The 84813-nt window shown below is 71.9% G+C and carries 80 protein-coding genes, 4 tRNA genes and 1 pseudogene; 44 read left to right on the forward strand and 41 right to left on the reverse strand.

From position 1 onward, the window contains the following. From N798_RS18335 to N798_RS06355, 4 genes are all read left to right on the forward strand, one after another. Positions 1-710: hypothetical protein (locus N798_RS18335; protein ID WP_035947192.1), on the forward strand; the 710-nt coding region annotated here is incomplete at its 5' end. A gap of 2 nt (positions 711-712) precedes the next feature. Then, positions 713-1123 carry a roadblock/LC7 domain-containing protein gene (locus N798_RS06345; protein ID WP_035947194.1) on the forward strand — a complete coding sequence of 137 codons (411 nt, stop codon included), beginning with the start codon at positions 713-715 and terminating at the stop codon, positions 1121-1123. A gap of 20 nt (positions 1124-1143) precedes the next feature. Beyond that, positions 1144-1524 carry a DUF742 domain-containing protein gene (locus N798_RS06350; RefSeq protein ID WP_052116983.1) on the forward strand — a complete coding sequence of 127 codons (381 nt, stop codon included), beginning with the start codon at positions 1144-1146 and terminating at the stop codon, positions 1522-1524. Further along, positions 1505-2104, forward strand: coding sequence for a GTP-binding protein (locus N798_RS06355; protein WP_035947195.1), 600 nt, complete (start codon positions 1505-1507; stop codon positions 2102-2104). Before N798_RS06350 ends, N798_RS06355 begins: the two co-directional genes overlap by 20 nt. A gap of 57 nt (positions 2105-2161) precedes the next feature. Here the strand turns inward: N798_RS06355 and N798_RS06360 are convergent, their stop codons facing one another. The 3 genes from N798_RS06360 to N798_RS06370 all read right to left on the reverse strand — a co-directional run bounded on the left by N798_RS06360 (position 2162) and on the right by N798_RS06370 (position 4510). Beyond that, a complete protein-coding gene (locus N798_RS06360; protein ID WP_052116984.1) occupies positions 2162-3268 on the reverse strand; it encodes a PP2C family protein-serine/threonine phosphatase in 1107 nt (368 codons plus the stop codon). Between the two features lie 113 nt (positions 3269-3381). Next, entirely contained in the window at positions 3382-3849 is a 468-nt protein-coding gene (locus N798_RS06365) for a ribose-5-phosphate isomerase (protein ID WP_035947196.1), read from the reverse strand. 46 nt (positions 3850-3895) lie between these two features. Beyond that, a complete protein-coding gene (locus tag N798_RS06370; RefSeq protein WP_035947280.1) occupies positions 3896-4510 on the reverse strand; it encodes a mycothiol-dependent nitroreductase Rv2466c family protein in 615 nt (204 codons plus the stop codon). A gap of 112 nt (positions 4511-4622) precedes the next feature. On the opposite strand from N798_RS06370, the gene pepN reads away from it, so the two are divergent. From pepN to N798_RS06405, 7 genes are all read left to right on the forward strand, one after another. Then, on the forward strand, positions 4623-7178 hold the full coding sequence (pepN, locus tag N798_RS06375) for an aminopeptidase N (RefSeq protein WP_035947197.1): 2556 nt from the start codon (positions 4623-4625) through the stop codon (positions 7176-7178). Next, a complete protein-coding gene (locus N798_RS06380) occupies positions 7175-8122 on the forward strand; it encodes a mechanosensitive ion channel family protein (protein ID WP_035947198.1) in 948 nt (315 codons plus the stop codon). The genes pepN and N798_RS06380 overlap by 4 nt, the downstream gene beginning before the upstream one ends. Then, complete coding sequence (locus N798_RS06385; RefSeq protein ID WP_035947200.1) at positions 8119-8526, forward strand: globin; 408 nt, start codon at positions 8119-8121, stop codon at positions 8524-8526. The genes N798_RS06380 and N798_RS06385 overlap by 4 nt, the downstream gene beginning before the upstream one ends. A 19-nt stretch (positions 8527-8545) precedes the next feature. Further along, positions 8546-9043: a pyridoxamine 5'-phosphate oxidase family protein gene (locus N798_RS06390; protein ID WP_035947201.1), complete on the forward strand. Its 498-nt coding sequence runs from the start codon at positions 8546-8548 to the stop codon at positions 9041-9043. A gap of 176 nt (positions 9044-9219) precedes the next feature. Beyond that, the gene (locus N798_RS06395) at positions 9220-11004 is read left to right on the forward strand and encodes a glycoside hydrolase family 13 protein (RefSeq protein ID WP_035947203.1); all 1785 of its coding nucleotides are present in this window, start codon (positions 9220-9222) and stop codon (positions 11002-11004) included. 3 nt (positions 11005-11007) lie between these two features. Then, a complete protein-coding gene (locus N798_RS06400; protein WP_035947204.1) occupies positions 11008-11823 on the forward strand; it encodes a glycerophosphodiester phosphodiesterase family protein in 816 nt (271 codons plus the stop codon). Positions 11824-11853: 30 nt separating this feature from the next. Next, the gene (locus N798_RS06405) at positions 11854-13278 is read left to right on the forward strand and encodes an MFS transporter (RefSeq protein WP_156971642.1); all 1425 of its coding nucleotides are present in this window, start codon (positions 11854-11856) and stop codon (positions 13276-13278) included. A gap of 135 nt (positions 13279-13413) precedes the next feature. On the opposite strand, the gene N798_RS06410 is transcribed toward N798_RS06405, so the two are convergent. Continuing rightward, positions 13414-14160, reverse strand: a complete 747-nt coding sequence (locus N798_RS06410; RefSeq protein WP_035947281.1) for a hypothetical protein — start codon at positions 14158-14160, stop codon at positions 13414-13416. Then, positions 14157-14627, reverse strand: coding sequence for an acyl-CoA thioesterase (locus tag N798_RS06415; protein ID WP_035947207.1), 471 nt, complete (start codon positions 14625-14627; stop codon positions 14157-14159). The genes N798_RS06410 and N798_RS06415 overlap by 4 nt, the downstream gene beginning before the upstream one ends. A 57-nt stretch (positions 14628-14684) precedes the next feature. Between N798_RS06415 and N798_RS06420 the strand changes: the two genes are divergently transcribed. Both N798_RS06420 and N798_RS06425 read left to right on the forward strand, forming a co-directional pair. Then, positions 14685-16076, forward strand: a complete 1392-nt coding sequence (locus N798_RS06420; protein WP_035947208.1) for a serine hydrolase domain-containing protein — start codon at positions 14685-14687, stop codon at positions 16074-16076. A 35-nt stretch (positions 16077-16111) separates the two neighbouring features. Then, the gene (locus N798_RS06425) at positions 16112-18259 is read left to right on the forward strand and encodes a RecQ family ATP-dependent DNA helicase (protein ID WP_052117000.1); all 2148 of its coding nucleotides are present in this window, start codon (positions 16112-16114) and stop codon (positions 18257-18259) included. Here N798_RS06425 and yczE read toward each other — a convergent pair. Continuing rightward, on the reverse strand, positions 18170-18964 hold the full coding sequence (gene yczE, locus N798_RS06430) for a membrane protein YczE (RefSeq protein WP_229708310.1): 795 nt from the start codon (positions 18962-18964) through the stop codon (positions 18170-18172). The two genes, N798_RS06425 and yczE, sit on opposite strands and share 90 nt — an antisense overlap. A 62-nt stretch (positions 18965-19026) precedes the next feature. On the opposite strand from yczE, the gene yczR reads away from it, so the two are divergent. Together yczR and N798_RS06440 are read left to right on the forward strand one after the other, a co-directional pair. Next, positions 19027-20484, forward strand: coding sequence for a MocR-like transcription factor YczR (gene yczR, locus N798_RS06435; protein WP_035947209.1), 1458 nt, complete (start codon positions 19027-19029; stop codon positions 20482-20484). Between the two features lie 43 nt (positions 20485-20527). Continuing rightward, positions 20528-21490, forward strand: a complete 963-nt coding sequence (locus N798_RS06440) for an acyl-CoA thioesterase (RefSeq protein WP_035947210.1) — start codon at positions 20528-20530, stop codon at positions 21488-21490. A gap of 78 nt (positions 21491-21568) precedes the next feature. Here the strand turns inward: N798_RS06440 and treZ are convergent, their stop codons facing one another. From treZ to glgX, 3 genes are read right to left on the reverse strand one after another with little or no spacing between them, the layout of a single operon-like run. Next, the gene (gene treZ, locus N798_RS06445; RefSeq protein ID WP_052116986.1) at positions 21569-23317 is read right to left on the reverse strand and encodes a malto-oligosyltrehalose trehalohydrolase; all 1749 of its coding nucleotides are present in this window, start codon (positions 23315-23317) and stop codon (positions 21569-21571) included. Next, positions 23314-25773 (reverse strand): malto-oligosyltrehalose synthase, encoded by a 2460-nt coding sequence (treY, locus tag N798_RS06450; protein ID WP_052116987.1) that lies wholly within the window; start codon positions 25771-25773, stop codon positions 23314-23316. Before treY ends, treZ begins: the two co-directional genes overlap by 4 nt. Positions 25774-25778: 5 nt before the next feature. Continuing rightward, positions 25779-27929, reverse strand: coding sequence for a glycogen debranching protein GlgX (gene glgX / locus N798_RS06455; protein WP_035947293.1), 2151 nt, complete (start codon positions 27927-27929; stop codon positions 25779-25781). 158 nt (positions 27930-28087) lie between these two features. On the opposite strand from glgX, the gene fabG reads away from it, so the two are divergent. The 5 genes from fabG to N798_RS06480 all read left to right on the forward strand — a co-directional run bounded on the left by fabG (position 28088) and on the right by N798_RS06480 (position 31977). Then, entirely contained in the window at positions 28088-28843 is a 756-nt protein-coding gene (gene fabG / locus N798_RS06460; protein WP_035947212.1) for a 3-oxoacyl-ACP reductase FabG, read from the forward strand. Next, the gene (locus N798_RS06465) at positions 28821-29999 is read left to right on the forward strand and encodes an acyltransferase family protein (protein ID WP_035947213.1); all 1179 of its coding nucleotides are present in this window, start codon (positions 28821-28823) and stop codon (positions 29997-29999) included. Before fabG ends, N798_RS06465 begins: the two co-directional genes overlap by 23 nt. 82 nt (positions 30000-30081) lie before the next feature. Then, positions 30082-30441 carry an ArsR/SmtB family transcription factor gene (locus tag N798_RS06470; protein ID WP_035947214.1) on the forward strand — a complete coding sequence of 120 codons (360 nt, stop codon included), beginning with the start codon at positions 30082-30084 and terminating at the stop codon, positions 30439-30441. Continuing rightward, complete coding sequence (locus tag N798_RS06475) at positions 30438-30947, forward strand: SRPBCC family protein (RefSeq protein WP_052116988.1); 510 nt, start codon at positions 30438-30440, stop codon at positions 30945-30947. Before N798_RS06470 ends, N798_RS06475 begins: the two co-directional genes overlap by 4 nt. 184 nt (positions 30948-31131) lie before the next feature. After that, a complete protein-coding gene (locus N798_RS06480; protein ID WP_052116989.1) occupies positions 31132-31977 on the forward strand; it encodes a hypothetical protein in 846 nt (281 codons plus the stop codon). Positions 31978-32072: 95 nt separating this feature from the next. Here the strand turns inward: N798_RS06480 and N798_RS06485 are convergent, their stop codons facing one another. After that, positions 32073-33224: an acyl-CoA dehydrogenase family protein gene (locus N798_RS06485; RefSeq protein WP_035947215.1), complete on the reverse strand. Its 1152-nt coding sequence runs from the start codon at positions 33222-33224 to the stop codon at positions 32073-32075. Positions 33225-33295: 71 nt separating this feature from the next. On the opposite strand from N798_RS06485, the gene N798_RS06490 reads away from it, so the two are divergent. Genes N798_RS06490 through thpR form a run of 3 tightly spaced genes read left to right on the forward strand, consistent with a single transcriptional unit; the run spans position 33296 to position 35322 of the window. Beyond that, a complete protein-coding gene (locus tag N798_RS06490; protein WP_035947216.1) occupies positions 33296-33937 on the forward strand; it encodes a TetR/AcrR family transcriptional regulator in 642 nt (213 codons plus the stop codon). An 11-nt stretch (positions 33938-33948) separates the two neighbouring features. Then, positions 33949-34689 (forward strand): class I SAM-dependent methyltransferase, encoded by a 741-nt coding sequence (locus N798_RS06495; RefSeq protein ID WP_035947217.1) that lies wholly within the window; start codon positions 33949-33951, stop codon positions 34687-34689. Between the two features lie 48 nt (positions 34690-34737). Next, positions 34738-35322, forward strand: a complete 585-nt coding sequence (gene thpR / locus N798_RS06500; protein WP_035947299.1) for an RNA 2',3'-cyclic phosphodiesterase — start codon at positions 34738-34740, stop codon at positions 35320-35322. A 27-nt stretch (positions 35323-35349) separates the two neighbouring features. On the opposite strand, the gene ettA is transcribed toward thpR, so the two are convergent. The 4 genes from ettA to N798_RS06520 form a co-directional block, all read right to left on the reverse strand. Continuing rightward, positions 35350-37032: an energy-dependent translational throttle protein EttA gene (gene ettA / locus N798_RS06505; protein ID WP_035947218.1), complete on the reverse strand. Its 1683-nt coding sequence runs from the start codon at positions 37030-37032 to the stop codon at positions 35350-35352. Between the two features lie 59 nt (positions 37033-37091). Continuing rightward, positions 37092-37631 (reverse strand): single-stranded DNA-binding protein, encoded by a 540-nt coding sequence (locus N798_RS06510; RefSeq protein ID WP_052116990.1) that lies wholly within the window; start codon positions 37629-37631, stop codon positions 37092-37094. A gap of 159 nt (positions 37632-37790) precedes the next feature. After that, positions 37791-39458 carry a YfjP family GTPase gene (locus tag N798_RS06515; RefSeq protein ID WP_035947219.1) on the reverse strand — a complete coding sequence of 556 codons (1668 nt, stop codon included), beginning with the start codon at positions 39456-39458 and terminating at the stop codon, positions 37791-37793. Beyond that, complete coding sequence (locus tag N798_RS06520; RefSeq protein ID WP_035947221.1) at positions 39455-41170, reverse strand: dynamin family protein; 1716 nt, start codon at positions 41168-41170, stop codon at positions 39455-39457. Before N798_RS06520 ends, N798_RS06515 begins: the two co-directional genes overlap by 4 nt. Before the next feature lie 116 nt (positions 41171-41286). On the opposite strand from N798_RS06520, the gene N798_RS06525 reads away from it, so the two are divergent. Next, a tRNA-Arg gene (locus tag N798_RS06525) sits at positions 41287-41359 on the forward strand. Between the two features lie 2 nt (positions 41360-41361). Here N798_RS06525 and N798_RS06530 read toward each other — a convergent pair. Next, positions 41362-42171, reverse strand: coding sequence for an alpha/beta fold hydrolase (locus N798_RS06530; protein WP_198030718.1), 810 nt, complete (start codon positions 42169-42171; stop codon positions 41362-41364). Between the two features lie 80 nt (positions 42172-42251). Between N798_RS06530 and N798_RS06535 the strand changes: the two genes are divergently transcribed. Beyond that, positions 42252-42929 (forward strand): 4'-phosphopantetheinyl transferase family protein, encoded by a 678-nt coding sequence (locus N798_RS06535; protein WP_052116991.1) that lies wholly within the window; start codon positions 42252-42254, stop codon positions 42927-42929. A gap of 17 nt (positions 42930-42946) precedes the next feature. Here the strand turns inward: N798_RS06535 and N798_RS06540 are convergent, their stop codons facing one another. Continuing rightward, entirely contained in the window at positions 42947-44191 is a 1245-nt protein-coding gene (locus N798_RS06540; protein ID WP_084100192.1) for a M20 metallopeptidase family protein, read from the reverse strand. After that, the gene (locus N798_RS06545; RefSeq protein WP_035947223.1) at positions 44191-45375 is read right to left on the reverse strand and encodes a PrsW family intramembrane metalloprotease; all 1185 of its coding nucleotides are present in this window, start codon (positions 45373-45375) and stop codon (positions 44191-44193) included. The genes N798_RS06540 and N798_RS06545 overlap by 1 nt, the downstream gene beginning before the upstream one ends. Positions 45376-45413: 38 nt before the next feature. Between N798_RS06545 and orn the strand changes: the two genes are divergently transcribed. The 5 genes from orn to N798_RS06570 all read left to right on the forward strand — a co-directional run bounded on the left by orn (position 45414) and on the right by N798_RS06570 (position 47781). Continuing rightward, positions 45414-46100 (forward strand): oligoribonuclease, encoded by a 687-nt coding sequence (gene orn / locus N798_RS06550; RefSeq protein WP_052116992.1) that lies wholly within the window; start codon positions 45414-45416, stop codon positions 46098-46100. A gap of 54 nt (positions 46101-46154) precedes the next feature. Continuing rightward, positions 46155-46230, forward strand: a tRNA-His gene (locus tag N798_RS06555). An 86-nt stretch (positions 46231-46316) separates the two neighbouring features. After that, positions 46317-46907 carry a copper resistance CopC family protein gene (locus N798_RS06560; RefSeq protein ID WP_052116993.1) on the forward strand — a complete coding sequence of 197 codons (591 nt, stop codon included), beginning with the start codon at positions 46317-46319 and terminating at the stop codon, positions 46905-46907. A 72-nt stretch (positions 46908-46979) separates the two neighbouring features. Then, positions 46980-47052 (forward strand) — tRNA-Lys (locus N798_RS06565). A 120-nt stretch (positions 47053-47172) separates the two neighbouring features. Further along, positions 47173-47781, forward strand: coding sequence for a DUF305 domain-containing protein (locus tag N798_RS06570; RefSeq protein ID WP_052116994.1), 609 nt, complete (start codon positions 47173-47175; stop codon positions 47779-47781). Positions 47782-47787: 6 nt separating this feature from the next. Here the strand turns inward: N798_RS06570 and N798_RS06575 are convergent, their stop codons facing one another. The 9 genes from N798_RS06575 to clpS all read right to left on the reverse strand — a co-directional run bounded on the left by N798_RS06575 (position 47788) and on the right by clpS (position 53015). Next, entirely contained in the window at positions 47788-48039 is a 252-nt protein-coding gene (locus tag N798_RS06575; RefSeq protein ID WP_035947224.1) for a DUF3618 domain-containing protein, read from the reverse strand. Between the two features lie 4 nt (positions 48040-48043). Further along, entirely contained in the window at positions 48044-48520 is a 477-nt protein-coding gene (bcp, locus tag N798_RS06580) for a thioredoxin-dependent thiol peroxidase (protein WP_035947225.1), read from the reverse strand. 48 nt (positions 48521-48568) lie between these two features. Continuing rightward, positions 48569-48653 (reverse strand) — tRNA-Leu (locus tag N798_RS06585). A 193-nt stretch (positions 48654-48846) separates the two neighbouring features. Continuing rightward, positions 48847-49482 (reverse strand): RdgB/HAM1 family non-canonical purine NTP pyrophosphatase, encoded by a 636-nt coding sequence (gene rdgB, locus N798_RS06590; protein ID WP_035947227.1) that lies wholly within the window; start codon positions 49480-49482, stop codon positions 48847-48849. Next, positions 49479-50243, reverse strand: a complete 765-nt coding sequence (gene rph, locus N798_RS06595) for a ribonuclease PH (RefSeq protein WP_035947229.1) — start codon at positions 50241-50243, stop codon at positions 49479-49481. The genes rdgB and rph overlap by 4 nt, the downstream gene beginning before the upstream one ends. Before the next feature lie 10 nt (positions 50244-50253). Beyond that, the gene (locus N798_RS06600) at positions 50254-51048 is read right to left on the reverse strand and encodes an MBL fold metallo-hydrolase (RefSeq protein WP_035947230.1); all 795 of its coding nucleotides are present in this window, start codon (positions 51046-51048) and stop codon (positions 50254-50256) included. Beyond that, on the reverse strand, positions 51045-51908 hold the full coding sequence (gene murI / locus N798_RS06605; RefSeq protein ID WP_052116995.1) for a glutamate racemase: 864 nt from the start codon (positions 51906-51908) through the stop codon (positions 51045-51047). The genes N798_RS06600 and murI overlap by 4 nt, the downstream gene beginning before the upstream one ends. Before the next feature lie 9 nt (positions 51909-51917). Next, positions 51918-52607, reverse strand: coding sequence for a DUF2017 family protein (locus N798_RS06610; RefSeq protein WP_035947231.1), 690 nt, complete (start codon positions 52605-52607; stop codon positions 51918-51920). Positions 52608-52724: 117 nt separating this feature from the next. Then, positions 52725-53015 carry an ATP-dependent Clp protease adapter ClpS gene (gene clpS, locus N798_RS06615; protein WP_035947232.1) on the reverse strand — a complete coding sequence of 97 codons (291 nt, stop codon included), beginning with the start codon at positions 53013-53015 and terminating at the stop codon, positions 52725-52727. Positions 53016-53039: 24 nt separating this feature from the next. Between clpS and N798_RS06620 the strand changes: the two genes are divergently transcribed. The 9 genes from N798_RS06620 (at position 53040) to N798_RS06660 (ending at position 66744) form a co-directional block, all read left to right on the forward strand. Beyond that, a complete protein-coding gene (locus N798_RS06620; RefSeq protein ID WP_035947233.1) occupies positions 53040-54383 on the forward strand; it encodes a nicotinate phosphoribosyltransferase in 1344 nt (447 codons plus the stop codon). Positions 54384-54491: 108 nt separating this feature from the next. Then, positions 54492-55886, forward strand: a complete 1395-nt coding sequence (locus N798_RS06625; RefSeq protein WP_035947234.1) for an MFS transporter — start codon at positions 54492-54494, stop codon at positions 55884-55886. A gap of 7 nt (positions 55887-55893) precedes the next feature. After that, a complete protein-coding gene (locus tag N798_RS06630; protein WP_052116996.1) occupies positions 55894-58068 on the forward strand; it encodes a molybdopterin oxidoreductase family protein in 2175 nt (724 codons plus the stop codon). Continuing rightward, complete coding sequence (locus N798_RS06635) at positions 58065-59549, forward strand: FAD-dependent oxidoreductase (RefSeq protein WP_052116997.1); 1485 nt, start codon at positions 58065-58067, stop codon at positions 59547-59549. Before N798_RS06630 ends, N798_RS06635 begins: the two co-directional genes overlap by 4 nt. Positions 59550-59617: 68 nt before the next feature. After that, a complete protein-coding gene (gene nirB, locus N798_RS06640; RefSeq protein ID WP_035947237.1) occupies positions 59618-62188 on the forward strand; it encodes a nitrite reductase large subunit NirB in 2571 nt (856 codons plus the stop codon). Beyond that, positions 62185-62577, forward strand: coding sequence for a nitrite reductase small subunit NirD (gene nirD, locus N798_RS06645; RefSeq protein ID WP_035947241.1), 393 nt, complete (start codon positions 62185-62187; stop codon positions 62575-62577). Before nirB ends, nirD begins: the two co-directional genes overlap by 4 nt. After that, positions 62574-63800: a uroporphyrinogen-III C-methyltransferase gene (cobA, locus tag N798_RS06650; protein WP_035947242.1), complete on the forward strand. Its 1227-nt coding sequence runs from the start codon at positions 62574-62576 to the stop codon at positions 63798-63800. The genes nirD and cobA overlap by 4 nt, the downstream gene beginning before the upstream one ends. Continuing rightward, complete coding sequence (locus N798_RS06655; RefSeq protein WP_035947243.1) at positions 63797-64924, forward strand: uroporphyrinogen-III synthase; 1128 nt, start codon at positions 63797-63799, stop codon at positions 64922-64924. Before cobA ends, N798_RS06655 begins: the two co-directional genes overlap by 4 nt. A 119-nt stretch (positions 64925-65043) precedes the next feature. Next, on the forward strand, positions 65044-66744 hold the full coding sequence (locus tag N798_RS06660; RefSeq protein WP_035947246.1) for a bifunctional metallophosphatase/5'-nucleotidase: 1701 nt from the start codon (positions 65044-65046) through the stop codon (positions 66742-66744). Positions 66745-66854: 110 nt separating this feature from the next. Here N798_RS06660 and N798_RS06665 read toward each other — a convergent pair whose 3' ends face one another. Continuing rightward, positions 66855-68150, reverse strand: coding sequence for a homogentisate 1,2-dioxygenase (locus tag N798_RS06665; RefSeq protein ID WP_052116998.1), 1296 nt, complete (start codon positions 68148-68150; stop codon positions 66855-66857). A gap of 102 nt (positions 68151-68252) precedes the next feature. Between N798_RS06665 and N798_RS06670 the strand changes: the two genes are divergently transcribed. Both N798_RS06670 and fahA read left to right on the forward strand, forming a co-directional pair. Further along, on the forward strand, positions 68253-69119 hold the full coding sequence (locus N798_RS06670) for a hypothetical protein (protein ID WP_035947251.1): 867 nt from the start codon (positions 68253-68255) through the stop codon (positions 69117-69119). After that, complete coding sequence (gene fahA / locus N798_RS06675) at positions 69116-70345, forward strand: fumarylacetoacetase (RefSeq protein ID WP_035947254.1); 1230 nt, start codon at positions 69116-69118, stop codon at positions 70343-70345. The genes N798_RS06670 and fahA overlap by 4 nt, the downstream gene beginning before the upstream one ends. A 24-nt stretch (positions 70346-70369) precedes the next feature. Here the strand turns inward: fahA and N798_RS06680 are convergent, their stop codons facing one another. The 4 genes and pseudogenes from N798_RS06680 to N798_RS06695 form a co-directional block, all read right to left on the reverse strand. Then, on the reverse strand, positions 70370-71236 hold the full coding sequence (locus N798_RS06680) for an RDD family protein (RefSeq protein WP_035947255.1): 867 nt from the start codon (positions 71234-71236) through the stop codon (positions 70370-70372). 12 nt (positions 71237-71248) lie between these two features. Next, entirely contained in the window at positions 71249-71842 is a 594-nt protein-coding gene (locus N798_RS06685; RefSeq protein ID WP_052116999.1) for a hypothetical protein, read from the reverse strand. Positions 71843-71952: 110 nt separating this feature from the next. Further along, positions 71953-72156 (reverse strand): DUF4177 domain-containing protein, encoded by a 204-nt coding sequence (locus N798_RS06690; RefSeq protein WP_035947256.1) that lies wholly within the window; start codon positions 72154-72156, stop codon positions 71953-71955. 63 nt (positions 72157-72219) lie between these two features. Continuing rightward, a pseudogene (locus N798_RS06695) lies at positions 72220-72939 on the reverse strand (ABC transporter permease); the annotation flags it as partial. Between the two features lie 134 nt (positions 72940-73073). On the opposite strand from N798_RS06695, the gene N798_RS06700 reads away from it, so the two are divergent. After that, positions 73074-74120, forward strand: coding sequence for a hypothetical protein (locus N798_RS06700; RefSeq protein ID WP_035947257.1), 1047 nt, complete (start codon positions 73074-73076; stop codon positions 74118-74120). 83 nt (positions 74121-74203) lie between these two features. Here the strand turns inward: N798_RS06700 and hppD are convergent, their stop codons facing one another. After that, positions 74204-75448 (reverse strand): 4-hydroxyphenylpyruvate dioxygenase, encoded by a 1245-nt coding sequence (gene hppD / locus N798_RS06705; RefSeq protein ID WP_035947258.1) that lies wholly within the window; start codon positions 75446-75448, stop codon positions 74204-74206. A 107-nt stretch (positions 75449-75555) separates the two neighbouring features. On the opposite strand from hppD, the gene N798_RS06710 reads away from it, so the two are divergent. After that, positions 75556-76047 carry an Lrp/AsnC family transcriptional regulator gene (locus tag N798_RS06710; RefSeq protein ID WP_035947262.1) on the forward strand — a complete coding sequence of 164 codons (492 nt, stop codon included), beginning with the start codon at positions 75556-75558 and terminating at the stop codon, positions 76045-76047. A gap of 37 nt (positions 76048-76084) precedes the next feature. Here the strand turns inward: N798_RS06710 and N798_RS06715 are convergent, their stop codons facing one another. The 7 genes from N798_RS06715 to N798_RS06745 form a co-directional block, all read right to left on the reverse strand. After that, positions 76085-76384 (reverse strand): hypothetical protein, encoded by a 300-nt coding sequence (locus N798_RS06715; RefSeq protein WP_156971643.1) that lies wholly within the window; start codon positions 76382-76384, stop codon positions 76085-76087. Positions 76385-76422: 38 nt separating this feature from the next. Then, on the reverse strand, positions 76423-76980 hold the full coding sequence (locus tag N798_RS06720) for a hypothetical protein (RefSeq protein ID WP_035947266.1): 558 nt from the start codon (positions 76978-76980) through the stop codon (positions 76423-76425). A gap of 8 nt (positions 76981-76988) precedes the next feature. Next, positions 76989-77717: a WXG100-like domain-containing protein gene (locus tag N798_RS06725; RefSeq protein ID WP_035947267.1), complete on the reverse strand. Its 729-nt coding sequence runs from the start codon at positions 77715-77717 to the stop codon at positions 76989-76991. Continuing rightward, positions 77714-78337 carry a hypothetical protein gene (locus N798_RS06730; protein WP_035947268.1) on the reverse strand — a complete coding sequence of 208 codons (624 nt, stop codon included), beginning with the start codon at positions 78335-78337 and terminating at the stop codon, positions 77714-77716. Before N798_RS06730 ends, N798_RS06725 begins: the two co-directional genes overlap by 4 nt. A 103-nt stretch (positions 78338-78440) precedes the next feature. Beyond that, positions 78441-80201: a DEAD/DEAH box helicase gene (locus N798_RS06735; RefSeq protein WP_035947269.1), complete on the reverse strand. Its 1761-nt coding sequence runs from the start codon at positions 80199-80201 to the stop codon at positions 78441-78443. A gap of 105 nt (positions 80202-80306) precedes the next feature. After that, positions 80307-81269, reverse strand: a complete 963-nt coding sequence (locus N798_RS06740) for a zinc metalloprotease (RefSeq protein WP_035947270.1) — start codon at positions 81267-81269, stop codon at positions 80307-80309. A gap of 129 nt (positions 81270-81398) precedes the next feature. Further along, positions 81399-82367, reverse strand: coding sequence for a zinc metalloprotease (locus N798_RS06745; RefSeq protein ID WP_035947272.1), 969 nt, complete (start codon positions 82365-82367; stop codon positions 81399-81401). 167 nt (positions 82368-82534) lie between these two features. On the opposite strand from N798_RS06745, the gene N798_RS06750 reads away from it, so the two are divergent. Further along, the gene (locus tag N798_RS06750) at positions 82535-83707 is read left to right on the forward strand and encodes a hypothetical protein (protein WP_035947274.1); all 1173 of its coding nucleotides are present in this window, start codon (positions 82535-82537) and stop codon (positions 83705-83707) included. A gap of 47 nt (positions 83708-83754) precedes the next feature. On the opposite strand, the gene N798_RS06755 is transcribed toward N798_RS06750, so the two are convergent. Together N798_RS06755 and N798_RS06760 are read right to left on the reverse strand one after the other, a co-directional pair. Next, a complete protein-coding gene (locus N798_RS06755; RefSeq protein WP_035947275.1) occupies positions 83755-84066 on the reverse strand; it encodes a DUF3039 domain-containing protein in 312 nt (103 codons plus the stop codon). 68 nt (positions 84067-84134) lie between these two features. After that, positions 84135-84692 carry a YqgE/AlgH family protein gene (locus tag N798_RS06760; protein ID WP_035947276.1) on the reverse strand — a complete coding sequence of 186 codons (558 nt, stop codon included), beginning with the start codon at positions 84690-84692 and terminating at the stop codon, positions 84135-84137. Positions 84693-84813 lie beyond the last annotated feature (121 nt).

Genomic DNA, 84813 nt, shown 5'->3' on the forward strand with positions numbered 1-84813 from the left:
CCACCGGCGCCGGCGGACCCGGGGGTTTCGGCGCCACCCCGCCGGTCCCGCCAGCGGTGGCGACTCCCCCGGTCTCGTCGACGCCCCCGCCGCGTCCGGCGTGGGCGACCGGGGCACCCGCGGGTCCTCCAGCGACGCCGAGCGGTGCACCCGCGGTCCCCTCGACACAGCTGACGGTTCCCGCTGCGACGCCTGCGGCCGGCTCCGCAGACGGGTCGCCACCGACGCCTGCCGCATCGTCGACGCCGGCACCATCGACGTCGGCACCCGCGACACCCGCCGCAACCGGCCCGACCTTCCCGACCGCCTCGCGCGACTTCCGCTCGATCCGCGACCTCGAGCCGGCACCGGTCGTCGAGACGCCGATCTTCCGCCAGCTCAGCTCGAGCTGGCTCTCCGAGGACGGGGCCGACGACCTCCCCTGGGCATCGGACGAGATCGACGAGGGCTGGCGGGCGGCCGAGCGCGCCACGTCTGCCGAGACGGCCGGCACGTCGGCGAACGGCCTTCCGGTGCGGCGCCCGGGGTCCACGCTCGTCCCCGGTCAGGCCGGCGTCGGCGAGGGTGCGACGATCGCCCGCGACCCCGAGGCCATCCGACGCCACCTCAACCGCCACCGCGCCGGCGTGCAGCGGGGTCGCCGTGAGTCCACCACCACGGGTGAGCCGCGCTTCGGCGGCGCCACCCTGCTCGATGAGGAGAACCGCTGACCATGACCGACACCACCTCTGGTCGTCGCAACCTCGACTGGGTCGTCTCGCGCTTCGTCGACGACGTCGCCGGTGCCACGCACGCCATCCTCGTCTCGGCCGACGGACTGCTCGTCGCGGGCAGCGCGCGACTGCCGGCCGACCGCGCCGAGCAGATGGCCGCGGTCTCGTCCGGGCTCGCGAGCCTCGCGACGGGCGCCGCCCAGCTCTTCGACGGTGGCATGGTCCTCCAGACCGTCATCGAGATGGAGCAGGGCTACCTCCTCCTCATGAGCGTCGGCAACGGCTCGCACCTCGCCGTCCTCACCTCGGGCAACGCCGACATCGGCCAGGTCGGCTACGAGATGGCACTCCTCGTCCAGCGTGTCGGCCCGATGATCGAGGCCGAGGCCCGGGGCATCCGCACCCACTGAAGGCACCGAGGATCCCGCCGATGACCCCGCACCACGACGACGACGAGCACGTTCACACCGCTCGCATCGTCCGCCCCTACGCCCTCACGGCGGGGCGCACGCGTGCCTCCATCGACCTCCCGGTGGAGGCGATCATCGAGCAGCAGCCACGGGCCACCGAGCGCGAGTGGTCCGAGCACGACCAGGTCGGCCAGATCGTCTCCGCGTGCGCCGGGCGCACCTCCGTCGCGGAGATCTCGGCGGCCGTCCACCTTCCCCTCGGCGTCGTCCGGGTGCTCCTCGGAGACCTCGTCGAGCAGGGCTACCTCAAGGTCGCAGCGACGACCCTCACCGACACCTCGAGCACCGACGTCCGTCAGGACCTCATCGAAAGGACCCTCCGTGGACTTCGGGCCATCTAGCCCTCCGCCCGGCGCGGCGTCGACCAAGATCGTCGTCGCCGGCGGTTTCGGCGTCGGCAAGACCACCCTCGTCGGTGCCGTCTCCGAGATCGTGCCGCTGCGCACCGAGGCGCTCGTCACCAACGAGTCCAGCGGCGTCGACGACCTCGCCGCGACCCCCATGAAGTCGACGACGACGGTCGCGATGGACTTCGGCCGCATCACCCTCGGTGACGACCTCGTCCTCTACCTCTTCGGCACCCCGGGCCAGCGCCGGTTCTGGTTCATGTGGGACGACCTCGTGCGCGGTGCGATCGGCGCCGTCGTCATCGTCGACACCGAGCGCCTGGACGAGGCCTTCGCGGCGATCGACTACTTCGAGGCCAAGGGCCTGCCCTTCATCGTCGCCGTCAACGAGTTCGACGGGGCTCGCCGGTTCCCGGTCGAGGAGGTCCGGGAGGCCCTCGCACTGCCGGCCGACACACCCGTCATGACGATCGACGCACGCGACCGCGGTTCCGCGAAGGCGGCCCTCATCCGGGTGACCGAGTACGCACTCGAGCGCATCACCGGGATGCGCACGTCCGTCCCGCAGTACTGAGCCGACCCGGCGAGGGGCCCACGCGCTCGCGCGCCGGGCGAACCGCCGACCGACAGGTCAGCGACGAGCGATCGAGAACACCGCGCGGTCGTCGGCCTCGCCCGAACGCGCCTGTGAGACAACGGCATCCACGACGGATCCGCGTCGATACATGGCTTCGGACGCGGCGCCGAGCATGCGGTCGGTGCCCTCGGTGAGGTCGTGGCGACGGGACTCGATGATCCCGTCGGAGTAGAGCATGAGCGCATCACCCATCGCCAGGGTCCCGCTGCTCCGCGGGAAGCTCACACCCTGCATGATGCCGAGCACCGGGCCGCGCCCGGACTCGAGCACCTGCCACGTGCCGGTGCCGTTGGAGTAGCGGACGGGCGCCGGGTGGCCGGCGTTGCCGATGGTGTAGTCGCCCGTGTCGAGGTTGATGTCGAGGTGGACCGCCGTCGCGAACCCCTCCTCCCAGCCCTGACGCACGAGGTAGCTGTTGGCGGCGTTGAGGAAGGCGCTCGGGGCGAGTGAGCCGAGCAGGGCGCCCAGCGCGCCCGAGAGGAGCAGGGAGCGGGTGCCCGCCTCTCGGCCCTTGCCGCTCACGTCGACGAGGGCCACCTCGAGGTGGCGTCCGCCGTGGGTGGCCTCGACGACCATGAAGTCGCCGGAGAAACCCTCGCCGTGGGCCGAGAGGACGGCCGACTCGGCGGTCCAGCCCAGCGGGAGAGCGGGGATGCGGGCCGCGCGGGCCAAGCGGTCGCGCAGCTCGACGAGGAGGTCCTCGCCGTGGAACCCGACCGACCCGACGCGCACCCGCGACGCCGAGACGACGAGCATCATGAGCATGAGCAGCGAGTAGGCGGTGAGCATGACGGCCTTGGTCGAAGCCGACAGCGAGAGCCTGGGGACGACGAGGCTGAGCCCGATCGCGACGAAGACGAAGAGCGCAACGAGGTGCCGGTTGGGCAGGTAGAGGCCGGCCACGAGGATGAGCGGCGCGATCGTCACCGGCGGGAACCGGCCCGGGTAGACGAACATGAGGCTCACGAGCGCCGCCGCGACGGCGAACAGGAGAGCGAAGACCACCCAGTCCCGCCGGGGACCCGTGAGGACGTAGGAGTAGAAGCGCCGTGCGACCGTGATCGGTCTCCTGCGCGCGAGGACGGTGACGTCCGTAGCCACCAGTCATTCTCCTGTCGTGGGTCCTGCTTGCCTCACACTAACCGAGCGGCATCCCGCGGCATACCCCCTTTGGGGTAAGAGGTCGGGGGATGCCGCACGTGAGGCGCGTCACGTCACGGCAGGTCGGGCAGCGTGCCGTCCTTCTCGTACGCGGTGACCATGTCGATCCGACGCTGGTGGCGCTCCTCGCCCGAGAAACGCGTCTCGAGGAAGGTCCGCACCATCGAGCGGGCCTCGAGGGCGGTGTTCATCCGGCCACCGATCGAGATGACGCGCGCGTCGTTGTGCTCCCGCGCGAGCTGGGCCAGCTCGTCGTTGTAGCAGAGCGCGGCACGCACGCCGGCCACCTTGTTGGCCGCCATCTGCTCGCCGTTGCCGGACCCGCCCAGGACGATGCCGAGCGACTCGGGGTCCTCGGAGACGGCCTTGGCTGCGCGCAGGACGAAAACCGGGTAGTCGTCGACCGGGTCGAGCTCGAACGGGCCGTGGTCGACCACGTCGTGGCCCTCGGCCTCGAGGAAGGTGATGAGGTCCTTCTGGAGGTCGTATGCCGCGTGGTCGCCGCCGATGTGAACGCGCATGTCGTCGGGTGCTCCTGTGTCGAACGTCGTCGGTCGAGGTGGGTGGTCAGTCGAACTGTGGGCCGGCGGTGCGGCTGCGCTTGATCTCGAAGAAGCCGGGGGTGGCCGCGACGGCCACGCAGCCGTCCCACAGACGACCCGCGTCCTCGCCCTTGGGAGCCGGCGTGACGACCGGCCCGAAGAAGGCGGTGCCCTCGACGGCGACGACCGGCGTGCCCACGTCGTCGCCGACGAGGTCGAGCGCCTTCTGGGTCGAGGCGCGCATCTGCTCGTCGTACTCGTCGGTGTGCGCGAAGCGGGCGAGGTCCGCCGGCAGTCCGACCTCCTCGAGCCCGGCCTTGATGGCCTCGTCGTAGTCCTCGGTGCCCCCGGGGTGGATCGCCGTGCCGATGGCGTCGTAGAGCGGCTTGACGACGTCCTGGCCGTGCAGCTCGCGCGCGGCCGTGACGACGCGCGCCGGGCCCCAGCCGCGGTCCATGAGCGCGCGGTACTCCTCGGGGAGGTCGCGCCCCTCGTTGAGGACGGCGAGGCTGAACGGGTGCCAGGTGACGTCGACGGGGCGGATCTGCTCGACCTCGCCCATCCAGCGCGACGTCATCCATGCCCACGGGCACAGGGGGTCGAACCAGAAGTCGGCGGTGTTGCGCTGCGCGTCGCTCATGGCCTCATCGTGCCACCCACCCGGGCCACCGGTGACGCCGAGGTCGCGTGCGAGGATGACGGGACCGAGAACACCCTCCCTCACGCCCCCTGCAGATCCAGGAGAGTCCCCCGTGCCCGGCAAGAACCTCACCCGCGTCGAGGCCGAGGAGCGCGCAGCGCTCGTGTCGGTCGAGGCGTATGCCGTCGAGCTCGACCTCACGACGTCCGAGACGACCTTCGCGACGACGAGCACCATCACGTTCTCCGCCACCGAGGGGGCCTCGACCTTCGTCGACTTCCTCGGCGCGTCCGTCGAGAAGGTGACGCTCAACGGTGAGGTGGTCGAGACGGCATACGACGGGAACCGGGTGGCGATCGAGGGGCTCGCGGCGAGCAACGAGCTGCGCATCGAGGCGACCGGCCGCTACATGAACACCGGCGAGGGCCTGCACCGCTTCGTCGACCCGGTCGACGGCGAGGTCTACCTCTACAGCCAGTTCGAGGTGCCCGACAGCCGCCGCATGTACCCCGTCTTCGAGCAGCCCGACCTCAAGGCGCGGTTCTCGTTCACGGTGACGGCGCCGAGCCACTGGCAGGTGCTCTCCAACTCCCCCACGCCCGAGCCGCAGGCCACCGACCGCGACGGCGTGGCGACGTGGGTCTTCGCCCCGACCCAGCCGATCTCGAGCTACATCACCGCGCTCGTCGCCGGCCCCTACGACGTCGTGCGCGACACCCTGACGAGCCGCAAGGGCGAGATCCCCCTCGGCATCTTCTGCCGGAAGTCGCTCACGCAGTTCCTCGACGCGGACAACCTCTTCGACCTCACCAAGAAGGGCTTCGCGTTCTTCGAGGAGGAGTTCGACCAGCCCTACCCGTTCGAGAAGTACGACCAGATCTTCACGCCCGAGTACAACATGGGCGCCATGGAGAACGCCGGCTGCGTGACGTTCAACGAGATGTACGTCTTCCGCTCCAAGGTCACCGACGCGATCGTCGAGCGCCGCGCCCTCACCGTGCTCCACGAGCTCGCGCACATGTGGTTCGGCAACCTCGTGACGATGAAGTGGTGGAACGACCTCTGGCTCAACGAGTCCTTCGCCGAGTGGGCCTCGACGACCTGCCAGGCCGAGGCGACCCAGTGGACCGAGGCGTGGACGACCTTCGGCACGCACGAGAAGGACTGGGCCTACCGCCAGGACCAGCTCAGCTCGACCCACCCCATCGTCGCCCCGATCCGCGACCTCCAGGACGTCGAGGTCAACTTCGACGGCATCACCTACGCCAAGGGCGCCTCCGTCCTCAAGCAGCTCGTCGCCTACGTCGGCCGTGAGCCGTTCCGCGACGGCCTGCGCGCCTACTTCGCCAAGCACCAGTGGGGCAACACGACGCTCGACGACCTCCTCGACGAGCTCGAAGCGACGTCCGGTCGCGACCTGCGCACGTGGAGCAAGGCGTGGCTCGAGACCGCTGGTGTCAACACGCTGCGCCCGGTCATCGAGGTCGATGACCGCGGCCGCATCTCGAGCGCCGTCATCGAGCAGACCTTCGCTCCCGGCTTCGAGACGGTCCGCCCGCACCGCCTCGCGATCGGCCTGTATGCCGTCGAGCTGGGTGACACGTCCCCTCGCCTCGTGCGCACCCACCGTCTCGAGGTGGACCTCACCGCTGAGCGCACCGAGGTCCGCGAGCTCGTCGGCCGTTCGCAGCCCGACCTCGTCCTCCTCAACGACGACGACCTCACCTACGCCAAGCTGCGCCTCGACGAGCGCTCCCTCTCCACCGCGATCGAGTACGTCCGCGGCTTCGAGAGCTCGCTGCCGAAGTCGCTCGTCCTCGCCTCCGCGTGGGACATGACGCGCGACGCCGAGATGAGCGCCCGCACCTTCGCCGAGCTCGTCCTCGAGGTGCTGCCCGGCGAGTCGGACTCGACGCTGCTGCGCACCCTCTTCGCTCAGCTCGCCACCGCGGTCAACCTCTACACCGCACCGGAGTACCGCGACGAGACGCGTCGCGCGACCCTGGCGCGCCTCTGGGAGATCGCCCGCTCCGCCGAGCCGGGCAGCGACGCGCAGCTCCAGCTCGTCACGGCGGCGGCCGGCATGACGACGACGGGTGACGACACGGCATACCTGCGGGGTCTGCTCGAGGGCACCGAGGTGCTCGAGGGCCTCGCCCTCGACACCGACATGCGCTGGACCCTCCTCACCGGTCTCGCGGGGGCGAACGCCCTGCGCGACGGCGAGGTCGAGGCCGAGCTGGACCGCGATCCCACGGCCACCGGCCAGGAGCGCGCCGCCCGCGCCCGGGCGTCGGTGCCGACGGTCGAGGCCAAGGAGGCCGCGTGGAAGGCCGCCGTCACCGAGGACGGGCTGTCGAACTCGATCGTCGACGCCTACGGCCTCGGCTTCGGGCGCCTCGGCGACGTGCGGGCACTCGAGCCGTTCGTCGCGCGCTACCACGAGGTGCTCGGCACCGTGCAGGACAAGGGCTCGATGGCCCTCATCGAGTCGATCGTCGCCGGGTTCTACCCGCGTGGCCTCGCGACCGCGGAGCTGCGCGACGCCACCCAGTCGTGGCTCGACGCGAACGAGGACGCGCCGGACGCGCTGCGCCGCCTCGTCGCCGAGAACCGCGACCCGATCACCCGCGCCCTCACCGCCCAGGAGCGTGACGCACAGGGATGACCGATCTCGACCTCAGGACGACCTTGCTGACCGCTGAGCGGGTGCAGGACTGGCTGCTCACCGACGGCCTGCGGATCCTGCTGACGATCGTCCTCGCGCTCGTCGTCCGCTGGCTGCTGCACCGGCTCATCGCCCGCGTCGTGCGGACGATGACCGACCGCACGAGCACGCGCCACGACGACACCGACGCGTCGCGCGCGGGGCGGATCTGGGCCCAGGCCACCGGCCAGGCCCGGGCGCGCCACCAACAGCGCATGGCGACGCTCGGGTCGCTGCTGCGCAGCGTCGTGACCTTCGTCGTCGGCCTCATCGCCACGCTCACGGTCATGGACCTCGTCGGCATCCCGCTCGGCCCGTTGCTCGCCTCGGCGGGTGTCGGCGGTGTCGCGCTCGGCTTCGGCGCCCAGAGCCTCGTCAAGGACTTCCTGTCCGGGATCTTCATGATCCTCGAGGACCAGTACGGCGTCGGCGACGTCGTCGACACCGGCGAGGCCATCGGCACGGTCGAGGAGGTCTCCCTGCGCGTCACCCGGCTGCGCGACGCCGACGGCGTCACCTGGTACGTCCGCAACGGCGAGGTCCTGCGCATCGGCAACCTCAGCCAGCACCGTGCGACGGCGATCGTCGACGTGCCCATCGCCTACGACGAGGACGTCGCGCGGGTCACCGAGGTGCTGCGCGAGGCGGGCGAGCGAATGCTCGCCGACCCGTCGTGGGAGGGCAGGCTCCTCGACGCGCCGACCGTCGCCGGCGTCGAGTCGATCACTGGCCCGACGATGACGATCCGCGTCCTCGCCGAGACCTCGCCGGGCGCCAAGGTCGAGGTGCAGCGCGAGCTGCGGCAGCGGCTCAAGTCGGCGCTCGACGGCGCCGGGGTCAAGGCGCCGCCGGTCGGGCCGTTCGGCTACGGCGGGTTCGGCGGCGCGACGGGAGGCACGAAGTGAGCTTCTACGACGAGGTCGGGGGCGCGGCGACGTTCGAGAAGCTCGTCCACGAGTTCTATATCGGGGTGGCGGCCGACGACGCGCTGCGGGCGCTCTACCCCGAGGAGGACCTCGGCCCGGCCGAGCGCCGCCTCCGCATGTTCCTCGAGCAGTACTTCGGCGGACCCAACGCCTACAGCCAGGAGAGGGGCCACCCGCGGCTGCGCATGCGGCACGCGCCCTTCCCCGTGACGCTCGACATGCGCGACCGGTGGATGCGCCACATGCTCGCGGCGATGGACACCCTCGACCTCGACGAGGCCCACGCCGAGGCCATGCGCGACTACTTCATGCGCGCCGCGCACATGCTCGTCAACACCGACGAGACCGCCGGCCCCGCTCCCGAGGGCCGCACGACGCTCTGAGTCGCGGTAGGACTGGGGTGTGAGCACCCCGGACCTCGTCGACCACGCCCACGCGCTGCTGGATCAGAACCGCTACGTCACGCTCGGCTCGGTCGGGGAGGACGGGCGGCCGTGGACCTCGCCGGTCTACTTCGCCGCCGTGGGGCTGGCCGACCTCTGGTGGGTGTCGAGCGAGTCGTCGCGCCACTCGGTCAACCTCGCGGCACGACCCGACGTCAGCCTCGTCGTCTTCGACTCGACCGTCCCGGCCTACCACGGGCGTGCCCTGTTTGCCGTGGGGCGGGCTTCCGTGGTCGCCGGGGCCGAGCTGGCGCGGGGGCTCGCGGCCTACCCCGGGCCGGAGTCACGAGGCGGCAGCGCGATCACGGTCGAGGACGTGACGGGCGACTCCCCGTGGCGGCTCTGGCACGTCCGGGCCGACGAGGTGTGGGTGCTCTGCCCGCGCGAGCCGCGACAGCCCTGCCCCCTGCACGGACGCACCGACGACCACCGCGAGCGGGTCCACCCCCTCCCCTGACGCTTGCGTCCGCCACTGTGGTTGCTCTGCCGTCACCTCGCCGGACGTTGTCGTATGCCGTCGGGCCCGGATCCGTTGCGTCCGCAGCTGTGGTGGCCCTGCCGTCACCTTGCCGGACGCAAGCGGGTCGAAATGGCGAGGGCCTCGAGTTGGTGGGGCGGACGGCATACGCAACGATGGGTTGTGTGACCCAGACGACACCTGACGCCACGTCCACCGAGCTCCTGCACGCCGCCGACCCCGCCGATGCGCCCTGGTGGCGCGACGCGGTGATCTACCAGATCTACCCGCGATCGTGGGCGGACTCCGACGGCGACGGCATCGGTGACCTGCCCGGCATCACGGCGCGGCTGCCCTACCTGCGCGACCTCGGCGTCGACGCGATCTGGCTGTCGCCGTTCTACGTCTCGCCGATGAACGACGCGGGCTACGACGTCGCCGACTACCGCGACATCGACCCCGTCTTCGGCTCGCTCTCCGACGCCGACCTCCTCATCTCGACCGCGCACGGCCTCGGGCTCAAGGTCCTCGTCGACCTCGTCCCCAACCACTCGTCGAGCGAGCACGAGTGGTTCAAGGCGGCGCTGGCCGCCGGTCCGGGCAGCCCGGAGCGGGCGCGCTACATCTTCCGCGAGGGCAAGGGCCCAGGTGGCGAGGAGCCGCCGAACAACTGGCCGTCCGTCTTCGGCGGCGAGGGGTGGACGCGGGTCACCGAGGCCGACGGGACGCCCGGCGAGTGGTACCTCCATATCTTCGACACGACCCAGCCCGACTACGACTGGAACAACCCCGAGGTCGGTGACGAGTTCGCCTCGATCCTCGAGTTCTGGTGCGACCGCGGCGTCGACGGCTTCAGGGTCGATGTCGCCCACGGCCTCGTCAAGGAGGACGGCCTGCCCGACTGGCACGGCCCGATCCAGTTGCTCGACGCGAGCGACATGAGCGCCGAGGCCGCCCTGCCGCCCTCGCACGAGGAGTCCGCGCGGATCCACGAGACCGGCGCGGGGCCGCGCCCGCCGATGTGGGACCAGGACGGAGTGCACGACATCTACCGCCGCTGGCGCGCGGTCCTCGACGCGCAGCCCGCACCCGACCGCATCCTGTGTGCCGAGGCGTGGGTCAAGCCCGAGAGCCGGCTCGCGAAGTACGTGCGCAGCGACGAGATGCACCAGGCGTTCAACTTCGACTTCCTCGACACGCACTGGGCCGCCGGTCCGCTGCGCGAGTCGATCACGACGTCGTTCCGCGAGAACGACAACGTCGGCGCGCCGACGACGTGGGTGCTCTCGAACCACGACGTCGTCCGGCACGCCTCCCGCCTCGGGCTGGACCAGTCGCTCCCCCGCCCCAACGGCATCTCCGCCGACCGGGCACAGCCCGACGCCGAGCTCGGGCTGCGGCGCGCCCGGGCCGCGACGATGCTCATGCTCGGGCTGCCCGGCAGCTCCTACGTATACCAGGGCGAGGAGCTCGGGCTCCCGGAGTCGACCGACATGCCGCACGAGTTCCGTCAGGACCCGACCTTCCACCGCACCGAGGGCAAGGAGATCGGCCGCGACGGCTGCCGCGTGCCGATCCCGTGGGTGCGCGACGCGCCGAGCCTGGGTTTCGGTCCTTCGGACGCGACCTGGCTGCCGCAGCCGGACTCCTACGGCGCGTATGCCGTGGACCAGCAGGCGGGCGTCGAGGGCTCGACCCTCGAGCTCTACCGGTCGTTGCTGGCGACCCGTCGTGCCGACCGGATGGGCCTGGGGTCGGCGTCGTGGCACCCACTGTCGGGTGGTGACGTGGTGGCGGTCGTCAACGCGTCGGGTGACGGGGCTCGCCAGACCTTGGTGCTCGTCAACCTCGGTGCCGACGCCGTGGCGCTGCCCGAGGGCGCGACGGTGACGCACGCATCGGGCCCCCTTGCCGAGGACGGGATGGTGCCCACCGACGTCGCCGTGTGGGCGAGGCTCTGAGCCATGGCACGTGCGGGCGACTTCGCCTACTTCGAGCACGACGGTCCGATCGCGATGGCGCACCGGGGCGGGGCGGCATACGAGCCGAACGTCGGTCTCGAGAACACCGTCCGGGCGTTCCGTGAGGCCGTCTCGATGGGCTACCGCTACGTGGAGACGGACGTCCACGCCACGGCGGATGGGCGGTTGGTGGCCTTCCACGACACCCACCTCGACCGCGTGACGGATCTCGAGGGCGCGATCGTCGAGCTGCCGTATGCCGCGGTGCGCGAGGCTCGGATCAACGGTACCGACGCGGTGCCGCTGCTCACCGAGCTGCTCGAGGAGTTCCCGACGACGCGGCTCAACATCGACATCAAGGCCGACACGGCGCTCGCGCCGACCGTCGAGACCATCCGGGCGCACGACGCAGTGTCGCGGGTGTGCATCGGCTCGTTCAGCGAGCGTCGTGTGCGTGCGGCCCGTCGGGCGCTTGGTCCCGGTCTGGCGACCGCGGCCGGACAGGTGGGGACCGGGCTGCTGCGCTACGCCCCCGGGCTGCTGTCGCGGTGGCTGCACACGTCGGCGCCGGTGCTCCAGATCCCGGTCGCGCACCGGACCCGTGGACGCGAGCTGACTCTCGTGACACCGGGTCTCGTGCGGGCGGCCCACCGTCTCGGCAAGCAGGTGCACGTGTGGTTCCACCCGTGGAGCGACGAGGACGCCACCGAGATGCACCGGCTGTTCGACATGGGCGTCGACGGGATCGTCACGGACCACATCGACGTGCTGAGGGACGTGCTCGCCGAGCGCGGACACCCGCTGGTCCCGGCTGCCTGAGGGCTCGTGCGGCTCACGTAGCGTGGTGGCGTGAGCGCATCGGGAGAGGACGTGGCTGCGGGGTCGGTGGACGCGGTCACCGAGCCGGCCCGGGGTCCGGGGGTCTTCGGCCGCGAGTACCTCACCCTGACGCTCGCCGTCGTCGCGCTCATCACAGTGATCGCGTTCGAGGCCATGGCGGTGTCGACCGCGATGCCGGAGGTGGCCCGGGAGCTCGACGCCGTGAGGTCCTACGGCCTCGCCTTCTCGGTCATGCTCACGACACAGCTCCTCGGCATCGTCCTGGCGGGAGTCTGGTGCGACCGGTCGGGCGCCCTTCCGTCCCTGCTCACCGGCCAGGCCCTCTTCGCGCTGGGGTGCGGCATCTGCGGAGCGGCGGCGGACTTCCCGGTCTTCCTCGCCGGCCGAGCGGTGGCCGGGCTCGGTGCCGGACTGACCTTCGTCGCCGGCTTCGTCGTCATCGGCCGGATGTATCCCGAGTCCCTGCGACCCAAGGTCTTCAGCGTCCTCAGCGCGGCGTGGGTGCTCCCTTCGCTGCTCGGCCCCGTGCTCGCGGGATGGATCACGACGACGTGGTCGTGGCGCTGGGTCTTCTGGGTCGTCGTGGCACCCGTCGCCGGCGCGCTCGCCGTGCTCGTCGTGCGTAGGGGTGAGATCCGCGCGGCCGACGAGGGGGTCGAGGCGTCGAGCCGCGACCACAGCGAGCACGTCCGGGCGGCATGGCTGGGGCTGTCGATCGCGGTGGCTGCCGGCGCGATGCAGTGGGGGATGCACGACCTCGAGCTGTCGTGGTCGGTGCGCACCGTCGTCGGGCTGCTGGGACTCGTGGGCATCGCCGTGTGTGCTCCCCTGCTCCTGCCGGGCACGTTCGTGATGCGGCGCGGCCTGCCGTCGGTGATGTCCGGCAGGTTCCTCCTGCCGTGCGCGTTCTTCGGGACCGTGACCTACGTCCCGCTCATGCTCACCGGGGAGCGGGGACTGAGCCTGGCGCAGGCGGGGTCGCTGCTCGCCATCGGTTCGATCGGGTGGTCGATCGGCTCCTGGGTCCAGGGCCGCGACCGGTTCGTCGGTCGGCGCGACCGGTTGGTCGTGCTCGGTGGGGCGACGCTGGCCATCGGGCTGGCGGGTGTGGTGCTCGTGACGTGGGCGGGCTGGTGGCCGTGGTTCGTGGCTCTGCCGCTGGCCGTCGCGGGGTTGGGCATGGGGCTCGGCACGGCAAGCCTGTCTGTGCTCGCGTTGTCGCTCACCGCGCCGGCCGACCACGGGTCGGCGTCGTCGTCCCTGCAGCTGTCGGACGTGCTCGGCTCGGTCATCGGGATCGCCGCGACGGGTGCGGTCTTCGCCGCGCTGCACACGCGGGCCGGCGAGGACGTGCCGGCGTTCGTCGCGATGTGGTGCGGCACGGCTCTCGTGGCGACGCTCGTCGTCGTCGCAGGTCGGCGCATCCGCACCTGACCCGACTGCGAATGGGCTCGGGAGCCTGTTGCCTCGTCGCAAGCCCCGTCAACGAGGCTCGCGAGGGGCAACCCGGCTCGCGAGCCCGGACTCGGAGATGGCGCGGGATAAGCCGCGGCCCGTGTGTGCGAAGGGTCAGCGGCGGGTGAGCGCGTGACCGGCCGGAGTCGTGAGCCGGGTCCAGCGGCCGTTCGTCGAGAGCGTCGACTCGCCGCCCAGCGTGAGGAAGCCCAAGGCGTAGGCAGCGAACGCGAGCGCCGCAGGATACGCCGGGCTGTCCGCCCCTTCGTCCCCGCCCACGCGGTCGCCGTTCGTCCTCGCCAGGTCGCCAGCGACGCCAGCCACGTCAGCGACTGGGTCAGCGGTCGACGAGGCAAGCGGTACCACTCGCCCCCAGACCCGTTCGCGCAGTGCCGCCACCGCGGCCGAGCCCGCACCGTCCGGTGTGCCGTCGGCGACCTCGGCGATCCCCTCGGACGCCACACGCTGCAGCGCCTCCGAGCCGACCGACCCGACGACCTGCCACCCCGACCGGGGCGGCGACACTGCGGCCCACGCGACCGACACCGTCATCGGCGGCACGGGAAGCACGGCCCTCTCCCCCGGCCGCGCCACGCGGTCGCTCACCGCAGCCAGCGGCACGACGACGTCGAGCTCGGCCGGCACATCGAGCGCCGACGTCCGCAGCCCGAGCGTCGTCCCCGTGCCCATCAACCCCGACCCGGGCAGCACGCACACCCACGACGCGAGCACCGGCCCGACTGCCTGGAGCCGCACGGCACCGTCGGCGTCGAGCGCACGGGCGCGGGCGGCATACCGGCCGAGGTCCTGGAGGGACTCCGCGTCGGCGAGGACGAGCTCCGAGACCACAGAACCGCTCACCGGCGCGACCACCGGAAGGCGACCGGCCCGCCGACGTGCTCGTCGAGCACCGCCCGTTCCTCCGGGCTGAGCCGGCGAGGCCGCGACGTCGTGAAGTCGTAGACGACGAGCCCGGTCTCGGCGACGGCATACACGCGTTCGCCGAGCGACTCCGGGTCGCGCACGACGTAGCCGAGGTCGAAGCCGGCGCCGTGCACCCGGGTGACCCACATGTCGACCTCGATGGGGGCGTGCCGGTGCGTGAGCGGCGCGACGTACTCGATCTCGTGGCGCGACACGATGACGCCGGTGTCGAGAAGCGAGCGCTCCTCCCCGAACCACTCGCGGAAGCCGATGACGCGCGCGTCCTCGAGGAGCCGGAGGTACTGCACGTTGTTGACGTGGCCGTAGGCGTCCATGTCGGACCAGCGCAGCGGCACCTCGGTGCGATAGGGACGAGCGGTGGGTGCGGGGTCGGCCACGGACATGCGCCCAGTCTCCCAGCCCTGCGGAGTCAGCGGCGACCGCGGTCCTAGGGTGGACGGATGCCGCTCTCCCCCGCGACGAACGCCCGCCTCGACCACGTCCTCGCCACCGGCCAGCGCGACCACCGGCTGCCCGCGGTCGCCGCCGGTCTGGTCCGCGGCGGCGAGCTCGTGTGGTCCGGCGCCGTCGGCACGGTCGACGGTCGCGCGGGCGGCGCAGCGGTCGACGCGGACACGCAGTTCCGGATGGGCTCGATCACCAAGACCTTCGTCGCCGTCGCGGTGATGCGGCTGCGCGACGAGGGCCGGCTCGACCTCTCCGACCGGTTCGTCGCCCACGTGCCCGGCAGCGCACTCGACGACGTGAGCATCGAGCAGCTCCTCAGCCACGCGGCCGGCGTCCAGGCCGAGACCGCCGGCCCTTGGTGGGAGCGCACGCCCGGCGGCGGCTGGGACGACCTCGTCGGGTCGGGCGTCGGCACCCGCTTCCGCTCGGGCCGCCGGTTCCACTACTCCAACACGGGGTATGCCGCCCTGGGTCGCCTCGTCGAGGTGCTCCGCGAGCGCCCGTGGTTCGACGTCGTGCGCGACGAGCTGCTCGAGCCGCTCGGCATGACGCGCACCACCCCGCGGCCGAGCGGCGCTGCGGCACAGGGCCTTGCGGTGCACCCCTTCGCCGACGTGCTGCTGCCCGAGCCCGAGCACGACGCCGGTGCGATGGCCCCTGCCGGCCAGCTCTGGACGACCGTGGGCGACCTCTCCAGGTGGGCGGCGTTCCTCGGTGGCGAGACGCGCGACGTCCTGTCGGCCGACACGCTCGCCGAGATGGTCGAGCCGCACCACGTCGTCGACGAGCCGGGCCAGCCGTGGACCGGCTCGCACGGCCTCGGCTGGCAGGTGTGGAACGTCGACGGTGCTCGCTTCGCCGGTCACGGTGGCTCGATGCCCGGCTTCCTCGCGAGCCTGCGGGTGCACCTCGACGAGAGCGGTGGCAACGGCGACGGGGCGCCCGGTGCCGCGGGCGACGGTGTCGTCCTCTTCACCAACACCACCGCGAGCAAGGTGCTCAAGGAGCTGCCGCGCGAGCTGCTCCGCACGATGCGCGAGCTCGAGCCGGCGCCCGTGACGCCGTGGGTGGCGGGCGGCTCGCCGGACGTGCTCGAACTGGCCGGGACGTGGCACTGGGGACCCGCCGTGGAGACCGCGCGGTTCGTCGGTGAGCACCTCGTCCTCGGTGAGCCCGGTGCGGGACGTGGGTCCCGCTTCCGGCGCGTCTCGGGCGACGAGTGGGTCGGGCTCGACGGCTACTACACCGGCGAGCCGCTGCGTGTGCTCCGCCGCGAGGACGGCTCGGTGTCGCACCTCGACCTCGCGACCTTCCGCTTCACCCGGACCCCCTACGACCCGAGCGCCGACGTGCCCGGTGGCGTCGACGAGCGCGGGTGGGCCTGAGCCCTGTCGGGCGCCGCGCCTACGGTGGGGTCACCATGACGAACGAGACGTATGCCGGCAGCGCGCCGCCCGTGGGCGACGCACCCACCGACGTGATCGAGGAGGCCCGCTCGGCCCTCCGACGGCTCGTCGGCCGTGACGACGTCGACTTCCGCGACGGGCAGCTCGAGGCCGTCACGGCGCTCGTGTCCGAGCGGCGGCGGGTGCTCGTCGTCCAGCGCACCGGGTGGGGCAAGTCCGCGGTCTACTTCGTCGCGACGGCGCTGCGCCGCGCGCAGGGAGCGGGCCCGACGGTCATCATCTCGCCACTGCTCGCCCTCATGCGCGACCAGATCGCGGCGGCCGAGCGGGCCGGCATACGCGCGGTGACGATGAACTCCGCCAACGCGCAGGACTGGGACGAGGTGCGCGGCGCCCTGGCGGCCGACGCCGTCGACGTCCTCCTCGTCAGCCCGGAGCGCCTCAACAACCCCCGGTTCCGCGACGAGCAGCTCCCCGACCTCGCCCGACGGTGTGGCCTGCTCGTCGTCGACGAGGCGCACTGCGTCTCCGACTGGGGCCACGACTTCCGACCCGACTACCGCCGCATCCGCGACCTGCTCACCGACCTGCCCGACGACATCCCGGTCCTCGCGACGACGGCGACGGCCAACCAGCGCGTCGTCACCGACGTGGTCGAGCAGCTGGGCGTCGGCGGGAGGGACGTGCTCACGGTGCGTGGCGGGCTCGCACGCGACTCGCTGCGGCTGGGAGTGCTGCGCTCGATGTCACCCGAGCAACGCCTCGGCTGGCTGCTCTCCCACCTCGACGAGCTGCCCGGCAGCGGCATCGTCTATGCGCTCACCGTCGCGGCGGCCGAGGAGGTCGCGTCGGCGCTCTCCGAAGCGGGCCACCGGGTCGCGTCCTACACCGGCCGCACCGACCCCGCCGACCGCGAGCGCCTCGAGGCACAGCTGCGCGACAATGAGGTCAAGGCGCTCGTCGCCACGTCCGCACTCGGCATGGGCTTCGACAAGCCCGACCTCGGCTTCGTCGTCCACCTCGGGGCGCCGTCGTCGCCGGTCGCCTACTACCAGCAGGTCGGACGTGCGGGTCGCGCCACCGACCGCGCGGACGTGCTGCTGCTCCCCGGGCCCGAGGACAAGGACATCTGGCTCTATTTCGCCTCGGTCTCGATGCCGCGCCAGGAGCAGGCCGACGCCGTGCTGCGTGCCCTCGCCGAGGCCGGACGGCCGCTGTCGACCGCGGCGATCGAGACGATCGTCGACGTGCGGCGCACCCGCCTCGAGCTCCTCCTCAAGGTGCTCGACGTCGACGGCGCCGTCTCGCGCGTGCAGGGCGGCTGGGCCTCGACCGGGCAGCCGTGGACCTACGACGCCGAGCGCTATGCCCGCGTCGCACAGTCCCGCACCGACGAGCAGCGGCTCATGCTCGACTACGAGCGCACGAACGAGTGCCGCATGGCCTTCCTCCAGCGCACCCTCGACGACGACAGCGCGCAGCCATGTGGGCGGTGCGACACGTGCGCCGGTCCCTGGTACGCCACCGACGTGCCCGACACCGTCGTCGGCGCCGCCCGCGAGCGCCTGGCCCGCGTCGGCGTCGACCTCGACCCGCGCGCCCAGTGGCCCACCGGCATGGACCGGCTCGGTGTGCCGGTCAAGGGCAAGATCCCGGCCGACGAGGCCCTGTCGCCGGGGCGCGCCCTCGCCCGGCTCAGTGACCTCGGCTGGGGGCAACGGCTGCGCGAGGTGCTGCGGGCCGATGCGCCGGCCTCACCGGAGCTCCTCCGCGCCTGCGTCGGCGTGCTCGCCGGCTGGGGCTGGAGCGCGCGACCGGCGGGCATCGTCGCCGTGCCGTCGCGGTCCCACCCACAGCTCGTGCAGTCGCTCGCGCACGGTCTTGCCGAGATCGGCCGCCTGCCGCTCCTCGGCACCCTCGACCTCGAGCACGGTGGGCCCACGGGCGAGCCGGGCGGCAACAGCGCCTTCCGGCTCGCCGGCGTGTGGGAGCGCCTCGTCGTCGGGCCCGACCTCCGGAACGCCCTCGCGGGCGTGCGTGGGCCGGTGCTCCTCGTCGACGACCTCGTCAGCTCACGCTGGACGCTCACCGTCGCAGGCCGCGAGCTCCGCCGGGCGGGGGTCGACGGGGTCCTGCCCTTCGCCCTCGCCGTCGACGGCTGACCCGGCATCCCCACCCGCGTCGCCGAGCCGCGCCGGCGGGTGGACGCGCACCGTGACGAGCGGCAGGAACGCCTGGACGGCCGGGCCGATGAGCAGCGCATAGAGCACCGTGCCGACGCCGACGACGCCACCGAGCAGCCATCCCACGGCGAGGACGCTCACCTCGAGGGCCGTGCGGATGAGCCGGATCGACAGCCCGGTGCGTCGCGCCAGCCCGGTCATGAGCCCGTCGCGCGGGCCGGGGCCGTACTGGCTGCCGATGTAGAGCGCTCCCCCGAGGCCGTTGACGGCGATGCCTCCCAAGAGGAACGCCCACCGCACCCAGAGCGCCTCCGGAGTCTCGAGCACCGCGAGCATGACGTCGGTGGCGATGCCGATGACGAAGACGTTCATCACCGTGCCGAGCCCCGGCCACTGCCGCAGCGGGATCCAGAGGAGCAGCACGAGGAAGCCGACGACGACCACGACGGTGCCGAAGCTCCAGCCGACCTTCTCCTGCACGCCGTAGTGGAAGACGTCCCACGGGTCGAGCCCGAGCTCGGCCCGGATGAACATCGCCATCGCCGTGCCATAGAGCCAGAGCCCGACGAGGAGCTGGGTCACGCGGCGCACGGTGTGACCGGCACGCAGCTGCTCCATCGGGGTCATCGGGACGAGGTCGACGCGGCGGGCGGCACCCGCGCGAAGGGTCTGGATCGGGCTCATGCGCCGCATCCTCCCCCACAAGTGGACTGACGATCCATGGCCACTTGTGCGACAGTGGCCTCATGTCCGCGCCCGCCCTCTCCGCCGTCCGAGCCGCCGACCTCATCGGGCCCGCGCGTGGTGAGGGGCCGGCATACCAGGTCGTCGCGGACGCCCTGCGGCTCCTCATCGCCGACGGCCGCATCGCTGTCGGGACGCGCCTGCCGAGCGAGCGCGACCTCACTGCCGCCCTCGGGTTGAGCCGGACGACCGTGAGCAGTGCGTATGCCGTGCTCCGCGAGCGTGGCTACCTCACCTCGCGGCGCGGCTCGGGCAGCGTCGCGAGCCTGCCGGCGGGCGTGGTGCGACGCGACACGGGCCTGCACCTCTCGCCGCACGTGCCCGAGGGCGCGATCGACCTCACCTGTGCGGCCCAGCGTGCGCCCGCCGGCATGACCCAGGCGGCGGAGGCGGCGATCGCGTCGTCGCCGGACTACCTCAGCGGCAGCGGCTACCACGTCGAAGGCGTGCCCGAGCTGCGCCGGGCCATCGCCGAGCACTACACCGAACGGGGGCTGCCGACGACGGCCGACGAGGTGCTCGTGACGACCGGCGCCGTCGTCGGCACCGCGATCGCCGCGCGGGCGCTGCTCTCCCCGGGCGACACCGTCGTCATGGAGACGCCGACCTATCCCAACATCTTCCCCACGCTGCGCCAGCTGCGCGCCCGCATCGCAGCGGTGCCCGTCGAGCCCGACGGGTGGGACGTCCCCACGATGACGTCGACGATCCGGGCGGCGGGCGCGAAGGCGGCCTTCCTCCTGCCCGACTTCCACAACCCGACCGGCAACCTCATGTCCGACGAGCAGCGCGTCGAGGTCGCAAAGGCGTTGCGGCACAGCAGAACCACGGCGATCGTCGACGAGACGGTGGTCGAGATCGCGCTCGACCACGAGGGCCCGATGCCGCTGCCCTTCGGCGCCCACCACCGCGACACCGTCTCGGTCGGCAGCGCGTCGAAGTCGCACTGGGGCGGCCTGCGGATCGGCTGGCTCCGTGCACCGGAGCACCTGCACGAACGGCTCCACGCCGCGCGGGTCCCGCTTGACATCGGTGCCCCCGTCATCGACCAGCTCGTCCTGCTGCACCTCATGCGTGCCTCGCCCGGCATCACGCAGGAGCGTCGCTCCCTCCTCGTCGAGTCACGCGACGCGCTCATCGCGGCCCTGCGAGCCCGCTGCCCGGAGCTGAGGTTCGTCGTCCCGCGCGGTGGGCTGTCGCTCTGGGTCGAGCTGCCCGAGCCGGTCGCGCTCGAGGTCACCCTCGCCGCCGAGGACGAGGGGCTGCTCTTCGCCGACGGTCCGCGGTTCGCAGCCGCCGGCGGTCTCGACCGCTGGATCCGCCTGCCCTACGTGCTCGGACCCGACGAGCTCACCGAGGCGGTGGAGCGACTCGCGCGAGCCCTCACCACGGTCGCCGACGGCTCGTCGGCGCGGCGCCGCGGCACCCGCCGGCCTCCACGCGGTCCCCTCGTCGCCTGAGCCAGGGCATCGCCTCAGCCGCCGCGTCGTTAGGGTGACGCCTGTGAACGATCCTGCAGCCGACACCCCTCCCGCGCTGGCCGAGCTGCTCGCCGTCCTCGACCTCGAGGAGGTCGGCCGGGCCGACATGAGCGTCACGGCGTCCCTCGACGACGGGGCGAGCAGCACGACGTCGCCGTTGGCCTTCGCCGAGGAGATGACGCTCTTCCGCGGCCAGAGCCAGAAGATGCCGCACGGCCGTGTCTTCGGCGGACAGGTCCTCGCGCAGGGGGTCGTCGCGTGCGGGCGCACCGTCACCCCCGGTGAGGGTGAGGCTCCGCGCCCGATCCACTCGCTGCACGCCTACTTCATGCGTCCCGGCGACGACACCCAGCCGATCACCTTCGCGGTGGAGCGGATGCGCGACGGCCGGTCGTTCTCGACCCGGCGCGCCCACGCGATCCAGAACGGCAAGCCGATCCTCTCGATGAGCTGCTCGTTCCAGGAGCCGGCCGACGGGCTCGACCACCAGGACGAGATGCCCGACGTCCCCGGACCCGAGGGCCTGCAGTCGCTCAGCGACGTCTTCGGGGGCATCGACCACCCCGGAGCGAAGCACGTCGCGGACCGCGCCATCGAGCAGCGTCACGTCGAGGGCCAGCTCTTCCTCGCGCCCGCCGACGAGCGGGTCGCGCAGCAGAGCGTGTGGACCCGCGCCGTGGGACGCCTGCCCGACGACCCGCTGCTCCACTCGGCAGTCCTCGCCTATGCCTCCGACTACGCCCTGCTCGAGCCGGTCCTGCGCAAGCACGGCCGCCAGTGGGTCGGTGGTGGGCTCAACGTCGCCAGCCTCGACCACGCGATGTGGTTCCACCGGCCGGCGCGGGCCGACGACTGGCTCCTCTATGCCCAGCAGTCCCCCTCGGCCCAGGGCGGGCGCGGCCTGTCGATCGGCCGGATGTTCACCGCGGACGGAACCCTCGTCGCGTCGACCGCGCAGGAGGGCATGCTCCGCGTCCGCGACTGACCCCACGCGGACTGGTTGCGCACGAGCGACAACCGAGGGCCAGATTCCGGGCGGCGCATGTCGCTCCTGCGCAATAAGTCAGGGATAGGTGAGGGACGTCGGTATGCAGTCCGCCGCTGTTCCTGACTCCACGCCCGTTGTCGTGACGGTCACCGTGTCGTGGGCCAGGTCGGCGCGCACCTCGATGCCGCGGTGGGTCATGACGAACGTGTCGCCGCCGTCCTCGACGACGCAGATGACGTCCGCGAAGCGGGTCTCCGACGTGCCGATGACGCTGCGGCGCAACGCGATGAGGTCGCGGTACCAACGCAGCAGGGAGGCGTGCGGCTCCGACGACAGCTCGTCCCAGCGCAGGACGCTGGCGTCGCGGGTGGCGCGTGACTGCGGGTCGGGCACCTCGGACTCGGACCAGCCGTGGGCCGCGAACTCGGCCCGCCGCCCGGCTCGGACCGCCTCGGCCATGCCCTCGTCGGTGAAGTCGGTGAAGAACTGCCACGGCGTCGACGCCGCGAACTCCTCACCCATGAAGACCATCGGCGTGCCGGGGCCGAGCAGGTAGAGCGCCGCCCCGATCGCCACGCGCCCAGGAGGGATCGCGGCCGAGATGCGGTCTCCGGTCGCGCGGTTGCCGACCTGGTCGTGGGTCTGGAGGTAGGTGACGAGCCGGCGTGCGTCGAGGGCGTCGACGTCGACCGGGCGGCCCCACTCCCGACCCCGGAAGGTCGACCACGACCCGTCGTGCAGGAACCCGCGGGTGAGCACGTGGGCGAGCACGTCGAGGGGTCCACCGTCGGGCAGGGTGCGCGTGCCGCCGCCGAAGTCCTCGTAGTAGCCCTGCGTCTCGCCGGTGAGCGCGACGTGCAGCCCGTGGTGCACGTCGTCGGCCCACTGCGCCGTCATCCCGAACCCGCCCTCGGCCGTCGGGGTGACCATCGACGTGTCGTTGAGGTCGCTCTCGGCGATGAGGTCGAGCGGTCGCCCGAGCTCGGCCGAGAGGTCCGCCACGGCGTCGGCCAGCTCGGCGAGCAGGTGCCGCTCCCCCTCGTCGACGAGCGCGTGGACGGCGTCGAGCCGCAGGCCGTCGACGTGGAAGTCGCGCAGCCAGCGCAACGCGTTCTCGACGACGAAGGCGCGCACCTCGTGCGATCCCGGGGCGTCGAGGTTGACCGCCGGACCCCACGGCGTCATGTGCGACTGCGTGAAGTAGGGCCCGAAGCGCCCGAGGTAGTTGCCGCTCGGCCCGAGGTGGTTGTAGACGACGTCGAGGCAGACGCCGAGCCCGCGCTCGTGGCAGGCGTCGACGAACCGCTGGAAGGCGGCCGGTCCACCGAGGGCGTCGTGGACGGCATACAGGTCGACGCCGTCGTAGCCCCAGCCCCAGCGCCCCGGGATGGCAGCGACCGGGAGGACCTCGACGACGTCGACACCGAGGTCGACGAGGTGGTCGAGCCGCTCGACCGCGGCGTCGAAGGTGCCCTCGGCCGTGAACGTCCCGATGTGACACTCGTAGACGACCCCGCCGAGCGTGCCGGCGCCGTCGCGCGGTCCGCGCCAACCCGCGTCCCGCCACTCGTGGGCGCTCGGGTCGAAGGTGCGGCTCGGCCCGTCGACGCCGTGCGGCTGCCACGCGCTCCTCGGGTCGGGCAGCGCGGGCTCCTCGCCGTCGATGACGAAGGCGTAGTCGAGGACGTCGTATGCCGGCCGCTCGCCTTCCCAGCGCCACCAGCCGCGGTCGTCGCGCACCATCGGTGCACGCTCGGGAGGCTCGCCGGGAGCACCGACGACGATCTCGACCGTGCGCGCCCCGGGCGCCCACACCTCGATCACGACTGCCTCCTCAGGAGCGCGACGGGAAGATCGCCGAGCACCTCACCCAGCGGAGCCTCACCACTGAAGTGTTCGGATCCGCTGTGGGACAACAGGTTGCTCCACATCCCGTCGGGCAGGGAGACCGTCGCGTCGCCGAAGCCACCGCTCGTGGCCAGCCGGTCGGCCTCCCTCGTCACGACGGCGACGACCTGCGGTCCGGAGCCGTCGCCACGGGCCAGCGCGAGCGCGTGGGCGGAGGTCGTGGCGACGGGGTCATAGGTCGAGCTGGAGCCCACGAAGGCCTCAGCCCGCTCGCGGCGCACCCGCAGGGCCGAGGTGGTGACGAGCAGCTTCTCGTCGTCGAGGTCACGCGGACGCTCTCCCGCGTCGAGCCGCTCCAGCCGAGCACGTCGCTCGGCGTAGTCGACCGCCCCGCGGTTGTCGGGGTCGACGAGCGTCAGCGCCTGCAGCTCGGCACCCTGGTAGACGTCGGGCACACCGACCGCGACGAGCTGGAGCAGCTTCTGCGCGAGCACGTTGGCGCGCCCCGACGCCGCATGGTCCGCCAGCCAGGACTCGACGTGCCGGCCCAAGGCGTCGTCGGCGGCCACGGCGCGGGCGAAGGCGACGACGGCCGCCTCGTAGTCGGCGTCGCCGTCGACCCACGCCGTGTGGTCCTTGGCCTCGCGGACCGCCTTGAGGACGTAGCCCTCGATCCGGTCGGGCGAGATCGGCCACGCGCCGAGGACGGTCTGCCACACGAGGTACTCGGTCGCCGGGTCGACGAGCGGCCCACGGGAGCCAGCAGCGAGGTCCGACGCGGCCTGCACCCACGTCGCCCAGTCCTGTGCCGACTCGGCCACCGTCATGAGCCGGGCTCGCACGTCCTCGGAGCGCTTCGTGTCGTGCGTCGTGAGCGTCGTCATCGTCGTCGGCCACGTCGCGAGCTGCCGCGCCTCGAACGCGTGGAACTCGTCGACCCCGATCGACAGGTGCGACGGGTGACCGCCGACCTCGTTCGCACCGGTGAGGCGGAACCAGCGATAGAAGGCGGTGTCCTCGATCCCCTTGGCCATGACCGGTCCACACGTCTGCTGGAACCGCACGACGAAGTCGTCGACCAGGGTGCGATCAGCCCCCTCGGGCGCCTCGCCTCGGGCCAGCGCCACGATCAGGTCAAGGTCGGGGTGCGCGGCGGCCCGCAACAGACCACGAGCTCGCTCAGCCGCGCCGTCGAGGACCGCCCGCTGTGCTGGGTCGACCAGGCCACCCGGCACGACGTAGGCGCGGTAGCGGTCCATCGCGACAAGCAGCGCGCCCAGAGCCTCGCGGGCGAGTTCCGGATGCAGCCCGGGGTGGCATCGGTGCACGAGGCGCAGCAGCCGGTTGACCTCGGCCGCCTGCACCGTCTCGACGACGAGCTGCTTGGACTCGAGGACGACGTCGTCGAGGGCCTCCCGGCCCTCGGGTGCGTGCTCGGCCCACAGGCGGTCGAGCACCTCGTCGCCGGCGTCGGACGTCAGCACCTGCTGGACCCGCAGCAGCGTGTCGTAGCCGGTCGTCCCAGCGCAGCGCCAGGACTCCGGCAGCTGCTCCTCGCCCTCGAGGATCTTCTCGGCGACGACCCAGGCGTCGCCGGTCTCGTCGGCCAGCCGCGCGAGGTAGCCGCCGGGATCGGCCAGCCCGTCCGGGTGGTCGATCCGGAAGCCATCGACCGCCCCCTCGCGATGGAGCGAGAGCAGCAGCGCGTGCGTCGCGTCGAAGACGTCGGGGTCCTCGACCCGCACCGCCTTGAGCGAGGTCACGTCGAAGAACCGCCGGTAGTTGAGGTCGGTCGCACCGTCGCGCCAGAAGGTGAGCCGGTAGGGCTGTGCTGCAACGAGATCCGCGAGCGGCAGGTCCTCGGTCCCGGCAGCCACGGGGTACTCGTGGTCGTAGTAGCGCAGGACGGTCTCGTCGCCGCCGGCCCCGCCGTCGCGTGCCACCGTCAGCTCGCCCGCGGCCAGCGCGTCCTCGAGCGACCCGCCGAGGACGGGCATGAGCAGCCGCCCCTCCTGCGCGTCCCAGTCGACGTCGAACCAGCGGGCCGCCTCGGACCCTCGGCCCTCGCGCAGCAGCGACCACAGGGTCGCGTTGCGCCACGTCGCGTCCGGAACGGTCATGTGGTTGGGCACGACGTCGACGACGATCCCCAGCCCCGCCGCGTGCGCCGCGGCGACGAGCCGGTCGAACGCCTCGCGCCCACCGGCCTCCTCGTTGAGCCGCGTGTGGTCGACGACGTCGTAGCCGTGGGTCGACCCCGGCGCGGGCTGGAGGATCGGTGAGAGATAGAGGTGCGAGACCCCGAGGGACGCGATGTATGCCGTCTGCTCCGCCGCCGCGTCGAACCCGAACCCACCGTGGACCTGGAGCCGGTAGGTCGAGGTGGGCACGGCGCGGTCGGAGGGTCCGACGACGACGGGGGCGGCCGGCATACGGATCAGGCCGTTCGCTCTGAGGTCGCCGCGCCGACGGTTGCCGTGATCTCCTCGCGCGGGCACCGCAGGACCACGACCGCTCGCGGACCGACGGTCACCTGCGCACCGGCGTCGCGCCAGCCCGGGTCGACGATGTCGGCGCAGGTGTCGATCTCGGTGAGCCAGCGGTCGCCCCACGTCGCGGACGGCAGGGTGAAGGCCACCTCCTCGGCGTCGGCGTTGAAGAGGACGAGGAAGTCGTCGTCGGTGATGGGCTGGCCGCGCGGGTCGGGCTCGTGGATGGCGCCGCCGTTGAGCCACATGGCGAACTGGAGCGTGTCGCCGCTCCACCCGCCCTCGTCCATCGGCTCACCCGAGGGCTGGAGCCAGTAGATGTCGCCGAGGGTCGACTCGCCGCCGTGGTCGGCCGACCCCGCGAAGAAGCGGCGGCGGCGGAAGACCGGGTGGTTCTGGCGCAGCTTCACGACCGCCTTGGTGAACTCGAGCAGCTGGAGCTGCTCCTCACCGAGCTCCCAGTCGACCCACGAGAGCTCGTTGTCCTGGCAGTAGACGTTGTTGTTGCCCTGCTGGGTGCGGCCGATCTCGTCGCCGTGGCTGATCATCGGCACACCCTGCGAGAGCAGCAGGGTGGTGAGGAAGTTGCGCAGCTGGCGCTGGCGCAGCGCCCGGATGTCGGGGTCGTCGGTGGGGCCCTCGACGCCGTGGTTCCACGAGCGGTTGTGCGACTCGCCGTCGTTGCCGTCCTCGCCGTTGGCCTCGTTGTGCTTCTCGTCGTAGGAGACGATGTCGCGCAGCGTGAAGCCGTCGTGCGCGGTGATGAAGTTGATCGAGGCAATGGGCTTGCGGCCGCTGTGCTCGTAGAGGTCGCTCGAGCCGGTGATGCGCGAGGCGAACTCGCCGAGCGTCGCCGGCACACCGCGCCAGAAGTCGCGCACGGTGTCGCGGTACTTGCCGTTCCACTCCGTCCACAGCGGCGGGAAGTTGCCGACCTGGTAGCCGCCGTCGCCGACGTCCCACGGCTCGGCGATGAGCTTGACCTGGGAGATGACCGGGTCCTGCTGGATGATGTCGAAGAACGCCGAGAGCTTGTCGACCTCGTGGAACTGGCGGGCCAGCGTGGCTGCGAGGTCGAAGCGGAAGCCGTCGACGTGCATCTCGGTGACCCAGTAGCGCAGCGAGTCCATGATGAGCTGGAGGACGTGCGGGTTGCGCATGAGCAGGCTGTTGCCGGTGCCCGTGGTGTCGTAGTAGTGCTGCTTGGCGTCGTCGACGAGGCGGTAGTAGCTCGCGTTGTCGATGCCGCGGAAGCAGATCGTCGGCCCGAACTCGTTGCCCTCGGCGGTGTGGTTGTAGACGACGTCGAGGATGACCTCGATGTCGGCCTCGTGCAGCGCCTTGACCATCGCCTTGAACTCGGTGACCTGCTGCCCACGCTGGCCCTGGGCGTAGGAGTTGTGCGGCGCGAGGAAGCCGATGGTGTTGTAGCCCCAGTAGTTCGTCAGGCCCTTGGCCTGGAGCGAGGTGTCCTGGACGAACTGGTGCACGGGCATGAGCTCGATCGCGTTGACGCCGAGCTCCTTGAGGTGCTCGATGATGACCGGGTGGCCGATGGCGGCATAGGTCCCCCGGATCTCCTCCGGCAGGTCGGGGTGCGTCATCGTCAGGCCCTTGACGTGCGCCTCGTAGATCACGGTGTCGTGGTACTCGTGGCGCGGCGGGCGGTCGTGGCCCCAGTCGAAGAAGGGGTTGATGACGACGCTGAGCATCGTCTTGCCCAGCGAGTCGTCGGTGTTGCGCTTCTCCGGGTCGAGGAAGTCGTAGGAGAAGAGCGACTGGTCGTTGCTCACCTGACCCTCGATCGCCTTGGCGTAGGGGTCGAGCAGGAGCTTGCTCGGGTCGCAGCGGTGCCCCTCCTCGGGCGCGTAGGGCCCGTGGACGCGGTAGCCGTAGCGCTGCCCCGGCTGGAGGCTCGGGATGTAGGCGTGCCACACGAAGTGGTCGACCTCGGGCATCTCGATGCGGGTCTCGGTGCCGTCATCGTCGATGAGGCAGAGCTCGACCTCCTCGGCCACCTCGCTGAAGAGCGCGAAGTTCACTCCGCTGCCGTCGAAGGTCGCACCAAGGGGGTATGCCGAACCGGGCCAGATCTCCATGGCCGCCTCCATCGTCGTGTTCCGGGTCAAACGTGTGCACTCCTCACGGGACGACGACGGCCCGCGTCGCGCGAGGAGACGGGCCGATCGAGCTGGCTGGGTATCGTTCGCGCAGTACGTCAACCTACCCAACTCCCGGACCTCCGAAGGACACGCCCGTGACCCAGACCCGTACCGCCGTCGTCACCGGAGCCGCTCGCGGGATCGGCGCCGCCACGGCGCGACGCCTCGCGAAGGACGGGTATGCCGTCGCGGTCGCCGACCTCGACGAGGCCGCCTGCGAGGTGGTCGCCGCCTCGATCCGCGAGGCCGGTGGGTCCGCCATCGAGGTCGGGATCGACGTCTCGGACGCCGAGCAGGTCGAGGCGGGCGTGGCGCGCATCGCCGACGAGCTGGGGCCGCCGGTCGTGCTCGTCAACAACGCCGGGATCATCCGCGACAACCTCATCTTCCGCATGACCGAGGACGACTGGGACTCGGTGATGGCGGTCCACCTGCGCGGTGCGTTCCTCATGACCCGGGCCTGCCAGGCCCACATGACGGCCTCGACGTTCGGCCGGATCGTCAACCTCTCCTCCTCGTCGGCCCAGGGCAACCGCGGCCAGGCCAACTACTCGGCGGCCAAGGCCGGGCTCCAGGGCTTCACCAAGACGCTCGCCATCGAGCTCGGCAGGTTCGGCGTCACGGCCAACGCGGTCGCCCCCGGCTTCATCCAGACCGACATGACGGCCGCGACGGCCGAGCGCATGGGCGTGTCCTTCGAGGACTTCCTCGCCGGTGCCGCGAAGCAGACGCCGGTCGGGCGCGTCGGCCAGCCCGACGACATCGCCGCCACGATCTCGTTCCTCTGCTCCGAGGAGGCGGGCTTCGTCTCGGGCCAGGTGATCTACGTTGCCGGAGGCCCGCTCGACTGAGCGCGAGGACGCACCGGCGCGAGGGGCCGCGCCCGCACGGGACCGCGCCTTCGACGTCGCCCGCGGCATCGCGATCCTCGCCATCGTCGTCGGTCACGTCCTGCGCGGCCTGACCTCGGCAGACCTCGTGCCGCGCACGTCCCCGGCCGTCCTCGAGGTCGACGACGCGTTCTACGCGTGGCACCTCACGATCTTCGCCGTGCTGCTCGGCGTCTTCCTTCGACCCGGTGTCGAGAAGCACGGACCGCGCGCCTACATCCGGTCCCGGGTCACCCTCTTCGCCTATCTGTATGCCGTGTGGACCGTCCTCTTCGGCGTGACCCGTCGCTTCACCGACGTGGCGGCCCAGGCGGCGGAGGAGGGTGTCGACGCCGTCGAGCCCGAGGTCGTGGCCGGACGCTGGGACGGGTTCGTCGGCGACCGGCTGCACGCCCTGCTCGTCGCCGACGGGCCGTTATGGTGGCTCGGGTTCCTCGTCCTCGTCACGGTCGTGGGTGCGCTGGTGAGGCCGTGGAGCAGCCGCGCGAAGGCGGTCGTGTCGTCGGTCGTCGTCGCCGTGGGCTCCCTGCTTGCCTGGGGCTGGACCGGTCCGTGGGTGCTCATGGAGGGCCTCGCACTGCTCGCGTTCGTGTGGTTCGGCCTGCTCGCCGGACGCCAGCGGGTGGCCGCCCTCACCCGCTCCGCGCGCGCACGGTGGGTCGCGCTGGTCGGGATCGGTGCCGGCGCCGCCGCGCTCTGGCTCACGGACCCGATGCCCCCGACGTCGTGGATGGGTCCGCGCACCCTCTGGGCCTTCGCCTGGGGCGTCCCCACCTCCATCGCGCTCTGCCTCGGCGTCTTCGCCCTGTCGGGCAGCATCGGCCGACGGGCGGTCGGGCGGCCGCTGGCGTTCCTCGGCGAGCGCTCGCTCGAGATCTTCCTCGCTCACATCGTCCTCACCGACATGGCCCGCAAGCTCCTCACGGTCGCCGGCGTCACGGACCTCACCGTCCACATGGTCGTCGGGTCCGTCGCCGGCGTGCTCGGACCGCTCGGCCTGTGGTGGCTCGGTCGACGGCTGCACGCACCGTGGCTCTTCGTCCTTCCCCACCCCTTGCGTCCGGCACGTCGGGGCCCAGGACGCCAACCTGCCGGACGCAAGCCCGCCCAGAGGTGACTCGGCCGCGGGACGGGGCATGGTGGCATACATGTTCCCAAATTCTTGACTGATTGGTTAATTAACCGCTACGTTAATTGCTATGGCCGATCCGCTCAGCACCACGTTCGCCGCCCTGGCCGACCCGACGAGGCGGGCCATCCTGGCCCGGCTCTCCTCGGGGGACGCCACGGTCGGCGAGCTCGCCGAGCCGTTCGACATGTCCCTGCCCGCCATCTCGAAGCATCTCACGGTCCTCGAGAAGGCCGGGCTCGTCACGAAGAGCCGGGATGGGCAGCGGCGCCACTGCCGCATCTCGGTCGCGCCCCTCGAGGACGCGACGTCGTGGCTCGAGCTCTACCGCACGCACTGGGAGCAGCAGCTCGACCACCTCGGCGACTACCTCGCCACCATCCAGCACCACCCCTCGACCGAGGGCACCACCAAGGAGAACCCGTCATGAGCACGACTGCCGCCACGGGCGCCCACGAGCGCGCCACCATCACGACCTCCGGCTCCGAGATGGTCATCACCCGCACCTTCCCCGCCACCGCCGACCTCGTCTTCGAGGCCATGACCAACCCCGAGCACATCCGCCGGTGGTGGGGCGCCGGCCACGGCGAGATGACCGTGTGCGAGGTCGACCTGCGCGAGGGTGGCGCCTGGCACTTCGCCCAGCGCGCCGACTCCACCGGCGAGGAGATCTCCTTCTCCGGCCACTACCGCTCGATCGACCGGCCCGGGCACATCGTCCACACCGAGCGCTTCGACAACATCGAGAGCCGCTACTCGGTCATCGACACGACCTACACCGAGGAGGACGGACGGACGACCCTGCGGGCGGTCATCACCTACGACTCCCCCGAGACGGTGCAGGCCGTCATCGACTCCGGCATGGAGCACGGCCTCCAGAGCAGCTACGACGCCATCGACGACGTCCTCGCCGAGCTCACGGGCGAAGCCCGCTGAGGACCAGTCGAGAGGACCGCGCGGCCACATCGCCGAGTCCGGCCATTCTCGGCAGGTGCACGCGAGACCCCTTCCCGACGAGCTCGCGGCCGGACCGTTCAGCACGGCCCGAGCCCGCGACCTCGGCGTTCCCACCACGCGTTTGCGCCGCGCAGGTCTGGCCCATCCCACCCGAGGTGTCCACGTGGTCGAGGCACCCGTCACCCTGGCGGAACGTGCTGCGGCCTTCGCCGTGGGTATGCCGTCCGCCCGTGCCTTCTCCCACCTCACGGCTGCCCGCCTCTTGGGTCTACCGCTGCCGAGCGGACTGGCGCACGAGGCCGACACGGGTCCTCTCCACGTGATGGCCTGCACCGACGACGGACAGGTTCGGAGAGAAGGGTGCGTCGGTCATCGAGGACTCGAGATCCGGGCCACCACCCTTCTCGACGGGGTTCGGGTCGTCGACCCCGCGCACACGTGGGTCGACGTCGGGGAGCTTCGACGCGGACGACTGACGGTCGACGACCTCGTCGTCCTGGGCGACGCTGCGGTCGCCCGGATCGACAACGCCTCAGGCCAGCAGGTCCGCTCCGGGGCGCACACCTCGGCAGGGACCCGGGCTCTGCACACGGCCCTGCACGGTCGAGTGCGGCCGCGCGGCAAGGTCATGCTGGCGCAGGCACTGGAGACCGTCCGGCCTCGGGTTCGTTCGCCGATGGAGACGAGGGCCCGGCTCATGTTCGTCCACGCCGGGTTCCCCGAGCCGGAGGTGGGCGGAGTCATCGTGGATGACGCCGGTGAGTTCCTCGCGGAGGGAGACCTCGTCTGGAGGTCCGAGCGGGTGGTCGCCGAGTACCAGGGCGCCCACCACGCCGAGATCGCGCGCCGAAGCGCGGATACCGGCCGGCGTCACCTCCTTGAGGGTCACGGGTGGCGGGTGCGGGAGCTCTTCGCAGAGGACGTCTACCGCGCGCCTCGACGCAGGAACACCCTCGAGGTTGTGGCCGTCATGCTCGGCCTCGACCTGGCCACGCTGTTCATCACCTGACCACAAGCAGTCGAGAGGAGAGAACACGCCGCATGCCGGACGGCATACGCGGCGTGTTCTCTCCTCTCGACGGGCTGGGAGCGGGGGCCGAACGCTCAGAGGCCGAGGTCGCGGCCGATGAGCTCCTTCATGATCTCGTTCGAGCCGGCCCAGATCTTCGTGACGCGAGCGTCGCGCCAGGCGCGGGCCACGCGGTACTCGTTCATGAAGCCGTAGCCGCCGTGGAGCTGGACGCATTCGTCGAGGACGTCGTTCTGGACCTGTGCGCTCCACCACTTCGCCTTGGCGGCGTCGACGGCCGAGAGCTTGTGCTCGGCGTGGGCCGCGACGCAGTCGTCGACGTAGGCCTCGGCGACCTCGATCGCGGTGACGAGCTCGGCGATCTTGAACTTGTTGTGCTGGAACGCGCCGATCGGCTGGCCGAAGGCCTTGCGCTCCTTGGCGTAGGCGATGGTCTCCTCGAGGATCGCCTTGGCGTGCGCGACGTTGGAGACGGCGGCGCCGACGCGCTCCTGCGGCAGGCGCTGCATCATCGCGACGAAGCCCATGCCCTCCTCGCCGATGAGGTTCTCGGCGGGGACGCGGACGTCCTCGAAGAAGAGCTCCGCGGTGTCGGACTCCTCCTGGCCGACCTTGTCGAGCTTGCGGCCGCGGGTGAAGCCCTCCATGCCGTCCTCGACCATGAGCAGCGAGATGCCCTTGGCGCCCTTGCTCGGGTCGGTGCGGGCGGCGACGATGACGAGGTCGGCCTGGTAGCCGTTGGTGATGAAGGTCTTGGAGCCGTTGAGGATCCAGCCGTCGCCGTCCTCGGCGCGGACCGCGGTCGTCTTGAGCGCGGCGAGGTCGGAGCCACCGCCCGGCTCGGTCATCGCGATGGCGCAGATCTTCTCGCCGGCGGCCATCGGCGGGAGCCAGCGCTGCTTCTGCTCCTCGGTGCCGAGGTCGACGATGTAGGGCGGGCAGACATCGCTGTGGATGCCGAAGCACGACGAGGTCGCGGCGTTGAAGCCGGAGATCACCTCTGCCGAGATGGCGTTGAAGCGGTAGTCGCCGGCGCCTGCGCCACCGAACTCCTCGGGGATGTCGAGGCCGAGGAGGCCCTGCTTGCCCGCCTCGAGCCAGATGTCGCGGTCGATGCTCTTGGCCTCGAGCATCTGCTCGGTACGCGGCTTGAGGGTGCGGTCGACGAACTCCTGGACCGACTCGCGGAAGGCGAGGTGGTCGTCGTCGTAGAGGTTGCGGGGCATGGCTCTCCTCAGCAGGAACACGATTGACTAAGCGCTTGCTTAGTTTCACGCGCGTCAGGCATGCTGTCAACATGTCGGCCACCACAGGCGCTCCACTGTCGGAGCAGAGCATCCTCGCTACCCTTGAGGACTCGGGCGACACCGCGGGCGCCACGGCCGTGCGGCTCATGATGGCCGCGGCCGACGCCTTCGCCGACAAGGGCTTCCACGCGACGACTACCCGCGACATCGCCTCCCGGGCGGGTCTCTCGCCCGCTGGTGTCTACGTGCACTTCACGTCCAAGGAGGACCTGCTCTTCGAGCTGAGCCGCCGCGGTCACCGCACCGCCCGAGACCAGCTCGTCGCCGCCGCCAGCGCGGCCGACTCCCCGACCGACGCACTGCGCTCGATCATCGGCGGCTTCTCGAAGTGGCACGCCGAGCACCACCAGCTCGGCCGCATCGTCCAGTACGAGTTCCGCCACCTCACCCCCGAGCACCGCGAGACCGTTCTTTCGCTGCGTCGCGAGATCGACAAGGTCGTGCGCGGTGTGCTCTCCGACGGCGTGACGTCGGGCGAGTTCGAGGTCGACGACATCCCGAGCACCGCGCTCGCCCTGCTGTCGATGGCCGTCGACGTCGCACGCTGGTACTCCCCCGAAATCCGGCGCACGCCGGACGACATCGCCCGCACCAACGGGGACCTCGCAGTGAGGCTCGTCGCACGCCGCTAGGCTTCCCGACCATGACCGACGCCGGAGGACACGGGGGCTCCCCGTCGATCGCACAGCCCGACTACTGGTGGTACCTCGCGCGCACCGACCTGCTCCACGCCGCGCTGAGCACCTATGCCGAAGGCCGGACGACAGTGCTCGACATCGGCAGCGCCGACGGGCCGAGCGCGGGCTGGCTGCACGACGGCACCCGCCACCTCGCCTCGCTCGACATCGACCCGCGCGGGCTCGGGCGCAACGGCGTGTGCGGGTCGGCGCTCTCGCTCCCGTTCGCCGACAGCAGCTTCGACATGGTGTCGGCCTTCGACGTCATCGAGCACTGCGACCCCGAGGCCGACGCCCTCGCCGAGGTGGCACGGGTCCTCCAGCCGGGCGGCACGTTCCTCATGGCAGTGCCGGCCTACCAGTGGGCGTGGACCGACTTCGACGTCGCCAACGGCCACTTTCGCCGCTACACGAAGCGCCAGGCCGTGTCCGCCCTCGAGCGCGCGGGCTTCCGGGTCGAGCGCGCGACCTACGGCTTCACGTCTGTCTTCCCCGGCTTCCTCGCGGAGCGGCTCGCCCGCCTGCTCAAGGAGCGCAAGCACACGAGCGCGGTCGACGTCGTCGAGGTGCCCCGGGTGCCGCGAGCGCTGCACCACGCCCTCCTGGCCGCGACGAAGGTCGATGAATCCCTCCTCCGCCGCCGTGTGGACCTGCCCTTCGGCAGCTCTGTCTTCGTCGCGGCGACGAAGGTCGGCGGCCCCGCCTGACCCCGCCCACCGCACATGCCGCGGTCGGCGACACCGCACAATGACGCCGTGCGCATCTTCGCCGCGGTCGTGCCGCCCCCGGACGCCCACGCCGACCTCGAACGCTTCGTCGAGCCCCGGCGCGACGTCCAGTCCGACCTGCGCTGGACGCCGTCCCACCTGTGGCACGTGACGCTGGCGTTCATGGGTGACGTGTCGGCCCACCTGCTCGACGACATCGCCGAGGAGGTCGCTCGGGTGGCGGCGGAGCACGAGCCGATCCCGTTGCGGCTCAGCGGCGCCGGCACGTTCCCCGACCCCAGCCAGGCCCGGGTCGTCTGGATGGACGTCCGCTCCGACTCCCCCACCGGTCTCGTCGGGCTGGAGTCGCTCGCGCTCGGCGTGCGTCGTGCATGCAGCCGCATCGGGGCCTCACCGGCCGGCGGCGCCTACCGCCCGCACCTCACCCTCGCGCGCGTGCGCCGCCCCTTCGAGGCGACCCACTGGCTGCGCGTCATGGATGCGTATGCCGGCCCGTCCTGGACCGCCGACGAGGTCACCCTCTTCGTCTCCCACCGGGGAGAGGGAAGGGGCAGACCGCACTACGAAGCCGTGGCGGTCTGCCCCTTGGGCGCGGACGTCAGCCGCGCGTGAGCCCTGTGGAGCCCTGCGTGCCGACGCTCAGTCGCGGGTCAGCTTGCGGTAGGTGACGCGGTGCGGGCGAGCCGCCTCCTCGCCCAGGCGCTCGATCTTGTTGGCCTCGTAGGCCTCGAAGTTGCCCTCGAACCAGTACCAGCTCGCCGGGTTCTCCTCGGTGCCCTCGTAGGCGAGGATGTGCGTCGCGACCCGGTCGAGGAACCAGCGGTCGTGGCTGATGACCACGGCGCAGCCCGGGAACTCGAGCAGCGCGTTCTCGAGCGAGCTGAGGGTCTCGACGTCGAGGTCGTTGGTCGGCTCGTCGAGGAGGAGCAGGTTGCCGCCCTCCTTGAGGGTGAGCGCGAGGTTGAGGCGGTTGCGCTCTCCTCCCGAGAGGACGCCGGCCTTCTTCTGCTGGTCCGGGCCCTTGAAGCCGAACTGCGAGACGTAGGCGCGTGACGGGATCTCGACGTTGCCGACCTGGATGTAGTCGTGACCGCCGGACACCGTCTCCCAGAGGTTCTTGTTGGGATCGAGGCCACCACGGCTCTGGTCGACGTAGGAGATCTTCACGGTCTCGCCGATGTCGACGACGCCCCCGTCGGCCGGCTCGAGGCCGACGATGGTCTTGAAGAGCGTGGTCTTGCCGACGCCGTTGGCGCCGATGACGCCCACGATGCCGTTGCGCGGCAGCGAGAACGACAGCCCGTCGATGAGGACCCGGTCACCGAAGCCCTTCTTGAGGTCCTTGACCTCGATGACCTTGCTGCCGAGGCGCGGGCCCGGCGGGATCTGGATCTCCTCGAAGTCCAGCTTGCGCGTGCGGTCCGCCTCGGCGGCCATCTCCTCGTAGCGGGCGAGGCGGGCCTTCGACTTCGTCTGCCGGGCCTTGGCGTTGGACCGGACCCACTCGAGCTCCTCCTTGAGGCGCTTGGCGAGCTTGGCGTCCTTCTTGCCCTGGACCTCGAGACGGGCCTGTTTCTTCTCGAGGTAGGTCGAGTAGTTGCCCTCGTAGGGGTAGGCACGGCCGCGGTCGAGCTCGAGGATCCAGCCGGCGACGTTGTCCATGAAGTAGCGGTCGTGCGTCACGGCGACGACGGCACCCGGGTAGGCCGCGAGGTGCTGCTCGAGCCAGAGCACCGACTCTGCGTCGAGGTGGTTGGTCGGCTCGTCGAGCAGGAGCAGGTCCGGCTTCTGGAGCAGGAGCTTGCAGAGCGCGACGCGACGGCGCTCACCACCGGAGAGCACGGTGACGTCGGCGTCCGGCGGCGGGCAGCGCAGGGCGTCCATCGCCTGCTCGAGCTGGGAGTCGAGGTCCCACGCGTCGGCGGCGTCGATCTCCTCCTGGAGCTTGCCCATCTCGGCCATGAGCGCGTCGAAGTCCGCGTCGGGCTCGCCCATCTCCTCGGAGATGGCGTTGTAGCGGTCGAGCTTGGCCTTGATCTCCCCCGCACCCTCCTCGACGTTGCCGAGGACCGTCTTCTCCTCGTTGAGCTCGGGCTCCTGCATGAGGATGCCGACGCTGTAGCCCGGGGTGAGGCGCGCCTCGCCGTTGGACGGCTGGTCGAGCCCGGCCATGATCTTGAGGACGGACGACTTGCCGGCGCCGTTGGGCCCGACGACGCCGATCTTGGCGCCGGGCAGGAACGACAGCGTGACGTCGTCGAGGATGACCTTGTCGCCATGGGCCTTGCGGGCGCGCGACATGACATAGATGAACTCGGGCATGGGGCAAGGCTAACGACTGCCCGCCCCATCCCCGAATCGGTTGTGCCCCTTGGCCCCCCTCAGGCCGCGGGCTCCTCGACCAGCGGGCCGGTCGACGCGTCGGTGGGTCGCTCGGCCAGGAGGTAGTCGTCGCGCTGTGGGTCGCCGAAGCTCCCGCTGCCGTCCGACTGGCCCTCCGCGGGCCCCTCGCCGTCGAAGGCGTCGTCCATGCGGTCGCCCGTGCCGTACGACGGCTTGACGACCTTCTCGTAGACCGCCTGCCCCCAGCTGAGGTCGTGGCCGGCGCCGCTCGCATCGATGTTGACCGACGTGCCGTAGGACTTGTCGTCGCGCTGGTACTCACGCACGCGAAGACGTCCGTGGACGATGACCGGCTCGCCACGGCGGAACGACTTGACGAGGTTGGCGCCGAGGTTGCGGAACGCGTAGACGGTGAAGAAGGCGGTGTCGCCGTCCTCGTAGGCGCCGGGCTGACCCTGAACGGGCCGCCGGGGCGTCGAGGCGATGCGGAACCGGGCATAGGGCTGGCCGCTCTTGCCCACGCAGATCTCGGGGTCGGCGACGAGGCGTCCGTGGACGGTGACGGTGGTGTCCTGCATGGGTGGTCCCCTTCTGGTCGGGCTCTGCTCGTGCGGCGGAGCACTGCGACCAGCCTCAGCGGGTCGCCCGACGTCGGCAACGCCCGCCAGACGTCGTTGTGGACGACGGCGTCCTCACGGCGACCCTGTGGACGGCGGGTCGTGCTCGGGAGCGGTCCGTCAGACCTTGGCGGCGGTCTCGAGGTGCTCGCGCGTGGCCCGGTGCCGCTCGAGGATCGCGGTGACGGGCGCGAGGATCCGCTCGTCGGCGACCGTCGAGATCGACTCGCGCAGGCGCCCGTCGATGACCCTGGCGCGGCGACGCGCCCCGATGCCCGCGAGGAATCGTGACACGAGGGCGAGCAGCAGCCCCGCGAGGACGCCACCGACGAGCAGGACGAAGGGCCACGGCAGCGGCCCGAGCGTCGGGGTCTCGATGCTCGGGAACTGGAGCCAGCCGAGCAGCATGAGCACGAGGAGCCACACGAGCCCCGCCACGGCCGTGAGCGCGAGGGCGACCTGGGCGATGCCGACGACTCGCCACCACACCGGTGTGCGCGAGCGCAACGACGTCGAGATGACGGCTTGGTCGAGGGCGTCGGCCATCGCGTGACCGGGAGGGGCCGCGGCGGCGTCGACCGCGTCACCCCACGGCGTCGGCAGCGACGAGCCCGCACGGTCGGCCAGGCTCCGGGTCGCGAGGTCGACGGCGGCGCGAGCAGCGGGAGTCGGCGGTGGCAACGAGGAACGCCCGAGGACCGATCGCACGTCGGCGTCGCTCACCGTGACCGCGCCTCGACCATCGTCGAGACGCAGCCGGCGCAACGGGCGCGGCCGGAACCGCTGGACCCAGCGAGTGAACGGCCACCCCGTGTGGCTCACGGCCTGCATGCGGTAGTCGCGCTCGACCGCGGCGACGACCGTGGGCACACCGGCGGCGCGGGCCAGGGCGTCGACGAGCTCGCCCTCGCCCTTGGCCTTCACCACGGGCTCGGTGTCGGCCACGCCGGGGCGCAGCGCCGTCGCCGCCTGGCGCACGTCGGCGGCGAGGCGGGTGCGGGCGGCGTTGGCCCCCGACACCGCGTTGCTCAGCCGCTGGCCGAGGACGTCGAGCCCCCGTCCGGTGCGGGCCGAGGTGGGGATGACCGTCGCGTCCGGCATACCGTCGCGCGCCATGAGGCGCTTGAGGTCGGCGACGCACCGCTCGACGTCGTCCTCGTGGAGGCGGTCGACCTGGTTGAGGACGACGACCGTCACGGCGTCGTGGGTGGCAAGAGCGGCGACGTAGTCGTCGTGGAGGCGCGCGTCGGCATACTTCTGCGGGTCGGTGACCCAGACGAAGACGTCGACGAGGTCGAGAACCCGCTCTGCCTCGGCACGGTGCGAAGTCTCGCGCGAGTCGAAGTCGGGCAGGTCGAGCAGCACGAGGCCGTCGAGCGAGCCGACCGTCCCCTCGACCGTGACGTCGCCGGCGACGTGGTGGCGGGTCGCCACGTCGAGCCAGTCCAGCAGCGGGCCGGCGGGCTCGTCACCCCAGACGGCGGCCGTGGGCCTCGACGTCGTCGGCCGGCGGGCTCCCACCGACGCGACGTCGTCACCGACGAGGGCGTTGAAGAGCGACGACTTGCCGCTGCCGGTGGCACCGGCCAGTGCGACGACGGTGTGGCCGCCGACGATCGAGGTGCGCTGCTCGACCTTGCTGACGACGGTGCGAGCCCGCGTCGACGGCGCCTCGGGAAGCTCGTCGCCGCCGCTCGCGAGGGCCTTCTCAAGGGATCCCGATGCGGACATGAGCGACTCCCCGGTGACGCTGCCGACCTTCGCGCCACCCATGCGCAGCGGGCTCATGCAGACACCTCTCGAACTCGGGTCGCGGCACGCTCGAGCGCAGCCGACTGGCCGGTTGCGTCGCCCAGCGACGCGAGAGCCTCGGCGAAGCGGCCCTGCTCCACGGCATACAGGGTCTCGACGCGCGCGAGGAGGCTCTTGCGAGCCTTGGCGGCCATCTCGCGGACGGCCTGATCACCGAAGATCGCCTCGAGGACGCGCTGGGCGAGGACCGACGTGCCGCCGGCGATGCCGACCTCGGCGCCGGTGAGTCCGCCCGTCGCCGCAAACGAGACGAGCATGAGGAAGAGGCCGATGGCGTTGACGCCGTATGCCGCGATCCTCGCGTTGGTCCGCCGGTTGCCCCCCTCGCTGCGCACGATGTCGAAGACCTCGCCCTGCCACTCGCGGACCAGCGCCTCGACGCGCGGCACGAGGTCGGGCGACGGCTTCGCGAGCTCGGGGAAGGACGCCACGAGGGTCTCGCCGCCGGGTAGGCGCCGCCACGCGCGTGCGGTGTCGGCAGCGGCGGCGGACGCGTGCGAGACGAGGAGGTTGGCGACCCCGGACTGGAGCGCCTCACCGAGGTCCTCGGACGGAGCCGGCTGACCCTTGATCGCCGCGGTCACGCGGTCGCGCCACTTGGACAGGGTGGACTCGACCTGCCGGAAGAACTCACCGGTGCCGACGAACTCCTGCCAGCGGGCGAGCACCTCGCCGCGAAGCAGCGTGCCGTCGGTCATGCCGTCCTTGACCCCCTGGGTCGCGGCGGCATAGCTCTCGTCGGTGGCGCGGAGAAGACCTTCCGCGGCGCGGTCCTGCTCGATCGAGGCCGAGACGAGGGCGTCGGTGCGACCGGACAGCGACCCCATCGCCCCCTTGAGCGTCTGGCTCACGACGACCGCACGAGCACGGGCATCGCTGGCGAGCGCGTCCAGCCACGCCCGCAGCCGGCCCATCGCCTCGGGCGGGAGGGACCCGTCAGGGGTCAGCTGGGTCTCGGGGACGGTGAAGATCGGCGCGGTCGGCAGGCCCTGCTCGCGCAGCATCCCCGCGAGGTGTGGCCGGATCTCGTCGACCGACTCGGGCGCGATGCGGTCGAGGACGATGGCGACGGAGGTGCCGCGCTCGGCTGCGGTGCGCAGGAGATCCCAGGGAACGGCGTCCGCGTAACGAGCGGCCGTGGTGACGAAGAGCCAGAGGTCGGCGGCGGCGAGGAGCTGGTTGGCGAGCTCGCGGTTGGCCTGGACGACCGAGTCGATGTCGGGGGCGTCGAGCAGGGCCATCCCGGGCGGCAGGCTCGACGACTCGACGAGGCGGACGGTGCCCGGCTGCGTCTCCTCGGTGGGGCTGCCGGTCACCCGGGCGAGCGTCGGGAGGATGCGCTGGTCGGCGAACCAGCGCTTGTCGTCGGGGTGGTGCACGAGCACAGGACTCGTCGTCGTCGGCCGGAGCACGCCGGACCGGCTGACGACCGACCCGACGATCGAGTTGACGAGGGTCGACTTGCCGGCGCCCGTCGAGCCGCCCACGACGGCGAGCAGGGGCGCGTCGATGGAGCGCAGCCGCGGTATGACGTAGTCGTCGAGCTGGTGGATGAGCTCACGTCGCACGGCCTGCCCCTGGGCCTGGCCCGGGGTGTGGAGCGGGAGCGAGGAGGCGGCGACGGCGTCCCGGAGCCCGGTCACGGCCTCGACGAGCTCGCTCGCCCTGGTCGCCTCCGATGTCGTCACTGCCTCAGCCTAACGAAAGGGCGAGCACCTGCGCGCCGACGTGCCGACGCGCTGACCTGCAGTTCCAGCAGGCGGACGGAGAGGGGTGGCCGCTCACTACACTGCGAGGCACCAAGGCCTCCGTAGCTCAGCGGATAGAGCGAGTCACTTCTAATGACTGGGTCGCAGGTTCGAGTCCTGCCGGGGGCGCCTCAGCCGGTCCGATGACGACGGACGAAGGCCCGGATCACCTCGTTGACCCGCTCGGGCTGCTCGAGGTTCGACATGTGCCCGGCGCCCTCGACGACGGCGAGCTCGGCCCCCGGGATGGCCTCGGCGAACTGCCGTGCCACGAGGTCGACGGGCGATCGCGCGTCCGCCTCACCCCAGACGAGCAGCGTCGGCACCGCGATCGTGGGCAACACGTCGGAGAGGTCGGCGTCGGCCATGATCCCGAGCTCGAGGGCGAGCGTCTCGGGGCGGACGTCGGCCGCCATCTCCGCCATGAGGGTGACGATCTCGGCCGACGGTTTCCCGGCGAAGAGACCCGGCAGGGTCGGGTCGAACTCCTCCGGCGACGCCTCGAGGCTCTCGCGCACGCCGTCGACCCGGTGGCGCACCTCGTCCGCGGGAAGCGAGCCCTTCCACCCGGCATACGTGTCCATGAGGACGAGTGACGCGACGAGACCGGGATGGCGGCGGTAACACTCGAGGACGACGGTCCCACCCCACGACAGGCCGGCGAGGTGGACCGGGCCAAGACCGAGGTGCCCGATCAGCCCGGCGAGCGCGTCCGCGAAGTCCGTGAGGTCGAAGCCTTCGGGCACCGGTGACGAGCGGCCGACGCCCGGTTCGTCCCACGCGACGACGGTGAGCTCGTCGCCCAGACCGGTGAGCTGCGGCCCCCAGCTGCGCGAGTCGAGCGCGGCGCCGTGGACGAGCACGAGCGGCGGCCCCGAGCCAGCCCGGCGGAACGCGACGCCGACGCCACCGACCTCGGCGCGCCCAGGCTCCAGGGGCACGGTCTCCTCCACAGATCGCAACCTACGCCCCCACCGGAGCACCGGGCAGGCCCGTGAACCGCTGGTGACATGATCGGGTCATGGCCGTCGTGATCCGCACCACAGAGGTGAGCGACGACCCGCGTCTGCGCGACCTGCTCGACGCCACCGAGCTGGAGCGCGCCGGGCGCCGGCCCAACCCTCTCCCGTTCGTCACCGCGCACGCCCTGCTCCGCCGCCTCGTCGCCGACGAGACCGGGATCGACCCTCGCCGGCTCGAGTTCGAGCGCCGCTGCGCCACCTGCGGCACGGACCGTCACGGCAAGCCGCACCTCTCCGGGATGCGCGACCTCCACGTCTCGGTCTCCTACGGCGAGCACATGGCCGTCGCGGTCGTCACCAACCTCGGCGAGGTCGGCATCGACGTCGAGGACCTCGAGTCGGCCGACTTCGACGGGTTCGGGAGCGTCACCCTCGACGCGAGCGAGACGCCATACCTCGCGGATCTCGACGGCGACGACCTCCTCGCCGCGCGGGCGCTGCTGTGGGCCCGCAAGGAGGCGATCCTCAAGGCGACCGGCCACGGGCTCGTCGTCGACCCGAGCCAGGTCGTCGTCTCGGCACCGGACGCCCCCGCCGCGCTCCTCGAGTGGAAGGCCAGGGAGCACCCGCCGGGACCCACCCAGGTGAGCGACGTCGACCTCGGCCGGGACGACCACCGCGCCGCCGTCGCCGTGCTCACGAGCAGGCCAGTCACCGTCCGCGTCCAGCGCGGCTGAAGGCCCCGGAGCCCGGATCAGTCGGCGGCCAGCGCCACCGTGCGTCGCAGGGCCAGCTCGGCGAGCAGCGCCGCGATGTCGGGCACGACCGAGTCGTCGTAGAGCGCCCGCGGAGAGTGGTTGTCCTCCGCCGTCGTGTGGTCGTCGACGACGCAGGCGCCGATGTTGAGGTAGGCCCCCGGCACCTCGTCGAGGACGAACGCCATGTCCTCGGCGCCCGCCTCCGGCTCCGGCATGTCCGACCACCGGTCCCCGCCGAAGAGGTCGACGACGGTGTCACGCGCGAACGCGAACTCGTCCGGGTCGTTGACGGTCACCGGGTAGCCGCCGCCGATGTCGACGCTCGCCGCGAGCCCGTGGGCGGCGGCGACGTGCTCGGCGACCCGCCGGATCTCGGTGTGCGCCTTCTCGCGGTGCTCGCCCGAGAACGTGCGCAGCGTGGCGGAGAGCTCGGCGGTGTCCGGGATGACGTTGTTGACCGTCCCGGAGGCGATGCGGCCGACGGTGAGGACGACGGGGTCGAAGACGTCGAACCGGCGCGTCACCATCGTCTGCAGGGCGAGCACGATCTCGCACGCGACGGGCACGGGGTCGAGCGCGTAGTGCGGCTGCGAGCCGTGGCCGCCCATCCCCTTGACCGTGATGAGCACCTCGTCGGCCGCGGCCATCTGCGGGCCGGGTCGGCCGAACCACACCCCGCGAGGCCGCTCCGCGGCATACACATGCGTGGCGTATGCCGTGTCGACGCGCCGGCCGGCCGCCTCGAGGAGTCCTTCGCGCAGCATCGGCTCGGCCCCTCCGGGGCCCTCCTCACCGGGCTGGAACATGAGGACGACGTCGCCGACGAGCTCGTCGCGCAGCTCGTGCAGGATGCGGGCCGCCCCGACGAGCGCGGCGGTGTGGAGGTCGTGGCCGCAGGCGTGCATGAGGCCCGGCTCCTGCGAGGCGTAGTCGAGCCCGGTCACCTCGGTCACGGGCAGGCCGTCCATGTCGCCGCGCAGGAGCACGACCGGACGCTCCTCCCCCGGCGTGCGCGACGCGCCGCGGCCGCGCAGCACGGCCACCACGCTGCTCACCTCGCGACCGGTCGTGATCTCGAGGTCGAGCCCTTCGAGCGCGTCGAGCACGGTGCGCTGGGTCCGGGGCAGGTCGTTTCCGAGCTCGGGGTGACGGTGCAGCTCGCGGCGCAGCTCGACGAGCTCGGGCGCCATCGCCTGGGCCAGCCCGAGGGCCGATGTGATCCGCTGAGGGGTCCGCTGCATCAGAGCACCTGGCCCGCGAACTCGTGGCGGCGGCGGGCCAGGATCGCGAGCAGCTCGCGCTCTTCGGTGAGTGCCCGCGCGTCCGCGGCCGAGTGGTGCATCCGGCGGCGCAGGAGGGCGAGCTCGCTCGCCGCGTCCTGGAAGTCCTCCATCGACCGCAGGGCAGCCCGGCCGCCGTTGAGCCGCGCCCACTGGCGTGCCTCGCGGCGCTTCGGCATCGACGCGAGCATCGCCACCTCGGCCGGCGAGAGCCAGCCCGCGTCGGCGTAGGCGCTGAGGAACTGGCCGATGAGCCGGCCCTCGCGGCGGCGGACCCAGACGACGAAGCCGAGGAAGGCGAGGAAGAGCGGCACCTCCACGAGGAGGTAGACGGCGATGAGGCCCTCTCCCCCGCTCACGGCGGCGAGGTTCCACACGGCGTGGGCGACGACGGCGATGAGGTAGCCGCCCAGCGGGGCGAGGATGCGCACCGCGCCCTTGCGGGACATCGCCGCCATCCCGATCCCGATGCCGATGCAGATCGTGAACATCGGGTGGGCGAAGGGCGAGAGCAGGCAGCGGCCGACGAAGGTCGCCGTGAGCCCCTCCTGTCCGTGCTCGACCCACGCGATGGCGAGGTACTGAATGTTCTCGGTGAAGGCGAACCCGGCCGCAGTGACCCCCGCATAGACCATGCCGTCGGTGATGCCGTCGAACTCGCGCTTGGCCAGGCGCCACACGAGCAGGACGAAGACGCCCTTCGCGGCCTCCTCGACGAACGGGGCGACGAAGACGGCCGTGAGCGCGAGCGACTCGTCCTCGGGGATCGAGCCCCACAGGACGAGCTGGCCCGCAGTGTTGAGGGTCATCGCGATGACGACGGCGATGAGCGCTCCCCAGAGAAACGCCCGCACGAGGTAGCGGGTCGGCTCGGCCTCGAACCTGTCGAGCCACATGAAGGTCGGGACGACGATGCCGAGCGGGATCGTCGCCGCGACGAGACCGAGGAGGGCGGCGCTCACCCCGGCCGCGGCACCGATGGCCGTGGCGACGACGAGGGCCGCGAGGCCGAACCCGACGGTCGCGACACCGGCGATGACCCAGCGACGGATGACCGAGCGACCCCGGTGGGCACCCGCTCCGCGCGCGGCGTCCGGCGGCGGTGGGACAGGGGTCTGGAGGTCGACGGCGTGGTCCCCACTCATGGTCAGCGAGCCTAGTGCTTCGCCATAGGCTGGTCCCCATGTCCGCCACGCCTGACCGAGCCCTCACCGACCGCATCGTCTGGATCGACTGCGAGATGACCGGGCTCTCCCTCGAGGACGACGCGCTCGTCGAGGTCGCCGCCCTCGTCACCGACTTCGAGCTCAACGTCCTCGGTGACGGCGTGGACGTCGTCATCCGCCCCACCGACGAGGCCCTCGCGCAGATGAACGACTTCGTCCGCGAGATGCACACCACCTCGGGGCTCCTCGACGAGCTCGCCGGTGGCGTGACGATGGAGGAGGCGCAGCAGCGCGTCCTCGACTACGTGCGCGAGTGGGTGCCCGAGCCGCGCAAGGCCCCCCTCGGCGGCAACACGGTCGGCACCGACCGCGGCTTCCTCGCCCGCGACATGCCCGAGCTCGAGGCACACCTGCACTACCGGATCATCGACGTGTCCTCGATCAAGGAGCTCTCACGCCGCTGGTACCCCCGCGCCTACTTCGCCGCTCCCGAGAAGTCCGGCGGCCACCGCGCGCTCGCCGACATCCGCGAGTCCATCGCCGAGCTGCGCTACTACCGCCGCGCGGTCTTCGTCGACCCTCCCGGCCGGGCCTCGGACGAGCTCAAGGCCCTCGCGAGCGAGCACGTCGTCGACCACTCGACCCCGGCGTCCGGCGCCGATGCGGGCGTGGTCGGGAGCACCCCCGGAGAGCAGGTACGATAGTCCGCGCTGCCTCGGCCGCCGGAGCATCCGGTATGCCGTGTGCAGTCACCCTTGGTGGGCGTAGCTCAGCTGGTAGAGCACCGCGTTGTGGTCGCGGGGGTCGCGGGTTCAAGCCCCGTCGCTCACCCCAAGGTCGAAAGCCCCTGCAGCCGCAGGGGCTTTCGTCATGTGTGAGCGGCCTTCGTCGGGTTCAGGCCCGTTTGTGAGACTGAGTCCATGCGCCTCACCCTCCGCGGACCCTTCCTGCTCCTGCTCACCGCCCTCCTCGGGCTCGTCGTCGGGGTCCTGCCCGCGAGCGCGCACTCACGCCTGCTGTCGATCACGCCGAAGGACGGCGCCTCGCTGCCGACGACCCCCACCGAGGTCGTCCTCACGTTCAACGAGTCGGTCAACCCGCAGTTCGTCACCGTCCGCGTCACCGACGGCGAGGGCACCGTCGTCGCCGAGGACGCGACGGCGAGCGGCGCGACGGTCACCGTGCCGGTCCCCGAGCCGCTGGCTGCCGGCTCCTACAAGGTCACCTACCGCGTCGTCAGCGCCGACTCGCACCCGATCTCCGGCTCCACCGCCTTCAGCATCACCGGCGACGGCGTGGCCTCGCCCACCGCTGCCGCGCCGAGCCCCTCCGCCTCACCCTCGGCGTCCCCCGACAGCCCTTCCGCCGAGCCGTCGCCGCCCTCGACGGACGCCGCCTCCGAGCAGGACGGGACCTCCTCTGGCATCCCATGGCCGCTCCTCGCGAGCATCGCCGCCATCATCCTGGCGGTCGTCGTCTACGCCCGTCGAAGGGACCGCCGCGCGGCGTGAGGAGGGTTCTCCCGAGGAGGAACGGGCCCGATTTCGCAACCGGGCACCACCGCTGCTACTGTCTCTCCTCGCGCGCCATTAGCTCAATTGGCAGAGCAGCTGACTCTTAATCAGCGGGTTCGGGGTTCGAGTCCCTGATGGCGCACCGAAGAGAAGCCCCGCACGGTCACCGTGCGGGGCTTCTCGCTTGCCCGGGACCTAGTGCCCTGTGGCCGCTGGCGAGCGCGGCGCACGGTGGAGCCAGGAACTCCCGAGGAGGTGCGTCATGCGGCTCCGCACACCGCTCGTCGTTGCCGTTCTGGCCCTCGTCGCCACCCTGTCCGGCTGCGTCGTCCAGCAGGGGCCGAGGTCGCACATGGGGGCTCGCGGCGGAGACGACTACCCTGCGGCCGCCATGGGCTGGTCCGAGCCCGCCTGGCTGGCCGAGATGATCCCCCACCACGAGGAGGCGATCCGCGCCGCCAAGGAGCTGTCGCGCTCGGCCCGACCCGAGATGCGCGAGCTCGGCGCCGCGATCGTGGGCAGCCAGACCGCGCAGGTCGCGCAGATGCGCGAGTGGCTCGCGCCGTGGTGGCCCGACCAACGTGAGGACAGGGCATACGTGCCCATGATGCGTGACCTCAGGGGACTCGAGGGAGACGCGCTCGACCGGGCCTTCCTCGACGACATGGTCCGGCACCACATGATGGCCGTGATGATGTCGCAGCACCTGCGCAGCGGCCGCGGCGTGACGCACGACGAGGTCGCGGACCTCGCGCGGACGATCGTCGTCGAGCAGCGGGCCGAGATCGTGACGATGCGCCGGTGGCTCAGCGACTGGTTCGGTCAGGACAGCTCAGGCATGCCGATGATGCGCTGGCGGAGCTGGGACTGAACGCCGTCAGCGCCGGCGGCGGCGCAGGACCTTGAGGGCCACGATGACCGCGACGACCGCCACGGCGGCCGCGACGCGCTCGACCCTGAGGTCACCCTCGGGGGTCGTCGTGGCGTCGGCGAAGCGGGCCTTGGCCTTCTCGACCTCACGCTTGGCGATGGCCGACGGGGTGGCCTTGGCGGTGATCTCGTCGAGGGTGCGGGCCAGGCGCACGCGGCGCTCGGCGATGTCGGCCTCGAGGGCGGAGATGGAGGTCATCGAATCAGTCCTTGCTCAGTCCGAGGTCGCGCCGCAGCTTGGCGACGTGCCCAGTGGCCTTGACGTTGTACCAGGCGTGCTCGACCTTGCCGTCCTCGTCGACGACGACGGTCGAGCGGATGACGCCCTGGACGACCTTGCCATAGAGCTTCTTCTCGCCGAACGCGCCCCACTGCGTCATGACCGACTTGTCGGGGTCGGAGAGCAGCGTGAGCGACAGGTGCTCCTTGTCGCGGAACTTCGCAAGCTTCTCGGGCTTGTCCGGCGAGATGCCGAGGACGGTGTAGCCATCGGTCTTGAGCGACTCGAGCGACTCGCTGAAGTCGCACGCCTGCTTCGTGCACCCGGGCGTCATGGCCGCCGGGTAGAAGTAGACGATGACCTTGCCACCGCGCAGGTCCGAGAGGCTGACGCTCTCGCCGGTATCGGTGCTCAGGGTGAAGTCCGGTGCGGCGTCGCCCGGCTCGAGTCGGTCGGTCACGCAGGTCTCCTGGGGTCGTCGGGCTCTCGTCACGAACCTATCAGCGGGTGGTGCGCGAGGCGGGACTCGAACCCGCACACCCGAAGGCACCAGAACCTAAATCTGGCGCGTCTACCTGTTCCGCCACTCGCGCGCCCGGACAGCGTATGCCGTCCGCCCCCCGACCTCGCGTCCCTCCCCGCTCGTCCGCCGTTGCGTCCGGCAAGGTGACGGCCTGGCGACCACAGTTGCGGACGCAAGGGAGGGTGCGGAGACGGCATACGACAACGTCCGGCACGGTGACGGCCTGACGACCACAGTTGCGGACGCAAGGGAGGGGCGCGGGATCAGCGGGTGAGGTACTCGCGGAGGATCGGGACCATGGCGCGGAAGGCGAGGCCACGGTGGGAGATGGCGTTCTTCTCGACATCGGTGTACTCGGCGAGCGAGCGGGTGTCGCCGTCGGGGACGAAGATGGGGTCGTAGCCGAACCCGTTCTCCCCCACCGGGTTGCGGCGGATCGTGCCGGACACGCGCCCCTCGACGGCCTCGACCGAGCCGTCGGGCATGGCGAGAACGGCCGCACAGACGAACGCCGCCGAGCGGTGCTCGTCGGGGACGTCACCGATCTGCTCGAGGAGGAGCTCGAGGTTGGCCCGGTCGCGCTCGGCGCGGGTGGCGTCGGGGCCGGAGTGCGAGCCGGACCAGCGCGCCGAGAAGACTCCCGGCGAGCCGCCGAGGACGTCGACCGCGAGGCCGGAGTCGTCGGCCACGCTCGGCAGGCCGGTGGCCTTCGCAACGGCGACGGCCTTGAGCCGGGCGTTGCCCTCGAAGGTCACCTCGCTCTCGACGACGTCGGGTGCCTCGGGGAAGTCGGAGGCCCCGACGACCTCGAGCCCGACCTCATCGACGAGGTCGGCGAGGATCTGGCGCAGCTCGTGGACCTTGTGCTCGTTCTGGGTGGCGAGGACGAGGCGGGTCACCGCTGGCGCTCCCGCGGCGTCTCGGCGAGCGCCTGCTGCTGGGCCTCGGTGAGCCGGGCGCAGCCGGCGGCGGCGAGGTCGAGGAGCGCGTCGAGCCGCTCGCGGTCGAACGCCGCGTCGGCGCCCTCGGCGGTGCCCTGCACCTCGACGAACCGGCCGGAGCCGGTCATGACGACGTTCATGTCGGTGTCGGCCGTCGAGTCCTCGGGGTAGTCGAGGTCGAGCACCGGTGTGCCCTTGACGACGCCGACGCTCACCGCCGCAATGGAGTCGACGAGCGGCTTGGCGCTCGCGGAGATGAGGCCCTTGGCGCGGGCGTCCTCGATGGCGTCGACGAGCGCGACGTAGGCGCCGGTGATCGAGGCGGTGCGGGTGCCGCCGTCGGCCTGGAGGACGTCGCAGTCGACGACGATCGTGTTCTCGCCCAACGCCTTGGTGTCGATGACGGCGCGCAGCGCACGGCCGATGAGTCGGGAGATCTCATGGGTGCGACCGCCGACGCGGCCCTTGCGCGACTCGCGGTCGGAGCGGGTGTTCGTCGAGCGGGGCAGCATCTCGTACTCGGAGGTGACCCAGCCCGTGCCGCGACCCTTGAGCCAGCGCGGCACGCCCTCGGTGAACGACGCGGCGACGAGGACGCGCGTCTTGCCGAACTCGACGAGGACACTGCCCTCGGCGTGGTCGAGCCAGTTGCGGGTGAAGCGGACCTCGCGGAGGTCCTCGGGGCTGCGTCCGTCGTGGCGGGTCTGCGTCGAAGTCACACCCTGCAGGCTAGACGGCGCGACCCTCAGCGGCTGCGCCGAGGTCGTAGACCGCGCCCGCCTCCGCAATCTCGACCGTGCCGGGCCAGTGCTGCTCGGCCTGGGCACGGCACAGGTCGGTGTCGTTCCACGACGGCATGTGGGTGAGGACGAGGCGCTTCACTCCCCCGGCCTCGACGGCCGCACGTGCCGCGCGGCTGCCGGAGAGGTGGATGCCGCGGATCTCGTCGCGCCCGTCGACGAACGCCGAGTCGGCGAGGACGAGGTCGGCGCCGGTCATGAGCGGGCCGAGGCTCTCGCAGGAGTCGGTGTCACCGGTGTAGGCGAGCACGGCCCCGTCGGCCTCGACACGGAAGCCGAACGCCTCGACGGGGTGGTGGACGGCATACGGCGTGATGGTGACGGGACCGACCTCGACGGCGACGCGGTCGACGAGCTTCTCGAAGGAGAAGACCTTGTCCATGCCGCCGTCCTCCAGCCCGTGATACATCAGCGAGAGCCGGGTCCCGGTCTCGCTCGGGCCCCACACCGGCAGCCGCTCGTCGGGTGCGCCCTGGGGTGCGTAGTTGTGCGCGACGTAGAGGCCGCAGAGGTCGGCGCAGTGGTCGGGGTGCAGATGGGTGAGGAAGACGGCGTCGAGCGTGAGCGGGTCGACGTGGCGCTGGAGCGGGCCGAGGGAGCCGGAGCCGAGGTCGAGCAGGACGTTCCACGTGCGGTCGGGCTCCTCGACCGTGACGAGGTAGCTCGACGCCGACGACGACGGCCCCGCGAAGGAGCCGCTGCACCCGATGACCGTGACCTTCACGCGACCACCCCCGGGACGGGGCCGAGGAACGACACCGGCGTCGAGGGGTCGGCAGGCGCGACCGGGGAGGTGAAGACGTGGCCGACGTCGGGTCCGAGGCCGAGGAAGCGCAGCGCGAGCCGCCGGAACTCCTCCGGGTCGCCCGTCGTCGTGAAGCCGTGCTGGGGCGGCGGGGCGTCGTCGGGACGCAGCCGGTCGGCGTCGGCGAGGACGCGGTAGAGCTCCTTGGCCGTCTCCTCCGCCGACGACACGAGCGTGACGTCGGGCCCCATGACGTAGGAGATGACGCCGGCGAGCAGGGGGTAGTGGGTGCAACCGAGGATGAGCGTGTCGACGTCGGCCCGCTGGAAGGGCGCGAGGTAGTCGCGGGCGACCGCACGGAGCTCCTCGCCCCCGGTGACGCCGGACTCGACGAAGTCGACGAACCTCGGGGCCGCGCCGCTCGTCACGGTGAGCTGGGGCGCCGCGGCGAATGCGTCGAGGTAGGCGCGGGACTTGTGGGTGCCCTCGGTGGAGATGACGCCGATGCGCCCGGTGCGGGTGGCCCCGACCGCGCGGCGGACGGCGGGTCGGATGACCTCGACGACGGGCACGTCGTAGCGCTCCCGCGCGTCGTGGAGGACGGCGGCGCTCGCGGTGTTGCAGGCGACGACGAGCGCCTTGACGCCATGGTCGACGAGACGGTCGAGGCACTCGAGGGCGAAGGCGCGGGTCTCGGCGATGGGGCGCGGACCGTAGGGGGTCCGGGCGGTGTCGCCGAGGTAGGCCACCGACTCGTGCGGGAGCTGGTCGATCACGGCCCGGGCGACCGTGAGACCCCCGTAGCCCGAGTCGAAGATCCCGATGGGTGAGTCAGCCACCGTGCAAGGTTATGCGGTGCCGGGGTCACCCGGGAGCATCGCCGTGGCGAGCGTCTCCTGCAGCCACGTGAGGAAGTCGTAGACCGACATGGCGTGCAGGCGGGGGTCGTCGTCGTCCATCGTAGCGAGCTCGGCCTCGAGCCGATCGACGTCGGCGTCCTCGCGCAGGCCGAGCCGCTCGCCGAGCACGAGCCGGACGTCGGTGAGCGCGACGACCATGTCGACGGCGGTGCGCTCGTCGAGGTCGACGCCGGTGCCCGGTGCTCGCAGGGCGGCGATGGCGGAGGTGAGGTGGCGGGCCTTGCGCGTCCGCAGGCCGTGCTCGGTGAGGCGGCGGAACTCCGCAGACGCCTGGTCGTCGGCCCGGTTGCCGGCAGGCAGGAGCCGCTCGAGCGCGGGGTCGCGGTCGCCGAACGAGCGAGCATCGCTCGGGACGGGGCGCTCGTCGGGCGCCTGGTCCTCGGCCGAGACGGAGACCCCCATGCCGAGGCCGCCGAGACCCGAGACGATCGCGTCGAAGGGGTCCTCGTGGCCGGCGCCGCCTGCAGCGTCGTCCTCCGGCGCGGTCTGCTCGGGTGCGACGAGGTCGTGGACCTGCTCCATGAGCCCGGCCACGACGGCCCGCTCGACGGCGTCGAGCTTGGCGGTGTAGTGGACCGGCTTGCTGCCGCCGCCTCGACGGGAGAAGGCGCGCGCCATCAGTCGTCCTTCTGCCGGGTCGTCTCCACCGTGCGTGTGGTCGCCACCGCGCCGAACATCAATCGTCCTTCTGCCTGGTCGTCTCCACCGTGCGTGTGGTCGCCACCGCGCCGAACATCAGTCGTCCTTCTGGAAGGTTGCCCACAGCCCGTAACCCTGCAGCGCCTCGGTGTCGATCTCCATCTTCTCGCGCGGACCGTGGGAGACGACGGCGCGGCCCTTGGTGTGCACGTCCATCATGAGCTTCTCGGCCTTGGCCCGGTCGTAGCCGAAGTAGGTCTGGAAGACGTAGGTCACGTAGGACATGAGGTTGACGGGGTCGTTCCAGACGAGCGTGATCCACGGGAGGTCCGGCTCGACCACGGAGTCGGAGGAGACGACCTCCTCCTGCACGGGCGCGATGGACACGGCTCCCACAATAGGCTGCCGCGGGTGAGCTCCCACTCCCCCGCTCCCCGGCCCACCACGGCGTATGCCGTCCCCGCCTCGTCGGCCGCGCTCCTCACCGACCACTACGAGCTGACGATGGTCCAGGCCGCGCTCCGCTCGGGTGCGGCGAGCCGGAGGTGCGTCTTCGAGACCTTTGCGCGCCGCCTGCCCGACGGCCGCCGCTACGGCGTCGTCGCGGGCACCGGCCGGCTCCTCGAGGCGATCGAGCGGTTCCGCTTCGGCGACGAGGAGATCGCCGCCCTGCGTGCAGCCGACGTCGTCGACGCGGACACCCTCGACTTCCTCGCGGGCTACCGCTTCCAGGGCGACATCTGGGGCTATGCCGAGGGAGAGGCCTACTTCCCCGGCTCGCCCGTGCTCGTCGTCGAGTCCGACTTCGCCCACGGCGTGGTCCTCGAGACCCTCGTGCTGTCGATCCTCAACCACGACAGCGCCGTCGCGAGCGCCGCGTCGCGGATGACGGGCGCGGCGGGCACCCGGCCGTGCATCGAGATGGGCTCGCGCCGCACCCACGAGGAAGCCGCGGTGGCAGCCGCGCGGGCGGCATACATCGCGGGTTTCGCGACGACCTCGAACCTCGAGGCGGGCCGGCGCTGGGGGGTGCCCACGGCGGGGACGGCGGCGCACGCCTTCACGCTGCTGCACGACGACGAGCGCGAGGCGTTCACGGCGCAGGTCGAGGCGCTGGGGGTCGGCACGACCCTGCTCGTCGACACCTACGACGTGCCGCGCGCCGTCGAGATCGCCGTCGAGGTGGCGGGCACCGATCTCGGCGCGGTGCGGCTCGACAGCGGCGACCTGCTCGTCCAGGCGCACGAGGTGCGTGAGCAGCTCGACGCCCTCGGCGCGACGGGCACCAGGATCGTCGTCACCTCGGACCTCGACGAGTTCGCGATCGCCGGGCTCGCGGCCGGTCCGGTCGACGCCTACGGGGTGGGGACGCAGCTCGTCACGGGGTCGGGCGCGCCGACGGCCGGCATGGTCTACAAGCTCGTCGCGCGCACCGACGACTCCGGCGAGATGGTCGGCGTCGCCAAGGCGAGCAAGGACAAGACGTCGGTCGGCGGACGCAAGTTCGCGTTGCGGCGCCGCAACGAGCGGGGCACGGCGGAGGCCGAGATCATCGGCATCGGCGAGGCGCCGGCCGACGACGGCGACGACCGGGCGCTCCTCGTCGACCTCGTCCGTGACGGCGAGGTCGTCGGCGGGGAGCACGTCGCGCTCGCCGCGGCCCGCGAGCGCCACGAGGCCTCGATGGCCGAGCTGCCCCGGTCCGCGCACCAGCTGAGCCGCGGCGAGCCCGCGATCCCCACGACCTACCTCTGACGCCGGCGGCTCCTCACAGGGTCGCTCCCGCTGCTGTGCGGTGACTGTTACGGACGGTTTACGTGCGCCGTCGCGACGCGAAACACCGGGTCGGCAACGTCTGGCGGCATGGAGACCACCACCCCCGTCGCCGGCCCCACCACCGAGGCCGGACCCGTCGCGCCCTCCTCGCCGCCCGCCACCACATCCACCACCGCACCCCCGACCGCGCGCCGCGGCCGGTGGATCGAGCACTGGGACCCGGAGGACACCGGCTTCTGGCAGGCCACCGGGCGCTCCGTCGCCCGCCGCAACCTCGCCCTCTCCGTCTTCGCCGAGTTCCTCGGCTTCTGCGTCTGGGCGCTCTGGTCCGTCGTCGTGCCGCTGCTGCCCGCGGCCGGCTTCGACCTCACCCTCGACCAGCAGTTCTGGCTCATCGCCGTGCCGAGCCTCGTCGGCGCCACCCTGCGGATCCCCTACACGTTCGCGGTCCCGGCCTTCGGCGGCCGCAACTGGACGGTCCTGTCGTCGCTGCTGCTCCTCCTGCCGGCCTCGGCCCTGGGCCTGGTCGTCACCCGGCCGGAGACGCCGTTCGGGGTACTGCTGCTCTGCGCGGCGCTCGCCGGCTTCGGCGGCGGCAACTTCGCGTCGTCGATGACGAACATCTCGTTCTTCTACCCCGAGGCGGAGAAGGGCAAGGCGCTCGGGCTCAACGCCGCCGGCGGCAACCTCGGCACCGGCATCGTCCAGATGCTCGTGCCGGCGATCATCGCGATCGGCGCGGGCGTGCACCTCGAGCGTGCCGGGCTCGTCTTCGTCCCGCTCGTCCTGCTGTCGGCGTTCGCGGCGTGGCGCTGGATGGACAACCTCGCCGGCGTCAAGGCGGACTACCGCTCCTTCGCCCTCGCGACGCGCAACCCGCAGACGTGGGTCATCTCGTTCCTCTACATCGGCACCTTCGGTTCCTTCATCGGGTATGCCGGCGCGTTCCCGACGCTGCTGCGGACCCAGTTCCCGACGGCGCCCCTCGGCCTGGCGTTCCTCGGCGCGCTCATCGGTGCCCTGACCCGTCCGCTCGGTGGGGTCATCGCCGACCGGCTCGGTGGGGCGCGGGTCACCGTCGCGTCGTTCGTCGTCCTCACGGCCGGCGCGCTCGCGGCGGTGGAGGGCCTGCGCAGCGGCAGCTTCCCGCTCTTCTTCGGCGCCTTCCTCGTCCTCTTCACCGGCGCCGGGATCGGCAACGGCGCGACCTACCGGATGATCCCGGCGGTCTTCCGGGCCGGCGTCGATGCGGCGTCCCTGCCCACGGCGCGCAAGGCAGCGGCCGGGTGCATCGGCATCGCCGGCGCCGTCGGGGCCTACGGCGGGTTCCTCATCCCCCGCGGCTTCGCCATGGCCAAGGACGCCTACGGCTCGCTCGTGCCCGCGCTCCTCGTCTTCGTCGTCGCCTACGTCGTCATGGCCCTGACGACGTATGCCGTCTACCAGCGTCGCGGGTCGGCGCTCGCCTCGGAGACGATCTGAGCCGCGGATGAGCACCGTCAGCACGCACTGCCCCTACTGCGCGCTCCAGTGCGCCCAGGCGCTCACGCCCGGGCCCACCGGCGTCGAGGTCACCGGTCGCCAGTTCCCGACGAACCGGGGAGGCCTGTGCCAGAAGGGATGGACGAGTGCCTCGGTCCTGCGCGCGCCCGACCGGCTGACCGCACCACTCGTGCGCGGCGTGGACGGTGAGCTCGCGGAGACGACCTGGGAGGTCGCCCTCGACCTCGTCGCCGAGCGGCTGCGGGCGATGCGCGCCGAGCACGGCGCCGACGCCGTGGCCGTCTTCGGCGGCGGTGGACTGACGAACGAGAAGGCCTACCAGCTGGGCAAGTTCGCGCGGGTGGCTCTCGGCACCGCGAACATCGACTACAACGGGCGCTTCTGCATGAGCAGCGCCGCGGCGGCGGCGAACCGGTCGCTGGGCATCGACCGTGGGCTGCCCTTCCCGCTCACCGACGTCGGCGGGGCGCAGGCGGTGCTCCTCCTCGGCAGCAACCTCGCCGAGACGATGCCACCGGCCGTGGCCCACCTCGCCGGAGCCCGGGCCGCCGGAGGGCTCGTGGTCGTCGACCCGCGGGTGAGCGCGACGGCCTCCCTCACCGACGACGGGCAGGGCCTGCACCTCCAGCCCGTGCCGGGCACCGACCTCTGTGTCCTCCTGGGGCTGCTCCACGTCGTCCTCGCCGAGGGACTGGACGACACGGCATACGTGTCCGAACGGACGACCGGCGTCGACGACACTCGGAGGCTCGCGGCGACGTGGTGGCCCGAGCGCGTCGAGCAGGTGAGCGGCGTCCCGGCCGCGCTCCTGCGCGAGACCGCCCGCCTGCTCGCCGCCGCGAGCCCCGCGCGCGGCGGCTCCGGCGCTTACGTCCTCACCGGACGCGGCGTCGAGCAGTCGTCCCAGGGCACCGCCACCGTCAACGCCGCCATCAACCTCGCCCTCGCGCTCGGTCTGCCCGGCCGTGTCGGCTCGGGCTGGGGCGCGGTCACCGGACAGGGCAACGGTCAGGGCGGTCGCGAGCACGGCCAGAAGTCGGACCAGCTGCCCGGCTACCGCATGGTCGACGACCCCGGCGCTCGCGCGCACGTGGCCGGCGTCTGGGGCGTCGACCCCGCGACGCTGCCCGGCAAGGGGCGCCCGGCCGTCGAGCTCCTCGACTCGCTCGGCCGCGAGGGCGGTCCGCGCGCCCTGCTCGTCCACGGCGCCAACCTGCGGGTGTCGGCACCGAACGCGCGCCACGTCGCCGCCCGTCTCGACGCCCTCGACCTGCTCGTCGTCTGCGACGTCGTGCCGAGCGAGACGGCACTACGGGCCGACGTCGTCCTGCCCGTGCTCCAGTGGGCCGAGGAGGAGGGCACGATGACCTCTCTCGAGGGCCGGGTCCTGCGCCGCCGCAAGGCGATCGACCCGCCCCCGGGCCCGCGCTCCGAGCTCGAGGTGTGGCGCGAGCTCGCCGCTCGCCTGGAGGCCCCCGGCACGTGGGACACCGACGCCGCCCTCGTCTTCGACGAGCTCGCCCGGGCCAGCGCCGGCGGGCGCGCCGACTACGGCGGGCTCAGCCACGCGCGCCTCGACGCCGAGCCGGACCTATTCTGGCCGTGCCCCGCGACGGACGGCACTCCGCACCCGGGCACGCCGCGTCTCTTCCTCGACGGCTTCCCGACCCCGGACGGGCGGGCGCGCTTCGTCCCCGTCGACGACCGCGGCCCCGCCGAGGACGTCCGGGCCGGCGCGCCGGCGCACCTCGTCACCGGCCGGGTGCTGCAGCACTACCAGTCCGGTGCGCAGACGCGTCGCGTCGACGAGCTCGTCGCCGCCTCGCCCGGCGCGTTCGTCGAGATCCACCCCCGGCTGGCCGACCTGCACGGGATCGGGGCCGGGGACCTCGTGCGGCTCACGAGCGTCCGCGGATCCGTGGCGGCTCCGGCGCGGGTCACCGACCGCGTGCGTCCGGACACGGTCTTCATGCCGTTCCACTGGCCCGGCGAGGAGTCGGTCAACGCCGTGACCAACGACGCGACCGACCCGGTCTCCGGCATGCCCGAGTTCAAGGTCTGCGCCGTCACGGTCTCCCGCGCGGAGGCGCGCCGCGACTGCCCCGGCGCCCCCGTCCCCACCGTCAACGTCACCGTCACCACCGCGGAGGTTCCCGCATGAGGCTCGTCGTCATCGGCAACGGCATGGTCGGCTCCCGCTTCGTCGAGGACCTCCTCGCCCGCGACACGGCGGGAAAGTACGACGTCACCGTCGTCGGCGCAGAGGGCTGCGAGCCCTACAACCGGGTCCTGCTCAGCGAGGTCGTCGCCGGTCGCCACGACCTCGCCTCGCTCACCTTGCCCACCCCGGACCACCCGCGGCTCACGGTGCTCCGCGGCACCACGGCCACCGGCATCGACCGGGAGGACCGCATCGTCACGACCGACGACGGCACCCGGCACCGCTACGACCAGCTCGTGCTCGCCACCGGTGCCAGCGCGCGGATCCCGCCGCTCGCCGGCCTCGACACGGGCTCGGACCACCTGCCCCTCGGCGTCCACGCGCTGCGCACGATCGACGACGCGAGGGAGGTCGTCGCGGCCACCCTCAACGCTCGGCGCGCGGTCGTCCTCGGCGCCGGCGTGCTCGGCATCGAGGCGGCCAGCGGCCTGGCCCAGCGCGGCTGCGCGGTCACCGTCGTCCACCCCATGGAGGCCCTCATGGAGCGCCAGCTGGACGGTGCGGCGAGCCGGGTCCTCGCCGCCGTCATGCCGCGCGCCGGGATCGAGCCGCGCACCGGGACCGGCGCCGAGGCCGCGATCGTCGCGGACGGGCGACTCACCGGCATACGGCTCACGGGTGGTGAGGTCGTCGAGTCCGAGCTCCTCCTCCTCGCGACCGGGACGGTCGCCAACACCTCCATCGCGAGCGCGTCCGGGCTGCCGTGCGAGCGGGGCGTTCTCGTCGACGACGCGTCGGCGACCGAGGACCCGCGGGTCTTCGCGATCGGCGACTGCGCGCAACCGCCCGACGGCGCGATGGGGCTCGTGGCGCAGGGCTGGGAGCAGGCGCGTGCGCTCGCAGAGCGGCTCACCGGCGCCACCGGCCGGCGGCGCGTCGGCGCGAGCGGGTCGAACGACGTCGTGCGGGTCAAGGCCAAGGGCCTCGACGTCGTGACGATGGGGGTCTGCGGCGGCATGCGTCCGGACGACCCCACCCACCGGGCCCTCAGCCTCTCGGACCCCGCGGCCGGACGGCACGTCGAGGTCGTCGTCGCCGACGGCCGGCTCGTCGGGGCGACCTGCGTCGGCGCCGGACCGGTCGCCGCCGACCTCGTCGCGGCCTACACGCGGGGAACCCAGGTCCCGAGCGACCCCGCGCACCTCCTGCTCCCTGCCCTCGCGCCCGCATCGACGGACGGCGCGGTCCCATCCGGCGGCGACACGACCGTGTGTCGCTGCAACGGCGTCACGCGCGACGAGATCGCACACGCCCACGCGGATGGCGCTCGGGACGTCCACGACGTCGCGCGGGCGACGCGGGCCACCACCGGCTGCGGCGGCTGCACCCAGGACGTCTGCGACCTGCTCGAGCGGCTCGGCGCCCGCTCCGGAACCGGCAGCCCCGACCGAGATCTCACCGTCGCCGGAAGCCCGGTGTGAGAACCGTTTTACGCAGGAGAAACAGTTGAACCACAGTCCCGAAACCGCGCGTCCCTAGCGTCGTCGACATGGTCCAGCACCCCAAGCAGCTCGTCGTCGTCGGTGGCGGCATGGTCGCGCGCCGCCTCGTCGACGCCCTCCGCTCCCGCGACGAGTCCAGGCAGTGGGCCGTCACGGTCCTCGGCGAGGAGCCGCGAGCGCCCTACGACCGCGTCGCCCTCACCTCCTACTTCACCGGCCGCCACCCCGAGGACCTCGCCCTCGGGAGCCAGGACCTCTGGGACGACCCGCTCGTCACGCTCCGCCGCGGGGTGCGCGTCGACAGCATCGACCGCGACGCCCGCACGGTGACGACGAGCGGCGGCGCGGTCCTCCCCTACGACGCGCTCGTCCTGGCCACCGGCTCGTATGCCGCCGTGCCCCCGGTCCCGGGGAACGACCTTCGCGGCGCGTTCGTCTACCGCACGATCGACGACGTCGCCGACCTGCGCGCCCACGTCGAGCGACGACGTGGAGAGGTCGACCGTCCGGTGCGGGGCGCCGTTGTCGGGGGCGGGCTGCTCGGGCTCGAGGCCGCCGGTGCGCTGCGGGCGCTCGAGGTCGACACGACCGTCGTCGAGTTCGCCCCCCGCCTCATGCCGCTGCAGGTCGACGACGGTGGTGGCGAGGCGCTGCGGCGGCTCATCGAGGGGCTGGGGGTCTCGGTGCGCACGTCGACGGCGACCTCGCGGGTCGTCGGCGACCGCGGCACCGTCTCACGCATGGAGTTCGACGGCGGCGACGCGGTCGACGTGGACGTCGTCGTCTTCGCGGTCGGCGTCCGGCCGCGCGACGAGCTCGCCCGGGCGTGCGGCCTCGAGGTCGGTGAGCGCGGTGGCGTGGTCGTCGACGAGGCCTGTGCCACAGCGGATCCGGCCGTCTGGGCGATCGGCGAGGTCGCCTGCATCGACGGTCGCTGCCTCGGTCTCGTCGCGCCCGGCTACACGATGGCCGAGGTGGTCGCCGACCGGCTCCTCGGTGGAGCCGGGACCTTCCCCGGAGCCGACCTGTCCACCAAGCTCAAGCTCCTCGGTGTCGACGTCGCCAGCTTCGGCGACGCCTTCGCCCAGGAGCCCGGAGGGCTCGAGGTCGTCATCAGCGACCCGGTCGCCGGCGTCTACAAGAAACTCGTCATGTCGGACGACGCCCGGACCCTGCGCGGCGGCATCCTCGTCGGCGACGCCGGCGCCTACGCCGCGCTCCGCCCGATGGTGGGCCGTGCGCTGGGAGGCGACCCCGCGGCATACCTGCTTCCGGAGGGTGCCGGACCCGCCCCGGCCGGCGACCTGCCCGAGGACGCGACCGTCTGCTCGTGCAACAACGTCACGGCCGGCGCGGTGCGGTGCGCAGTCACCGAGGGTGGGTGCACCGACCTCACCGGCGTCAAGGCGTGCACGAAGGCAGGGACGAGCTGCGGCTCCTGCCTCCCGCTCGTCAAGAAGCTCGTGACGACCGAGCTCGAGCGCTCCGGCGTCGAGGTGGGCAACGCCCTGTGCGAGCACTTCGACCTCTCCCGGGCACAGCTCTTCGACGTCGTGCGGGTCCAGGGCCTCACGACGTTCACCGAGATCATCGGCCGGCACGGACGTGGCCGTGGCTGCGACATCTGCAAGCCGGTCGTCGGCTCGATCCTCGCCTCCCTCGGCACCGGCCACATCCTCGACGGCGAGCGAGCGGCGTTGCAGGACACCAACGACCACGTCATGGCCAACCTCCAGAAGGACGGCTCCTACTCGGTCGTCCCGCGCATCCCCGGCGGGGAGATCACGCCCGAGGGACTCATCGTCATCGGCGAGGTCGCGAAGGAGTTCGGCCTCTACACGAAGATCACGGGTGGGCAGCGCATCGACCTCTTCGGCGCCCGCATCGAGCAGCTTCCGCGGATCTGGAAACGGCTGGTGGACAACGGGTTCGAGTCCGGCCACGCCTACGGCAAGTCACTCCGGACGGTGAAGTCGTGCGTCGGGTCGACGTGGTGCCGCTACGGCGTGCAGGACTCCGTCGGGCTCGCGATCGCGCTCGAGCTGCGCTACCGCGGCCTGCGCAGCCCGCACAAGCTCAAGCTCGGCGTCTCGGGGTGCGCGCGCGAGTGCGCGGAGGCCCGCGGCAAGGACGTCGGTGTCATCGCGACCGACAACGGCTGGAACCTCTACGTCGGCGGCAACGGCGGGTTCACCCCCCGCCACGCGCAGCTCCTCGCCGAGGACCTCGACACCGAGACCCTCGTCCGGACGATCGACCGGTTCCTCCTCTTCTACGTCCGGACCGCCGACCGGCTGCAGCGCACCGCGGCCTGGGTCGAGGACCACGAGGGCGGGCTCGACGCGATCCGGGCGGTCGTCGTCGACGACTCGCTCGGCATCGCCGCCGACCTCGACGCCGCGATGGCCGCGCACGTCGACGACTACGAGGACGAGTGGGCGGCGGTCCTCGCCGACCCCGAGAAGCTGCGCAGGTTCGGGTCCTTCGTCAACGCACCCGACCTCGCCGACGACTCCTTCGCCTACGTCGCCGAGCGTGGGCAGCCCCGACCGGCCACACCCGACGAACGCGCGGGCGGCGTGCTCGTCGCCGGAACCACCCTGGAGGTCCGCCGATGACCGTCGACGTCACCGAGCCGCGCGCCGGCAGCGCTCCCACGACGTGGGTCGCGGTCTGCCGCCTCGACGACCTCGCTCCCGAGCGGGGCGCTGCCGCGATCGTCGCGGGCGTCCAGGTCGCGCTCTTCCGCACCATCGACGACACCGTGTATGCCGTGCAGCAGCTCGACCCCTACTCCGGCGCCCACGTCATGTCGCGCGGGATCGTCGGCTCCCGGGGGGATGCCCCCACCGTGGCCTCCCCGATGTACAAGCAGGTCTTCGACCTGCGCAGCGGCGAGTGCCTTGACCCCGTCGGACGCGAGCCGACGACGCTCGACTCGTGGGCCACAGTGGTCCGGGACGGGGTCGTCCACGTGGCACGGCCCGAGGCGGAGGTGTCGCCGTGACGACGCTCCTCGGCGTCGACCTCGTCGGACGTTCGGTCCTCGTCGCCGGGGGTGGTCCCGTGGCGGCGACCAAGGCAGCCGCCCTCGTCGCCGACGGCGCCCTCGTGCACGTCGTCACGCCGATCGTCTGCGAGGCCATGCTCGACCTGACGCGTGACCCGCACGTCGAGTGGTCGCAGCGCGAGGTCTCCGTGAGCGACGCGGACCGGGTGTGGCTCGTCGTGGCGGCCACCGGGGACCGCGCCGTCGACCGGGCCCTCTGCGCCCGCGCCACCGCCCGCCGCGTCTTCAGTGTCTGCGCGGGGGCCGCGCAAGAGGGCACCGCGCGCAACCCGGCCACCACCGAGCACGCGGGGCTGCGCGTGGGGGTCGTCTCGACGGGCCGACCAGACCCGGCACGCGCCGTCTCGGTGCGCAACGCGCTCGCGGCCCACCTCGAGACGGCGGACCTCGACCTGCGGACCCGGCGGCGCCCGGCGCAGGCCCGGGGACGGGTCGTCCTCGTCGGCGGTGGACCCGGGGCGGACGACCTCGTGACCGTCCGAGGGCGACGTGCCCTCGCCCAGGCCGACGTCGTCGTCACCGACCGGCTCGGCCCCACGGGCCTGCTCCGCACCCTGCCCGCGGATGTGGAGATCATCGACGTCGGCAAGACCGCCGGCCACCACCCCGTCCCCCAGCACGAGATCAACCGCCTCCTCGTCGAGCACGCCCAGCGCGGTCGGAACGTCGTCAGGCTCAAGGGTGGTGACCCCTTCGTCTATGGCCGCGGCGGCGAGGAGGTGCTTGCCTGCCGTGAGGCAGGGGTCGACGTCGAGGTCGTCCCGGGCGTGAGCTCGGCCCTGAGCGCACCGGGAGCGGCCGGCATACCCCTCACTCACCGCGGCACGTCCGCGGCGGCCAACATCGTCTCCGGCCACGAGCCGCTCGACGCCCACACCCTCGCGTCCGTGGCGAGCGAGGAGGCGACACTCGTCGTGCTCATGGGCGTCGGGATGCTCGCGGACCACGTCGCCGCCCTGCGGGCACGGGGAGCGGCGGACGACCTGCCCGTCGCCGTCGTCGAGGAGGCGACCACCGACCGGCAGCGGGTGACCCGGGCGGGGCTCGCCACGATCGTCGACATCGCACGTGAGCGCGGCGTCCGCGCCCCCGCGGTCGTCGTCGTCGGTCGCGTGGCCGACCCGGGGCTCCTCGTCCCGCGGACCGGTGTCGGCGCATGAGCACGGCCCGACCCACCCCGGCTCTGAGCCAGGTCCTCACGGGCTGCGTCGTGCTCGTCACCGCCGACCGCCGCTCCGGCGAGCTCGCCTCGGCTCTCACCCGGCGCGGCGCGACCGTGCGCCACGCCCCGGCGCTGACGATCGTCCCGCACGAGCACGACGAGGAGCTCGTCCTCGCGACCAAGCAGGTCGTCGCCGACCCGCCGGACGTCGTCGTCGTCACCACCGGCATCGGTCTGCGCGGGTGGATCGAGGCCGCGGACGCCGCCGGCCATGCCGACGAGCTGCTCGAGGTCCTCGACCGGGCCCGCATCGTCGCCCGTGGCCCCAAGGCCCGCGGCGCGATCCAGGCCGCCGGGCTCACCGCCGACTGGGTCGCCGAGTCCGAGACCTCTGCCGAGATCCTCGAGCTGCTCCTCGACGAGGGGGTCGCAGGCCTGCGGATCGCCGTCCAGCACCACGGCGCAGGCGCTGACGGGCTCGACACCGAGCTGGCGGCCGCCGGGGCCGACGTGACGAGCCTCGTCGTCTACAGGTGGGGTCCCACCCCGGACCCGGTCGCGCTGCGCCAGTCGGTCCGCGACGCGGCCGCCGGCGAGATCGACGCGGTCGTCTTCACGTCTGCCCCCGGTGCCGCCGCCTGGCTCGCGGCGGCCGACGACGAACGGGTGGCGGACGGCATACGGGCGCGATGCGCCAGCGGCTGCCTCGTCGCGGCGGCGGTCGGTCCGGTCACCGCGAAGCCGCTGCAGGAGAGGGGCATCGAGCCGATCCAGCCCGACCGGGGTCGCCTCGGGGCGCTCGTCCGGCGCCTCGTGCACCACTACGAGGTCGCCCAGTCGAGCGCGGTCCTCACGGCCGCCGGCCACCTCCAGGTCCGCCGGACGGTCGCCCTGCTCGACGGGCACGTCCTGCCGCTCTCGCCGAGCGGCCTCGAGGTGCTGCGCCTGCTCGCTGGAGCACACGGCCAGGTCGTGTCGCGCGCGGACGTCCTGCGCGTCCTGCCCGGCGACTCGACCGACCCGCACGCAGCCGAGGTCGCGGTCGGACGCGTCCGCGACGCCGTGGGGCGGGGGCTCGTGCAGACCGTCGTCAAGCGCGGCTACCGCCTGGCGCTGGCCTGACTCCGGAGACTGCCTCGTCAGCGCTCCGGTGCGTGGCCCAAGTGGGCCATGTCGCTCGTGCTGCCACACCGCTAGCGTCCCGTCCATTCATCCCTGAACGCTCCTCAGGAGGACCCGACGTGCGCACCAGGTTTCTCGTCCCTCTCGTCGCCGGCTCGGCCCTCTTGCTGCCGGCCCTCACCCAGGGCGCGTCGGCCGCGCCGCCGGGCGGGGGTGCCGCCGAGCAGAACGCCCGGACCACCGAGGTGCAGATCCTGGCGCTCAACGACTTCCACGGCCAGCTCAGGCCGCCGGACGCGGCGAGCTCGGGAGGACGGATCGGAGCCACCCCGGCCGGCGGTGCGGAGTACCTCGCGCAGTACGTGCGCAACCTCGAGGCCACGAACCCGCACTCCCTCTTCGTGTCCGCGGGAGACCTCATCGGCGCCACGCCGCTGGTGTCGGCGATCTTCCACGACGAGCCGACCATCGAGGCGATGAACCTCATGGGGCTGGACTACAACGGCGTCGGCAACCACGAGTTCGACGAGGGTCCGGAGGAGCTCGTCCGCATGCAGGAGGGCGGCTGCCACCCCGTCGACGGGTGCTTCGGTGGCGACGGCTTCGAGGGCGCGGACTTCGACTTCCTCGCCGCCAACGTGACCTACAAGGACAGTGGCGAGACGATCTTCCCGCCCTACGCGATCCACCAGTTCCCGGGAGCCAAGGTCGCCGTCGTCGGGATGACGCTCGAGGGCACCCCCAACATCGTCACCGCGGCAGCCACCGAGAACCTCGACTTCCACGACGAGGCGGAATCGGTCAACGCCCTCGTGCCCGAGCTGAGGAAGCAGGGCGTCGAGACGATCGTCGTCCTGCTCCACGAGGGTGGAAGCGCAGGCGCGCCGCTCAACGAGACGACGATCAACTCGTGCGCCAACCCGACCGGCGCCGGGGTGGAGGTCATCAAGCGCTTCGACCCCGAGATCGACCTCGTCGTCACCGGTCACACCAACTGGGCCCTCAACTGCCCGGACCTCGCCGGGACGGGGATCATGGTCACCGGCGCGGCGTCGGTCGGCCGTCTGGTCACCGAAATCGACCTCACGATCAGCCGGGCGACGAAGGACGTCGTGTCGGCGAGCATCAACAACGTCATCGTCAAGCGCGACACGTTCGCTCCCGCGGAGGACCTCACCGCCCTCATCGCGAAGTACGGCGAGATCGCGGCTCCGGTCGAGAACAGGGTCCTCGGCACGGCCACGGCCCCGCTGCTGCGGGCGGCGAACGCCGCCGGCGAGTCCTCGCTCGGCGACATCATCGCCGACGCCCAGCTGTGGGCGACCTCCGGCCCGGGCTGGCCCGCAGCGGGCGGCGCCCCCGCCGTCCTCTCCTTCATGAACGCCGGTGGCATCAGATCCGACATCAACGAGGGCCCGATCACCTACGGCGAGGCCTTCACGGTCCAGCCCTTCGCCAACGTCCTCGTGACGATGGACATGAAGGGCGCGGACATCGAGGCGGTGCTTGAGCAGCAGTTCTCGGGAGCCAACGGGGTGCTGCAGATCCCTGCGTCTCTCACCTACGTCCGCACGGACTCCGCACCCGTCGGCGACAAGGTCTCGGACGTCAGGATCAACGGGGTGGCGCTCGACCCGTCGGCGACCTACCGCGTCACCGTGAACAACTTCCTTGCCGACGGCGGCGACGGCTTCAGCGTCTTCCGCAACGGCACGAACCGCTTCGTCGGTGAGATCGACCTCGACGCCTTCGCCCGCTACATCGAGGACCGAACGACGATCGCTCCCGGACCGCAGAACCGGATCACCAGGGTCCCCTGACCGAAGCCGGTGGCGGGTGGTGCCAGCCCAGGCACCACCCGCCGTCCGGGCGATGCCGGCAGGGAGCGTGTCGTCGAACCCCAGGACGCCGCCTCGCTCCGTCGCGGGCCTCAGTCGATGCTGTGCACCTCGCCCGCAGCGCCGCGACCGCCGCGACCGCCGCGGCCTCCGCTCCACGACAGGTGGTACCTGCCGTCGTCGCACGCCAGCCCGCCCTCGCCGAGGTCGAGCGGACGGAAGGTGTCGACCATGACGGCGAGCTCGTCGAAGTACTCCGCGCCGATCGAGGCCTCCGCGGCACCCGGCTGCGGACCGTGGGCGTGGCCGCCCGGGTGCAGCGAGATCGAGCCCTGCCCGATGCCCGAGCCCTTGCGTGCCTCGTAGTCGCCCTCGACGTAGAACATGACCTCGTCGGAGTCGACGTTGGAGTGGTAGTAGGGCACCGGGATCGACAGCGGGTGGTAGTCGACCTTGCGCGGCACGAAGTTGCAGACGACGAAGTTCCAGCCCTCGAAGACCTGGTGGGCCGGCGGCGGCTGGTGCACACGCCCGGTGATGGGCTCGTAGTCGCGCACGTTGAAGACGTAGGGATAGAGGCAGCCGTCCCAACCGACGACGTCGAGCGGGTGGAAGGGCAGGGTGTGCACGGTGCCGACGATCCCGCCGGACGAGGCCGGCCCCGAACCGCGGTGCTTGATGTAGACCTCGGTCTCGGCGTCGGCCTTCTCGCCGACGTCCTCGGCGAGCAGCGGCCCCTGCGGCGGCCGCAGGTCGCGCTCGCAGTAGGGGCTGTGCTCGAGGAACTGCCCGTACTTGCTGAGGTAGCGCTTCGGCGGCGCGATGTGGCTGTTGCCCTCGATCGCGTAGGCCCGCAGCGGCTCCTTGCGCGACGCCTTGGGGATCCAGCGGTGGGTCGTCGCGCGCGGGATGACGATGTAGTCGCCCTGCGCGACCTCGAACGCCCCGAAGACGGTCTCGACCCGCGCGGCACCGCGCTCGACGTAGACGCACTCGTCGCCGATGCCGTTGCGGTACCACGGGCTGGGTGCCGCGGCGACGGCATACGAGATCCGCACGTCGCCGTTGCCGAGGAGGAGCCGGCGACCGGTGACGACGTCGGTGGCCTTGATCGTCCTCGCGTCGGGGAAGAGCGCGTGCGGCTGGAGGTGGAGCGGCTTGAGCGGGTGGTTGGGCGTCGTCGACAGGTCGCCGACCTCCCAGACCTGGGCGTCGACGATCGTCGAGGGGATGTTGCGGTGGTAGAGCAGCGACGAGTCGGAGGAGAAGCCCTCCTCGCCCATGAGCTCCTCGTAGTAGAGCTCGCCGGTCTTGCCGCGGCCGGCCGGTCGCCGGTGCTGCGTGTGCCGCTTGGGCGGGATGCTGCCCATCGACTGGTAGTGCGCCACTGTCTCCACCTCACTGTGTCGAAACCCGGGTCGCGACGTCGCGGCGTCGGGTCGGACGCTGCGTCGCGAAGTCGCTGCCGCCAGCCTAGTAGCGTGTCCGGCATGTCAACGGCGCCCCCCGCCCTGCTCGCAGGGCTCATCGACGACGCCGCCGTCTTCCCTCCCGGCAACGCCCCGCTCGACCTCGCCGTCGCGCGCCACCGGGCCCACCGCAAGGCCGCGTATGCCGGTCTCGTCGGCCCGCTGCTCGTGCCGGTCGCGGACGTGGAGACGCTCGTGGCCGAGGCGTCCGGTGACTCACCGCCGCTGGCCGTCGGGCTCATCGCGCGCCCCGGCGTGGCCCCGAGGGCCGTCGCCGACGCGGTGGCCCGCCTGAGCGACGAGGCCTCCGTCGAGGTCGTCGGAGCCGAGCTCGGGTGGTTCGTCGGCTGGCGCACCCTGCCCGTCGACGGACTCCCCCTCACGCTCGAGATCCCACGCGGCGCCGAGCGCGACCGTGCCCTCGACGACGTGCGGGCCGGGGTCGACGAGTCCGGCCGGGTCGTCCAGGCGAAGTTCCGCACCGGCGCGACACCGACGTGGGAGTGGCCCGACGAGACCGAGCTCGCGGCCTTCCTCCGCGACTGCGCCCGCCTCGGCGTCCCCTTCAAGCTCACCGGAGGGCTCCACCACGCCGTGCGCGCCGAGCACGACGGCGAGCCGCAGCACGGCCTGCTCAACGTCCTGCTCGCCGTGCACGCCGCCGTCCACGACGGTGCGCTCGTCGCCGTGGAGTCCCTTCTCGCACAGCGAGATCCGCGCCTCCTGACCGATGCCGTCCTCGACCTCGACGACGAGGCGGCGTCCCGCGTGCGCAGCGTGTTCACGGCATACGGCTGCTGCGAGGTCACCGACCCGATCGGTGAGCTCGACGACCTCGGCGTGCTCGACCTCGCCGCACCCGCCCCCGATGAGGAGACCCCTTCATGACCTGGCTCGACGTCCCCGCCGACTCGCCCTTCGGCCTGCACAACCTGCCCTACGGCGTCTTCTCGACCGAGGGCTCGGCGCCGCGGGTGGGCACCCGGGTCGGCGACCTCGTCCTCGACCTCGCCCCGTGTGCCGAGCAGGCCGGCATGGAGTCGTATGCCGTCTGGGCGCAGCCGTCGCTCAACGCGTTCCTCGCGCAGGGACGCCCGGCGTGGACGGCGGCGCGCGAGTGGGTCACCGAGGTCCTCACGAACCCGGCCCGCCGTGACTGCGTCGAGCCGCACCTCGTCCCCGTCGCGGACGTGACGATGCACCTGCCGGTCGAGGTCGCCGACTACGTCGACTTCTACGCCAGCGAGCACCACGCGAGCAACGTGGGCCGGATCTTCCGCCCCGACTCCGAGCCGCTCACCCCGAACTGGAAGCACCTGCCGATCGGCTACCACGGCCGGTCCGGCACGGTCGTCGTCTCGGGCACCGACATCGTCCGGCCCAGCGGCCAGCGCAAGCCCCCGACCGAAGAGGTGCCGGTCTTCGGCCCGAGCGTCCGGCTCGACATCGAGGCCGAGCTCGGCTTCGTCGTCGGTGGCGGCACCGAGCTGGGTTCGCCTGTCTCCGTGGCGGACTCGGACGAGCACCTCTTCGGCGTCGTGCTCCTCAACGACTGGAGCGCCCGTGACCTGCAGGCGTGGGAGTACGTCCCGCTCGGGCCGTTCCTCGGCAAGTCCTTCGCCACGACGATCTCGCCGTGGGTCGTGACGACCGACGCCCTGCGCAGCGCCCGCGTGCCGCTCCCCGGCCAGACCGACCCGGCTCCCCTGCCCTACCTCCAGGGCGAGGCGACCGAGGACGGCGCGGGGACGGCATACGGGCTCGACATCACCTACGAGGTCGAGTGGAACGGCACGGTCGTCTCGCGACCGCCCTACCGGACGATGTACTGGTCGCCGGCGCAGATGCTCGCCCACATGACGGTCAACGGCGCGACCCTGCGCGACGGCGACCTCTTCGGGTCCGGCACGATCTCGGGGCCCGAGAGAGACCAGCGCGGCTCGTTCCTCGAGCTGTCGTGGAGCGGTCAGGAGCCGGTCACGCTCGACGACGGGTCAGAGCGGACGTTCCTCGAGGACGGCGACACGGTCGTGCTGCGGGCGACGGCGCCGGGGCCGGGTGGATCGACGATCTCGCTCGGCGAGTGCGTGGGGACGATCCGCCCCGCGCGCTGAGGTCGCCGCTGCCGCGCCCAGCGGTCAGCGCTGGGCACGACCCCTGACGACGATCGTCCCCGCGACCTTGTCGTGCAGGGCCTGACGCCGCGTGTCGGCGATCGGCCAGACGAGGTCCATGACGACCGCGACCGTGCCGAGCAGCGACAGGTAGGGCACGTTGCCGAACGCCTGCGCGACGGCTTGGAAGCCCGTGCGGCGGATGGCGGTGTCGGCGTCGAGCGGTCCGGGGCGGTCGATCCGCCGGACGCTGATGCCGACGAGGAGCTTGCCCGGTGTCGCGCCCCAGCGGACGAGGCAGACGACGTGGTAGGCGAGCATGAGGACGAGCTGGATGCCGAGGAAGAGCGCGAGGTAGCCGAGGCGCGCTTCTCCGAGGGCGGCACTCACCGCCTGCACGTCACCGCCCGCCATCGCGGCATCGACCCGGTCGACGACCGGCTCGATCGCCTTCCACAGGAACCATCCGCCCACCACCAGCGCCACGAACCCCACGATGATGGCGTCGACGAGGTAGGCCACGACCCGCAGGCCGTAGGAGGCGAGCACCGGTTGCCCCGGCACGTCGGCGAGGACGGCTTGGCCGGGATGGGGTCGCTGAGGGTACGGGCCGGGGTGCTGACCGGGGCCCTGGCCCTGGTGCTGCCACGGGCCCTGGCCCGGCTGGGGCTGTTGCCACGGTTGCTGCTGGTGCGGCTGCTGGTGCCCCGCCGGCGCCTGCTGGCCGGGTGCCTGCGCCTGCTGCCCGGGCTCCGGCTGGGCGGCCGGCGGCTGCGGTCGGCGGGTGCGCAGCGGCGTCGTGTTCGAGGTCCAGAGAATGCCGTCGAAGTAGCGCAGCTCCTCGGGGTTGTCGGGGTTCTCGTACCACCCGGGGCCGCTCGGCGTGATCATGCCCGCAGGATGTCACACCGGCCCGGGCGTCCCCGCATCGTGGCCGTCGAGCGCCGAGGCAAGCTCGAGCACCCTCGCGACGACCCCGTCAGCGTCGTGGAGGAAGTGCAGGTGGAGGGCGCCCTGGAGCTGCGCGACGGGCCAGCCGAGACGGCGCGCACGGGCCAGCTCGACGGCATACGTCCCGCCGAAGGCGAGGTAGGCGCACGGCCCCGACTGCCACCCCTCGGGCACGGGCACCGTCGTGCGGAAGTAGCCGAGCGGCAGCCGCGGCTCCGACGCCTCGACTCCGGCTCGCGCCGACCGGTCGGGGAAGAGCGGGGCGACGTCCTCCTCGCCCCACCACCGGGTCCACGGCGGCAACAGCCCGTCGACGCCGACGAGCGCGTCGAGGTGCCCGAGCATCGCCGGCGGGGCCATCGGCGACTCCCCCGAGGCAGCCGGCAGGGCCGCGTCGACGAAGACGATCGGGGTGCCGTCGGCGACCGCCGGGGCGACGAGGCCGGCGTTGCTGTGGGCGACGACGAGCCCGGGACGGGTGTCGTCGAACGCCTCCCGGTAGGCCGCGAGGACGTCAGCGCCCGACCGCGCGGCACGCGGCGGCACGGCGACCGTCGCGTCGCGGCCGTGGCGCCGGAACGCCTCTGCGAGAGGGGCATACGCGCCCGTCCCGACGAGCGGACTCGGCAGGACGAGGACCGGTCCGGGCGTGGCCGTCAGCCGACCTGACGCTCGAAGGTGACGAGGACGCCCTCGACCCCGCCGGGTCCGATGCGGCCCTTGACCTCGACCGAGGTGATCTGCTTGAGCTGCCAGCCCTTGGAGGCCCACTCGTTGAGGACGGACTCGAGCTTGCCGGCCGACATCTTGCCGCCGATGAGTCCCTCACGGATCTGCACGACCTTGTACTCGTATGCCATGGACCGAGCGTATGCCGTGCACCGGGCCGCACGGCAGACGTTCGGCGTCCCGGGAGGGGACCTTCACTGCTGGGCGGCGACACTCCCCCGGTATGCCCGCGCGGCCACGGCCCACGCCACGACGAGGATGCCGACGCACCACGTGAGCGCGACCCAGACGTCGCCGCCGACGGGCTGCTCGGCGAAGAGCCGGCGGAGCACGTCGATGATCGTCGTCACCGGCTGGTGCTCGGCGAACGTCCGCACCGGGCCGGGCATGGTGTCGGTCGGGACGCAGGCCGAGCTGACGAACGGCAGGAAGATCAGCGGGTAGGCGAAGGCGCTGGCACCGTCGACCGACTTCGCGGTGAGACCGGGGATCACGGCTACCCAGGTGAGCGCGAGGGTGAGCAGCACGAGGATGCCGAGGGCGGCCAGCCATGCGAGCGGGTCTTCGCCGGAACGGAATCCCATCGCCAGCCCGACGAGGAGGACGACGACGAGGGAGGCGAGGTTGGCGACGACCGAGGTGAGCACGTGCGCCCACAGGACCGACGAGCGGGCGATCGGCATCGACCGGAACCGCTCGACGATGCCGCCCTGGATGTCGAGGAAGAGCCGGAACGCGGTGTAGGAGATGCCCGACGCGATCGTGAGGACGAGGATCCCCGGCAGGAGGTAGTCGACGTAGGACTCGGTGCCGGAGCGGATGGCCCCGCCGAAGACGTAGACGAAGAGCAGCATCATGGCGATCGGCATGACGAGCGTGGAGATGATCGTGTCGGGGCTGACATCCCTATGGCGTCACTGTCAACGACAGTGGCGTCAGCTCTGCAGGCGCCGGCCGTCAGCCTCACCCGTAACGCCCTCGACGTGGGACTTCAGCCCCTGTCGTCCCCCAGTGGGCGCGCGCGACGGTGGAACCGAGGAGGTCGGACATGAGAACCCAGACAGCACCTCGACCCACTGTCCCCGTCCCGGCGAGCGACCCTGCCCGGGCCGTCACCGCCCTCGAGGACGCGGGACTCGTCTCCCCCGACCGTCATGACGAGGCCCTCGCCCTCCTCGGGACGGTCCTCGCGTCCGATGCCGGCACCCAACCCACGGCGACCCTGCGACGCCGGCTCGGCGAGGTGGCGACCTATGTCGGCGTCGCCTTCGTGCTCGCCGCCGTCGCGGTCTTCCTCGCTCCGCGATGGCTCGACCTCGGCTGGGTGACCCGGGTTGCCATGATCGCCGGCGCCGGCCTTGTCCTCGCCCTCGCGGGCTGGGGTGTGGCCCGGCCGGTCGGCGGCTTCGCGGCCCTGCGGGCCGGTGGTCACGAATCGCGGCTGCGACTCGTGAGCGTCCTGCTCACCGGCGCGGCGGGGGCGGGCGCCGCGGCGGCCGGAGTCGCCGTCCTCGAGCAGGTGCAGCGCAGCGGCACCGAGATGGAGCACGGCACGAGGGTCGGGCTCGCCGGCTTCGGGACGCTCGTCGTCCTCGCCGCCGCCGCGTACGTCCTCGCACCCACGCTCGTCGCCCACGCCGCACTCGTCGTCGGCGTCGGCTACACGGTCCCGTTCCTCTCGCAGGAGCTCGGGCTCCACAGTGGGCGACCCATCGGGTTCGGGTTCCTGGCCGCCGGCGTGGTCTGGCTCGTCCTCGCCGAGCGGGACCGGTGGCGTGAAGGGCTGGCCGCCCGGCTCGTCGGCGTCGGCTTCCTGTTCGCGGGCGCACAGGCGCAGCTGGCATCGGACACACGATGGGTCGGCTACGTCCTGACCTTCGCTGTCGGCGTCGCCGCCTTCCTGCTCCACCTCACCCGCCGCGCCTGGCCCTACCTCGTGCTCGGCGTCGCAGGAGTCACCGTCGCCGTCCCGGAGGCGCTCATCGACTGGACCGAGGGCACGCTCGGCACCGCCGTCGCCCTCCTCGGCGCCGGCCTCGCGCTCCTGCTGTCGGGGCTGCTGGCCCTGCGGCTGCGCCGCGACGAGCCCTCCTGAAAGGACAGGACGACGAACGGCGGGGCATGCGCGGGTGGCGAGCACCCGGCATACCCCGCCGTTCTGACCGACGAGCGGAACCGTCAGAGGTTGCCGCGCTTGTCCTGCTCGCGCTCGATGGACTCGAAGAGCGCCTTGAAGTTGCCCTTGCCGAAGCCGAGGGAGCCGTGGCGCTCGATGATCTCGAAGAAGACCGTGGGGCGGTCGCCGAGCGGCTTGGTGAAGATCTGCAGCAGGTAGCCGTCCTCGTCGCGGTCGACGAGGATCCTGCGCTTCTTGAGCTCCTCGATCGGGACACGGACCTCGCCGATGCGGGCGCGCATCTCGGGGTCGTCGTAGTAGGCGTCGGGGGTGTCGAGGAACTCGACTCCCTCGGCACGAAGGGCGTCGACGGTGCGCAGGATGTCGTTCGTCGCGAGCGCGAGGTGCTGGGCACCGGGGCCGTTGTAGAACTCGAGGTACTCGTCGATCTGGCTCTTCTTCTTCGCGATCGCCGGCTCGTTGAGCGGGAACTTCACGCGGTGGTTGCCGTTGGCGACGACCTTGGACATGAGCGCCGAGTAGTCGGTGGCGATGTCGTCACCGATGAACTCGGCCATGTTGACGAAGCCCATGACGCGGTTGTAGAACGCGACCCACTCGTCCATCTTGCCGAGCTCGACGTTGCCGACGATGTGGTCGAGCGCCTGGAAGAGGCGCTTGGGCGCACCGTCGCGCTTGACGAAGGTGGACGTGCGCTCGACGTAGCCCGGGAGGTAGGGGCCGGCATACGTCTGGCCGTCGACGGTGCGCTGGACGAGCGTGTGGCGGGTCTCGCCGTAGGTCGCGATGGCGCCGATGCGGACCGAGCCGAACTCGTCCGAGACGGTCTCGGGCTCCTGCACGACGGTCGCGCCGGCGGCCTTGGCCTGGGCGATGCACTTGTCGACGTCGGGCACCTCGAGCGAGATGTCGACGACGCCGTCACCGTGCTTGGCCTGGTGCGCGATGAGCGGGCTGTCGGGCATGACCGCGCCCTTGAGGACGAAGCGGATCGAGCCGGACTTGAGCACGAAGGCCTTGTGGTCGCGGTTGCCGGTCTCGGGGCCCGAGTAGCCGACGAGCTCCATGCCCCAGACGTTCTGGTAGTACTGCGCGGCCTGGGTCGCGTTGCCGACGACGAAGACGATGGCGTCCCAGCCGGTGACCGGGAACGGGTCCTTGGTCTCGTCGTAGTCGACCAGGCCCACGAGGCGCTTGAGCTCGTGGATGTCGAGGTCCGCCTCCCGCTCCTGGGCGGTGAGGTCGATGTGGCTTTCCTGCGGCGTTGCAGTGGTCGTGTCGGTCATGCGTGCAGGCTGTCCGATCCGCGCAGGATGTGCAACGGTATGCCGCCGCGCTGCACAGTCTGCGCACGATGTTGCCGTGATCGGGGGTTCGGGTCGACACTGTGCCCATGATCAGACCGGACGGCATCGACGCGCTCGACGCCCGCCTCATCGACCTCTTCACCGAGAACCCGTCCGTGGGCGTGCTCGGTGCCTCCCGGCGCCTCGGCGTCGCCCGCGGCACGGTCCAGGCCCGCCTCGACCGTCTCCAGGCCCGGGGCGTCATCGCCTCGATGGGGCCGCAGATCGACCCGGCCGCGCTCGGCTACCCCGTGACGGCGTTCTGCACCCTCGAGATCCGCCAGCGGCAGGGGCACGCGCCCGTCGTCGCCCACCTCGCGGCCATTCCCGAGGTCCTCGAGATCCACTCGACGACCGGCGCCGGCGACCTCATCGTCCGCATCGTCGCCCGCGACAACGCCGACCTCGGACGGGTCATCGACGAGATCATCGACGACGTGCACGTGCTGCGAGCCAACACCTCGATGTGCCTCGTGACGCACCTCGACCACCGCACCGGCCCGCTCGTCATGGCTGCCGCGGACCGCAATACCGGCTGACCCCGTGCCTGCCGGTCGGCCGACGTGCCCAGACCGATCAGGACAGCGCGTCACTGGTCATGAATGCCGCCCACAGCGATCCGATGACGAGAACGCTGCCGAGGAGCATCCACAGGCCACCTCGCTGTCCGGGTCCCCGGTTCCACCGACGACCCGCCACCCAGACGCAGACCACGCCGAGCAGCGCCACCGGGACGCCGGCGAAGAGACCGGGGAGATCGGACCGCACTGCCAGCAGCGCGTACGCCGCCGCCATCAGCACGCCGATGAAGATCATGAAGACGACACCAATGCGCACTCGGGTGTCGTTGTAGCTCGTGGGGGGCAGGCCGTCCATGTCCGGCATCTCCCGGTCCGGGTTCGAGTCGGGGTTCATCACCACTGGCCGACGCTCGGATCCGGTCGGCCGGAGCGGTTGCCGTCGGTGCGGGTCGGCTCGGAGTCCGGCGCGGCCCCATCCTGGGTGGCCCCTCCGAGACTCGACCACGCGCCCGGTGGCTCCAACGGGTCTCGGCCCAGCGCGGCTGCGCGGTACTCGGAGGCGAACTCGGGGTCGGCCTGCTCCATGACGTCGATGGCGTGGCGTACGGCACCGATCATCTCGGCTCGGGTTTCGACAGCGCTCCAGTGCTGGTCCTCATCACCCATGACTGCGCGCCACGTCGTCTCATCGGCGTCGATCCGTTCCTGGACCACGCGACGGGCCCGTCCGAGCTCCCCGGAGCGCGCCCGCGCCTCCTCCTCCGTCTCCAGGCGGCGGTTCTCGTCGCGCTCACCGTCGAGCAGATCACGCTGCTCGGTGACGAAAGCGTTGACCTCGTCCACCTCGGCAAGCAGGGCAGCGATGTCGTCCCGACCCCGGGCCAACGCCGCCTCCGCCTGGTACAGCAGGTCCTCGGCCTCACGGTCGCCCATGTCGTTGATGTTCGTCATGTCCCTCCTTAGAACCCGGCGTCTGCCGTGTCGTCGACGTGACCGCCGGCCTGGCCGTGCGACGCCGCCACACCGAAGTTGAGGATGACGTTGATCCCGCTGCAGACCGTGGCCATGATCCCGCAGGCCTCGAGTAGCGCCGGGATGAGCTTGCCCAGTGACTCGATGAGCTTCACGGCCTTGGAGATGTAGGTGACGATCTTGCGGATTCCCCCACCCATCGTCAGGATCTCCTTGGCGATCTTCGCTGCGTTCATCGTCAGGATGATCTCCTCGGCGAGCCCGATGAGACCGAAGACAGCCTCGACCGTCTTCGAGGTCGCCTCGAGCATGTTGCCGAGCTGGCGGGACATGAGGCCGGCGGCCGTCCCTTGACGCTTGTGAGCCGAGGCGAACTGCCGCAGCTTCGTCACCGCAGCCCTCGCGTCGTCGCCTCGCCAGGTCGACGGCACGGCCCCGGCCATGGCCGTGTAATTCTCGCCCACGGCCGTGAGGGCCTGGGAGGCGCTCTTCCAGTTGGTCCGCATCAGGTCGACACCGTTGAAGTCACCGATAAGCGGACCGCAGATCTTCTCGACCGGCGAGAACCCGAGCACCTTCTCGATGACCCAGTCGAGGGTCCGCACGATCGGCCCGAGGTTTCCCTTGGCCTCGTCGATCATCTGGCCGTAGGCATCGGAGTCCGCGGCCGGGGTCCGCACGAAGGCGCTGGGGTCCTGCAACGTCAGGGTGGTCATCGCTTCCCGTGCTTCTTCTCGAACTCGTCGTAGTCGTCGAGGTCCTCGCCGGCCCCGATGCCGCTCTGGGTCGCTTGGACGGTGCCCTGCCCCTCGCCGAGCAGGGAGATGGGCGACAACGGGTTCAGGCCCTTCGGGCCGTCGTCCCAAGGGTTCTTGGGGATGTGCGGCATCATTTGTCGGCCGCCCTCGTTGGCCACCGTCACCACGGCTCCCGTGCCGTCCGCGCCGTGCTTCTCGCCGGCGGACACGGGTGGCCCGCCAGTTGTGGACATGGGCCCAGCAGGACCGAACGAGGGCAATCCGATCGCCTTGATCTCCGGCGTGATCCCTCGTAGGTCGGCCGCGGCCTGGATGTCCCGCGTCCGGTACGTCCGGACGTTGGAGCGGATGTTCGTCGCCACCGCGTCAGCAGTCTGGGGCCCCTTCTGGAGGGTCTCCTTGACATCGCTCAGAGCGTCCGAGTACTGGCCCTTGAACAGTGAGAGGAACCCGGAGAACGCTTCGGTGTTGCTGCATCCGGAGTTGACGAACGACTGGATCGACCGCAGATAGGTGGCCTGGTGCTCGGCACTCTGCCGCAACACCCTCATACCGTCGTAGTTGACCTCGATCGTCACCCCAAGTACCTCCCCGCACGCGAATGAACGTCTGTCTCCACCGCACCCTAGGGAACGGCGGCCCCACCGGCGATGGGGAGAACTCCCCCGCGCCGTGGTCACCCTAGCGTCGTCCGACGAACCAGAGGCGCAGCTTGTCGATGCGCGCCGACACCTGGTCCGACGAGGCGGCCGCGAGCTCGGGTCCGCCGCAGGCGCGCCGCAGCTCCATGTGCACGTTGGCGTGGGGCGCGCCCGTCTTCTTGGCATAGGCAGCGACGAGCTTGTTGAGCTCCTTGCGTTGCGCGGCGAGCGCGCGGTGCGCGGACAGGGGCGCCTCGGCGGTCCGCTGCTTGCGTCCCGGCACGGCGGACTGCTTGGCCTGGCGCTCGTGGAGCAGCGCCGACACCTGGTCGGGCTCGAGGAGCCCCGGAAGCCCGAGGTAGTCCTGCTCCTCGGCGGAGCCGACGTCGGCGTGCAGCCCGAACTGCTGGGCGTCGAAGAGCACGTGGTCGAAGTGGGCGTCGGACTCGAGCGCCTCGAAGCTCTCATCCTCGAGGCCGAGCGTCTTCTCGGTGCGGTTGGCCGCCGCGATGAGGCCCTCCTCCTCCGCCCACATGGACGCCTCGGACTCGGCGTCGCTCTTGCGGTTGAGCGCGTGGTCGCGCTCGACCTCCATCGTCGCCGCGTGCTCGAGGATGACCGGGACCGACGGCAGGAAGACCGAGGCCGTCTCGCCGCGCTTGCGGGCACGGACGAATCGCCCGACCGCCTGCGCGAAGAAGAGCGGGGTCGACGTCGAGGTCGCATAGACGCCGACGCACAACCGGGGCACGTCGACACCCTCGGACACCATGCGCACCGCGACCATCCACCGCGAGTCCCCCGCCGAGAACTCCTCGATCCGGGCGCTCGAGCCCGCGTCGTCGGAGAGGACGACCGTGGTCTTCTCTCCGGTGATCGACTCGAGAATGCGGGCGTAGGCGCGAGCGGTCGTCTGGTTCGTCGAGATGACGAGCCCGCCGGCGTCGGGCACGTGGCGGCGCACCTCGGTGAGGCGCTTGTCGGCGGCGGCGAGGACGGAGGGCACCCACTCGCCCTTGGGGTCGAGCGCCGTGCGCCACGCGTGCGCCGTCTGGTCCTTGGTCATCGGCTCGCCGAGGCGCGCGGCGATCTCGTCGCCGGCCTTGGTCCGCCAGCGCATCGCCCCGCCGTAGGCGAGGAAGAGCACCGGGCGGACGACAGCGTCACGCAACGCCGCGGCATACCCGTAGGTGTAGTCCGAGGCGGAGCGGAGGATGCCCGCCTCGTCCATCTCGTAGCGCACGAACGGGATCGGGCTCGTGTCGGAGCGGAAGGGCGTCCCGGTGAGCGCGAGGCGACGGACGGCGGGCGTGAACGCGTCGCGGATGGCGTCACCCCAGCTGCGTGAGTCGCCACCGTGGTGGATCTCGTCGAGGATGACGAGTGTCGGCGTCGACTCGGTGCGCCGGCGGTGCAGGTCGGGGCGCGAGGCGACCTGGGCGTAGGTCAGCGCGACGCCGTCGTACTCGTGCGAGTGCACCGCCGTCGAGTTCGAGAACTTCGGGTCGAGCTGGATCCCGACCCGGGCCGCGGCCTCCGACCACTGGGTCTTGAGGTGCTCGGTCGGAGCGATGACGGTGACGGCCCGCACCTCGCCGCGCTCGAGGAGCTCGGTGGCGATGCGCAGCGCGTAGGTCGTCTTGCCGGCACCCGGCGTCGCGACCGCGAGAAAGTCCTTGCTCTCGGACTCCAGGTATGCCGTGAGCGCCTCCTGCTGCCATGCGCGCAGCTTCGAGGCGGTACCCCACGCGGCCCGCTCCGGGAAGGCGGGACTGAGGTGGCTGGCGGCTGAGGTACTCATCGGCCCGGCAAGGTTAACTGGGTTCGCGAGACGACATGCCGAGGGTCGGCCTGCACCGGATCGGGGCCCGAGTGTGCTTGCTGCGAGCGCGCGGGGCGTCGGGCCTCAGGAGGCGCGGAAAGCGACCCAGGAGTTCTGCATGCGGACGCGCTGCCCGGGGGTGAAGTGGTCCATGCAGACGTCGGTGGAGTAGTCCATGAAGTTCCTCACCGGGTCGAGCCCGGCCGAGGTGCAGGTGTCACGACCGACCGGGCACCCGGTCGACGGAAGGGCCTCGGGCGGGGTGTCGGTCACCCGGTCGCCGACGCGTGAACACCCACCCTGGAAGGTGTGGAAGAGGTTGAGCCAGTGACCGACCTCGTGGGTCGCGGTGTCGCCCTGGTTGTAGGGCGAGGCCGAGCCTCCGGGCAATGACTCGTCGAGCAGGACCACGCCGTCCATCGGGTCGACGACGGTCCGGGGGAAGGTCGCCCAGCCGAGGAGATCCCCGGCGAGGTTGGCCGTGTAGATGTTGAGGTCCGCCTTGCCACCCACGTGAAGGGTGGTCTTCATCGCCTTCTCCGCGGCGCTGCCGTGACCGAGGGCGGTGTACCAGCCGGCGTTGTCGGTCGTCGTCGTGCTCGCGAGCGTGAAGGAGAAGCCCGACCCCGAGTAGGCCTTGTTGAGGACGCCCACCTGCGCGGAGATCTCGCTCGGGGTGAGCACGCCCTGCGTGCCGTTGGTGATCGTGTGCCAGTGGACCTTGATGACGGTCGGTGAGAAGAGGGCCGCGCCGGACGCGGATCGGGCCCTCGTCGTCGTCGTCGAGCGGGCTCCCTTGCTCCGCAGGGCCGCGGCCAGTGCCGAGTCGCGGGCAGCCGCCTGGGAGGCGCTGAGGTCGTGGGGGTCCCGCGCCCTGCTGCCGCGCCCGGCGGTGAGGGCGTCGGCGACGCTCGGCGCGGCGCACTCGACCTCGACCGGGTCGCCCACGGTCGGCCGGGCCTGCGCACTCGAGGCGCCGAGGGCCGACGTGGCAGCAGCCAGGAGGGTCGCCGCGACGAGCGGGGCGAGACGGCGACGAGACGACATGGAGCTTCCTCCCCTGATGGGACCCTCACGGCCCCGGCTGGAGGCAATCTAGCCTGTGCCCCTCACGCCGTCAGGGCTCGCCACGAATTCGTGGCGAGCCCTGACCCAGGAGTGGTGGGGCGTGACCGTTCAGGCCCGGTAGGCGACCCAGGCGGACTGCATGCGCTGGATCTGACCGCTCGAGAAGTGGTCCATGCACGCGTCGGTCGTGTAGTCCATGAAGTTCTTGATCGGGTCGAGGCCGGGCAGGGTGCAGGTGTCGCGGCCGGTCGGGCAGCCCGAGGCGGGGCTCGCCTCGGCCGGGGTGTCCGTGACGTAGTCACCCGCGGTGTCGGAGCAGCCGCCCTGGAAGGTGTGGTAGAGGTTCAGCCAGTGGCCGACCTCGTGGGTCGCGGTGTCGCCCTGGTTGTAGGGCGAGGCCGAGCCGCCGGGCAGGCTCTCGTCGAGGAGGACGACGCCGTCCATGTCGCTGACGCGCGACTTCGGGAAGGTCGCCCAGCCGAGGAGGCCGCCTGCGAGGTCCGCGGTGTAGATGTTGAGGTCGGCGTTGGTGCCCGTGTGCAGGCTGGTCTTCATCGCGCGCTCGGCGCTCGTGCCGTAGTCGAGCTGGTTGTACCAGCCGGCGTTGTTCGTCGTCGTCGTGCTCGCGAGGACGAACGAGAAGCCGGCGCCCGAGTAGGCGTTGTTGAGCACGGTGATCTGGCTGTTGATCTCGGACGTGCTCAGCGCGCCCTTGGAGCCGTCGGTGATCGTGTGCCAGTGCACCTTGATCGTGGCCGGCGTGAAGGCGCCCCCGCCGCCGGGCTTCCTGGCGCTGCCCGAGGAGGTGCGCGTGTAGCCCTTGGCCGCGAGCGCCTTGTCGAGCTGGGCCTCCATCGCCTTGGCCTGCGCGGGCGAGACGTCGTGCGGGTCCTTGGCGTGCGGCCCTCGACCGGCGACGGCCTCGTCGGCGTGCGTGTCCGTCGCGCACTCGGCGGCGATGCTACGCTCACCGGCCATCGTGACGGCGGAAGCGCCGCTGGCGCCGAACCCGATGCCGGCGGCCGCGAGGACCGAGGCTGCGAGGAGCGCCACGGGGCGCAGTGGACGAACAGACATGGGAGTCCCTTTCGGTGTGCACAGAAACCTGTGAGGTCCGTGTTCCCCCGAACCTAGCCAGCGCCCAACGAGCCGGAGAACCAGCGTTCTCCCAGAACTGGGTCAAGGTTTGGCAAAGTGCCCGTATGCCGTCCGCCCACCCGGGCGGCAGACGAGGAGGTCCGCACGTGACGGCTGGTTCGACGGCCCAGACCCACGTCGTCACCGTCCCCGACCGTGGCTCGGCGGACCGCGTCGCCGACGCCCTCGCCGAGCGGGGGCACGTGCTCGTGGCGGTGCGCGAGGTGGACTGGGCACAGAAGGACCCGACGAGCTGGTGGTTCGGCAGACCGCCGATCCGGCCGGACGAGCAGGGCCAGTGGGACGTCAGCTCGGTGGCGACGGGTCCGCTGCCGGACGACGACGAGCGGTGGTGGCATGCCCAGGAGGACGTGGCGGTGCGCCGGATCGCCCGGGCGCACGGCGGTCGCAGTGCCGGCAGCGGTGGCGGTGACACCGCGACCCTCCTGCGCACGTTCACCCGCGTCGGACTCGTGCACGAGCTCGACGAGGAGACCGTCCAGGAGCGACGCCGAGCGGCACTGTCCGGCGTGCCCGCGCGCGAGGCGCACGCGGGCGCGGAGGGCGTCGGGGACGGCGAGAGCGACGGGGACGACGTGATGGGCGAGGACGACCTGCCCTCCGGACCCGGTGAACCCGTGCGGCTCGACCTCCCCGCAGACGTGGACTGGGCGGCGCTCGAGCACGCCTACGGCAGCGCATCGGACGTGCCGGACGTCCTCGCCGGGCTCGCGGCCAACGACGACCGGTGGGCGGGGTACCTCGACACGCTCGTCGGGTCGGTGAACCACCAAGGGAGCACCTACTCCTGCACGGCACCCACGATGGAGGTTCTCGCGGCACTCGCCACGGCACCGTCGCTGGCGCCTCGTCGGCGGCTCGACCTCCTCTCCTTCCTCTTCCTCGCGGGCTCCGGCGGCGACGTGGCCGCCGCGCGCGGGTCGCGTCCCGACCGCCACGCCCAGCCCACCCGCAGCGCGGTGACGGCCGCGACCCCGACGCTCCTCGGGCTGTGGCCGAGGGCGACCCGTCCGGAACGCCGCCTCCTCCTGCTCCTCGCGGCCCTCACCGGGTCCACGACGGCGCCCGACGACGCCGAAGAGCTGACCGACGACGCGAGCCGGCTAGCGCTGGCGATGGTCCGTGACGAGGAAGGGGCCGAGGCCTTCCTCGGGCAGCTCTCCCGGCGCAACGAGCAGCTCCTCGAGCTCATGCCGAGCGACGCACCGCTGCGGGCCAGGCTCGTCGCGGCCCTCGAGGTGCTCCTCTGGGACGAGTGACGCAGGCGCGCATCGGGAGTCGACACCCTCCCGTTGGCGCGTGGAGGTCAGTCGTCGCCGTCCTGGGGCGCGCGCAGACCTTCGTAGATCTCCTTGCACGTCGGGCACACCGGGAACTTCTGCGGGTCGCGCCCGGGGATCCAGACCTTGCCGCAGAGAGCGGTCACCGGCTCGCCCGACAGCGCGGACTCGAGGATCTTCTCCTTGCGCACGTAGTGCGCGAAGCGCTCGTGGTCGCCCGGCTCCTGCACCTGGGGGACGGTCTCCTCGCGCTCGAGGACGGCCGTGCGGGTCGAGGGGCCGGACGGCTCGGGCTGCGGGGAGCTCGGGTCACTGAGGGGCGGCTGCGGGTCACTCACCCCGCCAGACTACGTGCCGCGACGGCGCAGCCCCAGACCCCGGATCTCCCGAGCCCAGTGCTCAGGGCTCAGTTGAGCTCGGGGTCGGACGGGTAGTAGGCCACGAACGCGAGCTCGTCGCGCTGGCGCAGCAGCACCTGCGCCCACAGGTGGTCCGGATCGGCCGTGAGGAGGTCGCCCGGGAGCGAGTCCACGACGAACCACGACCCACGACGCAGCTCGCCCTCGAGCTGCCCGGCCGACCACCCGGCATACCCCGCGAAGATCCGCAGCCCGCCGACCTCGGGCATGACGAGCAGCGGCGGGGTGTCGAGGTCGATGATCGCGACCGACCCGAAGAGCCGCTGGCTGCCGGGAGGCAGGTCGTCGTCGGTCACCATGACGAGGCCGAGGGCCGAGTCGAGCTGGACCGGGCCGCCCTGGAAGAGCGTCTGCGGCGAGGCGATGTGCTCGCCCCAGCCGGGAAGGACGGCGTCGACCTCGGCGCCCATGGGCTTGTTGAGGACCACACCCTGGGCACCGTTGTCGTCGTGCTGGAGCATGAGGATGACGCTGCGGTGGAAGACCCCGTCGTCGAGCTGCGGTGTCGAGACGAGGAGCCTCCCCGTCGTCCGGTCAGCGGTCACGCTTCCATTCTGCACGTCCACCCTGTCCGCGGCGGTCGCCTCCTCGGGACCCGCCGCGGCTCCCGCCGTGGTGGCCGCGGGACGCGCCCTGGAACCGGCGCGGCGGGCCGCCCGGACGGCG

Origin of the sequence: Knoellia flava TL1 (genome assembly GCF_000768675.1) — a bacterium.
GTDB classification, from domain to species: Bacteria; Actinomycetota; Actinomycetes; order Actinomycetales; family Dermatophilaceae; genus Knoellia; species Knoellia flava.

Bases quoted from the DNA above. Each gene is read 5' to 3' on its own strand.
- N798_RS06345 (WP_035947194.1), top strand. From the start codon at position 713: ATGACCGACACCACCTCTGGTCGTCGCAACCTCGACTGGGTCGTCTCG.
- N798_RS06350 (WP_052116983.1), top strand. From the start codon at position 1,144: ATGACCCCGCACCACGACGACGACGAGCACGTTCACACCGCTCGCATC.
- N798_RS06365 (WP_035947196.1), bottom strand. From the start codon at position 3,849: ATGCGCGTTCACATCGGCGGCGACCACGCGGCATACGACCTCCAGAAG.
- N798_RS06370 (WP_035947280.1), bottom strand. From the start codon at position 4,510: ATGAGCGACGCGCAGCGCAACACCGCCGACTTCTGGTTCGACCCCCTG.
- N798_RS06380 (WP_035947198.1), top strand. From the start codon at position 7,175: ATGACCGATCTCGACCTCAGGACGACCTTGCTGACCGCTGAGCGGGTG.
- N798_RS06395 (WP_035947203.1), top strand. From the start codon at position 9,220: ATGGGTTGTGTGACCCAGACGACACCTGACGCCACGTCCACCGAGCTC.
- N798_RS06400 (WP_035947204.1), top strand. From the start codon at position 11,008: ATGGCACGTGCGGGCGACTTCGCCTACTTCGAGCACGACGGTCCGATC.
- N798_RS06415 (WP_035947207.1), bottom strand. From the start codon at position 14,627: ATGTCCGTGGCCGACCCCGCACCCACCGCTCGTCCCTATCGCACCGAG.
- N798_RS06420 (WP_035947208.1), top strand. From the start codon at position 14,685: ATGCCGCTCTCCCCCGCGACGAACGCCCGCCTCGACCACGTCCTCGCC.
- N798_RS06425 (WP_052117000.1), top strand. From the start codon at position 16,112: ATGACGAACGAGACGTATGCCGGCAGCGCGCCGCCCGTGGGCGACGCA.
- yczE (WP_229708310.1), bottom strand. From the start codon at position 18,964: ATGAGCCCGATCCAGACCCTTCGCGCGGGTGCCGCCCGCCGCGTCGAC.
- yczR (WP_035947209.1), top strand. From the start codon at position 19,027: ATGTCCGCGCCCGCCCTCTCCGCCGTCCGAGCCGCCGACCTCATCGGG.
- treY (WP_052116987.1), bottom strand. From the start codon at position 25,773: ATGCCGGCCGCCCCCGTCGTCGTCGGACCCTCCGACCGCGCCGTGCCC.
- glgX (WP_035947293.1), bottom strand. From the start codon at position 27,929: ATGGAGATCTGGCCCGGTTCGGCATACCCCCTTGGTGCGACCTTCGAC.
- N798_RS06470 (WP_035947214.1), top strand. From the start codon at position 30,082: ATGGCCGATCCGCTCAGCACCACGTTCGCCGCCCTGGCCGACCCGACG.
- N798_RS06475 (WP_052116988.1), top strand. From the start codon at position 30,438: ATGAGCACGACTGCCGCCACGGGCGCCCACGAGCGCGCCACCATCACG.
- N798_RS06485 (WP_035947215.1), bottom strand. From the start codon at position 33,224: ATGCCCCGCAACCTCTACGACGACGACCACCTCGCCTTCCGCGAGTCG.
- N798_RS06490 (WP_035947216.1), top strand. From the start codon at position 33,296: ATGTCGGCCACCACAGGCGCTCCACTGTCGGAGCAGAGCATCCTCGCT.
- N798_RS06495 (WP_035947217.1), top strand. From the start codon at position 33,949: ATGACCGACGCCGGAGGACACGGGGGCTCCCCGTCGATCGCACAGCCC.
- ettA (WP_035947218.1), bottom strand. From the start codon at position 37,032: ATGCCCGAGTTCATCTATGTCATGTCGCGCGCCCGCAAGGCCCATGGC.
- N798_RS06510 (WP_052116990.1), bottom strand. From the start codon at position 37,631: ATGCAGGACACCACCGTCACCGTCCACGGACGCCTCGTCGCCGACCCC.
- N798_RS06515 (WP_035947219.1), bottom strand. From the start codon at position 39,458: ATGAGCCCGCTGCGCATGGGTGGCGCGAAGGTCGGCAGCGTCACCGGG.
- N798_RS06535 (WP_052116991.1), top strand. From the start codon at position 42,252: ATGGCCGTCGTGATCCGCACCACAGAGGTGAGCGACGACCCGCGTCTG.
- N798_RS06540 (WP_084100192.1), bottom strand. From the start codon at position 44,191: ATGCAGCGGACCCCTCAGCGGATCACATCGGCCCTCGGGCTGGCCCAG.
- N798_RS06545 (WP_035947223.1), bottom strand. From the start codon at position 45,375: ATGAGTGGGGACCACGCCGTCGACCTCCAGACCCCTGTCCCACCGCCG.
- orn (WP_052116992.1), top strand. From the start codon at position 45,414: ATGTCCGCCACGCCTGACCGAGCCCTCACCGACCGCATCGTCTGGATC.
- N798_RS06560 (WP_052116993.1), top strand. From the start codon at position 46,317: ATGCGCCTCACCCTCCGCGGACCCTTCCTGCTCCTGCTCACCGCCCTC.
- N798_RS06570 (WP_052116994.1), top strand. From the start codon at position 47,173: ATGCGGCTCCGCACACCGCTCGTCGTTGCCGTTCTGGCCCTCGTCGCC.
- N798_RS06575 (WP_035947224.1), bottom strand. From the start codon at position 48,039: ATGACCTCCATCTCCGCCCTCGAGGCCGACATCGCCGAGCGCCGCGTG.
- N798_RS06610 (WP_035947231.1), bottom strand. From the start codon at position 52,607: ATGGCGCGCGCCTTCTCCCGTCGAGGCGGCGGCAGCAAGCCGGTCCAC.
- N798_RS06625 (WP_035947234.1), top strand. From the start codon at position 54,492: ATGGAGACCACCACCCCCGTCGCCGGCCCCACCACCGAGGCCGGACCC.
- N798_RS06630 (WP_052116996.1), top strand. From the start codon at position 55,894: ATGAGCACCGTCAGCACGCACTGCCCCTACTGCGCGCTCCAGTGCGCC.
- N798_RS06635 (WP_052116997.1), top strand. From the start codon at position 58,065: ATGAGGCTCGTCGTCATCGGCAACGGCATGGTCGGCTCCCGCTTCGTC.
- nirB (WP_035947237.1), top strand. From the start codon at position 59,618: ATGGTCCAGCACCCCAAGCAGCTCGTCGTCGTCGGTGGCGGCATGGTC.
- nirD (WP_035947241.1), top strand. From the start codon at position 62,185: ATGACCGTCGACGTCACCGAGCCGCGCGCCGGCAGCGCTCCCACGACG.
- N798_RS06655 (WP_035947243.1), top strand. From the start codon at position 63,797: ATGAGCACGGCCCGACCCACCCCGGCTCTGAGCCAGGTCCTCACGGGC.
- N798_RS06670 (WP_035947251.1), top strand. From the start codon at position 68,253: ATGTCAACGGCGCCCCCCGCCCTGCTCGCAGGGCTCATCGACGACGCC.
- fahA (WP_035947254.1), top strand. From the start codon at position 69,116: ATGACCTGGCTCGACGTCCCCGCCGACTCGCCCTTCGGCCTGCACAAC.
- N798_RS06680 (WP_035947255.1), bottom strand. From the start codon at position 71,236: ATGATCACGCCGAGCGGCCCCGGGTGGTACGAGAACCCCGACAACCCC.
- N798_RS06690 (WP_035947256.1), bottom strand. From the start codon at position 72,156: ATGGCATACGAGTACAAGGTCGTGCAGATCCGTGAGGGACTCATCGGC.
- N798_RS06700 (WP_035947257.1), top strand. From the start codon at position 73,074: ATGAGAACCCAGACAGCACCTCGACCCACTGTCCCCGTCCCGGCGAGC.
- hppD (WP_035947258.1), bottom strand. From the start codon at position 75,448: ATGACCGACACGACCACTGCAACGCCGCAGGAAAGCCACATCGACCTC.
- N798_RS06710 (WP_035947262.1), top strand. From the start codon at position 75,556: ATGATCAGACCGGACGGCATCGACGCGCTCGACGCCCGCCTCATCGAC.
- N798_RS06715 (WP_156971643.1), bottom strand. From the start codon at position 76,384: ATGGACGGCCTGCCCCCCACGAGCTACAACGACACCCGAGTGCGCATT.
- N798_RS06720 (WP_035947266.1), bottom strand. From the start codon at position 76,980: ATGACGAACATCAACGACATGGGCGACCGTGAGGCCGAGGACCTGCTG.
- N798_RS06725 (WP_035947267.1), bottom strand. From the start codon at position 77,717: ATGACCACCCTGACGTTGCAGGACCCCAGCGCCTTCGTGCGGACCCCG.
- N798_RS06735 (WP_035947269.1), bottom strand. From the start codon at position 80,201: ATGAGTACCTCAGCCGCCAGCCACCTCAGTCCCGCCTTCCCGGAGCGG.
- N798_RS06740 (WP_035947270.1), bottom strand. From the start codon at position 81,269: ATGTCGTCTCGTCGCCGTCTCGCCCCGCTCGTCGCGGCGACCCTCCTG.
- N798_RS06745 (WP_035947272.1), bottom strand. From the start codon at position 82,367: ATGTCTGTTCGTCCACTGCGCCCCGTGGCGCTCCTCGCAGCCTCGGTC.